This is a genomic window from Herbaspirillum aquaticum (assembly GCF_002213425.1).
Classification (GTDB): domain Bacteria; phylum Pseudomonadota; class Gammaproteobacteria; order Burkholderiales; family Burkholderiaceae_D; genus Herbaspirillum; species Herbaspirillum aquaticum.
Window position 1 is genome coordinate 1 of record NZ_NJGV01000021.1, and the last position, 114,555, is coordinate 114,555.

Annotated in this window: 103 protein-coding genes, 1 pseudogene and 2 riboswitches (1 of these 106 only partly in view); of the genes and pseudogenes, 42 read left to right on the forward strand and 62 right to left on the reverse strand. The window is 64.0% G+C overall.

The annotated features are described in order from the left end of the window. Positions 1-99 precede the first annotated feature (99 nt). Positions 100-429 (forward strand): annotated as a pseudogene (locus CEJ45_RS18590) (ATP-binding protein); the annotation flags it as partial. Here CEJ45_RS18590 and CEJ45_RS18595 read toward each other — a convergent pair. Both CEJ45_RS18595 and CEJ45_RS24885 read right to left on the reverse strand, forming a co-directional pair. After that, a complete protein-coding gene (locus CEJ45_RS18595) occupies positions 403-792 on the reverse strand; it encodes a hypothetical protein (protein WP_088756521.1) in 390 nt (129 codons plus the stop codon). The pseudogene CEJ45_RS18590 and the gene CEJ45_RS18595 overlap by 27 nt on opposite strands. A gap of 10 nt (positions 793-802) precedes the next feature. Continuing rightward, positions 803-1,072 (reverse strand): hypothetical protein, encoded by a 270-nt coding sequence (locus CEJ45_RS24885; RefSeq protein ID WP_162292103.1) that lies wholly within the window; start codon positions 1,070-1,072, stop codon positions 803-805. Between CEJ45_RS24885 and CEJ45_RS18605 the strand changes: the two genes are divergently transcribed. After that, positions 1,026-1,397, forward strand: coding sequence for a carbon-nitrogen hydrolase family protein (locus CEJ45_RS18605; RefSeq protein WP_241517378.1), 372 nt, complete (start codon positions 1,026-1,028; stop codon positions 1,395-1,397). The two genes, CEJ45_RS24885 and CEJ45_RS18605, sit on opposite strands and share 47 nt — an antisense overlap. Before the next feature lie 101 nt (positions 1,398-1,498). On the opposite strand, the gene CEJ45_RS18610 is transcribed toward CEJ45_RS18605, so the two are convergent. The 4 genes from CEJ45_RS18610 to mdlC form a co-directional block, all read right to left on the reverse strand. Then, positions 1,499-2,425, reverse strand: a complete 927-nt coding sequence (locus tag CEJ45_RS18610; protein WP_088756524.1) for a ketopantoate reductase family protein — start codon at positions 2,423-2,425, stop codon at positions 1,499-1,501. After that, positions 2,422-3,801, reverse strand: coding sequence for an MFS transporter (locus CEJ45_RS18615; protein WP_088756525.1), 1,380 nt, complete (start codon positions 3,799-3,801; stop codon positions 2,422-2,424). Before CEJ45_RS18615 ends, CEJ45_RS18610 begins: the two co-directional genes overlap by 4 nt. Before the next feature lie 212 nt (positions 3,802-4,013). Continuing rightward, positions 4,014-5,465 carry an aldehyde dehydrogenase gene (locus CEJ45_RS18620; protein WP_088756526.1) on the reverse strand — a complete coding sequence of 484 codons (1,452 nt, stop codon included), beginning with the start codon at positions 5,463-5,465 and terminating at the stop codon, positions 4,014-4,016. Between the two features lie 86 nt (positions 5,466-5,551). Then, positions 5,552-7,150, reverse strand: a complete 1,599-nt coding sequence (gene mdlC, locus CEJ45_RS18625; protein WP_088756527.1) for a benzoylformate decarboxylase — start codon at positions 7,148-7,150, stop codon at positions 5,552-5,554. A 178-nt stretch (positions 7,151-7,328) separates the two neighbouring features. On the opposite strand from mdlC, the gene CEJ45_RS18630 reads away from it, so the two are divergent. After that, positions 7,329-8,294 carry a LysR family transcriptional regulator gene (locus CEJ45_RS18630; protein ID WP_088756528.1) on the forward strand — a complete coding sequence of 322 codons (966 nt, stop codon included), beginning with the start codon at positions 7,329-7,331 and terminating at the stop codon, positions 8,292-8,294. Between the two features lie 146 nt (positions 8,295-8,440). Next, the gene (locus CEJ45_RS18635; protein ID WP_241517379.1) at positions 8,441-9,646 is read left to right on the forward strand and encodes an extracellular catalytic domain type 1 short-chain-length polyhydroxyalkanoate depolymerase; all 1,206 of its coding nucleotides are present in this window, start codon (positions 8,441-8,443) and stop codon (positions 9,644-9,646) included. An 86-nt stretch (positions 9,647-9,732) separates the two neighbouring features. Here CEJ45_RS18635 and CEJ45_RS18640 read toward each other — a convergent pair whose 3' ends face one another. The 7 genes from CEJ45_RS18640 to CEJ45_RS18670 form a co-directional block, all read right to left on the reverse strand. Continuing rightward, the gene (locus CEJ45_RS18640; protein ID WP_088756529.1) at positions 9,733-10,224 is read right to left on the reverse strand and encodes a DinB family protein; all 492 of its coding nucleotides are present in this window, start codon (positions 10,222-10,224) and stop codon (positions 9,733-9,735) included. Positions 10,225-10,544: 320 nt separating this feature from the next. After that, positions 10,545-11,132, reverse strand: a complete 588-nt coding sequence (locus CEJ45_RS18645) for a mechanosensitive ion channel family protein (RefSeq protein WP_187697710.1) — start codon at positions 11,130-11,132, stop codon at positions 10,545-10,547. After that, positions 11,133-11,324: a hypothetical protein gene (locus tag CEJ45_RS18650; RefSeq protein WP_088756531.1), complete on the reverse strand. Its 192-nt coding sequence runs from the start codon at positions 11,322-11,324 to the stop codon at positions 11,133-11,135. Between the two features lie 53 nt (positions 11,325-11,377). Further along, positions 11,378-14,557, reverse strand: coding sequence for a CusA/CzcA family heavy metal efflux RND transporter (locus CEJ45_RS18655; RefSeq protein ID WP_088756532.1), 3,180 nt, complete (start codon positions 14,555-14,557; stop codon positions 11,378-11,380). Positions 14,558-14,586: 29 nt separating this feature from the next. Then, positions 14,587-15,819, reverse strand: a complete 1,233-nt coding sequence (locus CEJ45_RS18660; protein WP_088756533.1) for an efflux RND transporter periplasmic adaptor subunit — start codon at positions 15,817-15,819, stop codon at positions 14,587-14,589. An 8-nt stretch (positions 15,820-15,827) separates the two neighbouring features. Next, the gene (locus CEJ45_RS18665) at positions 15,828-17,126 is read right to left on the reverse strand and encodes a TolC family protein (RefSeq protein WP_088756534.1); all 1,299 of its coding nucleotides are present in this window, start codon (positions 17,124-17,126) and stop codon (positions 15,828-15,830) included. A gap of 67 nt (positions 17,127-17,193) precedes the next feature. Then, positions 17,194-17,547, reverse strand: a complete 354-nt coding sequence (locus CEJ45_RS18670) for a cobalt transporter (protein ID WP_088756535.1) — start codon at positions 17,545-17,547, stop codon at positions 17,194-17,196. A gap of 488 nt (positions 17,548-18,035) precedes the next feature. On the opposite strand from CEJ45_RS18670, the gene CEJ45_RS18675 reads away from it, so the two are divergent. After that, a complete protein-coding gene (locus CEJ45_RS18675) occupies positions 18,036-18,965 on the forward strand; it encodes an NADP-dependent oxidoreductase (protein ID WP_088756536.1) in 930 nt (309 codons plus the stop codon). Positions 18,966-19,034: 69 nt separating this feature from the next. On the opposite strand, the gene CEJ45_RS18680 is transcribed toward CEJ45_RS18675, so the two are convergent. The 3 genes from CEJ45_RS18680 to CEJ45_RS18690 are packed head-to-tail and all read right to left on the reverse strand — an operon-like array spanning position 19,035 to position 22,060. Further along, on the reverse strand, positions 19,035-19,622 hold the full coding sequence (locus tag CEJ45_RS18680; RefSeq protein WP_088756537.1) for a carboxymuconolactone decarboxylase family protein: 588 nt from the start codon (positions 19,620-19,622) through the stop codon (positions 19,035-19,037). Next, positions 19,607-20,905 (reverse strand): MFS transporter, encoded by a 1,299-nt coding sequence (locus tag CEJ45_RS18685; protein WP_088756538.1) that lies wholly within the window; start codon positions 20,903-20,905, stop codon positions 19,607-19,609. Before CEJ45_RS18685 ends, CEJ45_RS18680 begins: the two co-directional genes overlap by 16 nt. A gap of 42 nt (positions 20,906-20,947) precedes the next feature. Next, positions 20,948-22,060 carry a porin gene (locus tag CEJ45_RS18690; protein WP_088756539.1) on the reverse strand — a complete coding sequence of 371 codons (1,113 nt, stop codon included), beginning with the start codon at positions 22,058-22,060 and terminating at the stop codon, positions 20,948-20,950. A gap of 436 nt (positions 22,061-22,496) precedes the next feature. On the opposite strand from CEJ45_RS18690, the gene CEJ45_RS18695 reads away from it, so the two are divergent. Continuing rightward, positions 22,497-23,372, forward strand: a complete 876-nt coding sequence (locus tag CEJ45_RS18695) for a helix-turn-helix domain-containing protein (protein WP_088756540.1) — start codon at positions 22,497-22,499, stop codon at positions 23,370-23,372. A gap of 59 nt (positions 23,373-23,431) precedes the next feature. Here the strand turns inward: CEJ45_RS18695 and CEJ45_RS18700 are convergent, their stop codons facing one another. The 4 genes from CEJ45_RS18700 to CEJ45_RS18715 are packed head-to-tail and all read right to left on the reverse strand — an operon-like array spanning position 23,432 to position 26,495. Continuing rightward, the gene (locus CEJ45_RS18700) at positions 23,432-24,208 is read right to left on the reverse strand and encodes an alpha/beta fold hydrolase (protein ID WP_088756541.1); all 777 of its coding nucleotides are present in this window, start codon (positions 24,206-24,208) and stop codon (positions 23,432-23,434) included. Between the two features lies 1 nt (position 24,209). Further along, positions 24,210-25,037 (reverse strand): DODA-type extradiol aromatic ring-opening family dioxygenase, encoded by an 828-nt coding sequence (locus CEJ45_RS18705; protein WP_088756542.1) that lies wholly within the window; start codon positions 25,035-25,037, stop codon positions 24,210-24,212. Continuing rightward, positions 25,030-25,335, reverse strand: a complete 306-nt coding sequence (locus tag CEJ45_RS18710) for a subunit of meta cleavage enzyme (RefSeq protein WP_088756543.1) — start codon at positions 25,333-25,335, stop codon at positions 25,030-25,032. Before CEJ45_RS18710 ends, CEJ45_RS18705 begins: the two co-directional genes overlap by 8 nt. Then, a complete protein-coding gene (locus CEJ45_RS18715; protein WP_088756544.1) occupies positions 25,332-26,495 on the reverse strand; it encodes an alpha/beta hydrolase family protein in 1,164 nt (387 codons plus the stop codon). The genes CEJ45_RS18710 and CEJ45_RS18715 overlap by 4 nt, the downstream gene beginning before the upstream one ends. Before the next feature lie 270 nt (positions 26,496-26,765). Between CEJ45_RS18715 and CEJ45_RS18720 the strand changes: the two genes are divergently transcribed. The 4 genes from CEJ45_RS18720 to CEJ45_RS18735 all read left to right on the forward strand — a co-directional run bounded on the left by CEJ45_RS18720 (position 26,766) and on the right by CEJ45_RS18735 (position 31,316). Then, positions 26,766-27,887 (forward strand): FAD-dependent oxidoreductase, encoded by a 1,122-nt coding sequence (locus tag CEJ45_RS18720; RefSeq protein WP_088756545.1) that lies wholly within the window; start codon positions 26,766-26,768, stop codon positions 27,885-27,887. Positions 27,888-27,951: 64 nt separating this feature from the next. After that, positions 27,952-29,028: an aromatic ring-hydroxylating oxygenase subunit alpha gene (locus CEJ45_RS18725; protein WP_088756626.1), complete on the forward strand. Its 1,077-nt coding sequence runs from the start codon at positions 27,952-27,954 to the stop codon at positions 29,026-29,028. 110 nt (positions 29,029-29,138) lie between these two features. Further along, a complete protein-coding gene (locus tag CEJ45_RS18730) occupies positions 29,139-30,113 on the forward strand; it encodes a PDR/VanB family oxidoreductase (protein WP_088756546.1) in 975 nt (324 codons plus the stop codon). Between the two features lie 273 nt (positions 30,114-30,386). After that, positions 30,387-31,316, forward strand: a complete 930-nt coding sequence (locus CEJ45_RS18735; protein ID WP_088756547.1) for an amidohydrolase family protein — start codon at positions 30,387-30,389, stop codon at positions 31,314-31,316. A 69-nt stretch (positions 31,317-31,385) separates the two neighbouring features. On the opposite strand, the gene CEJ45_RS18740 is transcribed toward CEJ45_RS18735, so the two are convergent. The 6 genes from CEJ45_RS18740 to CEJ45_RS18765 all read right to left on the reverse strand — a co-directional run bounded on the left by CEJ45_RS18740 (position 31,386) and on the right by CEJ45_RS18765 (position 37,662). Further along, a complete protein-coding gene (locus tag CEJ45_RS18740; RefSeq protein ID WP_088756548.1) occupies positions 31,386-32,708 on the reverse strand; it encodes an MFS transporter in 1,323 nt (440 codons plus the stop codon). A 61-nt stretch (positions 32,709-32,769) separates the two neighbouring features. Then, on the reverse strand, positions 32,770-33,711 hold the full coding sequence (locus CEJ45_RS18745) for a hydroxyacid dehydrogenase (protein WP_088756549.1): 942 nt from the start codon (positions 33,709-33,711) through the stop codon (positions 32,770-32,772). Then, positions 33,708-34,397 (reverse strand): RraA family protein, encoded by a 690-nt coding sequence (locus CEJ45_RS18750; RefSeq protein ID WP_088756550.1) that lies wholly within the window; start codon positions 34,395-34,397, stop codon positions 33,708-33,710. The genes CEJ45_RS18745 and CEJ45_RS18750 overlap by 4 nt, the downstream gene beginning before the upstream one ends. A gap of 39 nt (positions 34,398-34,436) precedes the next feature. After that, positions 34,437-35,357, reverse strand: a complete 921-nt coding sequence (locus tag CEJ45_RS18755) for an SMP-30/gluconolactonase/LRE family protein (RefSeq protein ID WP_088756551.1) — start codon at positions 35,355-35,357, stop codon at positions 34,437-34,439. Then, entirely contained in the window at positions 35,354-36,703 is a 1,350-nt protein-coding gene (locus tag CEJ45_RS18760) for an MFS transporter (RefSeq protein WP_088756552.1), read from the reverse strand. The genes CEJ45_RS18755 and CEJ45_RS18760 overlap by 4 nt, the downstream gene beginning before the upstream one ends. Before the next feature lie 11 nt (positions 36,704-36,714). Beyond that, the gene (locus CEJ45_RS18765; RefSeq protein WP_088756553.1) at positions 36,715-37,662 is read right to left on the reverse strand and encodes an amidohydrolase family protein; all 948 of its coding nucleotides are present in this window, start codon (positions 37,660-37,662) and stop codon (positions 36,715-36,717) included. A 127-nt stretch (positions 37,663-37,789) separates the two neighbouring features. Between CEJ45_RS18765 and CEJ45_RS18770 the strand changes: the two genes are divergently transcribed. Next, positions 37,790-38,671 (forward strand): LysR family transcriptional regulator, encoded by an 882-nt coding sequence (locus CEJ45_RS18770; protein ID WP_088756554.1) that lies wholly within the window; start codon positions 37,790-37,792, stop codon positions 38,669-38,671. 85 nt (positions 38,672-38,756) lie between these two features. On the opposite strand, the gene CEJ45_RS18775 is transcribed toward CEJ45_RS18770, so the two are convergent. The 5 genes from CEJ45_RS18775 to CEJ45_RS18795 all read right to left on the reverse strand — a co-directional run bounded on the left by CEJ45_RS18775 (position 38,757) and on the right by CEJ45_RS18795 (position 46,524). After that, the gene (locus tag CEJ45_RS18775) at positions 38,757-39,164 is read right to left on the reverse strand and encodes a DUF2000 family protein (protein WP_088756555.1); all 408 of its coding nucleotides are present in this window, start codon (positions 39,162-39,164) and stop codon (positions 38,757-38,759) included. Positions 39,165-39,212: 48 nt separating this feature from the next. Next, entirely contained in the window at positions 39,213-40,088 is an 876-nt protein-coding gene (locus CEJ45_RS18780) for an AraC family transcriptional regulator (RefSeq protein ID WP_088756556.1), read from the reverse strand. A 57-nt stretch (positions 40,089-40,145) separates the two neighbouring features. Continuing rightward, positions 40,146-40,568: a response regulator transcription factor gene (locus CEJ45_RS18785; RefSeq protein WP_088756557.1), complete on the reverse strand. Its 423-nt coding sequence runs from the start codon at positions 40,566-40,568 to the stop codon at positions 40,146-40,148. Positions 40,569-40,641: 73 nt separating this feature from the next. Next, positions 40,642-45,777, reverse strand: coding sequence for a trifunctional serine/threonine-protein kinase/ATP-binding protein/sensor histidine kinase (locus tag CEJ45_RS18790; protein ID WP_088756558.1), 5,136 nt, complete (start codon positions 45,775-45,777; stop codon positions 40,642-40,644). Between the two features lie 126 nt (positions 45,778-45,903). Continuing rightward, positions 45,904-46,524, reverse strand: coding sequence for a response regulator transcription factor (locus tag CEJ45_RS18795; protein WP_088756559.1), 621 nt, complete (start codon positions 46,522-46,524; stop codon positions 45,904-45,906). 365 nt (positions 46,525-46,889) lie between these two features. Between CEJ45_RS18795 and CEJ45_RS18800 the strand changes: the two genes are divergently transcribed. Together CEJ45_RS18800 and CEJ45_RS18805 are read left to right on the forward strand one after the other, a co-directional pair. Next, entirely contained in the window at positions 46,890-47,561 is a 672-nt protein-coding gene (locus tag CEJ45_RS18800; protein ID WP_241517380.1) for a YitT family protein, read from the forward strand. A gap of 109 nt (positions 47,562-47,670) precedes the next feature. Then, positions 47,671-48,918: a nitrate regulatory protein gene (locus CEJ45_RS18805; RefSeq protein WP_088756561.1), complete on the forward strand. Its 1,248-nt coding sequence runs from the start codon at positions 47,671-47,673 to the stop codon at positions 48,916-48,918. Between the two features lie 24 nt (positions 48,919-48,942). Here the strand turns inward: CEJ45_RS18805 and atzF are convergent, their stop codons facing one another. The 7 genes from atzF to CEJ45_RS24965 form a co-directional block, all read right to left on the reverse strand. After that, positions 48,943-50,358: an allophanate hydrolase gene (gene atzF, locus CEJ45_RS18810; RefSeq protein WP_088756562.1), complete on the reverse strand. Its 1,416-nt coding sequence runs from the start codon at positions 50,356-50,358 to the stop codon at positions 48,943-48,945. Then, positions 50,355-53,978 carry an urea carboxylase gene (gene uca / locus CEJ45_RS18815; protein WP_088756563.1) on the reverse strand — a complete coding sequence of 1,208 codons (3,624 nt, stop codon included), beginning with the start codon at positions 53,976-53,978 and terminating at the stop codon, positions 50,355-50,357. The genes atzF and uca overlap by 4 nt, the downstream gene beginning before the upstream one ends. Positions 53,979-54,076: 98 nt before the next feature. Continuing rightward, positions 54,077-54,712 (reverse strand): urea amidolyase associated protein UAAP2, encoded by a 636-nt coding sequence (locus tag CEJ45_RS18820; protein WP_039783239.1) that lies wholly within the window; start codon positions 54,710-54,712, stop codon positions 54,077-54,079. 15 nt (positions 54,713-54,727) lie between these two features. After that, positions 54,728-55,459 (reverse strand): urea amidolyase associated protein UAAP1, encoded by a 732-nt coding sequence (locus tag CEJ45_RS18825; protein ID WP_088756564.1) that lies wholly within the window; start codon positions 55,457-55,459, stop codon positions 54,728-54,730. Between the two features lies 1 nt (position 55,460). After that, on the reverse strand, positions 55,461-56,237 hold the full coding sequence (locus CEJ45_RS18830) for an ABC transporter ATP-binding protein (protein WP_088756565.1): 777 nt from the start codon (positions 56,235-56,237) through the stop codon (positions 55,461-55,463). After that, positions 56,234-57,049 carry an ABC transporter permease gene (locus CEJ45_RS18835; protein WP_088756566.1) on the reverse strand — a complete coding sequence of 272 codons (816 nt, stop codon included), beginning with the start codon at positions 57,047-57,049 and terminating at the stop codon, positions 56,234-56,236. The genes CEJ45_RS18830 and CEJ45_RS18835 overlap by 4 nt, the downstream gene beginning before the upstream one ends. Before the next feature lie 148 nt (positions 57,050-57,197). After that, a riboswitch (guanidine-I (ykkC/yxkD leader) is annotated at positions 57,198-57,298 on the reverse strand. Between the two features lie 93 nt (positions 57,299-57,391). Continuing rightward, complete coding sequence (locus CEJ45_RS24965; RefSeq protein WP_167386316.1) at positions 57,392-57,547, reverse strand: hypothetical protein; 156 nt, start codon at positions 57,545-57,547, stop codon at positions 57,392-57,394. A 441-nt stretch (positions 57,548-57,988) separates the two neighbouring features. Further along, positions 57,989-58,088, forward strand: a riboswitch (guanidine-I (ykkC/yxkD leader). A gap of 67 nt (positions 58,089-58,155) precedes the next feature. On the opposite strand from CEJ45_RS24965, the gene CEJ45_RS18840 reads away from it, so the two are divergent. The 5 genes from CEJ45_RS18840 (at position 58,156) to CEJ45_RS18860 (ending at position 64,504) form a co-directional block, all read left to right on the forward strand. Continuing rightward, a complete protein-coding gene (locus CEJ45_RS18840; RefSeq protein WP_088756567.1) occupies positions 58,156-59,232 on the forward strand; it encodes a putative urea ABC transporter substrate-binding protein in 1,077 nt (358 codons plus the stop codon). Between the two features lie 150 nt (positions 59,233-59,382). After that, positions 59,383-60,315, forward strand: a complete 933-nt coding sequence (locus CEJ45_RS18845; RefSeq protein ID WP_088756568.1) for a TorF family putative porin — start codon at positions 59,383-59,385, stop codon at positions 60,313-60,315. A 192-nt stretch (positions 60,316-60,507) separates the two neighbouring features. Then, a complete protein-coding gene (locus CEJ45_RS18850; RefSeq protein WP_088756569.1) occupies positions 60,508-61,215 on the forward strand; it encodes a gluconate 2-dehydrogenase subunit 3 family protein in 708 nt (235 codons plus the stop codon). A gap of 44 nt (positions 61,216-61,259) precedes the next feature. After that, positions 61,260-63,041, forward strand: a complete 1,782-nt coding sequence (locus CEJ45_RS18855) for a GMC family oxidoreductase (protein ID WP_039783206.1) — start codon at positions 61,260-61,262, stop codon at positions 63,039-63,041. A gap of 11 nt (positions 63,042-63,052) precedes the next feature. Continuing rightward, positions 63,053-64,504 carry a cytochrome c gene (locus CEJ45_RS18860; protein WP_088756570.1) on the forward strand — a complete coding sequence of 484 codons (1,452 nt, stop codon included), beginning with the start codon at positions 63,053-63,055 and terminating at the stop codon, positions 64,502-64,504. Between the two features lie 13 nt (positions 64,505-64,517). On the opposite strand, the gene CEJ45_RS18865 is transcribed toward CEJ45_RS18860, so the two are convergent. Next, positions 64,518-66,542 (reverse strand): TonB-dependent receptor, encoded by a 2,025-nt coding sequence (locus tag CEJ45_RS18865; protein WP_241517381.1) that lies wholly within the window; start codon positions 66,540-66,542, stop codon positions 64,518-64,520. Positions 66,543-66,781: 239 nt separating this feature from the next. Between CEJ45_RS18865 and CEJ45_RS18870 the strand changes: the two genes are divergently transcribed. Next, a complete protein-coding gene (locus CEJ45_RS18870; protein ID WP_088756571.1) occupies positions 66,782-67,699 on the forward strand; it encodes a LysR family transcriptional regulator in 918 nt (305 codons plus the stop codon). Between the two features lie 3 nt (positions 67,700-67,702). On the opposite strand, the gene CEJ45_RS18875 is transcribed toward CEJ45_RS18870, so the two are convergent. After that, entirely contained in the window at positions 67,703-68,239 is a 537-nt protein-coding gene (locus CEJ45_RS18875) for an SRPBCC domain-containing protein (RefSeq protein ID WP_088756572.1), read from the reverse strand. A gap of 126 nt (positions 68,240-68,365) precedes the next feature. Beyond that, positions 68,366-68,923 (reverse strand): flavodoxin family protein, encoded by a 558-nt coding sequence (locus CEJ45_RS18880; RefSeq protein WP_088756573.1) that lies wholly within the window; start codon positions 68,921-68,923, stop codon positions 68,366-68,368. Between the two features lie 151 nt (positions 68,924-69,074). Between CEJ45_RS18880 and CEJ45_RS18885 the strand changes: the two genes are divergently transcribed. Continuing rightward, positions 69,075-70,028 (forward strand): LysR family transcriptional regulator, encoded by a 954-nt coding sequence (locus CEJ45_RS18885; RefSeq protein WP_088756574.1) that lies wholly within the window; start codon positions 69,075-69,077, stop codon positions 70,026-70,028. Positions 70,029-70,041: 13 nt separating this feature from the next. On the opposite strand, the gene CEJ45_RS18890 is transcribed toward CEJ45_RS18885, so the two are convergent. After that, the gene (locus CEJ45_RS18890) at positions 70,042-70,506 is read right to left on the reverse strand and encodes a cyclophilin-like fold protein (RefSeq protein ID WP_088756628.1); all 465 of its coding nucleotides are present in this window, start codon (positions 70,504-70,506) and stop codon (positions 70,042-70,044) included. A gap of 115 nt (positions 70,507-70,621) precedes the next feature. Continuing rightward, positions 70,622-71,533, reverse strand: a complete 912-nt coding sequence (locus CEJ45_RS18895) for a LysR family transcriptional regulator (protein WP_088756575.1) — start codon at positions 71,531-71,533, stop codon at positions 70,622-70,624. A gap of 258 nt (positions 71,534-71,791) precedes the next feature. On the opposite strand from CEJ45_RS18895, the gene CEJ45_RS18900 reads away from it, so the two are divergent. Together CEJ45_RS18900 and CEJ45_RS18905 are read left to right on the forward strand one after the other, a co-directional pair. Then, positions 71,792-73,021: an MFS transporter gene (locus CEJ45_RS18900; protein WP_088756629.1), complete on the forward strand. Its 1,230-nt coding sequence runs from the start codon at positions 71,792-71,794 to the stop codon at positions 73,019-73,021. Next, the gene (locus CEJ45_RS18905; RefSeq protein ID WP_088756576.1) at positions 73,018-73,431 is read left to right on the forward strand and encodes a (R)-mandelonitrile lyase; all 414 of its coding nucleotides are present in this window, start codon (positions 73,018-73,020) and stop codon (positions 73,429-73,431) included. Before CEJ45_RS18900 ends, CEJ45_RS18905 begins: the two co-directional genes overlap by 4 nt. A gap of 100 nt (positions 73,432-73,531) precedes the next feature. On the opposite strand, the gene CEJ45_RS18910 is transcribed toward CEJ45_RS18905, so the two are convergent. After that, positions 73,532-74,581, reverse strand: coding sequence for an NAD(P)-dependent alcohol dehydrogenase (locus CEJ45_RS18910; RefSeq protein WP_088756577.1), 1,050 nt, complete (start codon positions 74,579-74,581; stop codon positions 73,532-73,534). 370 nt (positions 74,582-74,951) lie between these two features. Here CEJ45_RS18910 and CEJ45_RS18915 point away from each other — a divergent pair, with 370 nt between their 5' ends. After that, positions 74,952-75,965 (forward strand): XdhC family protein, encoded by a 1,014-nt coding sequence (locus CEJ45_RS18915; protein WP_088756578.1) that lies wholly within the window; start codon positions 74,952-74,954, stop codon positions 75,963-75,965. A 104-nt stretch (positions 75,966-76,069) separates the two neighbouring features. Here CEJ45_RS18915 and CEJ45_RS18920 read toward each other — a convergent pair whose 3' ends face one another. The 7 genes from CEJ45_RS18920 to CEJ45_RS18950 form a co-directional block, all read right to left on the reverse strand. Continuing rightward, the gene (locus CEJ45_RS18920; protein WP_088756579.1) at positions 76,070-77,428 is read right to left on the reverse strand and encodes a c-type cytochrome; all 1,359 of its coding nucleotides are present in this window, start codon (positions 77,426-77,428) and stop codon (positions 76,070-76,072) included. A gap of 18 nt (positions 77,429-77,446) precedes the next feature. Further along, entirely contained in the window at positions 77,447-79,699 is a 2,253-nt protein-coding gene (locus CEJ45_RS18925; RefSeq protein ID WP_088756580.1) for a xanthine dehydrogenase family protein molybdopterin-binding subunit, read from the reverse strand. Next, on the reverse strand, positions 79,696-80,310 hold the full coding sequence (locus CEJ45_RS18930) for a (2Fe-2S)-binding protein (protein ID WP_088756581.1): 615 nt from the start codon (positions 80,308-80,310) through the stop codon (positions 79,696-79,698). Before CEJ45_RS18930 ends, CEJ45_RS18925 begins: the two co-directional genes overlap by 4 nt. 242 nt (positions 80,311-80,552) lie before the next feature. Then, positions 80,553-81,002 (reverse strand): DUF2442 domain-containing protein, encoded by a 450-nt coding sequence (locus tag CEJ45_RS18935; protein ID WP_088756582.1) that lies wholly within the window; start codon positions 81,000-81,002, stop codon positions 80,553-80,555. Continuing rightward, positions 80,999-81,427, reverse strand: a complete 429-nt coding sequence (locus CEJ45_RS18940; RefSeq protein ID WP_088756583.1) for a DUF4160 domain-containing protein — start codon at positions 81,425-81,427, stop codon at positions 80,999-81,001. The genes CEJ45_RS18935 and CEJ45_RS18940 overlap by 4 nt, the downstream gene beginning before the upstream one ends. Positions 81,428-81,673: 246 nt before the next feature. Beyond that, a complete protein-coding gene (locus CEJ45_RS18945; protein WP_088756584.1) occupies positions 81,674-82,738 on the reverse strand; it encodes an aldose epimerase family protein in 1,065 nt (354 codons plus the stop codon). Then, on the reverse strand, positions 82,735-84,000 hold the full coding sequence (locus tag CEJ45_RS18950; protein WP_088756585.1) for a XylR family transcriptional regulator: 1,266 nt from the start codon (positions 83,998-84,000) through the stop codon (positions 82,735-82,737). Before CEJ45_RS18950 ends, CEJ45_RS18945 begins: the two co-directional genes overlap by 4 nt. A 324-nt stretch (positions 84,001-84,324) precedes the next feature. Here CEJ45_RS18950 and xylF point away from each other — a divergent pair, with 324 nt between their 5' ends. The 7 genes from xylF to CEJ45_RS18985 all read left to right on the forward strand — a co-directional run bounded on the left by xylF (position 84,325) and on the right by CEJ45_RS18985 (position 93,460). Further along, on the forward strand, positions 84,325-85,341 hold the full coding sequence (xylF, locus tag CEJ45_RS18955) for a D-xylose ABC transporter substrate-binding protein (RefSeq protein WP_006464779.1): 1,017 nt from the start codon (positions 84,325-84,327) through the stop codon (positions 85,339-85,341). 108 nt (positions 85,342-85,449) lie between these two features. After that, positions 85,450-87,006, forward strand: coding sequence for a D-xylose ABC transporter ATP-binding protein (xylG, locus tag CEJ45_RS18960; RefSeq protein WP_088756586.1), 1,557 nt, complete (start codon positions 85,450-85,452; stop codon positions 87,004-87,006). A gap of 82 nt (positions 87,007-87,088) precedes the next feature. Beyond that, positions 87,089-88,222: a sugar ABC transporter permease gene (locus CEJ45_RS18965; protein WP_088756630.1), complete on the forward strand. Its 1,134-nt coding sequence runs from the start codon at positions 87,089-87,091 to the stop codon at positions 88,220-88,222. A gap of 76 nt (positions 88,223-88,298) precedes the next feature. Further along, on the forward strand, positions 88,299-89,090 hold the full coding sequence (gene xylB, locus CEJ45_RS18970) for a D-xylose 1-dehydrogenase (RefSeq protein WP_088756587.1): 792 nt from the start codon (positions 88,299-88,301) through the stop codon (positions 89,088-89,090). A gap of 33 nt (positions 89,091-89,123) precedes the next feature. Continuing rightward, positions 89,124-90,908, forward strand: coding sequence for an IlvD/Edd family dehydratase (locus CEJ45_RS18975; protein WP_088756588.1), 1,785 nt, complete (start codon positions 89,124-89,126; stop codon positions 90,906-90,908). Between the two features lies 1 nt (position 90,909). Beyond that, positions 90,910-91,836, forward strand: coding sequence for an L-fucono-1,5-lactonase (locus tag CEJ45_RS18980; protein WP_088756589.1), 927 nt, complete (start codon positions 90,910-90,912; stop codon positions 91,834-91,836). Between the two features lie 118 nt (positions 91,837-91,954). Continuing rightward, complete coding sequence (locus CEJ45_RS18985; protein WP_088756590.1) at positions 91,955-93,460, forward strand: sensor domain-containing diguanylate cyclase; 1,506 nt, start codon at positions 91,955-91,957, stop codon at positions 93,458-93,460. Here CEJ45_RS18985 and CEJ45_RS18990 read toward each other — a convergent pair. Then, positions 93,441-94,607, reverse strand: coding sequence for a serine hydrolase (locus CEJ45_RS18990; protein WP_088756591.1), 1,167 nt, complete (start codon positions 94,605-94,607; stop codon positions 93,441-93,443). The two genes, CEJ45_RS18985 and CEJ45_RS18990, sit on opposite strands and share 20 nt — an antisense overlap. 252 nt (positions 94,608-94,859) lie before the next feature. Between CEJ45_RS18990 and CEJ45_RS18995 the strand changes: the two genes are divergently transcribed. The 3 genes from CEJ45_RS18995 to CEJ45_RS19005 all read left to right on the forward strand — a co-directional run bounded on the left by CEJ45_RS18995 (position 94,860) and on the right by CEJ45_RS19005 (position 99,167). After that, a complete protein-coding gene (locus tag CEJ45_RS18995; protein WP_088756592.1) occupies positions 94,860-96,161 on the forward strand; it encodes a UDP-N-acetylglucosamine 1-carboxyvinyltransferase in 1,302 nt (433 codons plus the stop codon). A 611-nt stretch (positions 96,162-96,772) separates the two neighbouring features. After that, complete coding sequence (locus CEJ45_RS19000; RefSeq protein ID WP_187697712.1) at positions 96,773-98,698, forward strand: hypothetical protein; 1,926 nt, start codon at positions 96,773-96,775, stop codon at positions 98,696-98,698. Next, positions 98,589-99,167, forward strand: a complete 579-nt coding sequence (locus CEJ45_RS19005) for a hypothetical protein (protein WP_141107026.1) — start codon at positions 98,589-98,591, stop codon at positions 99,165-99,167. The genes CEJ45_RS19000 and CEJ45_RS19005 overlap by 110 nt, the downstream gene beginning before the upstream one ends. Before the next feature lie 244 nt (positions 99,168-99,411). On the opposite strand, the gene CEJ45_RS19010 is transcribed toward CEJ45_RS19005, so the two are convergent. After that, a complete protein-coding gene (locus CEJ45_RS19010) occupies positions 99,412-100,500 on the reverse strand; it encodes a hypothetical protein (protein ID WP_088756594.1) in 1,089 nt (362 codons plus the stop codon). Between the two features lie 322 nt (positions 100,501-100,822). Here CEJ45_RS19010 and CEJ45_RS19015 point away from each other — a divergent pair, with 322 nt between their 5' ends. After that, on the forward strand, positions 100,823-101,485 hold the full coding sequence (locus CEJ45_RS19015; RefSeq protein WP_088756595.1) for an HAD family hydrolase: 663 nt from the start codon (positions 100,823-100,825) through the stop codon (positions 101,483-101,485). A gap of 10 nt (positions 101,486-101,495) precedes the next feature. Here CEJ45_RS19015 and CEJ45_RS19020 read toward each other — a convergent pair whose 3' ends face one another. Then, complete coding sequence (locus CEJ45_RS19020) at positions 101,496-102,071, reverse strand: TMEM175 family protein (RefSeq protein WP_187697713.1); 576 nt, start codon at positions 102,069-102,071, stop codon at positions 101,496-101,498. Beyond that, positions 102,068-102,766: a YoaK family protein gene (locus CEJ45_RS19025; protein WP_088756597.1), complete on the reverse strand. Its 699-nt coding sequence runs from the start codon at positions 102,764-102,766 to the stop codon at positions 102,068-102,070. Before CEJ45_RS19025 ends, CEJ45_RS19020 begins: the two co-directional genes overlap by 4 nt. 316 nt (positions 102,767-103,082) lie before the next feature. Here CEJ45_RS19025 and CEJ45_RS25305 point away from each other — a divergent pair, with 316 nt between their 5' ends. The 3 genes from CEJ45_RS25305 to CEJ45_RS19040 all read left to right on the forward strand — a co-directional run bounded on the left by CEJ45_RS25305 (position 103,083) and on the right by CEJ45_RS19040 (position 104,878). Further along, the gene (locus tag CEJ45_RS25305) at positions 103,083-103,703 is read left to right on the forward strand and encodes a response regulator transcription factor (protein WP_088756598.1); all 621 of its coding nucleotides are present in this window, start codon (positions 103,083-103,085) and stop codon (positions 103,701-103,703) included. A 209-nt stretch (positions 103,704-103,912) separates the two neighbouring features. Continuing rightward, positions 103,913-104,440 carry a hypothetical protein gene (locus tag CEJ45_RS19035; protein WP_088756599.1) on the forward strand — a complete coding sequence of 176 codons (528 nt, stop codon included), beginning with the start codon at positions 103,913-103,915 and terminating at the stop codon, positions 104,438-104,440. A gap of 9 nt (positions 104,441-104,449) precedes the next feature. Beyond that, positions 104,450-104,878: a hypothetical protein gene (locus CEJ45_RS19040; RefSeq protein WP_088756600.1), complete on the forward strand. Its 429-nt coding sequence runs from the start codon at positions 104,450-104,452 to the stop codon at positions 104,876-104,878. A 64-nt stretch (positions 104,879-104,942) separates the two neighbouring features. Here CEJ45_RS19040 and CEJ45_RS19045 read toward each other — a convergent pair whose 3' ends face one another. From CEJ45_RS19045 to CEJ45_RS19065, 5 genes are all read right to left on the reverse strand, one after another. Next, positions 104,943-105,773 carry an AraC family transcriptional regulator gene (locus CEJ45_RS19045; protein ID WP_088756601.1) on the reverse strand — a complete coding sequence of 277 codons (831 nt, stop codon included), beginning with the start codon at positions 105,771-105,773 and terminating at the stop codon, positions 104,943-104,945. A gap of 176 nt (positions 105,774-105,949) precedes the next feature. After that, positions 105,950-106,483 (reverse strand): Dps family protein, encoded by a 534-nt coding sequence (locus tag CEJ45_RS19050; RefSeq protein WP_088756631.1) that lies wholly within the window; start codon positions 106,481-106,483, stop codon positions 105,950-105,952. 5 nt (positions 106,484-106,488) lie between these two features. Beyond that, the gene (locus CEJ45_RS19055) at positions 106,489-107,316 is read right to left on the reverse strand and encodes an alpha/beta fold hydrolase (protein ID WP_088756602.1); all 828 of its coding nucleotides are present in this window, start codon (positions 107,314-107,316) and stop codon (positions 106,489-106,491) included. A gap of 123 nt (positions 107,317-107,439) precedes the next feature. Next, positions 107,440-107,862, reverse strand: coding sequence for a DoxX family protein (locus tag CEJ45_RS19060; protein ID WP_088756603.1), 423 nt, complete (start codon positions 107,860-107,862; stop codon positions 107,440-107,442). A 12-nt stretch (positions 107,863-107,874) separates the two neighbouring features. After that, complete coding sequence (locus CEJ45_RS19065; RefSeq protein ID WP_088756604.1) at positions 107,875-109,758, reverse strand: amidohydrolase; 1,884 nt, start codon at positions 109,756-109,758, stop codon at positions 107,875-107,877. Positions 109,759-110,066: 308 nt separating this feature from the next. Here CEJ45_RS19065 and CEJ45_RS19070 point away from each other — a divergent pair, with 308 nt between their 5' ends. The 5 genes from CEJ45_RS19070 (at position 110,067) to CEJ45_RS19090 (ending at position 113,305) form a co-directional block, all read left to right on the forward strand. Then, the gene (locus CEJ45_RS19070; RefSeq protein ID WP_088756605.1) at positions 110,067-110,756 is read left to right on the forward strand and encodes a hydrolase; all 690 of its coding nucleotides are present in this window, start codon (positions 110,067-110,069) and stop codon (positions 110,754-110,756) included. 84 nt (positions 110,757-110,840) lie between these two features. Continuing rightward, positions 110,841-111,008 (forward strand): DUF1427 family protein, encoded by a 168-nt coding sequence (locus tag CEJ45_RS19075; RefSeq protein ID WP_088756606.1) that lies wholly within the window; start codon positions 110,841-110,843, stop codon positions 111,006-111,008. A gap of 13 nt (positions 111,009-111,021) precedes the next feature. Continuing rightward, positions 111,022-111,264, forward strand: a complete 243-nt coding sequence (locus CEJ45_RS19080; protein WP_088756607.1) for a DUF1427 family protein — start codon at positions 111,022-111,024, stop codon at positions 111,262-111,264. A gap of 18 nt (positions 111,265-111,282) precedes the next feature. After that, positions 111,283-111,678 carry a response regulator transcription factor gene (locus CEJ45_RS19085; protein ID WP_241517382.1) on the forward strand — a complete coding sequence of 132 codons (396 nt, stop codon included), beginning with the start codon at positions 111,283-111,285 and terminating at the stop codon, positions 111,676-111,678. A 67-nt stretch (positions 111,679-111,745) separates the two neighbouring features. Beyond that, positions 111,746-113,305 carry a sensor histidine kinase gene (locus tag CEJ45_RS19090; protein WP_088756609.1) on the forward strand — a complete coding sequence of 520 codons (1,560 nt, stop codon included), beginning with the start codon at positions 111,746-111,748 and terminating at the stop codon, positions 113,303-113,305. Between the two features lie 9 nt (positions 113,306-113,314). On the opposite strand, the gene CEJ45_RS19095 is transcribed toward CEJ45_RS19090, so the two are convergent. After that, entirely contained in the window at positions 113,315-114,217 is a 903-nt protein-coding gene (locus tag CEJ45_RS19095; protein WP_088756610.1) for a helix-turn-helix domain-containing protein, read from the reverse strand. Positions 114,218-114,332: 115 nt separating this feature from the next. Next, on the reverse strand, positions 114,333-114,555 hold the final stretch of the coding sequence (locus tag CEJ45_RS19100) for an FMN-binding negative transcriptional regulator (RefSeq protein ID WP_088756611.1). It continues 416 nt past the right edge of the window; only the last 223 of its 639 coding nucleotides appear in the window; its start codon lies beyond the right edge, outside the window; it ends in the stop codon at positions 114,333-114,335.

Genomic DNA, 114,555 nt, shown 5'->3' on the forward strand with positions numbered 1-114,555 from the left:
AGGCTATAAGGGGTCGTACGACCGCGTCGCAGCCTTCGGAAGGCGGTGGAAGGTGGGTCAGATGGAGAGGGTCAATTCTGCGAGCAAATCAACAGACGGGCGGGACATCTCGCAAATCGGTTGCTATATACCGATCTCGTGATTTTGGACGAGCTTGGGTACCTGCCGTTTAGTCAAGTCGGTGGAGCCTTGCTGTTTCACCTCATTAGCAAACTTTACGAACGGACAAGTTTGGTCATAACAACGAATCTTGGCTTCGGAGAGTGGGGGGCGGTCTTCGGTGACCCGAAGATGACTACTGCGCTACTTGACCGGTTGACGCACCATTGTCATATCGTGGAAACCGGCAATGACAGTTATCGATTCAAAAATAGTTCGACTCGAGAGACTAAGCAAGCGAGATCAACACGCAAGGAGCCTTTGGCTTAGGCCAATATGAAGAGGGTCAAGGATTGATGCAAAAAGCGGATCAGGATTCAATGCAAAATCACACTCCATGATGGCCAATCTCGCTATGAGGACCTCGTCAACTTCCTCTCCGTTTTCCGTAACTTCCTTCGAATACAGCACCGCTGTCGGTATGGCGCTTTCCACGTCCGCTACAGCAATACGAATTGCCTGCTGTAGAGAAGTAGCACTGCGCGCGAAATCGAGAGTGATTTTCCCCGGCAAACCTATCCCAACGACAGCATCGGTGCAGCCGGCCTCGCCGAGGCGTTCGAGGACATCGTCCACATCACTGGCGGCATCGGCCGGGTCTAGCTGGTATCGGAGGATGAAGTTATGTTCCATGGGCTCAGTTCTACTTGGACGAAGTAGGCTGCTCGCGGATACGGTCAACAGCAATCTGCACCTTGGTCTTTATGGTGAGGTCTGGCGCGGGGCCAGCAGGTCCCTCTTTCATTTTCTTCAGCGCTATCTGCTCAAAGATGTCGAGCTCCAAGCCGAACCGGTCCAGGACGACCATCAGCTCCACGACCGAGTAGTCGCCGGCGGCATCCTGCTTCGTGCTGGCACCCAGTTGCGTGATTAGCCAGGAAGCGGTTGACGAACTCTGCGATACCGCCGACAAGAAAAACCTGATCCATGCAGGAGGCGGGCACTCCGTCATTTACGGACCTGACGGAAGCTCCTTGACCCCGAAAATTCCGGAGACGGAAGAGGGATTGCTCTTTGCCGAGCTTGATCTTGGCGTCATCAGCATCGCAAAGAGCGCAGCCGATCCGGCAGGTCACTATGCGCGTCCGGACGTGACCCGGCTATTGCTCAATCCCAAGCGCTACCGCCCTGTTGAATTTTTTTCTGCGACAGGCACGCCTGTGCAAGAGGCTATGGAAGCCCTGCCGTCCCTGAAGAGCACAGACGATGAGAGCACACCGAGAGAGCGCGAAGCTTGAAGTGATCATTGCCAGCAATCCCGCAATAGCTTCGCGCACATGATGAAAGGGGGGAAGATTGATCTTCCCCCCTTTCTCTTCCTGCTCCCCACCTGATGTGCTTACTTCCGATTGAGCACTGCGTCCTGCTTCATCTTGACCAGCTCGTAAAGCGCCGTGACGGTAGGAACGGAAACCCCACAGCCGCGCGCCTGTTCGGCGACGGCGCCATTGATGAAATCGATTTCCGTCTGTCTGCCGGCCTCGATATCCTGCAGCATCGATGGCTTGTGGTTGACGTGCATCCTGAAGGCATCCAGGAGGGCCTCCTCCACCTTCGCCATGCGGGCGGGAATCTGGAGCGCCTGAGCTACGGACACCGTTTCAGCGGCAATGCGCATCGCCAATGCTCGCCCTTGCTCGGTCGATCCAGCCGTACCGACCGTACAGCCGATGACCGCGCACACCGAGTTGAGTGCCGCATTGAAAGCGACCTTTTCCCAGATGGCAGCTCGTACCTGGGGATCAGCACTGCAATTGAGTCCGGCTGCACTGAAGATTTCCGCCACTCGGCTGACTTCCGGCCGCTCCTTGCCCGACATAGTCCAGATCCTGACATAACCCTCCCCATGACTATGCACCACCCCCGCAGACTTGAGATCCGCAGGGAGATTGGTCATCCCGACAATGATGCGCTCGCTCGGAATGACCTCGGAAATGATTTCCGCATTACCCAATCCATTCTGCACGGATAAGGCCCAGGTATTCTGGCCCACAAGATGGGAGATGCTACGTACTGCGCTTTGGGTATGCAGGCTCTTGGTAAAGAACACGATGAGGTCAAACGGCTCGGCAAAGGAGTCAGCCCTGCCTACCGGGACTCTTACCGTATGGGTGCCACTGTCATCGGAAAAGGCCAGGCCGTTATCGCTGATCGCCGCTATCGTAGCGGGCGCGACTTCGATGAAACTGACCTTCTGTCCGTTCAACGCAAGACGCGCACCAAATAGTCCGCCCATGGCGCCAGCGCCAACAATGGCAATGTTCATGCTTGCTGCTCCTTCTCTTGATGTTTGACGGTCGCCGCTGCGCGGGGAATATGCTTGCTCACCACCAGCAGGGTCACGAAGACGAACAGCATCGCCCCTCCCAGCATGGCGAGATAGCCGGAAGCGCCACCTTGGGTGATCACGATGGCACCCGCAAATGCACTGAGGATGGCCCCCAGGCGACCGAATGCCAGCGCGCCCGCCGTACCGGTCGCGCGTACCTGGGTCGGATAGATATAAGCGCAAAGCGCGTACATGGTGCATTGGACGGCGTTGACGAACAGTCCGTGCAAGCCGATCCCCGCAACCAACAGGGTCGTCTGGCTGCTCACGTCCAGGCTGCGCAACGCAAATGCAGTCCCTGCGGCGGCCAGGCAGCAGAGCAGCATGGGAACACGTGAGCCGAAGCGGCCGATCACTACCGCGCACAGCAGTGCGCCAAAGACGCCGCCGATGTTGTAGGCCGTGAGGCCGTTGGCGGCCACCGATGGGCTGAGGCCTTCGCCTGCCAGCATCGTCGGGAGCCAACTGAATGCGCTATAGACGGCCAGCAGGTTCATGAAGAAAGCGAGCCAGATGGCAATGGTGTCGCGCGCCCTTCCCTCAGCAAACAGCGCACCGAATCCTGCCTTGGGTTGGGAATCCTGTTCACGCGCATCGGTGAAGCGCATCCCCGCGGAGATCGTGCGGGACATGCGCGCAAGCAGGGACCGCAACTCATCCCAACGGTCGGGTTGGCGTGCCAGGTATCGTGGCGACTCCGGAATGCAGAACCATAACAGTACCGAAAATGCCACCGGCAGCATGCCGCCCAGCAAGAAGAGGCCACGCCAGCCATAGTGGGGCAGCACCAGGTTGGCGAAGAGACCGGCCAACATTCCTCCCAGGGGAACGCAGACGATGGTCGCGGTGACGGCAAAGGTACGTATCCGGGCCGGACTGAATTCTGCCGTAATCGTGGTGGAGACAGGCAGGGCACCGCCGATTCCGAGGCCGGCGAAAAAGCGCAGGATTGCAATCGTGGTGATATCCGGAGAAAGCGAGATCAGGCTGGTAGCGATCCCGAACACGAAGACACTGCCAATGATGGCCAGGCGGCGACCGAAGCGATCCGCGAACAAGCCGGCAAAGGCGCTGCCCAAGCCCATGCCGACCAGGCCCGCGGCCACAGCCGGAGCAAACGCATTGCGCGTGACGCCCCACTCCTTGATCAGGCTGGGAATGGCGAAGCCAATCAGCTGCCCGTCGAATCCGTCCATGACGATCGACAGCGCTGCCAGGATGACCACCATCTTCTGGAAGCCGGTAAACGTCCCTTCATCCAGCACGCGCCCGATGTCGACGACCTTTGCTTGATCGATCCCGTAGGTGCTCATGTGCGCTCCCGGATCGTGTCTTCGATGGTGGCCGCGGCGAATGCATTGATGCGGATTGGATCGTGCTTGTGACGCTGGTGCCAGGATGTCATTTTCATGGCTGTCTCCTCTGTTGTATCGCACGGGTCCGGTCATTGCCGGCCCGCATTGGCGATTTTTTATAGTGATTGGCAACGCGGGACGGCGTACCGCCCCGCGTGCAGCGAACTCTCTCAGAACGGGTACTGGCGCTGCGAGGTTTGAACCGTGATCCAACGCAGATCAGTGAATTCGGCCACCCCGGCGCTACCGCCAAAATGACCGAAGCCACTGGACTTCACGCCGCCGAAGGGCATATGCGCCTCGTCATGCACGGTCGCTCCGTTGATGTGGCAGATCCCGGACTCGATACGGCGTACCAGGTTCAATGCGCGGGCGATATCACGGCTGAACAGTGCGGCCGAGAGGCCATATTCATTGTCGTTGGCACATGCAATGGCGGCATCGTCATCCTTGACCCGCACGATGGGCTTGACCGGACCGAAGGACTCCTCGTGATAGATGTCCATCTGCGCTGTGACATGGTCCAGCAGCGTGGCCGGCATGAGCGTGCTCTCGGCCTTGCCGCCGCACACCAGGCGTGCCCCCTTGGCAAGGGCATCATCGATCAGCGCGTTGCAGCGCTGCACGGTTGCCAGGTCGACGACCGAACCCAGCACGACCGGCCCTTGGCGGGGATCACCCAGCGGAAGGCTGCGCGCCTTGGCTACCAGGCGGGCGACAAAGTCATCGGCCACACGTTCGTCGACGATGATGCGCTCGGTGGACATGCAGATCTGTCCGGAGTTGGCGAAGGCACCGAAGGCCGCTGCCTGCACCGCAGCCTCGATGTCCGCATCGTGCAGCACGATGAAAGGTGCCTTGCCCCCCAGCTCCAGCACGGCTGGCTTGAGGTACTTGGCGCATTGGCCGGCGATGATGCGGCCCACGCGCGTGGAGCCCGTAAAATTGACACGTCGCACTGCCGGATCGGCGATGATGGCTTCAACAATTTTGCCGGCATCTTCCGGCGCGTTGGTGATGAAGTTCACCACGCCAGGCGGCAATCCGGCATCCTGGAATGCGTCAATGATGAGGCCATGCGTGGCCGGGCAGATTTCAGAACCCTTGAAGATCACGGTATTGCCGCAGGCCAGCGGAAGTGCGACCGCACGCACGCCCAGGATGACGGGGGCATTCCAGGGGGCGATACCCAATACGACGCCGGCCGCCTGGCGCACCCCCATGGCGAGGTTGCCTGGGACATCGGAGGGAATGAGCTGCCCCGCGATCTGGGTAGTCATCGCTGCGGCTTCGCGCAGGCCGTCGGCGGCCAGATGCACGTTGAAAGCCGCCCAGTGATGAGACGCACCGGTCTCGGAGGCCATGGCCTCCGCAAACGCATCTGCGCGGGCTTGCAGCGCGTCAGCTGCACGGGCGAGCAGGCCGCGGCGTTCTCCGGGGCCCATCGCAGCCCAGGCAGGGAAAGCCTCAGCAGCAGCGCGAACGGCCGATTGTGCATCCGCGACGGTCGCCGCCGGTGCTCGCGAGGCAACGCTCTCATCGAGCGGGTTGCGACGCTCAAAGCAAGCACCGCCAGTGGCTGGACGGCGCTGGCCGTTGATCAGCATGTCAACTTCTTTCATAGTCTCCTCCTGTTGTTTCTAGCTTCTTTCTCGCTGCCAGGGTATTAGTATCGATTTGCAACCAAGCAGAATCCTAACGAAAACAATCAGCGCACCACGACTTCCACCAGACGGGGTTCATTCGACGATATCGCCGTCTGCAGTGCAGCGGCCAGCTCGCCGGGCTCACTCACACGCACCCCTTGGCATCCCATCGACTGCGCCAGTGCGACGAAGTCGAGGCCGGGAAGATCAGTCCCTTGGACCACGTCATCGGCACCGAAGCCGAAAACCGGCGCGAAGTCCTGCAGGGCGGCGTAGCGCCTGTTGTTGATGATCACGAAGGTGAGGGGAAGACGCAGCTGCACTGCGCTGTAGATGGCTTGCGGCGAGTACATGGCAGAACCATCCCCGATCAGCCCGATGACGCGTTGCTGCGGCCTGGCCAAGGCTACCCCCACCGCCGCCGGCATGCCATAGCCAAGACCGCCGCTGGCCATGGTGTAGAAGGTTCCCGGGCGTGTAAAGGGCAGATAGGCCTGCATGGTCGGACGAGATCCCGGCGCTTCCTCGACCACGATATCCTCTGCTGCACGCACCTCAGCGAGGGTCTGCATGGCAAAGGCCGCTGACATCGGTGTCTCCGGCTCGGCGCGGGGACGCGCAGCACGCGCAGGTGGCAGCGGACGAGCGGCGGGCGGATGCTTCAGCAGCTGCGCCAACAGGTCTTGCAATCCCAGCTGGATATTGCCGACGATGGCGGTCCCGGATGGCGTCCAGGAAGCCGTCACCGGATCATCAATCAATTGGTACAGCTGCGCACCGGGTGGCAGATGCGGCCCGCTGCCTTCGACGTGATAGGTAAAGGCGGGAGCGCCGGCTACGAAAATCAGGTCATGGCCATTGAGCAATTGCACGATCTTCTCGCGCATGGCCGGCAGGAATCCAGCGAACAGGTCGTGGTCTTCAGGGAAGCTGCAACGCGAGGACATGGGCGCAACAAACACGCGTGCGTTGGAGGTCTCGGCCAGACGAAGCACCTCGTCCCAAGCCCCGGCACGGTCCAGTTCCGAACCGACGACGATGGCCGGACGCTCACAGCGGTGCAGGGCGGTGGCAAGGGCAGCGATGGCCTCAGGCTCCGGGCGGCTGCGCGTAGTGACTTCGGTGGCCTCGAGCAACTCCCCAGGCTGATCCCAGTCATCCACGGGAATGGAAACGAACACCGGACCACGCGGTTCCTGCATGGCAATGTGGTAGGCCCGGGCAAGTGCGCGCGGAACGTCGGCGGCGCGCGCGGGCTCGATGCTCCACTTGACGTAGGGCTTGGGAAGTTCGGTGGCGTGCGAGGCGGCCAGGAACGGATCGAATGGCAGGATGGAGCGCGCCTGCTGGCCGGCGGTGATGATGAGCGGAGTGCGATTGCGGAAGGCGGTGAAGATGTTGCCCATGGCATTGCCGACGCCCGCCGCCGAATGCAAATTGACCAGGGCGGCCTTGCCGCTGGCTTGGGCATACCCGTCGGCCATGCCGACCACCACTGCTTCCTGCAAGCCCAGCACGTATCGGAAATCGGCCGGGAAGTCCCGGAACATGGGCAGTTCAGTTGAGCCCGGATTGGCAAAGACGGAGGTCATGTCCAGGCGACGCATCAGATCGAGGACGGCGTCGCGAACTGTGATTCCAGGTGATTGGGGCGCCTGCATGTGAAGTCCTATGGAAGATCTTGTGACTTGGGTGGAAAGTGATTCGGGAGGAGTATGTGACGCAATCATCTCTTTGAAAATTGCCAAATTGGATAAAAGTCATAACCTTTGGTAATGTGCCGACTCATGTCACGCAAGCGCCGAAATGCTCAGCCAGCACCATCATCGGGAGAAATCATTGAGCTTCAATCTGCAGCAACTGGAAATGTTCTGTGCCATCGTCGGTGCCGGTAGCCTGGGGCGAGCGGCGCACGTGCTCGGCCTGACCCAGCCGGCCTTGAGTCGGGCCATCAAGCGTCTCGAGGAATCCGTGGGCGGCATCCTGTTTGAACGTCACACCACCGGCATGCACCTGACACAGCTTGGACAGGCGCTGCTGCCGCACGCACTTTCCTTGCAACGGGAAGCCAAGCAGGCGCGCGACGAACTGGATGCCCTGCGTGGTTTGAGCAAGGGCGTCATCAAGGTCGGCGCGGTGGGGAGCATTGCCAGTCTGGTACTGCCACTGGCTGTGGCCGGTGTACTGGAAAAATGGCCCAACCTGCGCGTGGAAATCATCGAAGGCGTTTGGGATCGTCTGGCAGAGGGCTTGCTGACCCACGAGATCGACCTGGCACTAGGCACGTCGGGCATGGAAACCGATGGCGTGGCAGCGATCGCGGACTGCTGCTGGACAGACCTGAGCTACGTGGTGGCAGGAAACGATCATCCCTTGCGGGGCAAAGACAAGATCACCCTGGCCGAAACCCTTGAGCTGCGATGGGCATTGACTCCTGCTGGCACAGGACCTTATCTGCACCTGAAGGAAACGTTTGCGAAGGCTGGCTTGCCGATGCCTGAGATCGCAGTGGAATCACGTTCCGTCACGGTACTCAAGAGCCTGGTAGCACGCTGCGGATTCGTGGGCTGGATGTCCGGCCCCATGTTCGATACGGAACGCAAGGCCGGCCTGATCGATGCGCTGCCGGTGGAGGGACTGAAAGCCCCACGGACCTTGATGGCATTTCGACGCCGCCAAGGGATACTGCCCACACCAGCGACCCGATTGCTGGACGAATTGCGCAATCTCGCGGGTTCCTTGCAGTCTCTTGGTCCGGATACCGATACGGCAGAGAACAGTTCAGCTCACCATTCCTGGCGGTAATCCCGGGATGGCGCTCGCACCGGCCATCTCTGCTTGGATTTTGTCATGCCGATAGGCGGGATAGTTTGCGGGATCGGAACTGCATTCAATGCCGCAACCGCAGCTCCGGTGTAATACCCAGCCCCAAAAATTGGCAATAACATGACGTGTCCCTGAGCAACGGACGAATCAACCATTCCGCCCCCCCCCGGGGCGTGCAGCAACTGCTCTGGCACTCGCAAGAGAAACTGCTTGCAGACACCACGGTCAAACAATCCCATCGTCCACCCGGCGTCATCCTGATGAAAAAACTGAGCCGCCTGTGGCTATCGGCCATGAAGAAAGCCGGGAAAGTACAGCGCAAGCAATTTCTCGATTTTCTGTCGCCCGCCTCACCCCGCAGCAAAACCTCATCCGGACGCACGACCAAGACCGCTCCTCGTGCAGCCACCGCGCCCGCATCCGAAGTCACAGTTACGGCCGGAGTCCATCACGTCCCCGCCACCACTCCTTCGCTGCAGTATCGCCTTTGCCTGCCCAAGCCCACTCCCTCAGGGCTACCCTTGATCGTGATGCTCCACGGCTGCCAACAAAACGCTGCCGACTTTGCGCAAGGAACGAGGATGAATACGCACGCAGCAAAGCACGGCTTTGCCGTCCTGTATCCAGAGCAATCCCTGCGGGTCCATCCGCACCGATGCTGGCGATGGTATGCACAGGACGCCCAGAAGGGCGAAGGTGACGTCGCAGCGGTGGCCTCCTTGATCCAGGAGATCCTGGAAACGCATCCCATCGACCCGCAACGCGTCTACGTCTGCGGGATCTCGGCCGGGGCAGCGTTGGCCCATCTCCTGGCATTGACGCATCCCGAACTCATCGCTGCTGTCGCGCTGCATGCCGCGCCGGTTTCCGGTGTTTCCAGCAGCGCCGCCGGGGCGTATTCGGTGATGCAGCACGGATCGCTGCGCGCTTCAGCCGCCGCCAGGCGGGCGCTCACGCGCTTTCCGCGAACGGGCGCATTACCGGCGATCCTCATCGGCGGGACTGACGACAAGATCGTGCGGCCCGTCAACCAGCGCCAGCTGCTGGAACAGTTTCTTCTGCTCAATCAAACGCAGGGCCTGATCGCACAGCCTCCCCGGGAAACGCCCTACGGCCGCACCTCCAAAAAGCAGCCCCGGCACAGGATAGTTGCAACCCGTGACTATCTTCGTGGACGCAAGCTCATCCTCCGATCCGTGTTGATCGAGGGACTGGGGCACGCCTGGAGTGGAGGGGATACCACCTTGTCCTACAATGCCGCGGAGCCGGATGCCAGTCGGCTGGTTGTGGATTTTTTCTCGCGGCACCGCCTGGAACCGGCAGGGAAGTAATCATCCTCGTCGCCTGCACTACCGACAAGCGAGGATCGCAAAGCCAGGCACCTCTGACTCAAAAACCGGCTGCATGTTGATGAGGCCTAGCCGCGCCTCTCCGGTTCGGCAGCATGGATGAACACGTTGTAAGTATCAGCAGGACGCTGACCACCGGCCAGATCGAGTGCATGGCCAATCGCCCCGCGATGGTAGGTGCCATGGTTGATCAGGTGAAATAACGCTTCCTCGCGACTGAGCCTTCCCCGCTTCCCATCCACGAACGTGAAGGAAATATTTTCCTTCAGCTGACTGGCAGTGAGGCTTCCCGCATAGGCCTGCAACCACTTGTTCGCTGCCATCAGTCTGGCATCCAGCTCATCCAGTTCGGGCAGGTGCTCGGTATTGGTGGAGTCATGCGGATCGGCCACGCCACGCAACCGGGCCTGGAACAACTCCTCCACGCGCACCATGTGGTTCAACTGTTGCCGTGCGAAATCCAGCGCGCGGTTCTGCTCCTCCTGGTCAAGTTCAGCGACCGCGTCGAGAATGCGGCGGTCTGACCAGCGCTTGTATTCCAGGATTTTAATCAGGTCCATTTCCAGGTTCCTCCTTGGCCCTGAACGATACCTCAATGGTGCGCATTACGCCCTAGGGCCTGTTCACATTAAATCTGCGAGATGCGTTGCCCCCAGAAGGCGTGGTGGCAAGGCGCGCGTCGGGGCTGGTGGTGGTGCCACCAGCCCCGACGTGCACCGCGGCCAGCGCGCCTTCTGGGGGCAACCCTCCGGGAGAGGCCGCCAAGCGTCGCCTGCCGTTGTTGCAGCTCCTTGCCGTGGCACCACCACGGCGCGTCGCTGCGCCTAGGCAGTCAACGCTTGGCGACCTCTCGCACTCGCAGATTTAATGTGAACAGGCCCTAGAGTACAACGCCACCCTCATCACTCCACCTGCGCACAATCCGCTGGAAGAACATGCTGTTGGGCAGCTGCAAGATCGTCTTCGCTTCCTGCCCCTGCCCTTCCTCCAGCAAGGTGGTATAGACCAGATTGATATCCAGCACGCGCCCCTTCACGCCGGGCTTGTCGCCGCCCTCCAGCACTTCGATCAAATCCCCCACGCGGAACGGGCTGGTGGTAAAGATCAGGATCGCGCAAAACAGATTGGACAACACGCTCCACACGGCAAAGAATGCCACCGCGCCCACAGCGGCAAACCCGGTGAATGCAGACCTCAGCACCGCTCCGGACACCCCCATGCGCTCCAGCGCCCACAGCATGGCACCACCGTAGATGAAAAATCCCAATACCCGCTGCGTGAGCATGACGGCCGTGGCCGGCAGTCCGTAAGTCCGCGCGATCCTGGCCATCACGCCCCTGGCCACCCGCATGATGGCCAGCGCCAGCAGGAAGATCAGTACCACTTCCGTCGCCGGTACCAGTACGTCGAACCAGTCGGCCATCCATTGGGGCAGGTTATCGTGGATGGACTGCAAAACTCTGTTCATTCATTTCCTCTTGAAAATCACTTTGACGATGCGTTCCCGATCATGCAACGACACCGCCCATGCAGAAAAAGTGCCGTGAAAGCCATCGTGATCGAGCGCATCGAAACAGCGCACAGAGTAAACCAGATTCAACGGAAAATCTGACTTGGTTACATCAACGGACCAAGTCCCGGACACAAACAGGAGAGCCATGGCGGGCCCTCCTTCCCGTCAGTGCATCGCCTGCTGACGAAGAGTTGAGGCCCTCAGGCTACCCCCCTCCGCTTCCGCCAAAATCCAAACCGGCGCACAACGCCCTCTTCATCCCCTGCATGCGCCAGCCGGTACAGCAGCGGCAGCACCAGCAAGGTCAGCGCCGTCGAAGACAGGATGCCGCCGATGACCACCGTCGCCAGCGGACGCTGCACCTCGGCGCCGGTGCCGGTGGCCAGCGCCATGGGCACGAAGCCCAGCGAAGCCACCAGCGCGGTCATCAACACCGGACGCAGGCGCGTCATCGCTCCCTCGTGAATGGCCGCATCCAGCGAACGTCCTTCCTCGCGCAGGCTGCGGATGAACGAGATCATCACCAGCCCGTTGAGCACCGCCACCCCGGACAGCGCAATGAAGCCCACGGCCGCCGAGATCGACATCGGGATGTCACGCAAGGCCAGCGCGAGGATACCGCCGGTCAGCGCAAAGGGAATGCCGGTAAACACCAGCAGCCCATCCTTGACGTTGCCAAACATCGCAAACAACAACACGAACACCATCAGCAAAGCCACCGGGATGACGATCTGCAGACGCTGCGTAGCCGACTGCAGGTTCTCGAACTGGCCGCCCCAGCTGGTCCAGTAGCCGGCCGGAATCCTGACCTCGGCCTGCAACTGGCGCTCGGCATCGGCCACGAAGCCACCCAGGTCTCGCCCGCGCACGTTGGCGCTGACCACGATGCGGCGCTTGCCATCTTCGCGGCTGATCTGGTTGGGGCCTGGCGCAATGTTCAGCGTGGCAACCTCACCCAGCGGAACGTAACTGGTGCGCAGCGCCCCTTCCTGCAGCGGCAAGGCCACCGGCAGGCGGCGGATCGCCTCCAGGTCGGTGCGCGCCTGGTCGGGCAGGCGCACCACGATGCCGAAGCGGCGGTCGCCCTGGAACAGGGTCCCGGCTTCCTTGCCACCGATGGCGGTGGCGATGGTGTCCTGGATGTCCGAGACATTGAGCCCGTAGCGCGCCGTCTTCTGGCGATTGATGTCCACCGTCAGCATCGGCAGGCCGGTGGTCTGCTCGATCTTGACTTCGGTGGCACCGGGGATCTTCTGCAGCACGGCCGAGATCTTGCCGGCGGTCTCGTTGAGCACGTTCATGTCATCGCCAAAGACCTTCACCGCCACGTCACTGCGCACACCCGAGATCAGCTCGTTGAAACGCAGCTGGATGGGCTGGGAGAACTCGTAGCTGTTGCCGGGGATCTTTTCCACTTCGGCCTGGATCGCGGCCAGCAGCGCTTCGTGTGTCTTTCTCGGCTCGGGCCACTGGTCCTGCGGCTTGAGCATGATGTAGCCGTCGGAGATGTTCGGTGGCATCGGATCGGAGGCCACTTCGGCCGTGCCGGTGCGGGCGAAGACGCGTTCTATCTCGGGGAATCGCTGCTTCAGCGTGCGCTCGATCTGCTTTTGCATCTCCAGCGACTGGCTCAGGCTGGTACCGGGAATGCGCAGCGCCTGGAGCGCCATGTCACCTTCGTTCAAACTTGGTACAAACTCCGTCCCCAGGCGGGTGGCGACCGCACCGCACACCACGATCAGGGCTCCGGCAAAGGTCAGCACCACGGCCTTGTTGTCCATGATGCGCATGAGCATGGGCTCATACAGGCGCTTGGCCCAGGCCATCATGACATTTTCCTTTTCCGCGACGCGCTCGCCGATGAAGAGGGCGATGGCCGCCGGGATGAAGGTGACTGACAGGATCATCGCACCGATGAGCGCCGCCACGACGGTAAAGGCCATCGGCGTGAACATCTTGCCCTCCACGCCGGTGAGCGCAAACATCGGCAGGTACACGATCATGATGATCAGCTGGCCGAACAGCAGCGGCCACCGCGCCTCCCTGGCCGCCGCAAAGACTTCATGGAAGCGCTCGCTGCGGGTGAGCGTGCGGCCGTGATGCTGCTGTGCGTGGGCCAGCCTGCGCACGCAGTTTTCCACGATCACCACCGCGCCATCGATGATGATGCCGAAGTCCAGCGCACCCAGGCTGAGCAGGTTGGCACTCACCTTGTTGGAGACCATCCCGGTGAAGGTGAACAGCATTGCCAGCGGAATGACGGTGGCCGTGATGATGGCCGCGCGGATGTTGCCGAGGAAGACGAACAGCACCGCCACCACCAGCAAGGCGCCTTCGACCAGGTTCTTCTTGACGGTGGCGATGGCCTTGTCCACCAGCACGGTGCGGTCGTAGACGGTCACCGCCTCCACGCCTTGGGGCAAGGTGCGGTTGATCTCGCGCATCTTCTTGTCCACCGCCTGCGAGACCTTGCGGCTGTTCTCACCGATCAGCATGAAGACCGTGCCCAGCACGACTTCGCGGCCATTCTCGGTGGCCGCACCGGTGCGCAGTTCCTGGCCGATACCCACCTCGGCCACGTCACGCACGCGAACGGGCACGCCCTTCACGTTGGCCAGGACGACGTTGCCGATGTCTTCCGTGGAGCCGACCTGGCCCGGCGCGCGGATCAGGTATTGCTCGCCGCGCCGTTCGATGTAGCCGGCACCGACGTTGCCGTTGTTCTTCTCCAGCGCCTTGACGACGGTGTCCATGGTCATGCCATAGGAGGCCAGCTTCTCCGGCGAGGGCGCCACCAGGTACTCCCTGGCGAAGCCGCCGATGGTATTGATCTCGGTCACGCCAGGGACCAGGCGCAGTTGCGGCTTGATGACCCAGTCCTGGATCTCGCGCAGGTCGGTGGCGGTATAGGGCGTGCCATCGGCCTTGCGCGCATCCTCCCTGGCCTCTACCGTCCACAGGTAGATCTCGCCCAGGCCGGTGGAGATCGGCCCCATGCCGGGGTCGATGCCGGGCGGCAGCTGGCTCCTGGCCTGCTGGATGCGCTCATTGACCAGTTGCCGCGCAAAGTAGATGTCGGTGCCGTCCTTGAAGATCACCGTCACCTGCGACAGGCCGTAGCGCGAGAGCGAGCGCACCTGTTCCAGATGCGGCAGGCCGGACATGACGGTCTCGATCGGATAGCTGATGCGCTGTTCGGTCTCCAGCGGCGAATAGCCGGGCGCAGCGGTATTGATCTGCACCTGCACGTTGGTAATGTCGGGGACGGCGTCGATGGGCAGCTTCTGGTAGCTGTAAACCCCATAAGCCCCCATCCCGAGCACGGCCAGCAGGACCAGCCATCGATGCTCGATGGCAAAGCGAATGATGCGTTCAAACATGATTGTCGTCTTTCCTGAAGTCGCGCGGCTCAGTGGCTGTGCTCGGCAGAGCCCTTGCCCAGTTCGGCCTTGATGGCGAAGCTGCCGGTGGCGGCATAGTCGGTCCCGGCATCCAGGCCGGAGGTGATTTCAACGAGCTGTCCATCGGAGCGTCCGAGGCTGACTTCCCGCGCCGCGAAGCCGTCGGCCACACGCACGAACACCACGCTCTTGCCCTCGACCGTCTGGATGGCGTCTGCCAGGACCGCCACCGGTACCGCGGTCTCCCCGGCGACCACCTCGACATTGACGAACAGGCCCGGACGCCACAGGTCGGCCGCATTGGGCAACACCACATGCGCCTTGGCGGTACGGCTCTGTTCACCGATCAGGGCACCGACGTGGGAGATCGTGCCTTCGGCACTGGCGTCGAAAGCGGTGGCGCGCACCACGGCCTTCTTGCCCGCACGGACTACCTGCAGGTCCTTGGGCGAGACGATGATCTCGGCCCAGACACTGGACAGATCGGAGATCAGGAAGACGTTGGCATCCTCGCGCACGGCCTCGCCCAGGCCGAGATGTTTCTCGACCACGATGCCGTCGAAGGGCGCGCGGATTTCATAGCGGTTCAGGTTACCGGAGGATGTCCCGGCAGCACCGATGGCACGCAGCTTCTGCTGCGCATTGCGCACCGCCACCTCGGCCTCGCGCAGCGCGGCTTGCGCTTGCAGGTAATCCTGCTCGGCCGAAATCTTCTGTTCCCACAGGTGTTTCTCGCGCTGGTAGGTAGTGCGGGCCAGCGACAGGCGCTGTTCTGCGTTGAGCAGTTCGGAGCGCTGCTCGGAGACGGCGCTGCTGTTGATGACGGCCAGCACCTGCCCTTTCCTGACCTTCTCCCCGAGCTTGGCCGATACCGACTCCACCGTGCCGGCCACCTGTGGCACCACGTGGGCTGTGCGGTCTTCATTGAAGCGGATCTCGCCCGGCAACTGCAGGCCGGACCTGATCTGCTGGGGACCGGCGGTCTTGAGGACGATGCCGGCGGCGGCGATCTGCTCCTTGCTCAGGGCGATCTTGCCTTCTTCCTTGTGCTCACCGTCCTTGTGCTCGCCAACCTTCTCCTCATCATGATGGTCGTCTTCCTTGTGCCCTCCTTCTTCCTGGTGGGCGTCCGGCTTGGCACTGCTGCTTTGGGCAGGGTTGCCCTTCATCAGGAGGATCCCCGAGACGAGCGCTGCAATGGCGATGATCGCCGCGATGGTCAATGTCTGCTTCTTGGTCATGTGTGTTCTCACTCAGCTGGAGGGGTCTCGGTACCGGCCAGGCGATCGAGGTCGGCGGCGGCCTGGAAGGCGGCGGAAAGCGCTTTCCAGTACTGCGCCTTGGCCTGGAAATAGGTGCGTTGTGCATCGAGCACATCCAGGTAGCCGAACTTGCCGAGTTCGAATCCTGTGCGGGCAGCCTGGTAGGCCGATTGCGCGGCGGGGACGATGTCACTGCGCAAGGCAGTGGCTTCTTCCCTGGCATTGCGCAGGCGCTCGAAAGCCTGCGCGGCTTCGCCCTGCATCTGCAGCTCAGTGAGCGCCAGCGCATCGCGCGCGATATCGACGCGCTTGAGGGCTTCCAGCTCATTGCCCTGGTTGCTGTCGAAAACTGGAATGGGAACGGAAACGCCCACGACCCACATGTTCCTGGCGTTGGACTCATCGCGCTTGTTGCCCAGGGTCAGGCTCACATCGGGTGTGCGCTTGCTGGTCTCGATGCTGGCCAATGCGCGGCGGCGCTCCACTTCCAGCCGGGCCAGCCGCACGGCCGGACCATTGGCCACCTTCTCGGTCAGCTGTGCAATGGCCGGCAGGGGCGGCAGGGATTCCACGCCCTCATCGCTCAAGGGTTGGCGGCCGACCGTGGCACCCCAGGACATCGCCAGCTTTTGCCGGGCGAGGCTGAGCTCGCTGTTGGCCTGGTTGAATTCCAGCTGGGCAGCGGAGCGCGCCACCTGCGCCTTGGTCTGCTCGACGGGGGAAATCTTGCCGGCCATGACGCGGCGTTGCGTCATCGCGGCCGAGGTCCCGGCCAGTTCCAGCAGTTCCCGGGCCAGTCGTTGACGCTCCGTGGCCACCATCACCTCGTAATACGCGGCCACCACGGCGGCGCGCAGTTCGCTGCGCTTGGCGGCGTAGTCCAGCACGGCCATGTCGCGTGCGCGCTGCGCGGCCTCGATGCGGGCGCTGCGCTTGCCGCCCAGTTCGATGGGCTGGTTGATCTGGTAGGTGGTGGTACGGCTGGACTTGCGGGTGTCCTCGATCAGTGCCGAGAACTCCGGATTGGGCCGGGCACCGGCTTGCAGGAGCGTGGCGTCAGCGGCCTCGATCTCTTTCCTGGCGGCGGCCAGCGTCTTGTTCTGCTCAAGGGCCAGGCTGATGGCGGCTGGCAGCGAGAGCGGGCCTGTCTCCTTGTCCAGGGCGGATGCGGTGACGGGCGCAATGGATTGCGGGGTGAATTGCGCGGGTGATTGCGCGGGTGATTGCGCATGGCTGGCGCTGGCCGCAAGCAGCGCCAGCCCCAGCATGAAGCTGTGACGAAACATCGAATTCTCCGGTGATGAAAAGGGGAATTCGGCGAGAGCAGATGATGGGGGAATTGTCCTCGCCGACTCAGGCGGCGAGCAGCCAGTTGGGCTTGTCAGGGCCGTCGGCGATGTGCGAGGCGGGGTGGGAAACTTGCTTGATATGGGCTGGCAAACGAGTGGCCTGCGGTGCGTAGAGGAGCGTACCTGCGGCCTGTACCGACTTCATGGCGAAGAATTGGCACAGGGAACAATCCAGGTCGAGGTCCCCGGCTTTGGAATCCTTGGATTCGGCCTGCGCGTGCGTCTCGGCAGCGGGGTGGTCATGATGTCCGAGATGGGCGGGCGCAGTCTCCCTTTCCGCTTGGCAATACGATGCCACTGCCGCCCAGGAGAGCTGCATCGGCAACAGGAAAGCAAGCAGGAGAATCAGTGCACGCATAGCTGAAAAGGAGAATGACTACGGACCCATCCGGTCGGCATCCGGGGATGAACAAGCGGCGCCGGCAAGATGCGGCAGCGATTATGCCCCGGTGTTGAGCGCGGCGTCAAAGGCCTTGCCGAGCACCACGCCACACCGGCAGCACGCGGCTTGGCTGCGCGCAGGGTTGGAAAGGATTCTAGGAAGGAAGCCTCGACAGAAAGATGGCGCAATCATTACGGATTTGTAATGACTGCGCGCGAGACATCAGGTATGGGGAATTGGTGCTCTTCGATAGACGATGGCGATCCGCTTCGGTTGAAGCGCCACGGAGCGGCCGTATCGCACCGGCTTGCAGCGCAATCAGCCAGGCTTATCGCTGGCATCGAAGGGGTTGATTTGCACAGGCGTGATGCTTCTCTCTAGTATCCGGTGCTGAGGCAATCCAGGAAGCGCTGAAGGTGTGCTGCCTCACCGCTTCCACAACGAACAACATCGAAAGACGCACGATGAACGCAAAGGCAATCCGCTATCACCGCTATGGCCCCCCCGAGGTCATGGCATTGGAATCGATTGAAGAACCTGCCCTGGCGCCGGGCCAGGTTCGGGTCAGCCTGCGGGCTGCCGGCGTGGCTCCCGTGGATACCAAGCTGCGGGCAGGCCTGTTGCAGGGGCGCATGGAGCTGACGCTGCCGAAGGTCCCGGGCCGTGATGGCGCGGGCGTGATCGCCGAGTCGGCAGCGGAAGGATTTCATGTCGGCCAGGCCGTCTGCGTGATTGCCGACATGCTGGGCCAGGGCACCTATGCCGAGACCATCGTCCTCCCGGCCGAGCGCGTGGTTGCGCAGCCGGACACGCTCTCGGTCCGGCAGGCCGCCGCCCTGTTGCAGCCAGGTGCCAGCGCATGGATTCCCGTCGTCCGGACGGCGCAGGTGCAAAGCGGGATGAAGGTACTGGTACACGCTGGATCAGGTGCGGTGGGCAGCCTGATGGTCAGGTTGGCGGCGCACCTGGGTGCCGAAGTGTGGGCCACCTGCAGCAGCGCCAACAAGGATGATGTCCTGGCACTGGGCGCGGCCGGGGTGATCGCCTATGACAAGGAAGATTTCTCGGCCTTGCGGGGATTCGATGTCGTCTTCGACCTGGTGGGCGGCGACACCCACGACCGCTCCTATCCCGTCCTCAAGCCGGGCGGGCAACTGGTGTGGCTGGTCGCCGCTCCCATCAGGGAACGCGGGGAGGAATTCAAGGTGCGTGTAGTCCGCTCGATGATCGATGACGATCCGCAGTGTCTGCGCGAGGTCGCGATGCTCGCGCAGCAAGGCGTCATGGTGCCAACGGTCGGTCAATGCTTCCCGCTGGCCGAGGCAACGCGCGCGCATGCCCTGCTGGAGTCGGGCAAGACAGCGCGCGGGAGGATCGTGCTCGATATCGGGTGATTCACACTTTCAAACTGTGAGCCAAGATGTTTGAATTCCGGCCAAGCTGCCCTGGACTGGCCGGGTCCGTCAAGCCACCGTATCGCCAGGCGGTTCATCAAACGGCAGGGCGCCGTCGCCGTGTCGCACCTCGAAGACGTTCAGGGTCATCGCCACCAGGCTGTAGTAGCCCAGCAGGCCAACCAGATTGACCAGCACCTCGATACCGAAACGTTGTTCCGCTTCCCGATACAAGGGCTCACCGATGCGCCGGGTGTCGTAGAGTTGCTGCACCAGCTCCCAGACCATCTGTTGCTCGCGCTGCACGAAGGCCGGGCGCAGGCCGAGACGAATCCGTTCGATATTGTCCGCATCCAGTCCGGCTTCGATGCCGATGGGATAGTGAATCTGCCATTCCGCCTGGGCCTGCCACCTTGCAGCTGTACACAGAATGGCCAACTCCGACAGGGCCAGCGGGAGCCGGGTGTGATAGCGGCAGAATGCGCCCAGCTTCTGCGCAGGCTGTGCCAGCCCGGGACTGTGGATCCATGACAGGAAGGGGCCGGCCAGGTTGCCGCGCGGCCCCTTCAGGATATCGTCCAGGACCTCTTTTTGTGCCGGAGTGGCGGTAGCAATCTCCACCACCGGCAAACGCGGCACGTTCATGTCTTGCTGCATGGATTTCCTTGTGGAAGATGGGAATGGGGCGAGTGCCCCGGGACCTGCGCGGTGCGGCCTCCCCGGTACAACAGCACCAACAGCCAGGCGCACACCAGGGTAGCTGCGGAAAATGTCAGGAGACCGGAGCGATAGCTGCCGGAGGCCTGGCGCATGATCGGCAGCAGCGCCGCACCGGCACCGGCACCAAACTGGAAAACGGCGAAGATCACGCCGTAGAGCTTGCCGAAGGCACGCATGCCAAAGTAGCGCTTGAGCAGATAGCTCAAGACATCGAACTCGGCACCCAGCACCATCCCCAGCAGCGCTGCACACAGGAAGACCACGTTGCCGCTGACCCCGTAGGCATACAGTGCGCAGGCGACAGTGCCGCCGAGCACGAGTGCACACATGACCAATGCGGCAGAGAGGTAGTCGATCAGCAAGCCGGTGAGCAAGCGCCCGACGATGACGAAAATGCCGAAGGTCGCCTGTACCAGCGCGGCACGCTGCGCCGTCACGCCGGCATCGATGAGCATGGGAATCTGGTGCACCACCATTGCCGTGTTGATGACGCCCAGCAGGGCGAAGATGCCGATGAGCAGCTTGAAAGAGCGGCTGCGGACCGCCACGTGGAAATCCACGCCTGGCACGCTTTGCGTGCGCCCTTTCCGGGGTTCGGTGCCTGGCTTCTCGCGGATGAAGAAGAACGCCAGCGGCAGCGTCAATGCAACCAATGCCGCCAGCCCCAGGAAACCGGTGCGCCAGCCGTGCTGCGCGATGACCGTCCCGATGAGCAGCGCGATCACGGCTCCCCCAATGCCAATGCCGGCATTGGCAATACCGATGGCCAGTCCCAGGCGCCGGTCGAACCAGGAGCTGACCACGCGCAGGTACGACAAGGGGAAAATGCCGATACCGATGGCCGGCAAGGCTACCCACGCCGCGTAATACAGCCACGGTACCGGCGGCATGAAATACATCAGCCCCACGGCCGCGCAGAACAGCGGGATGCAGGGAAGGATGATGGCGCGCGCTCCAAACCGGTCGGCCAGGTAGCCCTGGATCGGCGAAATGAGCATCACGGTATAGGAGACGATGGAACTGGCCAAGGCGATCTCGGTACGGCTCCATCCGAAATCGACTTCGAGGGGCTTGATGAATAGCCCCAGGCTGAGCACGGCGACAGTGCTCGGTCCGAACATCAGCGCCACCATCGACGCGATCACGACCAGCCATCCGCGATATCGCCAGGACTCCTCCCCGACGGCCGGGACGGGTACTTCACTGGACAAGGGTTTCATGCTGTCTCCATTCTCTTCTTGTGGATGCGGGGCTGGTCCGGCTTAGAAACGCGTGGCCATGCCGATGCGAAAAATACCCTGGCTACCGGTACTGGAAGCTGATCCGGGGCCATACAGTCCGTTGATCCAGGCCTGCGTGGTGGCGTTGTCACCACCGGCTTTCTGGTACACGGCTTGCAGATAGAGGTCGGTACGCTTGGAGAGCCAGTACTGCAGGGTCGCATTTCCCTGGTGGGCGTAATTGTGGGCCAATTGCGCATTGCCCTTCATGTACTCATAGGAGACTCCCAGGTTCCAGGCCGCATTCATCTGCCAGTTCACGCCAGCCTGATAGACGTTGACTTCGCCCTTGGTCAGGGTGTTGCGCGTGTTGGTGTAGAGCAGATTGAGTTTGTAGTCGCCCAGCCGGTAGCGTGCGCCCAAGCCCCAGTTGCGAATGCCATCGTGGCCATTGCCCATGGAAGAATAGCGGGCGTCGGTGTAGGCAGCGCCCAGGCCGAAATCTCCCTGGACATAGTTGCTGCCCAGGCTGATGGTCCGCGAGGAAGCGGTATCACCAGCCACTTCGCCGAAGCCATACATGCCGCCGAATGTGACGCCTCCGATCGCCGGACTCAGGTACTTGACCGAATTGGCCACGCGCGCAAGACCGGCCAGTCGGTCGAAGTCGGATGCACCGGTCGGGTTGTTGGGCACTGCCAGCGCATTGAAGGGTCCTTGACGGAAAGTGTAGTAGCCGCCATACGTGAGCGCGGAGTCAAACCCGCCGAACATGAGCGCATCATGCATGAATTCATACTGGTTGCCAGCGCTCAGCGTGCCCCATCGCTGGTCCCGCAGGCCCACCAGTGCCTGGCGGCCGAAGATCAGGTTGTTGCCGGGCAAGGAGGCACCCGTGCTCAGGTTGAATTGGCTCTCCAGCTGGAAGATGGCGGCCATGCCGCCCCCCAGGTCTTCCTGGCCCTTGATGAACAGGATGTTGGGAACGCCGATGCCGTTGTCGGCCCGCAGGTTGCTCTTGCCGCCCTGGTTGCTGACATGGGACACACCGGCATCCATGACGCCGGAAATGGTCACGCTGCTTTGTGCAAAAACGGCCATGGGCAAGGCAGCAAGGAGGGCCAATGCCCCCAGCTTCGATAGCGAATGTTGCATGTCTCTCTTTCCTCTCTCGTTGTCTGGAAACGTGCGCGCCGAGCCAGCGGGCCGGCGCGCCATTCCCTGTCGTTGTGATGATGCTGGCTCACCGCTGGAGGCGGCGATGCCGGTGGCGCAGAGCGCCAGGCAATGAAACGGCTGAGTCTCCCGGGCATGGCGTTCGGGCGCTGCTTGTCCGATTGATGCGAGCCACTGAACCAGGTCTCCCGCTGCCCTTCGGGAGTAGCGATAATCTATTCCTCCACGATCCCCCGTCTTGCTCCAGTCCGCGCTAGAATTTGACTCACAAGGCGCCACCGGCGGCGAACGCATCTCGCGCAACCGCTGATCACGCACAGAGCGCCGCGATCATAAGGAGACAGCCATTTTTATCCGCACCTTCTCTACCGCTGAGAGTCCTTCCCGCGAGGGCGCCCGATTGTTTGAAAGGCAGATGGCCAGCCTGTTTTCCATCGGCCTGTCGCTGGACTCGGGAAAAGACCAGCCGCTCAGTACGCAGATGCAGGCCTATTGCAGCCGTAGCCTGCAATTTGCATCCATCCGCTTCTCTCCCCACGAAACGTCGGCACCTGCCAGCCGCAAGGAAACGCGCCGTTGGCTGGTGACGCTCCAGAAGGAGGGGGAAGCGCAGGTCTCCCAGGGAGGCAGACGCAGCCATGTCCGCCCCGGTGACATGGTGTTGATCGACCTGGCATCGCCGTTCCATATCGAAACCGGTCACATCGTGACGCACTCCACCTATGTGGATTCGGAACTGCTGAGGCGCGTGGTGCCCGATGCGCATCTGCGCACGGCCATCCGTATCGAGACCGCAAACGGACCCGGTGCCATTTTCCGTGCGATGAACGACGCCATGTTCGACATGGCCCCCGAGCTCGACGAAACGACCGCGGCACGCATCGCCCAGGCCCTGCCCTACACGCTGGCAGTGGCCCTTTCCGGCTGGGACCGCGACATCACCGCGTTGCCGTCCAAGCTGCACGTATTCCACCTCGAGCGCATCCGTACCTTTGTGCGCGACAACCTGCACGACTCCTCGCTGGATGCGGAAATGATTTCGCAGGCGGTCAATCTGTCGACCCGCCATATCTATCAGCTCTTCACGGCCGAACAGACATCGCTGATGAAGTGGGTCTGGTCGGAAAGGCTGGAGCGATGCCGGGAAGACCTGGTGTCACGGCAACTGTCGAACCGTCCGATCGGCGAAATCGCTTATGGCTGGGGATTCAGTGATGTGGCCCATTTCAGCCGGGCCTTCAAGGAGAAGTTCGGGCTGACGCCGCGTGAGTATCGCAAGCAGCAAGCCTGAGCGAGGGCCAGGACATGCGTCCCGCGTAGCAGCGGGACGCATGATGAAGCGGCGCGCGATCAGGTGGAGAGGAACTGTCCGACGGTTTCGGTAAATTCCGATGCGGCCTCGACGTTGCTGATATGGCCCGAGGGCAGCACGATGAAACGCGCACCGTGAATCGCCCCGGCCAGGCTGGCGCAGATTTCCGGTTTGACCGCAGCGTCTCTTTCGCCGGCGATCACCAGGGTGGGCGCCACGATCTCGTGCAGTCGGGCAAGGTGGTTCATTTCCTTGATGGCGTCCACTGCCTCGAAATAAGCTTCCCGCGTCGTGGCGCGCACCATGGATTCAATCCAGCGCACGGTCAGCGGCGCGCGCTGCCGGTAAGCCTCATCGAACCAGCGTTCGATGGTCGAGCTGACATGCTGCTCCGCGCCCAGCTCACGGTATGCCTGCTGCCGCTGGTTCCATAGCTGCACCACCGGGGCAGGCGTGGCCGCACCGGCATTGGCCAGCACCAGCTTGTGGATGCGCCCGGGAAAGGCCAGCGCGAACGCCTGCGCAACCATCGCTCCCAAGGACACGCCGACCAGCGAAACACGGTCGATGCCGGCCTGGTCCAGCGTCCTCCCGAGCTGCCGAGCGAAGTCTGCCAGGACAGGGCGGCCGCCCATGGGCTTGCTCGCACCGTGCCCCGGAAGGTCAACCAGCACAAGACGCAGGCTGCGCGACCAGACCGGTACCTGCAGTCGCCAGATATCGCTGTTGGCGCACACAGGATGCAGCAGCACGACGGCATGGCCGGTCTCCTGGCTTGGCGAGCCAGCTGCAGGAGCAATGATCTGTGCGTTCATCTCAGCCTTTCACGTTCCATTGGGCCAGTCCGATTCCCGTGTACCACTTGGAGACCGCCTTGTAGTACAAGGTCTCGAACGCAGCGCCCTCGGCCGCACCATGGGCGATGAGCCAGTTGCGGATTTCTTCGGCGCCGTTGCCGGCCTGTGCCACGTGGCCGGTCGCATGGTCCACGATCACCTGCGTATTGCCGCTGGACAGATTGGCAAGGAACTGGCGGTCGAATTCCTCATTGACCATTCCCATGCGGGGTGTGGCGATGTCGTGGCTGATGCCGCCGGTAGCAAGAATGGCGATGCGCTTGCCGGGCTCGAAGCTGGCAATTGCCTTGCGCAGGAACCGGCCCCAATCCACGCAGCGCCGCATGGTGGGCAGCGGCGGCTGTACGCAATTGACGAGCAGGGGAACGATGGGAACATGCGGCACCAGGCCGGCCAGCAGCAGCGGCGTAAGCGAGCCATGGTCCAGCACCAGTTCCATCGAGAATGACGGATCGAAGCCGCTTTCCAGCGCCTCGCCAAGGAGGTGTGCACCGAGTGCGGCATTGCCCGGCAGGACTTGCTTGTCAGCCTTCAACCAGTGTTCGACCGGGGTTTGATAGCTGTCTGCCGCGCCGATGCAGAAGGCCGGGAAATTATTGAAGAAGAAGTTGTGGACATGGTCATCCGAGATGACGATGACCGTATCTGGCTGCGACGCGGCGATGCGCCGCCCCATGTCCTTGAACGCAGCAAAAATGGCCTCCCGGTCTTCACCGGGAATGGCATCCGGAAAGTTCAGCATGACCGGCGTGTGGCTCGCCGCATAGATTCCGACCAGTTCAGCCATGATGGTCTCCTTGCGCGATGGCCTTGAGCGAAGTCACGAAATCCAGTTCCGAAATCCGCAAGCCCAGGCAATGGGCGCGCAGCAGATAGGGATTGGCCCCGGCCAGGTACATGGCGCCGATGTCATTGTCGCGCACCGCTGCCCGCAGGGTCTCGGGCATCGGCACTGCCGCCAGGTACTGCTCGGGCGAGGCCAGGTAGCGCTTCAGGTGTCCGTCGTTGTGGTGGACTTCGAAGAGCACCTTGTTCATCCAGTAGGCAGATTGCGAGGGGATCTGCTGCACCCAGTTTCCGCTCATGCTGCCCCCGCCCGGTTCTTGACGTGGGCCGACAGCCACTGGACGATGGTCGGCAATGTCTGCGGCGTATTGCCCATGTGGCCACCGGGGAACAGGCGCACCGCCTTGGGCGAGCCGTGCTCGGTCAGCAGATGCAGGTCGGCAATGGGACACTGCCTGTCCTCCTTGCCGTTGACCAGCAGCATCGGCGCGCTGGGACGGTCCAGCAGGCCCTGGTCCACCAGGGAAAGCCGCCTGAAACCTTCGATGTATTCACCATCGGTGCTCACCCCGAGCATGCGCTGGCGCGTTTCCACCAGTTCCATGAGGTAGCTGTCGGGATATCGCGAGGATTCGACCCACTCGGGTTGGAACATGTAGTGCGCGCCACCGCCCCAGTTGACGGCGGCAGCGATGTGCTCGGGATGCAGGTGGGCCAGCTTGGTGGCCCAATAGCCACCGAAAGAGCGTCCCAGGATGCCGACCTTGTCCGCGTCCAGGTCGGCCTGCCGGGCGGCCCATTCGAAGACGGGCAGGAACTGGCGCTCTGCATCCTGCACGCCCTTGACCGGCGACTCGCCGGTGCCGGCGTTGTCCATGGCGATGGTGGCCACGCCCGCAGCCAGGAAGGCATTGCAGGCTGCGGTCATCTGTTCCTTCCAGGCGTCGACCCCGCCCCACATCACCACGACCGGCGGGCGTGCAATGCCTTGCGGCCGACGCAGCAGGAAGACGATCTCGCTGCCTTCGCCGCTGCGGCCTGCAAAAGGAATGCAGATGCGCTGCACCGGGTTATCCCAGCAAGCGCCGGCCAGCACATAGGTCTCCCGTTCGGCACGGGCACAACGCTCCTTGTCCGGGTGATTCGGGCAAGGAAAACGACCCATGAAATAAAAGCCGCTGGCCTTCATGTAGAGGGTGGCGGCGGCGCCCTGGTCGCCATTTTCGCGGGCACGGTCGGCCAGGGTACGGGCCTGGTCGCCGGCCTTGCCCCAGACCGCTGCCCAGGATGCGCCATCCAGTCCCTGCAGCGCGTCGATGAGGCGCTCACCGTCTTCCTGCGATACCAGGTTCATGGGATGGACCTTGGCGGCCAGTTTGTCCTTCATCCATTGCTTGGCCTCGGCCAGTGTCTTGGGACGGCCCTGCACGTTGCCGGCCACGTCTGCGTTCTCGCTCAATTGGTCACCTCTGTCAGTTGCAAGCCCTCATCATGGCGGGCCCGGAGTTGACATCGTAGGTGCGCGCGCAACGGCCACTTTGCCTCCTGTGCTGTGGCTTTTGACTTTCAGCGCACCATCGTGCAAACGCAGCTTCGCTCCGAGACAAATCGCACGGCCAGTTCAGGCAAATTTCATTCATGCATGCCGCTACGCTGGCAGGGTCAACAACATTCGGGCTCACACGGCGATGCGTGCTGCGTGCCAGCCCATCCATGGAGGTTCGTGCAGATGCAACAGAAGAAGATTCTTGTCGTGGGCGGCGGTATCGGTGGCATGTCGGCCGCCATTTCGCTGGCCAGGTCGGGTCACGCGGTGGAACTCATCGATCTGGATCCGCAATGGCGCGTCTATGGCGCCGGCATCACCATCACCGGCCCGACGCTGCGCGCATTCAAGGCACTGGGGGTGCTGCCGGAGATCGAGGCCCAGGCCTATACCGGCCACGGTATCCAGGTCTGCTCTGCCGATGGCGCACGCCTGGCCGTGCTTCCCACGCCGGTACGTCCGGAGGACGGCATTCCGGGCTGCGGTGGCATCATGCGGCCGGTACTGCACAAGATCCTCTCGGCAAGGGTGGCAGGGGCCGGCGTGAAGGTAAGGCTGGGCCTGTCGGTTGAAAAAATCGAACAAGTGCATGGCCAGGTCGAGGCCGAGCTCACCGATGGATCGCGTGGCCGCTATGACCTGGTCATCGGCGCCGACGGACTGTTCTCGCGCATGCGAAGCCTGCTCTTCCCCCAGGCCCCGGCGCCGCAATACACGGGCCAGAGCGCCTGGCGTGCCCAGTTGCCACGGCCACCCGAGATCGACCGGCGCCATTTCTTCCTCGGTGGTCCCTACAAGGTCGGCCTGACTCCGGTATCGAAGGACCGGATGTACATGTTCCTGCTGGAAAATTCCCCCGAGAAACGCCGCCTTCCCGAGGCATCGCTCCCGCAGGAACTGGAGCGCCTGACCCGTTCGTATGGCGGCATCATCGGCGACATCGGCCGCTCGCTGACGGCTGAGAACACCATCGTGCAGCGTCCGCTGGAAGCCTTCCTGCTGCCGGGTCCATGGTTCAGGGGCCGCGTGCTGCTCATCGGGGATGCGGCCCATCCGACCACCCCCCAGCTGGCCTCCGGCGCTGGGCTGGCCGCCGAAGATGCGCTGGTCCTGGCTGAAGAACTGGGCGACGGCAGCGATATCGACGGCGCCTTGCAGCGCTACATGGCACGACGCTATGAACGCTGCCTGCTGGTGGTACAGAACTCGCTGGAGATCGGCCGACGCGAACAGGCAGGCCGTCCCATCGCCGAACAGACCGTCCTGGTTGAACAATCACTGAAGGTACTCGCAGAACCCATCTGAGCCGCCCTGACGCCGGCCGGCAGCAAGCGGTAGAAACCGCACCCACTACAACATGGAGACCAGCATGACACAGCCTTCCCAAGAGATCATCCGCGGTGCTCGCGCCGCCATGAGCCGTCTCGCCGACCGCAATACGCCCTTCATCTTCAACGAATGGTATGTCGCTGCCTTCAGCGATGAAGTGGGCCGTTCACTGCTCAAGCGCACGCTGCTGGGCAAGCGCCTGGTCCTGTTCCGCACTGGAGAGGGCAAGCCCGTCGCCATGGATGATCGCTGCGTACACCGCTCCTATCCCTTGTCAGCGGGACAGCTCGACGGCGATACCGTAGTCTGCGGCTACCATGGCCTGCGCTATGACCAGAACGGCGACTGCATCGAAGCACCGGCCGTGGCGAAGTGTCCCAAGAACATTGGTGTGCGAACCTACCCGCTGGCAGAACGCGGCCCGGTCCTCTGGATCTGGATGGGCGACCCGGCGCTGGCCGATGAATCCGCGATTGCGGCGCTGCCGTGGATGCAGGACAGCGCGTGGGCGGGTGCCAAGGGCTACTATGACCTGAAGTCCAGCTATGTCTACCTGCATGAGAATCTGCTCGACACCTCGCACCTGAGCTACATGCATGCCAATACCATCGGATCGCCGGACTATGTGAAAGCACCCACGACCTCTGAAATCGGCGAGGGCAGGTTCGCGCTGGTGCGCACCGTCTCGCCAACCAAACTTCCGCCGGTCTGGGCCAAGCCCACCGGCCTGGAAGGTGTACCGACCGCATCGCGCATCGTGCGCAATGAATTCCTCAGTCCCGCACTCTATGAAGTCACTACGCGCCTGTATGACTCGGCCCTGCCGGAAGGCGAACGGTCGGAGTTCCTCATCAAGGTCGCCCATATGGCCAGCCCGGCCACGCACAACACCACCCACTACTTCATCTATCTCGGCCGCGATTTTGCCCAGGACGATGCAGCAGCGACGCAATTCATGGCGACCAATTTCTTCAAGGCTTTCGATGAGGATGTGGCTGGACTGAGCCTGCTGGAAGAGGTCATTGCTGAGCAGGGTGAAGAACTGTACGAAATTTCCATCGCCAGCGATGCACTCGGAGTGGCCATGCGCCGCTACCTGAAGGGGCGTGCTGACTAGGAAGCCAGTGCCCAGGCAAGTGCCGCCCCGGCACCTGCTGCCACAGCCGGCCGCGCGCCGGTGGTCATGATGCAGCAGTCATGACGCCGGCAGCCAGCAGGAATGAAACCATGAACCCCGCTACAGGCAGTCACGGCTGGATGACCGTCACGGTGACGGCCAAGGTAATGGAAGCGGAGGGCATCTGCGCTTTCCGCCTCCAGGCGGCCTCCACAGAGATGCTGCCGCGCTTCACCGCGGGCGCGCATATCGATGTGGAAGTTGCACCCGGCCTGGTCCGCCAATACTCGCTGTGCAATCCGTCGAACCAGGAGCGCGGCTATGAAATCGCCGTGCTCCTGGCCGAGCCCTCCCGTGGCGGCTCGGCGGCGATGCATGCGGTCACGGTCGGCCAGCAGATCCGTATCAGTGCGCCCAGGAACAACTTCGGCCTCATCCCGGGCAGCGGCCGCGCCATCCTGGTGGCGGGTGGCGTGGGGATCACGCCTATCCTGGCCATGGCCGAAGAACTGCACGCGCAAGCGCGGCCATTCGAACTCCACTTCAGCACCCGCTCGCCCGCCCGCGCAGCGTTTCGACAGCGCCTGGCCCACGGGCCGTTTGCGGCGCATGTCCGCTTCTACTCAGATAGCGAAGACCAGAAGATCGACCTCGCCGACATCGCCCGCTCTCGCGGTCCCGATGACCATCTCTACGTCTGCGGTCCGACCGGCTTCATGGACTTCGTCCTGGGCGAATCGGAACGACTGGGATGGCACAAGGATCAGCTCCACAAGGAGTATTTCTCCGCCCCGGCAAGCGCTGGAGAACAGGACGGTGAGGCGTTCGAAGTCAGGATCGCCAGCACCGGCGAGGTGTTCCCCATCCCTGCAGACAAAAGTGTGGTCGAAGTACTGGCCCGGCATGGCATCGAGATCCCGACCTCATGCGAACAGGGCATCTGCGGGACCTGCATCACGGGCGTCCTCAGCGGTGTCATCGACCATCGGGATTTCGTGCTGAGCGATGCGGAGAAGGCACGCCATGACCAGTTCACGCCCTGTTGTTCGAGGGCGGCTTGCCGGATGATCGAACTGGACTTGTAGCGCATCGGTGTGCGGCGGGCCGTCCAAAAGACCAGCGCGCGAACGAGACGGCAATAGCCGTTCTTCGCTGCGCCGCCCCGGGCTCCCGCGTGGTGCAGGCATCGGCCGCCGACCTGCCCTGCCTGGCCCCCATTCATTCCTTGCAGTTATGAATGGCGAAAAAAAAGGAAATAGTCCCCGTCCCACCCCGTAGCTAGACTCCGCAAGCGGACGTTGACGGCACCACGCATCAGCTGCGTCAGGCGTCCCGACAACAACAACGCAAGGAGACCCATGGTCAACAGAAGACAATTCCTGGCCGGCAGCCTGCTCGCCTGTACCGCAGCGCGCTCGGCCATCGCCCAATCCATTCCCAACTCCGCCGGCGACCAGCCACCCCGGCTCAAGGCGCCAGCACTGGCCTGTGACAGCCATCACCATATCTATGACGCACGCTTCCCGGTCTCGCCGCATTGGCGCGGTGGCCGCCCGGACGGCGCCACGGTGGCCGATTACCGGCGCCTCATGGCCAAGCTCGGCATCGCCCGCAACGTGGTGGTCCAGCCCTCCACCTATGGCAGCGACAACCGCTGCCTGCTCGATGCACTCACCCAGTTCGGCGCACAGGCACGCGGTATCGTGGTCATCGACGATGACGTCGAACTGGCGCAATTGAAGGAAATGGATCAGTTGGGTGTGCGCGGCGTGCGGGTCAACTTCCTCTCGCCGCAAAGCTGGGGCATCACGACCGTGGACCGCTTGCTGCGCACGGCAAAGCGCATCGCGCCGCTGGGCTGGCATGTGCAGGTGCTGATGTCGGGCGCACAGATCGCCGAGCATGAAGCCGTGCTGGCCGGCCTGCCCACCCCGGTGGTGATCGACCACCTGGGCCGCATCCCCCAGCCACAAGGACTGGATCATCCGGGCGCCCAAGCCATCCTGCGCCTGCTGGCGCGGGGCAACACCTGGATCAAGCTCTCCGAGCCCTATGCCGATACCCTGCAGGGGCCGCCCGGTTATCCCGATACCAGCCTGCTGGCGCGCGCCTACCTGCAAGCCGCCCCGCAGCGCACGCTGTGGGGCAGCGACTGGCCGCATCCCACCGAAAAGATCAAGCCGGATGATGCCGTGCTGTTCGACCTGCTGGCCGCCTGGGCGCCCGATCCGGCGCTGCGCCACCAGGTCCTGGTGAGCAATCCGGCCAGCTTGTTCGGTTTCTCCTGAAACCGCGACTGGCCATGCAAAAGAGCCGCCTGCGCAAGCAAGGCGGCTCTTTCGTCATCACGCTTGTGCTCAGCGCACAGCTTCCTTCAGCGCGCCAGTAGCAGCCACGCGTGACTTGCGCGACAGCACCAGCAGGATGACCACGCTCACGACCGACAAACCCACCAGCGGCAACAAGGCCATGGCATAGCTGCCGGTGGCGTCCTTGATCCAGCCGTAGGCGTTGACCATCAGGCCACCGCCGATCAGGTTGGAGACGGCATTGATTCCCGCCAGGCCGGCAGCGGCCGAACCCGTGGCCAGCCAGGTCGAGGCCATGGCCCAGAACGGTCCCTTGAACGAATAGGCGCCAATCAATACCATCGTCAGCAGCAACACCACCGGGGCCAGCGTGTTGGCCAGCGACGCCAGCGCCAGGCCGCCACCGATGAGGATCAGCGGAATGGCGGTATGCCAGCGGCGCTCGCCGGTACGGTCGGAATGGCGACCCCACCACACCATCAGCACCGAGGCCACCAGGTAGGGAATCGAATTGACCAGGCCGGTCTGCATCACCGTCAGCCCGAAGGACTTGAGCAACTGCGGCTGCCACACGTTCAACACCGAACCGGCGGCCGACGCGCAGGCGCACACCAGGGCCATGCCCCACACATGCGGCTGGCTGAACAGCTTCCACAGGGGAATGTGCTGCTTGGCGGTGCGGCTGGCGGCTTCCTTGTCCATGGTGGTGACCAGCCACTGGCGCTGCGCATCATTGAGCCAGCGCGCCTGATCGGGGCGATCCGTCAGGAAGAACAGGCAGACCACGCCCAGCAACACGGTCGGCAACCCTTCCAGCAGGAACAGCCAGTGCCAGCCGCGCAGTCCACCGATGCCATCCATCTGCAGCAGCAGTGCCGACACCGGCGAAGCCACGAAGCTGGCCGCCGGGATCGCCACCATGAACAGCGCCACGATGCGGGCACGATAAGCCGATGGCACCCAATAGGTCAGGTACAGCACCACGCCGGGGAAGAATCCGGCCTCCGCTGCGCCCAGGATGAAGCGCACGAAATACAGCGAAGTCGGCCCCTGCACGAAGGCCGTACAGGCCGAGATCAGGCCCCAGGTGACCATGATGCGGGCCAGCCACTTGCGTGCGCCGAATTTCTGCAGTGCCAGGTTGCTGGGTACTTCAAAAATGAAATACGCGATGAAGAAAAGGCTGCTGGCAAAGCCGAACATCTTGGGCGAGAGCCCGATATCCTGGTTCATCTGCAAGGCCGCCATGCCGATGTTGCCGCGGTCGATGAAGGCAAACAGGTAGCACAGCATCAGGAAGGGCAGCAAGCGCCAGGTCACCTTGCGCACGGTCTCTTGTTCGAGCCGCTTGTCGTCTTGGATGGTCTCCATGTCTCTCTCTCGGAAGTCGGGTGCCGCCTGTGTCGGCGGCTGGCCCGTCAGTCATTATGAATTAGCCGGTGACGGTCTGTTCGTTCAATACCGCCAGGACATTGCTGGCCGCTCCGGTGCCCATGGCGACGTAGGCGTCGGCCGTCACGCCGCCGATATGCGGGCTCAGGATGGCGTTGCTGACGTCCTGCAGCGGATGCGGCGCGGTGAAGGGCTCCTTCTCGAAGCTGTCCAGGCCGGCCGCGCGCAGCTTGCCCGACGCCAGTGCCGCAATCAGCGCCGCTTCATCGACCAGCCCGCCACGCGCGGTGTTGACCAGGATGGCGCCATCCTTCATGCGGGCCAGCGATTGCGCGTTGATCATGTGCTTGTTGTCTGCCGTCAGCGGGCAATGCAGCGAGACCACGTCGGATTGCGCAAACAGCGTATCGAGATCGACCAGCCGCACGCCTTGCGGGGCTTCCTTTGCATACGGATCATAGGCCAGCACGGGCATCTCCAGGGCGGCCGCCACAGCGGCCACGCGACGCGCGATGGCGCCGATGCCCACCAGGCCCAGCGTGCGTCCGCGCAGCTCCAGGCTCTTGTGGGTGGACTTGTCCCAGTGGCCTTCACGCATGCGCTGGTCCAGTCCGACCACGCTCTTGGCGCAGGCCATGATGAGTGCCCAGGTATGCTCGGCCACCGCCGGCGCATTCGCACCGGCGGCAGCCTTGACGACAATGCCGCGCACCTTGGCGGCTTCGGTGTCGATGGAGTCGATGCCGGTGCCGTGCTTGGAAATCACCCGCAGGCCAGGGGCCGCATCCATCACGCGCGCGCTCACGCCGCCGTAGCGCACGATGATGGCCACCGGCTGATGTTGCTGCACCAGGCTGACCATGTCATCCTCGGTCGGCTTGGCGCCGGCATAGACCAGCTGAAAGTCACGCAGGATTTCAACCGCCTGCAGTGCCAGGTCGACACCGGTGACGATCACCACTTCCTTCTTGACGGCGCTCACAGCGATTCTCCTTCGGCCAGCACGCCACCCTTGCGCAGGGCGCCTTCCAGCCAGGTCGGACGCAGCGGGCCGCCACCACGGATTTCGGTCAGGCGCTTGGTTTCATCGGCGACCTTCTTGGCAGCCGCCGCCAGCAGCGAAGCGGCTTTCTCGCGCTCGACCACCACCACGCCATCGGCATCACCCACGATCAGGTCACCCGGCTGCACGGCAGTGCCGCCCACCGAGACCGGCCAGTTCACGCGGCCGGCGATGTTCTTGGTCGGGCCGTTCGGATTGGCGCCCACGGCATAGACCGGGAAACCGATGGCGCGGATGGCTTCGGTATCGCGCACCGAACCATAGATGATGATGCCGGCCAGGCCGCTGGCCTTGCATTGCGATACCATGATCTCGCCCATCAGCGCGCAGGTCTCATCACCCTTGCCATCGATGACCAGCACGTCACCCGGCTTGGCGATGGCCATGGCGGCATGGATCATCAGGTTGTCGCCGGGACGCACTTCGACCGTCACGGCCGGACCGGCCACGCGCATGGAGGGCGACAGCGGTGCCACGCGGCTGCACAGGGTACCGCGACGACCGGCCACGTCGGCCAGGATGGAGGCCGGGAACTCTGCGGCCTGGGCCACGATGGAAGCGTCGACGCGTTCGATGTCGCGGATGAAATCAGGTTGGGTGCTCATGGGGATCCTTTGATTGAAAATGAAGTCAGGGGACCACGCTCAAGCGTGGGAATACATGGGCAGGCCGGCCACCGGCACGTCGGCGCGCAGGATGGATCCGGTCTGGGATTCGGTGATGAAGAGGCTCTTGCCGTCGGCTCCGCCAAAGGCCAGGTTGGTGGTCGAGATGCCGGCCGTGGAGCGGATGCGCAGCAAGGGCTCGGCAAACTTCGACAGACGCCAGATGGAGCCGAAGCCGGTGTGGGCGATGTAGAGGCAGCTCTCGGCATCCAGCGCCAGGCCATCGGGACCGGCCATGCCGCCGTGCAGGTTGGCGAACACGCCGACTTTGCCGACCACGCCGTTGTGATGCAGCGGGATGCGCCAGATCTGCTGCGCCCGCGTGACCGCCACCAGCAGGTGGTTCAGGGCCGGGTCGTAGACGATGCCATTGGGACTGGGGATGGTGTTGATGAGGCAGGTCAGCTGGCCGTCGGGCGACAACCGATACACGCGCCCGGTGGCATCCTGCAGGCCGGTCTGGCCCTGGTCGGTGAAATAGATCTCGCCCTTGGGCCCGAACACCAGGTCATTGACGCCCTTGAAACCTTCCGAACCGACCGTCTCCAGCAGTGGCGTGACGGTCCCGGTATCGGGATCGAGCTGCACCAGGCCGCGCTTGTAGTCGGTGATGACGATGCGGCCGCTCTTGTCGATTTTCAGTCCGTTGGGCCAGCCGTCGTATTCGGTGACCAGTTCCCATTGGCCATCCATGGTGATGCGGAAGATGCGGCCATAGGGAATGTCGGTGACGTACAGGCGGCCCTGGCGGTCGAAGGACGGCCCTTCGAGGAAGGAATCGATGGGCAGGCCGCCCCGGTTGGCATCGCCCCAGGCGTTCTTGCGGGGGGACCGGAAATGATCGGGCAAGCGGGTGAAAACGCTGGCCTCGACCGTGGGAGGCGGGGCAAAGAAGCTCATGCTGTTTCCTTGGAGGTGGAAGGGGCACGGGACGGATCACCCAGTGCCAGCGTGATGACGGCACCCAGCAGCAAGGCACCGGCCACGAAGATCAACGGATAGGTAAAGCCCTGGGTGGTTTCGCGGATGAAGCCGATCACCGAAGGACCGACAAAGCCGCCCAGGTTGCCGATGGAGACGATCAGCGCCAGGCCGCCGGCGGCTGCGCGTCCCGTCAGGAAGCCCGACGGGAAGGCCCAGAAGGTCGCCTGGAACGACAGGATGGACGCCACCGCAATGGTGATGGCCAGCATCTTCAGCAGCGGCGTATGCAGGAAGGCCGAGATCGCCAGCGACAGCGCCGCCAGCACGATGGCCCCTGCCACGAAGAACAGGCGGCGCTCGCTGCGATTGGCCAGGCGCGCCCACAGCGTCATGGCCACCGCGCCAACCAGGTAGGGAATGGCCGCGACCAGGCCGACCTGGTGCGAGGGCAGGCCGAATTCACGGATGATCTGCGGCAGCCACAAGCCAATGCTGAGCGAACCGAGGATGCCGCAGAAGTTGGCACCGGCCAGCGCGAAGACGCGCCAGTTGGTGAAGGCATCCTTCAACTTGTTGCCATGGCGGGCGGCCAGCACGTTCTGCTCGGTGGACAACTCGTTTTCCAGCCACTGCTTTTCAGAAGGCGTGAGCCAGGCGGCCTTGGACGGACGATCCGGCAGCAGGAACAGGCACAGCACGCCCAGCAGCACGGCCGGCAATGCCTCCAGCAGCAGCAATACCTGCCAGCCCTTGAAGCCCCACATGCCGTGCAATTCCATGAGCGCGCCCGACAGCGGCGAACCGATGATGTTGGCCACCGGGATGCCAATCAGGAAGAAGGCCGTGGCCTTGCCGCGCCAGGCACCTGGGAACCACTGCGTGAAATACAGGTAGATGCCCGGCGTGAAACCGGCCTCGGCCATGCCCAGCAGGAAGCGCGCCAGTGCAAAGCTCTTGGGGCCGACCACGAAGGCGGTGGCCATCGAGATCACGCCCCAGGAAATCATGATGCGCGAAATCCACATGCGCGCGCCGAAGCGATGCAGCGCCAGGTTGCTGGGGATCTCGAAGAAGAAATAACCAATGAAGAACAAGCCCGCACCCAGCCCGAACTGCGAGGGTGTCAGGCCCAGGTCCTTGTTCATGGTCAGCGCGGCGAAGCCGACGTTGATGCGGTCCAGGTAGCTGACCACGTAACACAGCAGGATGAAGGGGATGAGGCGGCGCATCACCTTCTTCATCGTGGCTTCTTCGCTGACGGCGGCGGTCGCGCCCGCTGCGGCGGTGGCTTGCGCCATGGGTTGGGTGGAAACCTGCGACATGGTGCTCTCCGTCAGAATTGGTAAAGGCGGGCGGGGTTGTCGACCAGCACGGTGCGCAGCATCGCGTCGGACCCCAGCCACGTTGTCATGACATCGAGCAGGCGCGCATCATCGGGCTTGTGCTGCTCGGTCGGATGCGGCCAGTCGCTGCCCCACACGAGTTGCGACGGCGCTGTCTGCACCAGGGTGCGGGCCAGCGGCGCGACGTCCTCGTAGTCGGGCGCGCCGCGCTTGCTGTAAAGGTAGGCGCCGGAGAGCTTGACGCTGGCACGCTGCTGGCGCATCAGTGTGGTCACGAAATCGAAGACCGGATGTCCCGGACCAGCCTGCAGCGGGATGCGCGCAAAGTGATCGAAGACCAGCGGCACCGGCAATGCCGAGAGCAGCGTGCGATTGGCCAGCAGCACTTCATTGGGCATGTTGACCTGGAGATGCCAGCCCAGCGCTGCCACGCGGCGCGCCAGGGGCTCCATCATCTCCACGGTGGTGACCGACCCCAGCGCCAGGTTGAAGCGCAATCCGCGCACGCCGGCCTGGTGCAGGCGCTGCAGCTCGGAGTCGCTGACCTGGTCATTGACCACCGCCACGCCGCGGGCAGTCGCGCCCAGTTGCGCCAGCGCATCGAAGGTGCAGCTGTTGTCCACGCCGTAGGCCGAGGGTGTCACCACGACGTTGCGCGTCGTGCCCAGGCGCTGCTGCAGGCGGCGATACATGGGCACGGTAGCCGGTGCATGCAGCAGCTTGGCTCCCGGTGCCCACGCGAAACGCGGGTCATAGATGTGCATGTGGCAATCACAAGCGTCGGCAGGCAGGCGGCTGGCGGCGCGTTGCGTGCCGGCAGAATGGTCATAGGGCTCGGTTTGCGCCAGCACCAGCGGCAGCTGGGCGACGGCGCCGAGGCCGAGCGCGATCTGCGTACTACGCCGCAGGAAAGCGCGCCGGGAAGGCAGGTTTTGCATCGTGCTGGTCTCCATGTTGTCGTCGCCGCAAGGGGCGAGGGTTCTTGTTTGGAGGGCAGTCTACGTGCGGGGATATTTAATGTATATTTGCTTTTATTTTATTATCCATAACTTCCAGGAATGAATCATGGACTTCCGCGATCTCAAGTATTTCGCCGTCATTGCCGAGGAAGGGCACGTGGGGCGGGCGGCCGAGCGGCTCTTCAAGACGCAGCCGGCGCTGACCAAGTGCATTGATCGCCTGGAAGAACAACTGGGGGCACCGCTGTTCGAACGAGTGGGTCGCGGCATTCGCCTGACCCCGGTGGGCGAGGCCCTGCTGCACCGCGCACGGCGCATCAGCCTGATGATGGATGAGACCGCGCGCGAGATCGGCGACTATGCGCACGGGCGTGAAGGGAACATCCGCCTGGGCTGCATCCCGACCCTGGCCGAACACATCCTGCCGGGCATCTGCCAGCAGTTGCTGGCCGAGGCGGAGAAGGTCACGATCGATCTCAAGGTATCGATGAACGATGCCCTGCTGGAAGGCTTGAAGGCGGGGGAACTGGATGTGGTGCTGGGGCCGATGATCCAGGATGACGAGCTGTTCCATACCGAAGAGATCATGCGCGACGAGATGGTCGTCATGGCCAGCCCCAATCACCCCATCTTCGACCGCAAGATCCGGCTGCGGCATCTGCTGGAGTATCAATGGGTGCTGCCTGCGCAATCGGTATTGAGCCGGCAATGGCTGGACAACGTGTTCGACCGCCATCACCTGTCCCGGCCCACGGTGCAGATCACCCCGACCGTGCTGAACATGATCATGCCGCTCATCGAGCGCAGCAACCTGCTCGGCTTTGCCTCCAAGCTGAACCTGCTGGCCGGGCGTGGTCACCTGCGCGAAGTGGTCTTGAAGGAAACCACCATGCTGCGCCGGATGGGATTGAGCTACCGGCGCGATACCTATCTCTCGCCGGCGGCGCTGAGGCTGATCAAGATCATTCGCGGGACCTCGCTGGACTAGCGAAAGAGGTTCCAATGCAGCCTGGCGAGCCGGTTTGCGCTGACCAGGCAAACTATTTGCAGCGCAGATCCGACATGGCACTGCCTCAAGGATGCAGCGCCAAACCCTTGGTGGCCTTCTCTACCCCTTTCTTCGGGCCGCGCAAGGCGATGCCTACCAGGTCCATATTCTCCGCATCTTCTGCCAGGAAGACCTGGCGGTTGGCCTCGTCGTGCCCGGTGGCAAACATGGGAAACACATAGGCAGCCATCGTCAGCTCGCGCGCCAGCCCGGTGCGATGGGCTGCCTGCAGTCCGGCGAGGTCGGCCTCGAAGATCAGGATGGGCTGGCCGCACAGGCTGGCATAACGCTGGCCGCTGGCGTCCACGTAGGGCGCGCCCAGCGACTCCGGCGCAGCGGCGGCGATGCCGGTGGCGAGGAAGGCGGTGACGTTCAGGCGCTGCCACATGGGCAGGTCATTGCGCACCAGGATGGCAATTTTGGTATCGAACATGCGGATTTCCTTGAGGACTCTTGATCCGCCTCATCTTAGGAAACCGCCTCAGCTCCCGGCTAGAACGTTTGTGCAGGCACGGCGATAGGCCGCCGGCGTGATGCGGTAGGCGCGCCGGAACCAGCGCCCCAGGTGGCTCTGGTCGGCAAACCCGGTATCGGCCGCCACCTGCGCCGGATCCGCACCCCTGGCCAGCAGGCGGCGCGCGACGCGCAGGCGCAGTTGCACCAGGTAGGCATGGGGCGAACTGCCGAAGGCCGCACTGAACTGGCGCGTCAGGCGAAAACGATCCAGACCGGAACAAGCCACCAGGTCCTCCAGGCTGAGGTCCTCGGCCAGCTTCGCGTGCATCAGTTCGCGCGCCCGTTGGAGCGCGGGAGAAGCGGTGGCACTGCGCTGCCTGCCGGGTTCGCGGATCCTGCCCGCCAGCAAGACCAGCATGCGGTCCAGCGACTCGTCCCGCGCCAGCCGCCCTTCACGCTGGTGCAAGGCCAGGAAGGCGCGGTGGATGGCCTGGGCCAGGGGGGCGTCATCATGCAGGGTCTGGTCGAAGGCGGCAAAGCGCGACACGGCGGGCAACTGCAGATGCTCGGCCATGGCGGCCAGCCAGGGCTGCGGGAGGTAGAGCATGGCGTAAGTGAAACCGCTCTCGTGGGGCGCATGGCCGTCATGGATGGCGCCCGGTTCGATGAGGATGGACTTGCCAGGCGTGCTCACATGCAAGGCGCGTCCACAGCGAAAGCGCTGCACGCCCTGCAAGGTGACGCCGACCAGCATCTCGTCGTGCGCATGCGGATCGTAGGCGTGGCCGGAAAAGTGCGCGCTGATGCTCTCGATGCCACTCTCGTCATCACGACGCAGGTCGACCCATTCCCGCCGTGGGAGGGCAGACGAGCTGGCAGGGTCTGGGGACGGGTTCTCCATCCAGCGATTCTAGCCTCAGTACCCGCCTGTTGCTGGCTGGTACAGGAGTCGCCGACTTCAGCGCCCCCCCGCGCCGCGCGCTGCCAGTACCTTCTCCACCAGTTCGAGCAGGGCTTCGTCGCTGAAAGGCTTGTCCAGCAAGGCTTGCGCACCGAGGGCGATGGCACTGCTGCGCATGGCCTCGTCGGCATGCCCGGAAATGAAGATCACCGGGACACTCTTGCCGGACTCGGTCAGGGCTTCGTAGAGCTGGAAACCGGACATGCGTTTCATCTTGACATCACTGATGAGGCAGACGCAGGTGTCAACGAACTCCGACTCCAGGAATTCTTTCCCTCCGGAAAAACTGTGCGCGTCAAAGTCCATCGAATGCAGCAACGTGGTCACCGACCAGCGCACTGATTCATCATCATCGACGACACACAGCGGGCCGCGGCAATCGATGATCTTGACGTCGGCCCATTCAGATTTCACGTTCATGCCTCATGATAAAGCCCTCGCCCGCACTCGCCATTCACCTTAGGTATAACTTGCCGCACATGGCCCTGCTGGCCTATACCGGTGGGCGGGAACGCGCCAACGGCAGGGCCATCACGAACAACGCCCCGCCGCCAGGACGATTTCCCGCAGCAAGACTTCCGCCATGCGCCTCGCTGATGCTGCGGCAGATCGCCAGGCCCATGCCCAGTCCGCTCTCCTTGGTGGTGTAGAAAGGTTCGAAGATCCTTTCCGCCTGCTCGCCGCCGAGCCCTGGGCCACTGTCGGCAATCTGCAGTTGCACCTGCTGCCCGGTCCCATGGGTGCTGATCTCCAGCTTGCGCGGATGGCCGGGCGGCTGTTCGCTCATGGCTTCGCTGGCATTCTTGAGCAAATTCAGGATCACCTGCTGCAATTGCACCTTGTCTCCCTCGACCGCCAGGCGCGGCTCCAATGCCAGCGTGATATCGATCTCGCGGGCGCTGATGTCCTCCGCCAGCAAACCGGCCACTTCCGAGACCAGCTCGGTCATGTCGATGGTGTCCAGCTCTGCCGGCGCTTGCCGCGCCAGGCCACGCAAGGCGCGAATGATCCCGGCCGCGCGCAGCCCCTCCTTGCGCACCCGCTGCAAGCCATCCTGCGCGCGCTCGATATCGGGTGTGGCACGGTTGAGCCACCGCAGCGTGGCTTCGGCCGAGGTCACGATGGCACCCAATGGCTGGTTGATCTCATGGGCGATGGACGCCGCCAGGTTGGCCAGCACGGTCAGGTGCGCATTCTCGACCAGTTCGGTACGGGCCGCATGCAGGCTGCGTTCGGCTGCGCCACGGGCATCGCTCTCGGCAATGAGTTGCTCATAGAGCCGGGCCGATTCCAGGGCGACCGCCATCTGCGGTGCCATCAATTCCAGGCGCGTAAGGCGCGCGGCATGAAATACGCCGGGCGCCAGGTTGTTTTCGAGATAAAGCACCCCCAGCAGTTCGCCCCCGCGCAGCAGCGGCAGGCACAGCACCGAACGCAAGGCAGCCGCGTCCTCCCGCTGCAGGCGCATGGAAACCGCATCAGACTGGGCATCATGCAGGCTGACCGCCTGCCGGGTACGGATCACCCGGTTCAGCAAGGGCAAGGGAATCACGCCCTGGGTGGGCTCCACCAGGGCCACCGAAGTCTGGATGCGCTGCTCAACCAGTCGCGAGGAGGCCTCGATCATCGGCCCGGCCTGGGTCATGCGCACCAGCACGCCATATTGGGCAGCAGCATGTTGCAGGAACTCGCCCATCATGGTCTCCACCAGCTTTTCCCTGACGGATTCACGCGAGAGCGCCTGGGCCGCGCGCAACTCCAGCTGCCAGGCAGTGCCCGGCTGTGCTTGCGCCTGCGCGCCGGTATCGCCTTGCAGCCACGCCTCGTCGGCTACCACCTCCTGAGCACGGATGGCAGCGGCCTTGCTGGCGGCGCCCCAGCGCTGGTAGGCGGCACGGGCCAGGCGTTCGTGCTGGACCGCGGCGACGTCCAGCGACTGGCGGCGACACAGCTCGGCCGCCAGTTCGTGCGCCAGCGCCTGCTCGTGCGGGAAACCTGCCGCATGGGCGGTGCGCGCAGACTGCTCGAAATGCATCAGCGCCTGCAGGGGCTGTCCCTCCAGGCGCGCCAGCTCTCCCTGCAGCAACAGGAGCTTGTTGTGGAAGGTATGCCGATTGGTGCCGGCCCACACCGCGAAACGCTCGCATTGCGTGCGCAGCAGCGTCATGACCGCCTGTTGCGCCTGGGCACCGGATGCGTGACTGCGCGCCACTGCCAGGGCGTGGAAGAGATGACAGTCCGCAATATTGATGTGTGCAGGAATGGCCCGGATGAAGGTGAGCGAACGTTCCAGCAGCGTATGCGCCAGCGCCCATTGCTGCCGGTAACCGGCCAGCATGCCGGCATACAGCCAGATCCAGAAACGCGTGGCCAGTGAGCCGGCACGCGCGGCGCGATCTTCGCAGCGGGCCAGCCATGCCTGTGCATCTTGCGGCTCAGCCGGCGGCGGCCCCTTCATCAGTTGCACGGCAAATTCCTGCTGCGACAGGATCAGCAATTCGATATCGAGATAGCCGATGGAACGCGTCAGCGCCAGTCCCTGCTCGGCAGCTTCGTCCACCAGCGGCAAGGCTTCGCCCATGGCCAGCATGTCGGAAACGATGTGGTTGCAGGCATAGCAGGCCATGCCGATATCACCGCAGGAGATGCCGCGCTGCCGCGCCTGCTGGGCGTATTCCAGCGCCACTTCCAGCGGCTGGGTCCAGGCCGCGATCTGATCCAGAGCCACCAGGGTAGCGATGCGGCCGGATTCGTAACCATGCTGATCCACCAGGGCCAGGGCCGCCAGCCCGAAGGCATGACCGTCTTCGAACAGGCCGTAGTGGTGCGCGCTGAAGACGCCGAACCAGGCCAATCCATAGGGCGAATCGACGGTCACACCATGGCGCAAGCTCAGTTCCACCAGCTTGGCCAGGTGGGTGAAGCTGAGGTCATCGGCAAAGAACACCGAAGACATCAAGGTCGACAGCAAGGACATGGCTGCGCAGACCTCCTCATCCTGGCACAGCGGCAAGTCAGCCAGCGAGGCAATCGGACGACCTCCCAATGCCTGCATGGCATCCTCATAGGCCTGCCGGACCTGGTGACGGTCAGGATCGCGCTGGAGCACGATACCGAGGATGCGCAATCCGGTCAGCGAAGCCTCGATGGCCTGTCCATAATCGGAGCGCAGGGTGTGCAGCACCGCCTCAAGCCGATACGCCGACGCGCGCGCAATCGGGGACACGGCGCGCGGCAACATCGCCTGGATGCGCTCGGCAGCCTGTGCCAGGGATACCTTGGCCACCAGCAGCTCGCATTCGATGAGCGCGGCCTCGTAGGCCAGCGCATGGTGATCCTGCCACCAGGTCTGGTCCATCATTGCCTGTGCGGCGCGTACGTAGTCGGCCGCGCGCTCCACCGCTGAGGCCTGCTGGGCCAGGCGCGCCGCCAGCAACAGGATGCGGGCGAAGGCGGGCCTTTCGATGGCCAGCAGATCGTCCAAGGCGATCTTCTCGATCTGGTTGCCGATCTCGTAGGCATGTGCTTGCCCGTCATCATCCCAGCAAGCGAGCATGCTGCGCGCCACGCGCGCATGCGCTGCGGATTTTTCCTCGGGCGGGGTCAGCGCATAAGCTGCCTCCAGCACACGGTCATGCTGGAATACGCAGGCCGCACCGTGGCGTGCGATCATGCCGCTGCTGCAAAGCTGGTCGATGGCTGCCAGGAATACGGCAGCCTCCAGGCCGCAGGCGCGTTCCAGCAAGACCATCTCGCTGCGGATACCGATGCAGCCGAATTGCTGAAGTACCAGGCGCGCAGGACCGGGCAGGCGGCTGATGCGCTGGATCATCAGGTCCACCACATGCTCGGCATGGCCCGCCAGCAGGCCCTTCTCTTCCAACCATCGCCAGCCTTCGCCGCCACCGACCAGCTCCAGCGCGCCATCGTCGATCCAGCTTTGGAGCAACTGGCGGGCGAAATAAGGATTGCCGCCCGATTTTTCATGCAGCACCTGTACCAGGCTGCCCAGTTGCTCACCGGACTGCGTCAGGGCGTCGTTGACAATATCGCCGAAGGCGCTGGCCGACAACGGTTCCACCGTCAGTTCGAGCAGGCGCAAGCGGCTATGGCGCCGGGCATGCAGGGCCTGCTGGCAGCGCTGCGAGAAACTTCCTTCATGGTCGCGGTAGGCGCCGACCAGCAAGACGTTGGCAGGCGGATCGGCGAAGAACTCATCGAGGAAGGACAGCGTGGCCTCATCGGCCCAATGCAGATCATCCAGCAACACCACCACGGGCTGGCCGCTTCGGGCGAAGGCCTCGACGCTGCGCACCAGGGCGCGCTCGGTACGGATCCGGCCCTGTGGGGTGAGGATGCCCAAGGCCGGAGAAGACGAACCCAGCAGGTGGCGCGCCTGCGGCACCAGCCCGGTGACCAGGCCGGCATTGCCGCTGACCAGGCCCTGCCAGCGCGCCGCCAGGTCGTCCACTGCGGACTGCTGCTGGCCAAGTGCGTCGACCACCAGCATGTGCACGGCCTGCGCGATCACCGCATAGGGAATGGCGCTGCCGAGCTGATCGCATTTTCCGGCACCGACGGCGGCGCCGCACTCGTGCGCGCGCTTGAGCAGCCAGCGGGCCAGCGCCGATTTGCCGATGCCGCCGCGCCCGCCGATCATCACAACTTCCGTGCCCCCCGTCTCGCATACCCGGTCCAGTGCCTGCTGCAACTTGTCCAGCTCCGGTTCGCGGCCATGCAGGCGCTCTGACCGGAAGTGCGCGGCCAAGGTAGCGGCGGCGTCGAGCTCGAAGGGGCTGATGAAGCCGCTGTCCAGGTATTCGCGCTGGCAACGCAGCAAATCCGTCAGCAGGGCCGTCACGGAGGAATAGCAGGCAGCAGCCGTCTTGGCCAGCAAACGTGCGACCAGCTGCTCCAGCGGTGCCGGAACATCGCTGCGCAGCGATGACAGCGGGCGCGGCTCGATGGCGCTGTGAACGTACTGCCAGTCGCTGACCTGCTCCTCCGGCCACGGCGCGGCAGCGGCCAGCAGGCGGAAAAACACCTGACCCAAGGCGTACAGGTCGTGATAGACACCGGCCTGGCCCTGCTGTGCGGGCTGATAAGGCAGGGCACGGGAAGACGCGATGAGCGATCCGTCTTCACCGCCCGCGCTGGCGCCGACCAATAGCATCTCGCCTGTCGCCGCATGATAGATGTGTTCCGTGCGCAGGTCCCCATGGAGCAATCCGGCCGCATGCCATTGCCCCAGCTTGCGGGCACAGGCAATGGCAATGACCAGGAAGTCCGCCAGCGGCAGGGGGGCAAGTCCGGCTTGCAGACAGGGATTCGTCCCCGAGGCCGGAAACAGCAGAATCAGCGCATCGCTCTCCCACACCGCTCGCGGGGCCTGGTCCGGGCAGGCCGATGCGATCCTGCGTCCGAACCGCATCTCGCGTTGTAGCCGCGCGTGCGCCTGGACATGCGACAGCGCAGCGCGACGGGCGATCCAGGAATCACCCCCGACGGGGTCCTTCAGCCATAGTGTGTCGATGCCTTCATCGCTGTCCAGCAGTTGCGCTGCACAGGATGAGATCCGGCAGGTTTCCGGAGAGGTGACGAAAGGGGCGCTGCGGGCGGCATCGGGCATCGGCGTGATCGGGTCGGAAATCGGGTAGCGAAGCAGAGGTAACGGCGGCAATGACTTGCCCCGACATTCTAAGCAAGCCGCACCGGTTCCGGTACACGCGACCGATGTTTATCTCGCAGAAGGTCCCTAGCGCTGCGGCAACTCGATGCCCAGCTGGGAGGCAATGCGCACCAGGTCGGCCAGGGTGCGGATGCCGAATTTGTCCATCACGCGCCGGCGATGCACCTTGATGGTGACCTCGCTGACATTGAGCACACCCGCAATGACCTTGTTCATGCGACCGGTGGCGACATGGGCGAACACTTCCTTTTCGCGCGGGGTCAATTTGTCGTAGAGGGCCTGCAGCGCAGCGCTGTCCTGCAGCTCGCTCATGCGCGCCGTCTCGCGGTGCATGGCCATCTCGACGGCGCGCATGAGCTGTTCTTCGGTAAAGGGCTTGGTCAGGAATTCCACCGCCCCTTCGCGCATGGCCTTGACGGTCAGCGGGATGGTGCCGTGGCCGGTGAGGAAAATGATGGAGTGCTCCTGGCCCAGGCGTTTGAGCTCCGCCTGCAGATCCAGCCCGTCGGCACCGGGCATCTGGATGTCGAGGATCAGGCAGCAGGGGCCTTCGGGCCGCCGTGCGCGCAGGAACTCATCGGCGCTGGCGTAAGCCGCTACAGGCCAATCGTAGGATTCAAGCAGGGACACGAGGGACGCACGCAGACCTTCATCGTCGTCCACGACGTGGATCATGGGGGTGGGCATCTTTGTATTGTTTCTGGAATGAGCCGAATGATGGCACACAGTACCAACAAGCGTCTCGGGCGGCTGTTATCTCTAAGGATAATAGGCGGTCCGCAGGTCTCGCGCTGATCCCGCGCCACCTTGACGGCCCAACCCCCCTGTCGCCCAGGGTTCTGGCACATTTCCTGCTTGATGAGAAGTGTTGCAGCAACGCCGCGCCGCTTCATCCGGCTATCGCCGCACTGCAACAAATCCTTTACCATGCGCCCCTGCGGCGGCTGCCGACGACACAAGTCAGCCGCACACCGATGGCCGATCCGGCTTACCCGCCGGCCTGGCCATTGACGTGACGCGTTCGTTATCCACGATTGATGATTGGTATTGCCATGACGACTTCCACTGCGGATTCCTCGCCTTCCACCCCCATTGCGTCCACCCCGGCCGCGCGTGCCCCGGCCTTGCCAGCGGTGCGCCACAGCTGGATCGACAATCTCCAGGGCCAGCTCTTCGGGGTGGTGATGATCGCCTTCGGCATGTCCATGCTGCATAGCCTGGGCCTGATCATCGGCCAGATCGCCGGCGTGGCCTTCCTGGTGACCTATGCCACCGGGATCAGCTTCGGCATGGCCTTCACGATCATCAACCTGCCCTTCTACCTGCTGGCCGCCCTGCGCATGGGTGCCGCCTTCACCTGGCGCACGCTGGCGGCGGTCACGGCGGTGTCCGTCCTGACCAACGTGGCCGGCAACTACATCAGCTACAGCCACCTCGATCCCGCCGTCGGCGCCGTACTGGCCGGGCTGTGCGTGGGCATCGGCCTGATCGGCCTGTTCCGCCACCAGGCCAGCTGCGGCGGCATGAGCATCCTGGCCACCTACGTGCAGGAACGCACCGGCTTCAAGGCCGGCTGGCTGCTCATGGGTTTCGACCTGGCGCTGTTTGCCACGGCGGCGCTGTTCCTGCCGATGGATCGCGTGTTCTATTCGCTGGTCGGTGCCATCACGATGAACCTGTTCGTGGCGTGGAATCACCGCTATGAGTGGTATATCGCGCGCTAGGGAAAACGCGCCGGACAGGGCGATTCCATTACAATCCGGGGCGTCCATGCATCGCACGAATCTTGCTCGCGATGCGGCCAGTCCCCCGTGATTCTCTGCCCTGCCCGCCATGAGCCAAGTCCTGAACTACCTGATCACCGCCCGCCGCTGCGAAGTGGAGGAACTGCAACGCCTGGCGCGCACCTGCCAGCTGGTGCTGACCGTCGGCAAGCTGATCCATTGCCTGCAGCAGGAACGCGGCATCTCCAACATCTACCTCGGCTCGCACGGTGAGCGCGATGCCCAGGTGTGGCAGGAGCGCGTGGCGGCCAGCCAGGCCGCACAAGGCGAATGCGAGACCTGGCTGGAATCGGTCGAACACGACAACGCCCTCTCCAACGGCGCCCGTCTCTATACTCGCATCGCCTTCGCCCTGCACGCACTGGACGGACTGCCCAAGCTGCGTGCCGATGTAGCCGCACTGGCCTGCACGCCGGCGGCGAGCTACGAGCGTTTCAAGACGGTCGTGGGCGCCCTGCTGGCACTGGTGTTCGAAGCCGCCGACGTGGCGGTGGATCCGCAGATTTCACGGCTGCTGGTGGCGTTGTTCAACCTCATGCAAGGCAAGGAATTTGCCGGCCGCGAACGGGCCGCCGGCGCCGCCGCGTTTGTCACGGGCAAGATCACGCGCGAGCAGGAACAGACCATCGAAACCCAGATCGAGATGCAGGAACAGGCCCTGCGCCGCTTCGAGTCCTTTGCCGAAGGTTTCCGCAACGAATGGACGGCCATGCAGGCCACCCTGCCCCTGGCCGACCTGGAAAGGCTGCGCCGCAAGCTGCTGACCGCCCACGGGCGGCCGCTGGATCCCGAGCTGGCCGATATCTGGTACCAGTGCTGCTCGACCCGCATGGATGGCCTGCACCAGGTGGAGATCCACCTGGCGCAATACGTGCAGTCGCAGTGCCAGGACAAGATCGTCGAATTGCAGAAGGCCCTGGACGACCAGGCCCAGCTGTTCAGCCAGGAGGAGGCGCGCGACCCGCTGGCGGCCTTCTCCAGCCTGGATGGCGAGCCGCTGCCGGAGGACTCCTTGCGCGCGGGCGTCGGGCCGCACCTGACGCACTCCATCGTCGATATTTTGCGCAGCCAGTCCGAGCGCCTGCAGAACCTGACCCAGGAACTGGCCACCGTGCGCGAGAGCCTGGAAGAACGCAAGCTCATCGAACGCGCCAAGGGCGTGCTGATGATGAAGCAGGGCCTCAACGAAGAGGCCGCCTATCGCCTGCTGCGCAAGCATGCGATGAACCAGAACCGGCGCATCGCCGAAGTGGCGCAGGCGATCCTGTCGTTGACCGAAATCCTCCCGGACACCTGAGCCGGCGCCCCCTCCCCTGCTGGCTCAAGCAGCCAGCAGGCGGCTTTCGATGTGACGCTGCCCGGCCAGCGGCCGCCCGTGCGCGCGCTGCAAGGCGTCGGCTACGCCCAGCAGCATCTGGTCGCTGAAGGCCGGACCGAATACCGTGATGCCCCAGGGCAGGCCGTTCTTCATGAAATTCATGGGCGTGGCCACGGCGGCGTAATCCAGCATGTTCATGAAGTTGGTGTACCAGCCCAGGTCCGAATTGCGTTGCACCGGCTGCTCGCGCAGTTCCTCCAGCGTCACCGGACGCGGGAAGGCGGGCGTCACCACGCAATCGACCGTGGCCAGGATGCGGTCGCATTCGGCCTTCAACTGCTGCAGGCGATACTGCGCGCGGAAGGTGTCGACGGCGCTGAACTGGGGTGCCTTGCGCAATACGTCACGAATCACCGGCAGGACCTCCTCAGGCCGTTCCTGCAGCAGCGCCTCGATGGTGCTGTAGCGCTCGGCCACCCACGGACCTTCATACAGCAGGCGCGCTGCCTCGAGGAAGGGGCCGAAATCGATGGAGACCGGCACGCCGCCGATGGCTTCCACCTGTCCCAGCGCTTCCACGAACAAAGCCGGGCTCTCGCTGCAGCCGAGGAATTCCAGCTGGCGCGGTACCCCTACGCGCAAGCCTTTGCGCGGTGGCTGGAAGGCCGCTGCATCGTTGTGTGGCAGGTTGGCACGGCTGTATTCATCGCGTTCATCGGGCTGCATGGCCTGCGTGCACAGGGCCAGCAGGTGGCTGGCCTCGGCCGCCGTGGCAGTGAAGAAAGTCACGCAATCCAGCGTGCGGCAGGCCGGCACCACGCCAGCGGTGGAGAGCAATCCCTTGCTTGCCTTCAAGCCGACCAGGTTGTTCAGGGCGGCAGGAACACGGCCACTGCCGGCGGTATCGGTCCCCAGTGCGAAACTGCTCAAACCCAGTGCCACCGCCAGCGACGAGCCCGACGACGAACCGCCGGAAGGATAATCCAGATGCACGCTGTTGCGGCAAGCGCCATAGGGCGATCGCGTACCGTTGAGGCCGGTGGCGAACTGGTCCAGATTGCATTTGCCCATGGGGATCGCACCCAGTGCGATCAGCTGCGCCACCAGCGTGGCGCTCTCGCGCGGCACATAGCTGAAGGCCGGACAGGCGGCCGTGGTCGGGATGCCGGCCAGGTCGATGTTGTCCTTGATCGAGAACGGCACCCCGTACAACGGCAGGCTGTGCGGGGATTGCCCTTCCAATGCCTGCAGGTAGGGCTCGATCTCCTCCTCGCTCAAGAGGTGGATGTAGAGCCGGTATTGCGGATTGAGCGCCATGGCACTCTCACGCAGGCGGCCGATCACGGTACGCGGCGACAGGCGGCCATCGCGATAGGCCGTGGTGAGCGCATCGATGCGCAGGTCGAAGGAATGGATCATGCGGCCTCCTCTTCCGTGTTTTCCATGACCAGCACGCATTGCCCTGCGCGTACCGGACTGCCCGGCTGCACCCGCACTTCGGCGACGATGCCCGCCTCAGGCGCGGTAATGTTGATTTCCATCTTCATCGACTCCAGGATCATCAGCAGCTCTCCCTGCGCCACACGCTGGCCGGGGCTGACCTTGACCTGCCACAGGTTGCCGGCAATCGGTGCATCCACGGACAATTGGCCCGCCTGCAGCGGCTGGTGATCTTGCACGATGGCGCTGCTCTCCTCGCTCTCGTAGTTGGCCTGGCCGCTGGCAATCCAGCGCTGGCGTTCGGCATCGAAGGCGGCCTGCTGGTGCTGGCGGAAGGCGGCAATCCCCTCGGCTTCGCGCTGCAGGAAATCCTGGTAGTCCGCCAGGTTCAGCTGCGTCTCCTCGATGCCGACCTCGAAGCGCCCCAGCGGAAAGTCGCGGCGGATGGTCTGCAATTCCTCGGCCGTGACCGGATAGAAACGAATCTGGTCGAAGAAGCGCAGCAGCCACGGCTTGCCCCGGAAGGCTGCCACCTCGCGATAGCGGTTCCACATCTGCAGCGTACGGCCCACGAACTGGTAGCCACCCGGCCCTTCCATACCGTAGATGCACAGGTAGGCGCCGCCGATGCCCACCGAATTCTCTGCAGTCCAGGTACGTGCCGGGTTGTACTTGGTGGTAACGAGGCGGTGACGCGGATCCAGCGGTGTGGCCACCGGTGCGCCCAGATAGACGTCACCCAGTCCCATGACCAGGTAGCTGGCATCGAAGACCGTCTCGCGTACCGCGCCGATGTCCTTGAGGTCGTTGATGCGGCGGATGAATTCCAGATTGCTCGGGCACCAGGGTGCATCCTTGCGCACCGTGGTCATGTATTTCTCGATGGCGAGCTGGCAGGCCGGATCGTCCCAGGACAAGGGCAAATGCACGATACGCGACGAAACCGTCAGGTTTTGGCGGGCACAGACGGCGTCCCATAATCCGGCGATGGTCTCCAGCAGCCTGGGCAAGGGCAGCGCTTCCGGCTGGTAATGCACCTGCAGCGAACGGATGCCGGGGGTCAGGTCGATCACGCCGGGCAAGGCCTGTTCTTCCAGCGCCGCGATCAGGGCATGCACGCGGAAGCGCAGCACCAGGTCCAGTTGCGGGCTGCCCACTTCCAGCAGCAGGTTGGCATCGCCCGAGAGGCGCGCCACCAGGCGCTGTTCATCCTGGCCCAGGTCCAACACGATGGGCGAGGCCAGCGGTGCTGGCGACCAGTCCACCGGCTGCGGTTGCAGGCGGGCGATACCGGCGTGTGCGGCCAGGGCGATGCGGCGTGCCGTGCTCACCTCCACCGGAACGAAGCGGACCTTGTCGCCCGCCTTGAGCTGGCCGATCTGCCAGAGATCGGCCTCGATCACCGTGACCGGGCAGACGAAGCCGCCCAGGCTGGGGCCATCCGGCCCGAGGATCACCGGCATGTCGCCGGTGAAATCGACGGCCCCCACGGCGTAGGGATTGTCATGGATGTTGGAAGGATGCAGCCCGGCTTCACCACCGCTGTCGCGCACCCATTCCGGTTTGGGACCGATCAGGCGCACGCCGGTACGGCTGGAATTGAAATGGACTTCCCAATCGGTGGCGAAGAAGGTCTCCATGTAGGCCGATGTGAAATACTCCGGCGCACCATGCGGACCATAGATCACGCGGACCTGCCGCACCGTTTCCAGCGCAGGATACAGCTCAGCCGGCAAGACCTGGCCGGCCTCGGGCATCTCATCGCTGGCCAGCGGCAGCAGATGCAGGATGTCGCCGCTGGCCAGCGCGCGGCCCGCGTGGCCACCGAACTGGCCCAGCGTGAAGGTGCTGCGGCTACCGAGATAGGCCGGGACCTGCACGCCACCGCGCACGGCCAGGTAGCTGCGCGCACCGGCCCCGCTGATGGTGCCCAGCTTCAAGGTACTGCCCGCGGCAATGTGCAGTACGGTCGCCATGGGCTGGGCCACGCCATCGAGCAGCACCGGGATCACGGCACCGGTCACCACCACGCAGGCAGCGGTATTGAAGCGCAATACCGGACCCATCATCGTCACTTCCAGTCCGGCCGCATCCTCCGCATTGCCCAGCAGACGATTGCCCAATCGCAGGGCGCGCTCATCCATCGGGCCCGAGGGCGGCACACCGACCGCCCAGTAACCGATGCGGCCGGGATGGTCCTGCACCGTGGTCTGTGTGCCGGGCGACAGCACTTCCACGGTATCGGCGCGATAGACCAGCTGTTCCAGGCAGCGCGTCCATGGCTGCCCGCGGGCGAAGGGGACATCGTCCAGGATCTGGCGCAGGTAGTGCTGGTTGGTCTCCACGCCGTACAGCGCGGTCTCGCGCAGCGCGCTATTGAGCGCCACACGGGCTGCTTCGCGGGTGGGCTGCCAGCTGATGAGCTTGGCGATCATGGGATCGAAATACGGCGGGATCTCGCATCCGGCCTCGACCCAGGTATCGATGCGCAACGCCTGTCCATCGGCGGCCGGAAAATCGACGGCGGTCAGCAGGCCCGGGCAAGGCTGGAACTGGCGGCCCGGGTCTTCCGCATAGAGACGCGCCTGGATCGCATGGCCACGCGGCTGCAAACTGGCCGCCAGTTGCGCCAGCGGCGGCAGGTCGCCGGCAGCCAGCTCGATCATCCAGCGCACCAGGTCCACGCCCCAGACCTGTTCGGTCACGCCATGTTCCACCTGCAGGCGCGTATTGACTTCAAGGAAGTAGAACTGCCCGGCCAGGCTGTCATAGACGAACTCCACCGTACCGGCACTGCGGTAATTCACCGCCTTGGCCAGCTTGATGGCCGCCGCGCACAGGGCGTCGGCCATGCCCTCGGGCAGGTTGGGAGCCGGAGTTTCCTCCAGCACCTTCTGGTTGCGTCGTTGCACGGAGCAGTCACGTACACCCAATGCGATCACCTCGCCCCTGCCATCCCCGAATACCTGCACTTCCAGATGCCGGGCGCGTTCGATGTACTTTTCGATGAAGACGCCGGCATCACTGAAATTGTTCTGGCCCAGGCGCCGCACGGAATCGAAGGCATCGCCCAGCTCGGCATCGCTGCGGCAGACGCGCATGCCGATACCGCCGCCACCGGCCGTGCTCTTCAACATCACCGGATAGCCGACACGCGCCGCAGCAGCCAGTGCATCGCCGATGTTCTCCAGCAGGTCCGTACCTTCCAGCATCGGCACACCCTGTTCACGTGCCAGTGCACGCGCGGTGTGCTTGAGCCCGAAGATGCGCAACTGCGCGGGCGTCGGGCCGACGAAGGCGATGCCGGCCGCTTCGCAGGCTTCGGCGAAGGCCGCATTTTCCGACAGGAATCCATAACCTGGATGGATGGCCTGGGCCCCGCTGTCGCGGGCGGCGGCCAGGATCTTGTCGACGACCAAATAGGTCTGGGCGGCCGGCCCTTCTCCCAGCGAGATGGCGCGGTCGGCCTGCAAGACGTGCAGGCTGCCGAGGTCGGCTTCGGAATAGACGCACACGCCGGTCACGTCCAGCGTGCGCAAGGTGCGCAGGATGCGGCAGGCAATGACGCCGCGATTGGCAATGAGCAGATGGTCAAACATGGAATGGGCCTGGAAATCCGGGTCGTCCCGTGATTCGAAAAACCGGCTCGCGGTCGTCCGCGAGGGGTGCAGGGCTAAGAACGTTCACGTGCGGGGGATCAGTCCCACACCAGCACTTCGGCCGCCGTCGGGTTCCAGCCGTTGCAGGGATTGTTGAGCTGCGGGCAGTTGGAGATCAGCACGATGAGATCCTGCTCGGCACGCAGCTCCACGTACTTGCCGGCGGCCGAGATGCCATCCTCGAAAGTGAGACCGCCTTCCGGGGTGACCGGCACGTTCATGAAGAAGTTGATGTTGGCGCCGATGTCGCGCTTGTTGAGGCGGCCATCGTGAAGACAGGCACAGAGGAAGTTGTCGCGGCAGCTGTGCATGTAGCGTTTGTCCAGCGCATAGCGCACGGTATTGCTCTCCTGCGCGCAGGCCCCGCCAAGGGTGTCATGGCGGCCGCAGGTATCGGCCACGATGGTGGCCAGTGCCCGGCCCAGGTTGGAATACAGCACGCTGCCCGCGCCCAGGTAGGCGCGATTCTGGCGGCGCAGGGTGCGCTGGGGATCGTAGCGTTCACGCGGATTGGTGGCGCTGTAGAACAGCGTATCGATGGCCTGGTTGCCTTCCAGGTCCAGCAGGCGCACGGTCTGTCCGGCGCCGAGGTTGAAGAGATAGGGTTCGCCGGCCGGGATCACGTGACGGAACACGGCTTGTTCGGGGGCGCGCTGGCTTTCGATGATGTGCATGTGGGTCTCCCTGGCTCAGAGATGGAAGCGTTCAGTGTTGTGGAAGGCGCGCTCATTCTCGGGGCGAGAATGGCGGCAGGCATGGGTGCTGTCGTCGCTGTGCGTCTGCAGCCACTCCAGCCGGACCGGACGCGGCGCGTACTGCGGATGCGGGTCCATGGGATGCTGCAGGGCGGTCAGGATGATGAGCGTATCCATCGGTGCGGCCAGCTCGATGAAGTCGCCGGCCTTGGAATTGCCCGGCACGAAATGGAAAACGCCCTCGGCATCCACGTTCACGCGCGAGAACAGGTTCACCACCATCAACAGGTCCTGCAGGTCGAGGTTCCACTTGCCCATTTCCACCAGCAGGTTGTCAGCGCCGTTGCGATGGAATCCGTTGCGCAATTCCTGGTAGCGGCCCTGGCCATATTTCTCGCGCACTTCCTCGGCATTGAGCACGCCACCGAAGCTGTCATGCCAGCCGCAGGTGTCTTCGGTGATGGCCGCCAGCACCCGACCCATGTCGGAGTACAGGCAGTGGCCGGCCTGCAGGCGCGCGGTGTGCTGGCCCTTGAGGGTGTCGGGCAGGTTCAGGCGTTCGCTGGTCTGCTGGGCGTTCAACATCATCATGCTGACGTTGGCGCCGCCTTCGATGTCGGTGATGCGCAGCGATTGCCCGCGCTTGAGGATGAAGGAAGTATGGCCGCCGCCGGGCAGCAGTTCTTCATAGAGTCTGGCTTGCAGGGCCAGGGGATCCTTGCTCATGTCAGCTTTCCTTTGTAGTGATGAGGGAGGCCAGCTTGTCCGCCTGTTCGCGGGCACGGGCCTCGTTGAGGGCGATGTCGTAGGTGATGTGGGCGCCATAAGCCTGCGGGTATTGCGGATCGACGCGCACCTTGTCGAACACCAGCAGCCGTGTCCCCAGGGTGAAGCCTTCGGAGAGATCATGGGTGACCATGAAGACGGTCAGTCCGCTGTCCTTCCACAGGTCCAGCAGCAGCGCATGCATTTCCTTGCGGATGCCCGGATCGAGCGCACCGAAGGGTTCATCCAGCAGCAGCACGCGCGGGCGCACGATGAGCGCCTGGGCGATCGCCAGCCGCTGCTGCATGCCACCCGACAGGCTGCTGGGATACAGGTCCAATGCGTGACCCAGGCCCACGCGATGCAGCAGTTGTGCCGCCTCTTCGCGGGCGCGCCGCTTGGCACCGCCGAAGAGGCGACCCAGCAAGGGCGAGCGCGGCAGCTCCAGCCCGATGGCCACGTTGTCCAGCACGTTCAGGTGAGGGAACACGGAATAACGTTGGAACACCACGCCGCGCGTGGCATCGGGCTCGGCCGGGAAGGGCTGGCCCTGCAGCAGCAGCTGGCCCTTGCTGGGACGCTCCTGCCCGAGCAGCAAGCGCAGGAAAGTGGACTTGCCACAGCCGGAAGCACCGACCAGGGTGCAGAACTGGCCTTCTTCCACGCGCAGGTTGAGGCGCTCCAGGACCACGTTCTGGCCGTATTGCTGCCACACGTTGCGGATTTCGATGTAGCTCATGCGCGGCCTCCTTCAGCCCAGGGGAAGAAGCGGCGGTGCACGGCGCGCAGCAGCCAGTCCATCAGCCACGCCAGCAGCGTGATCCAGACCACGTAGGGCAGGATCACGTCCATGGCCAGGTAGCGGCGCACGAGGAAGATGCGATAGCCCAGGCCGGCGGTTGCCGAAATCGCTTCAGCAGAAATGAGGAACAGCCACGCAGCCCCCAGCGACAGGCGCAGCGAGACCAGCAGGCGCGCCAGCATCTGCGGCAGGGCCACGCGCAGCACCAGGGTCCAGCTGTTGGCCCCCAGCGTCTGCGCCTTGATCAGCAGTTCGGCGGGGATGGCACGGCCGGTGTGTTCGAGGTCGCGCGCCAGCAAGGGCGTGACACCAATGACGATCAACATCACCTTGGACAATTCATCCAGCCCCATGACGATGAAGAGGATAGGCAGGATCGCCAGTGGCGGCACCATCGAGATCACGGTCAGCAGCGGCGAGAACCCTGCGCGCAGCACCGGGAAGATGCCGTTGGCGATCCCCAGCACGAGACCGGCCACGGCCGCGATGCCCAGGCCCAGCAGCACGCGCTGCAGGCTGGCCAGGGTATCGCTCCAGAACAGGTAGTCGCCGGTGCGCGGATCTTCCATGAAGGCCATGTGACGGACCGCATCGACCATCTGCGCCAGGCTGGGCAAGAGCTTGTCATTGGGGTTGTCGGCCAGGCGCGTGGCCGAGCCGAAGGCGTACAGCAGCGCAAGGATGAGGAAGGGCAGGAGCGTCAGCAGCCACTGCCCGGAGCGGCCAGGGTGGCGGTTCAGGAAACGCATGGCGCGCCTCCCTGTGGCAAGGACCGAGGCAGGGACGGACGCAGTACAAGGGCGGCGGAAGGGAACCTGGGGTGGCGGACAGCGATCACGGGAAACTCCGGTCGGGGTTGAACAAAAGCAGGAGCAGCGCGGCACCTGTGGTGCAACTCTCTCCCGGGCTTTTGTCCCGCCGTGTAACCTCGACCGAGGTCGCCGGCTCTCGGACCAGTCATCTGCCTGCGGCAGACCGGAACCCTAGCCAGCTATTTGAACGTCTTGTGCAGCCGTCGGATGATCAATGCATCGTCAGATCATCGGTGCGGGCTGCTCTGCATGCAGGTGAATTCAGCAAATTCCATACCATCAGCGCGCGCGGCGCAGCCAGCGCAGCGCATGCGTGAGCATTTCGATGAGCAGCAATGAAGTGCGCATGCGGCCACACAGCGGCAGGGCCTGTGCGGCCTCTCTGGAAAAGGCGAAAGGGAAAACGGCAGTGTCGTGAGATCGGGTCATGGGCATGATGTGCTCCTGCAAACATGGCCTGGCCGTCCAGGGATGGTTGCCGATGCCGCGCTTGCTGCATGCGCTTCATTTGCTTCGGCCCAAGTCGTCTTGGCTCGCCTGCTGCGAGAACGACAATCTTGCATGCAAGATCCAGACCAGCCCTGCAGGTTTGCCTGCACCTGGCGCAAACCCGCTCCTGCACTGGCTCACAGCCCATCACGCCGGACATCGCGGTTCGCCCGAGCGCAAGCATGGTGCAAGCGGGCACCGATTTGGCGCGCGCACGATGCGCCAGCATCGCTCACGTGTGACGCAGCGAATGGAGCGTTGGAACCGTTCGCTATTAATAGCGAAAACCGGCATCACGCATCATCGATATCGCCTCACGGCATTGGCATGAACCTTGCTGAAAAGCGAGCGGGAGCCGGCGAGTCCGGTCTTGAGTAGGCACAATTTGCAATGGACAGCTAGGGTTCCGGTTCGCTGTTGCGGATGTCTGGTCCGAGAGCAGTCGACCTCGCAAGGGGTTACACGGCGGGAGAAAAGCCCGGGAGATGACGCGTTCGCAACGACCGCGCCGCTCCCGGGCTTTTTTCCAATAAACCCTTCGAGGACCCTACGCCGTGTACAACATTTCCCGAATCCTTGGTGGCGCTGCCATCGCCCTGGCCGCCTTCACAGGCGCGCTCTCGTCCGCCCACGCCGCCCCCCGCACCGACTTCAAGGTCTGTACTTCCATCTATGCCGGCTGGATGCCCTGGGGCGAAGCCCAGGCACAAGGCATCCTGGCCAAGTGGGGCAAGAAGTACGGCATCACCATCAGCGCCGTGCAGTTGAACGACTACGTGGAGTCGATCAACCAGTACACCGCCGGCAAGTTCGACGGCTGCACCATGACCAACATGGATGCGCTCACCATCCCCGCCGCCGGTGGCGTGGACTCCACCGCCCTGATCGTGGGCGACTATTCCAACGGCAACGATGGCATCGTGCTCAAGGGGAAGAACAAGAAGCTGGCCGACATCAAGGGCCAGTCGGTGCAGCTGGTGGAGTTCTCGGTCTCGCACTACCTGCTGGCGCGTGCGCTGGAGACGGCCGGCCTGCGCGAGCGTGACGTCAAGGTGGTCAACACCAGCGACGCCGACATCACCGCCGCCTTCGCGACGCCTGCCGTCACCAGCACGGTGACCTGGAACCCGATGCTGTCCTCGATTGCGGCCTCGCCCGACGTGTCGCTGGTCTATACCTCCAAGCAGCTGCCCGGCGAGATCATGGACCTGATGGTGGTCAACACCAAGACCCTGCAGGAGAACCCCGCCTTCGGCAAGGCACTCACCGGTGCCTGGTACGAAATGATGGCCATCATGACGGCCAAGGACGAGCGCGCCACCCGCGCGTTGACCGCCATGGGCAAGGCTTCCGGCACCGACCTGGCAGGCTTCCAGTCGCAGCTGGCGGCCACCGCCATGTTCTACCAGCCCAAGGCGGCGCTGGAATTCGCCACCAAGAAGGAGCTGCCGGCCATCATGGGCCGCATCGCCAAGTTCAGCTTTGACCACGGCATCCTCGGGCCCAACGTCAAGAGCGCCGATGGCATCGGCGTCGCCTTCGACGGCAACGTGGTGATCGGCGACAAGAAGAACGTCAAGCTGCGCTTCGACCCGACCTACATGAAGATGGCGGCCGACGGAAAACTTTAAGTTTTCCGCGCGCACAGGCGCGCAACGCCACCACAACAACAGCATCACCCACTGTCTTGCGCGGGTCCGGCAACGGACCCGCCGGGGCCTGCTCGTGCCTCGCTTTCACCTTGATCCACGCTGATTCCAGATCACCCAACGGAGAGAACCTTGACTACCTACGCCACTTCCCTGTCGCGCCTTTGCACCTTCGGCACCTGCGCTGCTGCCCTCACTACCCTGCTGGCCTGCGCCCCGGCGCTGGCCGATGATGCCGCGCCGGCGGCCGCCCCTGGCGGCCCGTGGACCATCACCAAACACATCGACCTGGCCTCGCGCTACGTGCTGCGCGGTGTCACCACCACCTACGGCAACGGCCAGCCGCTGGGCAATGCCGGTGCCGACGCGCCGGAATCGGACCAGGCTGCGCTGCAATGGGGCATCGATTTTGTCCACAGCAGCGGCTGGAGCTTTGGCTACTGGGCTTCGACCATCAATTATTCGTACAAGCAGCTGGGCAATTCCTACAGTGACCGCAGCATCACCGAATTCCAGAAGCCGCGCTCGGTAGAAAACGATCTCTACTTCGCCTACACCGGCAACATCAGCGGCGACCTCGGCTATACCCTGGGCATGACCGGCTACTACTACGCCAACGGCAGCCACGCCAACGCGCTGGAAACCAAGGCCGGGCTGACCTGGGGCGCACTGTCCTTCAATGCGCAGACCCTGCTCAACGATGTGGTCTGGGGCAACAAGGGCGACACCTACTGGACCCTGGTCTACACCAAGCCGCTGCCCTATGACATCACCTTCACCGGAACGCTGGGCGCTTACACCTACAGCCGCGAGGGCAAGTACCTCGGCACCCGCGACACCGCCACCGGTGCCGCCTGCGGCGCGGGCCAGGCTTTCGTGGTCAATGGCTGCTTCGCCGGCAACGGCCCCAGCAGCGGTGGCCTGCGCCACCTGACACTGGGCCTGTCTGCGCCCTTCCCCGACTCTTCCATCACCTGGTCGCTGCAGGCCATCCTCGGCGGCTACAACCGCTTTGATGTCAAGCAGGGCAACCAGCTGGTGGGCACGCTGAGCTGGGGCTTCTGAACCCGCACAGCCAGCAGTCAGGGCTTGATACCTTACGCGTATCAAGCCGCTGATGTGGGCGCGTCAGACATTTCCCACATCAAAAGCGCAGGATGACTGATCCCCGCGCGGCTTCATCCGGCGCATCATGGCTCAGCCGTGGGCAAGGCAAGACCTTGCTCACGCTCCGGATTTCCCTCAAGGAAACGCGCCATGAAAAAAATAAGCATCTCCGCCAATCGCCGCCGTTTCCTGCGCGGCGCCCTGACCGCCGCTCCCGCTGCCGCGCTGGTCGTGACCACTGGCAGCCTGTCGGCCAGTGCCCAGGAACAAGCCGGCAACGCCCCCTACAAACCCGTCTTCTTCAACCAGGATGAATTCGCGCTGTTGAGCGCACTGGCCGATACCCTCATCCCCGCCGATGAGACCGGCCCCGGTGCGCTGGAGGCGGGCGTGCCCGCCTTCATTGATGCACAGATGAACACCCCTTACGGACAGGGCCAGCTGTGGTACATGCAGGGGCCCTTCACCCCGGAGGCCCCACCCGAGTTCGGCTACCAGCTGCCCTATCCGCCGCGCGAACTGTACAAGAAAGGCCTGGCCGAATTCGATGCGGCCATCCGCCAGCAGTACGGCCATGGCTACGTGGAACTGAACACCCAGCAACGCGAAAAGATGATGGGCGAGTTCGAGAAGGGCGAGCAGGGCAGCATCAAGATGGCCACCATCCCGCCTGCGGCACTGTTCAACCTGTTGCTGCAGAACGTGCACGAAGGCTATTTCTGCGATCCCACCGATGGCGGCAACAAGGGTATGGGTTCGTGGAAGATGATCGGTTTCCCCGGTGCCCGCGCCGACTATTACGACTGGGTCGACCAGTACGGCCGCACCTATCCCCTGCCCCCGATCTCGCGCGGCTGATGGCCGCCCTCCTTCGCATCGTTTGATCCCGAAAGTCCAAGCATATGGCCAACAAGAACATGAAAGCTGTCGACGTCGTCATCGTCGGCTTCGGCTGGACCGGCGCCATCATGGCCAAGGAAATGACCGAGGCCGGACAAAGCGTGGTGGCGCTGGAACGCGGCGTCTATCGCGACACCTACCCGGACGGCGCCTATCCCAAGACCATCAATGAGCTGGAGTACCAGCAGCGCTTCAAGTTATTCCAGAATCTGAACAAATCCTCGTTCACCTTCCGCCGCAAGACTGGCGACAGCGCCATCCCCTATCGCCAGATCGCCATGTTCAAGCCGGGCGAAGGCGTGGGCGGTGCGGGCCTGCACTGGTCCGGCTGCCACTGGCGCATCCTGCCGGAAGAGTTGCGCATGCGCAGCCACTACGAGGAACGCTATGGCAAGGGTTTCATTCCCAAGGACATGACCCTGCAGGACTGGGGCGTGACCTACGAAGAACTGGAACCGTATTTCGATTTCGCCGAAAAGATGATGGGCACCTCCGGCACCGCCTATCGCGTCGGCGGCAAGGTGGTCGACGACAGCGGCAATCCCTTCGAGGCCAACCGCTCGGACAACTTCCCGCTGCCCGCACAGAAGGAGCAATACCAGGCCGCTCTGTTCCGCAAGGCCGCGCAGCAGGCCGGCTTTCACCCCTTCACCCTGCCCTCGGCCAATGCCTCGGCGCCCTATGTGAACCAGTACGGCTGCCAGATGGGCCCCTGCACCTTCTGCGGCTATTGCTCCGGCTATGCCTGCTACAACTATTCCAAGGCCTCGCCCAACGTCAACATCATGCCGGCCCTGCGCAAGAGTGCGCTGTTCGAATTGCGCAGCAGCTGCAATGTGCTGCGCATCGAACTCGACAGCACCCGCAAGAAAGCCACCGGCGTGACCTACGTGGATGCCAATGGCGATACCGTGTTCCAGCCGGCCAACATCGTCATCGCCAGTACCTTCGCGTACAACAATGCGCGACTGTTCCTGCTCTCGGGCATCGGCAAGCCCTATGACCCGGTGAGCAACACCGGCGCGGTCGGACGCAACATCGCCTTCCAGATGATGTCGACCATCAATGCCTTCTTCGATCCGGGCAAGAACATCAACGGCTTCATCGGGGCCGGTGGCAATGGTGTGGCGGTGGATGATTTCAATGGCGACCACATGGACCACGGCCCGCTGGGCTTCGTCGGTGGTTCGCCGATCTGGTGCAATCCGGCCGGGGCCAAGCCGATCTCGGGCATCGCCGTGCCCAGCGGCACACCCAAATGGGGCCGCGACTGGAAGCGTGCGGTCAAGGCCAGCTATCTCAACACCATGTCCTTCGACGTGCATGGTGCCAACATGGTCTATCGCGACGTGTACGTGGACCTCGATCCCAATTACAAGGATGCCTTCGGCCAGCCGCTGCTGCGCTTCACCTTCGACTGGAAGGACAACGACATCCGCATGAGCCGCTACGTCACCGACCAGGCGGTCAAGATCGCCCACGAACTGAAGGCGCGCGAGATCAAGGTCACCGTCAAGGACTTCGGGGCCGCGCCCGACCTGCGCAGCTACCAGACCACGCACTGGGCCGGTGGCGTGGCCATGGGCACGGATCCGTCCACCAGCGTGGTCAATCGCTACCTGCAGAGCTGGGATGTGCACAACGTCTTTGCGGTGGGCTCCGGCGTATTTGCCCAGGGCATCGGCTACAACCCGACCGGGGCGGCCGTGGCGCTGACCTACTGGTCGGCGCGCGCCATCCGTGAGCAATACCTGAAGGACCCGCGACCGCTGGTCAGCGCGTGAAGACGGGAGCGATGATGAAACGACTGATCCTGATCTCCGCCCTCGCCCTCGGTACCGCGGCACTGGCCGCCAGTGCCGCCTACAACCTGGCCCATGCCGATGAATCGCTGAGCGTTCCTGCGCCCCCCAAGCCGCCCGTGGGCGCGCGCCTGCTCAACCGCGAAACGGCCCCTTTGCGCCCGCTGGCCACACCGCCAGCCGATGCGGCACTGGCCGAGCGCGTCGCCAAAAAAGGCAGCCCGAGTGCCGATGACCAGCAATTGCTCAGGGGGGCTTACCTGGCCCGCGCCGGCGATTGCGTGGCCTGCCACACCAGCAAGGGTGGTGCGCCCTTCGCGGGCGGACTGGCGCTGGCCTCGCCGATCGGTGCGATCTACTCCACCAACATCACGCCGGACAAGGAACATGGCATCGGCGACTGGAGCTATGAAGACTTCGCGCGCCTCATGCGCACCGGCGTCACGAAGGCGGGTTATACGGTCTATCCGGCCATGCCCTATCCCTCGTATTCGCGCCTGACCGACGAGGACATGCAGGCGCTGTACGCATATTTCACCAAGGCCGTGCCGCCCTCGGCACAGGCCAATCGCGCCAATGACATCCCCTGGCCCTTGTCGATGCGCTGGCCGCTGGCGATCTGGCGCAAACTGTTCGCGCCAACGCCCGCGCCCTATGCGGCTCCGGCCGGAACGGATGCGCAACTGGCACGGGGCGCCTACCTGGTCGAAGGACTGGGGCATTGCGGCAGCTGCCACACGCCGCGCTCGACCACGATGCAGGAAAAATCGCTGCGCGAAGACAGCAGCCGCCTGTATCTCTCCGGTGGCCAGGTGGTCGATGGCTGGAGCGTGCCGTCGCTGCGCAATGAACATGGCGGTGGCATCGCGGGCTGGAGCCAGGCGGACCTGGTGGAATTCCTGCGTACCGGCCGCAACCAGTACACCGCTTCCTTCGGTGCCATGAATGACGTGATCGAGCATTCCATGCAATACATGACGGAGGCCGATCTCAATGCGATGTCGCGTTACCTGTTGAGCCTGGGGCCACGCAATGGCGCCGAACCCTATCGCTATGACGAAGTCGCGGCCACGGCGGCTTACGAAGGACGTCCGCAGACGCCGGGCGCAGCGCTCTATCTGGATCGCTGCGCGGCCTGCCATCGCAGCAACGGCACCGGCTATGGCAAGGCCTTCCCGGCGCTGGCCGGCAATCCGGTGCTGCAGACCCCGGATGCGACCTCGGCCATCCGCATCATCCTGCAAGGGGGACGCCAGCCCTCCACCGATTCGGCCACGGCGGGGCTGGTGATGGCACCGTATGCGCAGCTGCTCAACGACCAGCAGGTCGCTGAAGTGACCTCCTACATCCAGACCGCCTGGGGCAATCGCGGCGCGACCGTGAGCGCCGCCGATGTGGCCAAGATCCGCAAGACGGCCAAGCCTGTGGAGGAGCGGGCGCCCTGACGCGTCTTCCGGATCAATACTTCACATTGGCAGAGAGGTACACCGCCCGCCCATCCCCCGGCGCATGCCGGCTCTGGTCATTGATCCAGACATATTCATAGTAGCGATTGGCGAGATTCTTGAGCTGCAGTTCCAGGCTCAGCTTGTCGTTGACCTGATAGGTCGCGCTGGCATTGAAGAGCGTGTAGCCACCGTACTTGCCGCCGGTATTGGCCGTGGTCAGGTAATAGCTGCCCTGGCCATTGACCGAGGCCGACAACTTCAGCTCCGCCGTGGCCTGGTAGTCGATGCCACCGGAATACACCTGGCGCGGCACGTGGTCGATTTCCTTGCCGAGGGTGTTGGGTGCGGTCGGGTCCGGCGTGATGATCTCCGAACGCTGGCGCGAATACGCCAACCACAGCGTGGTGCGCTTGCTGGCACGCAGGTTGATCTGCAGGTCGACACCATTGCGCTTGGTCCGCCCCACGTTTTCCGAGTCGCCCGTGGGATCGTTCAGGCGCCGCTTGACCTCATCCGAGGCACGCTGCTCCCACACCGCCACGCGGCCATCGAGCCAGTCCACCGGGGTGAACTTGACGCCGCTTTCCCAGCCGTCATTGATGGAAGGACGCAAGTCGTTGCTGTTGGACTTGTAGGCCGCCGCCCCCGCGCCGACCTGGAAGGTACGGCCCCAGTTGGCGTACAGGCTGGCCTCGCGGATCGGGGCATAGACTACGCTGAGCTTGGGCTGGCGGATGTAGCCGTAATTCTGGATGCCATAACTCACCCCGCGCGAGGGGTCATTGAAACGCCCTCCCACATGGTCCACCCGGTAGCCGGGGATGATGCGCAGCGCATCCACCGGCTTGATCACGGCCTGCACGTAGGCCCCCACGGTATCGAAGACGAAATGATGGTCGCGCGTCTGCGATACGCGCACCTTGTTGACCGTGTTGTAGCGCGGGCTCTGGTCCTCCTGGCGCTCCATGCTGAAGCCGCCCTCCAGCGCCAGGTCACTCATGCCTTCGAATGCCTTCCAGCGCGGGCGATAGGTGGCATTGGTCAACAGCCCGTAGTGGGTCTCGTCGATGAGGCGCTCCTGCTGCGAGGTCGTGGATGAATAACGCAGCCAGCGCTGGTCACGCACGCGATTCAGATAGAGCTTGGCAGCCACCGAGAGCTGGTCATCGATGTCGCCGTCAAAGTGCAGGCTGACCTGGTCCATCTGGCGGTTGCCGCCATCGGACTGCGCATAGGCATAGGACGACGTCGGGTTGCTGCGCGCATCCTGGGCCGTCAGGTAGCCCGGCTCCTGGGCATAGGCGTTGGCATGGCGGATGCTCAGGCCCGTGCGATAGCGGCCATCGTCGCTGGTGTAGAACCACTTGCCGGAGAAGGCGATGTTCTCGGCCTGGGCATGGTCGCGATAGCCATCCGATTTTTCGTAGCCGATGAAATAGTTCTGCGACCAGTTGCCGTTCTCCACCCCCTTGACCACCTGCACCTGGCGCGTGTTGAAGCTGCCATAGGTCAGGCGCGCCTCGTCGTAGTTGCCGCCCTGGCGGGTGACGATGTTGACGTTGCCGGCGATGTTGTGCAGGCCGTAGCGCGCATCGTTGGTGCCGCGCACGACCTCGATGCGGGCGATATCGAGCGGGAACAGCGTGCCCAGGAAGGGCATGCCGCCGGCATTGTCATTGCTGGGGATGCCATCGATGAGCAGCTTGACGGCATTGACCTCGCCCTCGCCGTTGAAGCCGCGGAAGGACAGCTTGCCCGACTCGTTGCCCTGGCGGAACTGGGTCAGCATCACGCCCGGCGACTGCGCGAACAGCTCCCAGTTGTATTGCGCCTGCTGTTGCTGGATGCGGTCGGCCCCGATCACGTCCACCGAGGTCAGCACGTTGTTGAGCTGCAGCGGGCCGCTGCGGCGTGCGCTCACTTCCACGGTACCGAGCGTGAGCGAAGAATCTTCGGCGGCACTGGCCGATTGTGCCAGCGCCCAAGGCGCAGCGCCCAGGGCCAGCAGGCCGGACAGGGCGGTGAGTTTGAACACGGGTCGTGCGCGATGCAGCGGCCGGGGCCGGCGGGCAGGGTGAATCGTCATTGGTCTTGTATTGGTCTTGGTATAGGCAGTGCATGCGGCCTCCCCCGGCAGCTGCGCTGCCGTCCCCTGGATGTCGCATGGGAAATCAGGAGCGGCAAGGATAAGCTGGTATGACCACTTGTTGAATGTGGCAATTTGTCGCAGGGGCTTGCTACCATGCGATATCTCTTCCTGCTGATCCCGCGCGCATGAAAAAACCGGACCTCCGCACCCTCGACCTGAACCTGCTCAAGGCACTGGCCGCCCTGCTCGATGAACGCAACGTCACGCGTGCTGCGGCGCGGCTGGGGGTGAGCCAGCCGGCCATGAGCGGCATCCTCACGCGGCTGCGCGAGAGTTTCGATGATCCCCTGTTTGCCCGCAGCCAGCGTGGCATCGTGCCCACGCCCCGGGCGCTGGAACTGGCGCAACCGGTGCAGCGCGTGCTGCGCGACATCGACGGATTGCTGCATCCGCCGGTGTTCGATCCGGCCACGGCCCATCTGGATTTCACCATCGCCGCAACCGACTATGCGTTGCGCGCGGTCGCCCTGCCCTTCCTGACGGCGCTCAAGCAGCATGCCCCGTTCATCCGCGTGGCACTGGCGTCAATGGAAGATGCACCGCTGCAGGAGCGGCTGGAGCGCGGCGAGATCGACCTGGCGCTGACCACGCCCCAGGATACGCCGCCGGGCCTGCATGCGCGGCGGCTGTTCGACGAACACTACGTCTGCGCGATGCGTGAGGATCATCCGGTGGTGCGGGGACGGCGGCTCTCGCTCAAGCAGTTCTGCGCGCTGGATCATGCGCTGGTGTCGTATGCGGGCGATCCCTTCCACGGCGTCACCGATGAAGCGCTGGCGCAGCGTGGCCTGCAGCGGCGGGTGAGCCTGTCAGTGAAGCGCTTCCTGGTGTTGCCGGAGATCTTGCGCAGCACCGACCTGGTGGCCGTGGTGCCGTCCCGGCTGGTGGCCGGGGTGGAGGGCCTGAAGCTGTTGCCGCCGCCGCTGGAGATCACCGGCTTCACCAAGACGGCGGCATGGCACGAGCGCACGCACCGCGATCCGGCGCAGCGCTGGCTGCGGCAACTGCTGTTTGCCACCGCCGGGTTGGTGCCGCTGCGCTGATCCTCAACGCAGCGCGGTGGCCTCTGCGGCGGCGCGCGCCAGTCCGGTGATCCATTCCTGGTGGGCATTGAGCATGGGATTGGGCAGGGTGGCTGCCAGCTCGCGCGCGGGCTGGCCGTTCTGGGTCTCCTGCGTGAGGATGCGCACACGGCCGCCTTCCAGGTCTTCGAACAGCCAGGCATGATGCACATCCAGACGCTGCGCGGCATCGCCCTCGACCCAGCCGTGCCAGGCGATGCGCGCAGCCTGGCCGGGTTGGGGCGGCAGGTATTCGGTCACTTCCGCTTCGACCGCAAAACCGAAGGTCGTAAAGCGAAAGCGCGCGCCCGCCGACAGCAGCGGGCCGCTGCCATCGTGGAAGCGAATCTCGCTGGCATTGCCGTAATAGCCGGGCCAGGCGCGCGTGTCGTTGAGCAGCGGCCACACCTGGGCCGCCGACAGACCGGCGATGATCACTTCATTGGAGACGTAGTTGTCGGTGGTACCGGGCAGATAGCCGGCCGGCCAGATGATGGCGGCCTGGGTGGTGATGGCAGACATGATTTTCCTTGGCGGATGGTTGGACAGGTCTGCATGATGCGGACCGTCCAGTTATTACGCCAATCCTGAAAACCGATGATCGATATCGGGAAAACTGATATCTGGATCAGGGCACGGGCCCGCGGTTCAGGCGCGGCCGCGTGCGAATTGCGCAGCCACCTCGGCCACGCGCTTGCCCAGATAAGCGGCCGTGGCCAGGTCACTGGTACCGGGCGTGACCTCGGCGGGGGCGTCGTCCGATTGCGCCATGGCACCCAGCCAGCCACCGATGCGATTGAGTTCATCACCGCTCTTGCCGGGGAACAGATCGACCCCGGTCCAGAGCATGCCGTGCTGGGCCGCGAACAGCGCCAGGGTCACCAGGGAATTGAGCTTGTCGCCATGCAGCGCGCCGGAATTGGTGAAGCCGGCCGCGACCTTGTTGCGCCAGGCCTGCGGGATCCACGACTGGCGGGTGGAGTCTTCCATGAACTGCTTGAAGCGCGCCGAGATGGTGCCGTTATAGGTCGGCGAGCCGAAGATGATGGCGTCGCTGGCGGCGATGGCAGCCCAGTCCACGCTGCCGGCCGAAAGCGGCACGAGGGTGGCGTGCGCCCCCGCGACTTCCTCCACGCCGCGTGCCACGGATTGGGCGAGTTTTTCGGTATGGCCGTAGCCGCTGTCGAAGACGATGCTGATGTTCATGTTTTCTCCTGTGGATAAATCAACCTGTTCGGGACCGGGGAATGACGTAACAGGCTCATTCTGCGCAAATGGATTACATGACGGTAGCGGTGTAATCCTTTAGGATTCATCAAGATGAACTTATCAATCCATTTTTCGGAGAGCAACGGCCATGGATACGTCGCAACGGGTACGCGCCATCATTTCCTTCGTGCAGGCAGCCGATAGCGGCAGCTTCGCCGGTGCCGGGCGGACACTGGGCATCTCCTCAGCTGCGGTGAGCCAGAATGTGGCCGGACTGGAGACTGCGCTGGGCGTGCGTCTGATGAACCGCACCACGCGCAGCCTGAACCTGACCGAGGAAGGCAGTGCCTTCCTGCGCCAGGCGCGCATTGCGCTCGATGCGCTGGAACAGGCGACCGATGACGTGGTGGCGGCACGCGCGACACCGACCGGGCGCGTGCGCATCTCCACCAGTGCGGCCTTCGGTCGCGAACAATTGCTGCCGCTGCTGCCCGGCCTGAGCCAGCGCTATCCGGCCTTGTCGGTGGAGGTGGATTTCGATGACCGCATCAGCGAGCTGGTGCAGGACGGCTATGACCTGGCGATCCGGGGCGGACGCATCGCCGATTCGTCGCTGGTCTCGCGCAGCATCTGCAAACTGAACCTGGCGCTGGTCGCCAGTCCCGCCTATCTGGAGGCCCGCGGCACACCGCGCCGCCCGCAGGATCTGCACAAGCACAGCCTGATCACGCGCAAGTTCCTGGGCGGCAAGGTGTCACCGTGGAATTTTCAGGGCAGCGACGGCAGCATCATGACCTGGAATACCGAACACGCACTGCTGACCTTGTCCTCGCCCGAAGCGCTGGTCCAGGCGGCCCTGGCCGGCATGGGTATCGCCGAAGTCGGGGTGCATCACGCGTGGCGCTATCTGCAGCGCGGGCGATTGAAGGTGCTGCTCTTGCGCAGTCATCATCCGGGCAACTACGAGATGTGCCTGCAATATCCGCACCGGGCGCTGATCGCGCCGCGCGTGCGGGTGGCGGTGGATTACCTGCTGGAAGGCTTCGCCGCCAGCGAGGAACTGCACGTGCCGCTGGCCGCCTTGCGCAAGTACGCGGCCTGATTGCGGCAGCGATTCATTCCTGCTCGATCAGGGCCATATACGGTCCTGGCTGGCGCAGGACCGCGATGTCACCGGTGATGTGGCCCAGCTTGACCAAACCCTTCGAGTAAGCGAAGTCCTTGTAGAACAGGGCGATATTGCCCCAGGGCGCATAGAAGGCGATGTCGCCGCTGCGCGGGGTATAGCCCTCGGGCTCGCCGCGCGTGGCCAGCTTGCGCGGCAGCTGGGCGATCTTCTCGGTCTGGTTGTAGTCGGACAGCTCCAGCGTCAGCGGCAACAGGGCGGCAAAGTCGCGGGCGGCCGGGCCGGGTTCGAGACGCGCGGTCAGGACGGTATCGGCGATGGTGATGCGCAGGGTCATGGGCAGGCTCTTGGCAGGGGGTCGGGTCTGGGCCGCTGCCGTCATCGGGCAGAGGCTCATCGCGCCGGCCATCAGCACGGCAATCACGGTCAGGCGCGGCAGGAAAAAGGAAGACATGGGCAGTCCGGAGGCAATCAATCTGGCCTGATTGTCGCTGCATCATCGGTCCGTGATTAGTCCCGCCGGCCTGAATGCCATCATCAGTCCAGCTTATGAATCAGGCGTCCGGTCATCACCCCGGCTGACGTGGCCGACTCTCGTAGCGCAGGGCATTGACCACCAGCGAAAACGCCGGCGAAGGCTGGCGGCGGCTGGGATAGTAGAGGTGATAACCCTCGAAGACCGGACACCAGTCCTCCAGCACCCGCACCAGCTGGCCGCTCTCCAGATGCGATTGCAGCTCGTCTTCCGGCAGCAGCACCACGCCCAGCCCGGCCAGGGCCGCATCGATCTGCGGCGGCACGGTGTTGAAGATGAGCGAACCGTCGACACGCACGTTGATCTTTTCGCCGTCCTTTTCAAAATCCCATACGTAAAGCCCGCCCGAGGACGGCATGCGCTGGTTGATGCAATCCTGTGCCATCAGGTCATTCGGATGCAGCGGCACCGGATAGCGCGTGAAGTACTCGGGCGAGGCCGCCACCACCATGCGCAGCGGCGGGCCGATGGGCACGGCGATCATGTCGCGGTCGATGGTCTTGCCCCAGCGCACGCCGGCATCGAAGCGGTCGGCCACGATGTCGCGCAGGGCGTAGCTCATGTCGAATTCCAGCTTGATGTCGGGATATTGCTGCAACAGCGGGGCCAGCTTGGGCAGCAGCACGCGCTGGATCATGCCGTCGCCGCAGGTGATGCGCACGGTGCCACCGGGTTTTTCACGCAGCGCGGTGAGGGCATCGAGTTCGGCTTCGATCTCGTCGAAGCGGTTGCCGATGGACTGGATCAGGCGCTCGCCAGCGGGCGTGAGCGAGATGCTGCGGGTGGTACGGGTCAGCAGGCGGATCTGCAGGCGCTCTTCGAGGCCGCGGATGGCTTGCGAGAGTGCGGATTGCGTCACGCCAAGCGTGGCGGCGGCACGCGTGAAACTGCCCTCGCGCGCCACGGTCACGAAACCCAGCAAGTCATTGAGATTGCGTTTGATCATGCAGCCACCCTTCCTGTGGTGAGCAATAAAGCCGGATCAGCCGGAGGCAGCGCCTGTGAAACCAGGTGCCGGTGCCGAAGGGGGACGGGATTCATTGATTAGTTTTTCTAATAGGGTAATTAAGGATTGATTACCTAGTCAATACGGCGCACGCGCGCGACACTGACTGCCTTCACATTCTCCACGGCAAGCGCTGCCAGCCCCGTGCACGCTGATCTTCGGCCTGCTGCGGCGGGCAGCGTCTTGCCCGACATCATCATGAGCAGTTCCTCTTGCCCCCCCTCTTCACTGCAGGCCGCCGACACGCCGGTGCAGGCACGCTGGAGCGGCGTCTTCGCGATGACGCTCACGGCCTTTGCGCTGGTCGCTTCCGAATTCATGCCGGTGAGCCTGTTGACGCCCATTGCGCAGGATCTTGGCGTGAGCGAAGGCCTGGCCGGGCAAGCGATCTCGGTCTCGGGCGCGTTCGCCGTACTCACCAGCCTGGGCATTGCGCGGCTGGCGGGGCAGCTGCCACGCAAGACGCTGCTGCTGTGGCTGACGGCACTGATGCTGGTGTCCGGCCCGGTCATCGCGCTGGCCCCCAACTATCCGGTCTACATGGCCGGGCGCGTGCTGATCGGCATCGCCATCGGCGGCTTCTGGTCGATGTCGGCCGCCGCCGCCATCCGCCTGGTGCCGCCGCATGAGGTGGGGCGCGCGCTGGCCGTCTTCAATGGCGGCAATGCCTTGGCCACCGTCGTGGCCGCCCCGCTGGGCAGTTACCTCGGCGCACTCATCGGCTGGCGCGGCGCCTTCCTGTGCCTGGCGCCGGTGGCCTTGCTGGCGCTGCTGTGGCAGGCGGTGAGCCTGCCGGCCATGCGTCCGGCCGTGCGCCACACCGCGCCCACGCATCCGCTGGCCCTGCTGGCGACACCGCTGGTGGCACTGGGCATGGCGGGCGTGAGCCTGCTCTTCATGGGGCAGTTCACGCTGTTCACCTATCTGCGCCCCTTCCTCGAAAGCGAAACGCGGGTGCAGGTACAAACCCTGTCGCTGATCCTGCTGGCCATCGGCGTGGCCGGATTCATCGGCACCACGCTCATCGGGCGGCTGCTGCGCCGTTGGTTCTACGGCACGCTGGTCTTCATCCCGCTGCTGATGGCCGTCATCGCCCTGGTGCTGGTGGCCTGCGGCCATCACGTCCTGCCGGTCAGCCTGCTGCTGGCGCTGTGGGGCCTGGTCGCCACGGCCGCACCGGTGGGCTGGTGGTCATGGGTGGCGCGCACCCTGCCGCAGGACGCCGAAGCCGGCGGCGGGCTGATGGTGGCGCTGGTGCAACTGGCCATCGGCCTTGGCTCCACGCTGGGCGGGCTGCTGTTTGACCACGGCGGCCATCACCTCACTTTCTTTGCCAGCGCGGGCGTGCTGCTGGCCGCGGCCTTGCTGGCAGCGCTCACGGCACGCCAGGATCGCGGGCCATCTTCCAACGAAAGGACATCTCCATGAAGATCATTCGCAACGGCAGCACCCCATCGGCCAAGGGACCGGCCGCCTTCTTCACCGGCAACGTGCGCATCGACAGTTTCTTCCAGGGTGAAGAACCGGCGCGCGCGGGCGGTGCCATCGTCACCTTCGAACCCGGTGCGCGCACCGTGTGGCACACCCATCCGCTCGGCCAGACCCTGATCGTGACGCAAGGCGTCGGCTGGACCCAATGCGAAGGTGGTCCGCGCACCGAGATCCGCGCCGGCGACGTCGTCTGGTGTCCGTGCCAACGCCGCCACTGGCACGGTGCCACCGACACCACCGCCATGACGCACGTGGCCATCACCGAACTGCTCGATGGCAAGAACGTGGAGTGGATGGAGCCGGTGACCGATGCGCAGTATCTCGGTGGTGAAGTCGTCAGGGACTGAGTCGTCCCTGCCACTTCGCTCAGTCATCAAAAATCGGGCGGACACCTTGTGGGTGCCCGCCCGATTTCGTTCACGACGACATCAGGTCAACCATGGGCCATCAGGCCGCCATGCTGGCATTGTCGATCACGAAGCGATACTTGATGTCGCCCTTGAGCATGCGCTCATAGGCGGTGTTGATTTCCTCGGCGCGGATCAGCTCGATGTCGGCCACGATGTTGTGCTTGGCGCAGAAGTCCAGCATCTCCTGGGTTTCGGGGATGCCGCCGATCAACGAACCGGCCAGCGAACGGCGCTTCAGGATGAGGTTGAAAACATTCGGCGACGGGTGCGGCGTGGCCGGTGCGCCGACCAGGGTCATGGTGCCTTCACGCTTCAGCAGCGCGAGGAAGGCATCGAGGTCGTGCGGTGCCGCCACGGTGTTGAGGATGAAGTCGAAGCTCTTGGCATGCGCGGCCATCTCTTCGGCATTGCGCGAGACCACCACTTCATCGGCACCCAGGGCCTTGGCATCGGCGCGCTTGGAATCCGAGGTGGTGAAGGCCACCACGTGCGCGCCCATGGCGTGCGCGATCTTGATGCCCATGTGGCCGAGACCGCCGATGCCGACCACACCGACCTTCTTGCCGGGACCGGCTCCCCAGTGGCGCAGCGGCGAATAGGTCGTGATGCCGGCGCACAGCAGCGGGGCCACGGCAGCCAGGTCCGCTTCCGGATGGCGGATCGTCAGCACGTAGCGCTCATGCACCACGATCTGCTGCGAGTAGCCGCCCATGGTCCAGCCGGGCGCGTCATCGGTCTTGCCGTTGTAGGTACCGACCATGTTGTCGCAATAGTTTTCCAGGCCTTCTTCGCAATCCGGACAGGTCTGGCAGCTGTCGACGATACAGCCCACGCCGACCAGGTCACCGACCTTGAACTTGCTGACATGATTGCCGACGGCCGCGACACGGCCCACGATCTCGTGGCCGGGGACGCAAGGGTATTGGGTGCCGGCCCATTCGGAACGCACCTGGTGCAGGTCGGAGTGGCAGATGCCGCAATAGGCGATGTCGATCTGCACATCGTGCGGGCCGGTGGCGCGGCGGGTGATTTCCAGATGTTCGAGGGGCTTGTCGGCGGCATGTGCGCCATAAGCGTGGACTGGCATGGGGATCTCCTCAGTAACGGGCCAATAAGCTGGCGTTGAGAAAGAACAGGTCAGGGGTGGGCAACCTGTCTTGAAAATGGATAATTGTGGCGTCCGGCAAGCCGGGAAGACAGACCTATTTCGCGATGATTCTTGCCTGAAATTCCAGGACCATCGCGAAGACAAGCGAGTCATTCCCGCGACATCCGCCACCGCGCGCCCCGGCACAACGGCATGCGGACACACTGCGTGCGAGCTTGCAGATTCTGCCTCATCATTGGCTCCGGGATTAGGCGGACCGGGCTTAATTGGTCTATAGGCCCGGCTAATTAGTTCCGGCCCGGATGTCATGGCAGACTGGACCTCCGATTCAACGTAAACTGACGCCGCAATGAACGATACTTCCGACCTCAAGGTGTTGCGCGCCCTGCGCGACTGGCGGCGCGATGGCCGCAGCGCGCTGCTGGCCACCGTGGTCTCGACCTGGGGCTCGTCGCCGCGTCCGGTCGGCTCGCAACTGGCCATCCGGGATGATGGCCGCCTCATCGGCTCGGTCTCCGGCGGCTGCATCGAGGATGACCTGCTGTTCCAGTACCTGCGCCAGCGCCCCGCTGCATGGGGCCAAGCAGGATCACCGCAACAGGTGCGCTACGGCATCGATGCCGAGGAGGCGCATCGCTTCGGCCTGCCCTGCGGGGGCACGCTGGCGCTGCTGCTCGAATTCGATCCCGCACCGGGCATGCTGGAAGAACTGGTGAGTACACTGGAACGTGGCCAGCTGGTCTGTCGCCGCGTGGATTGCCACGATGGCAGCAGCCGCATCGAAGTCAGCGACTCGCCGGCCGAACTGGTGTTCGACGGCAACATCCTGCGCCATACCATGGGGCCGGATTACCGGATGCTGTTGATCGGCGCCGGCATGCTGGCCGAATACCTGGCGACGATGGCCCTCTTCAACGGCTTTGCAGTGACGATCTGCGATCCGCGTTCGGAATACCTGGGCAGCTGGTCGGTGGAGGGCGTGCGTATCGTCACCGAGATGCCCGATGATGCGGTGCTGGATTTTCATCCCGATCAGCGCAGCTGCGTCATCGCCCTCACCCACGATCCCAAGCTGGATGACCTGGCGCTGCTGGAAGCGGTGGCCAGCCCGGCCTTCTATGTCGGTGCCATCGGTTCGCGCCGCAACAGCGCCGCGCGCAAGGACCGCATGATCACCCACTTCGGCCAGACCGAAGAAAGCCTGGCGCGGCTGCGCGGACCCATCGGGCTCTACATCGGCAGCAAGACCCCTTCCGAAATCGCGGTGAGCGTGATGGCCGAAGTGCTGGCCGTCAAGAATGGCGTGGCCTTGTCGCCGGTGCATTCGGTGGCGGCCATGAAAGCGGCCGGCACTGCCGTTTGAGTTTCGCTCCTGCCCGCCTGCCTTCCCTCTTCCCTCCCGTCATGAAAAAAGGACCGCTGCCTGCAAAGGTCAGCGGTCCGAACGGGACTTCATGAAAAATCGAATCAGCGCATCTGCAGGATGATGGGATTGCTGCTGGCCGGATTGGTGCGCTCACGCAGGGTCTTGACGTCGTCGACCTTGACCGCGCCACCGTGATTGCCCCAGCTGCTGCGGATGAAGCTGAGTACGTCGGCAATCTCGGCATCGCTCAACTGGCTGCGGAAGGGCGGCATGCGATACGAATCCGGTACGCCATCGGCCACCACGCGCACCGAACCATTCAAGGTCACGTTGATGGCCGATGCATCCTCCTTGGCCAGCGAGGAGACGGCGCCGGCCAGCGGTGGAATCCACGGCGCACGCCCGCGTCCATCGACCGCATGGCAGGCCGCGCACTTGGCCATGTAGGTACGCGCAGCGGGGCTGTCCAGGCGTTGTGCGGCCAGGGCGGTAGTGGTGCCGGTATCGTATTTCCACGGATCACCATCGCGCTTGGGATCACCCGGCAGCGACTTCAGGTACCGGGCGATGGCCTGCAAGTCCTGGTCGCTCAGGAACTGCGTGGAGTTGTTGAAGGCATCGGCCATGGAACCGAACACCACCGCATGCTGGTTGCGGCCCGTCTTGAGGAATTGCACGACCTCGGCTTCACTCCAGCGGCCGATACCGGTATTGACGTCGCCGCGCAGGCTGGGGGCATACCAGCCATCCAGCAGCGCGCCGGACAGGTACAACGGATGGCCACCGTCGAGCCCCTTCTCGTTCATCGCCACGCCGCGCGGCGTGTGGCAGCTGCCGCAGTGGCCGGCCCCCTGCACCAGGTAGGCACCGCGATTCCAGAGGGCATCCTGTTGCGGATCGGGCTGGTAGGGATGCGGGCTGGTGAAGGCCAGGTTCCAGAACGCCAGCGGCCAGCGCACGTTGAGCGACCAGGGGATGTCGCTCTCCTGGTTGGCCTGCACCACCGGTTTCACGCCATGCATGAAGTAGGCATAGAGCGCGCTCACATCCTCATCCGACATCTTGGCGTAGGACGGATAGGGCATGACCGGATAGAGCCGGTGGCCATCGCGCGCCACGCCGTGGCGCAGCGCACGGTCGAATTCGGCCAGGCTGTAGTCACCGATGCCGCTGCCCCGGTCGGGCGTGATGTTGGTGGCGTAGATGGCACCCAGCGGGGTGGCCATTTCCAGGCCACCGGCGAAGGGCTTGCTCTTGGGGGTGCTGTGGCAGGCGACGCAATCGGCCTGGCGCGCCACATACTCGCCGCGCTGGATCAGCTCGGCGGAGGGGGGCGGCGGCGCAGCTGCGCTGTCGAAGGGCGAGGCCGGGGTACGCAGGGCGACCCAGGCTGCGGCGATCAGCAGCGCGGCGAGGATCAGCAGGAAGACACGCAGCTTGCCGTTTTTTTGATCAGTCATGGATACGTCAGTCTGCCATCAGGCCTTGAAGGTGTAATGCGACAGCGGCATGCTGCGAATGCGCTGGCCAGTCAGGTGCGAGACCGCATTGGCCACCGCCGGCGGCACGGCCGGCAGGGGCGGTTCGCCGATGCCGCCCATCTTGGCGCCGCTCTCGATGATCTTCACATGCACGCGCGCCATGCGCTGCGGCGGCAGGATGGGATAGAGATCGTAGTTGCGCGCCACGCGTGCGCCTTCCTTGTAGACCACCTCTTCCAGCAGGACTTGCGACAAGCCCAGCGTGATGGCCCCGTTGACCTGGGCCTCGACGATGGCCGGGTTGACGATGCGGCCCGGATCGATGGCTTCCCAGATGTCGTGCACGCGCACCTGGCCGTTCTCGATGGAGACTTCGGCAATGGCCGCGGTCTCGGTACCGAAGGCCTTGGCCATGGCCACACCGCGCGCGCGGCGGGTGCCGTCGGGGGCGGTGAAGGGGCCGCGCTTCCATCCGCCGGACAGCTCCACGGCCGCCTTGAGCAGCGTGGTCAGGCGCTCATTGCCCTGCAGCAGGCGCAGGCGCACATCGAGCGGATCCTGGCCGCCCTTGTCGGCGATCTCGTCGAGGAAGGCTTCGTAGAAAAAGTCATTCATCGAATTGCCGACCGAGCGCCAGTAGCCGACGATGGGCGGATTCTTCACAAAGCGCTGGCCGATGCGCTTGTGGGCGAACTGGTAGGACTTGCCGGCCAATCCTTCCAGCGCAGTGGGGTCGATCTTGTTGCGCTTGTTGGCAATCGATTCGGTCGGTCCTTCGGTGGCGCTGATGGCTTCGATGGCGATGGGGAAACCCTTGTCGTCGAGTCCGGCACGGAACTGCACCACGGCCATCGGGCGCATGGTGTCGCGGGCGAATTCTTCCTCGCGGCTCCAGATCACCTTGACCGGGCGGCCCACGGCCTTGGCCAGCTGGATCGCCTGCGGGAAGGGCATGGCCGTTTCGTACAGGAAGTGACGACCGAAGAAACCGCCCAGCAAGGGCGAATGGATGGTGATCTTCTCCGGCGCCAATCCGGTCTGCTTGGCGATGGCCGCCTGGAACATTTCCGGGGCCTGGTTGGGCAGCCACATCTCCAGCGTGCCATCGGCGTTGAAACGGGCCGTGGCCGAAGGCGGTTCCAGCTGGGCATGATTGAGGTACTGGCTGCGGTAGCTGGCCTGGACCACGGTCTTGGCACCGGCCAAAGCCTTGGCCACATCCCCTTCTGTCTCGGCTTCATCGACGGCAGCGGTGGACTTGGCCAGCTGCTCGGCAAACCCTTCGGTGGAAAAGTCGGCCGGCACATAGCGGCGATCCGGCGCCGGGCCGGGATCGCTCCAGTCCACCTGCAGCGCCTCCACCGCGCGCTTGGCATTCCACCAGCGCTCGGCCACCACGGCCACGGCACCCGGCAGGCGATGCACCGAATGCACCCCGGTCATCTTGCGTACCTCGGCTTCATTGCGGATGCTGCCGACCTCCAGCCCGAGGCGCGGGGCGTGTTGTACGGCGGCCTGCAGCATGTTCTCGACTTGCGTGTCGATGCCGTATTGGGCGCGGCCCGTGGATTTGTCCAGCACGTCCAGCCGGGCCAGCGGCTTGCCGATCCAGCGGAACTGCTTGTCGTCCTTGAGCTTGATGGTCTCCAGCGGCGGATTGGGCAGGTCCAGCGCCTTGGGCGCGAGTTCGCCATAGCTGATCGAGCGGCCGCTGGCCGCATGCACCACCCGGCCAGGCTCGGTGGTGAGGCTGTCCAGCGGCACCTGCCACTGGTTGGCGGCGGCCTGCAGCAGCAGGTGGCGCGCCAGTGCGCCCACCCGCCGCATGGTCGGATAGCTGGTGCGCACCGACATGCTGCCGCCGGTGATACGGATACCGATGTCCATCACCTTGTACTGGTCATTGGCGGGCGCGTTGTGGACCACGAAGCGCGCGGGGTCGGCATCGAGTTCCTCGCCGACGATCTGCGCCATGGCCGTGAAGATGCCCTGCCCGCCTTCGACGAAGGGGCTTTGCAGGTGGATGCTGTTGTCGGGACGGATTTCCAGGAAGGCCGGTACGCGCGTACCGGGCGCTGCCGGCGCGGCATTGGCCTGGGCCCGGGCATTGCCGGCCGGCAAGGTGAAGCCGACCACCAGCGCACCGGCGGCGGTGCCGGCCGAGGCCAGCAGGAAGCGGCGGCGCGAGACGTTGACTGGTGCACCGTCCGGCGGCAATTCGTGCAGGGGAAGATCGTGTGGCTGGTTCATGCTTGCTCCTTGCCGGCCCGGGCCTTCTGGGTCTTGCTCCACTGGATGGCGGCGACAGCCCCGACGCCGACCACGGCGGCAGCGGCCACGGCAGCCTTGTTGATGCCATCGGCAGCGGCCGGTGCGGCGGGCGTGGTGGCCGCAGCAGCGGCTGCCGGTGCGCCGGTACCGCCGGAAAGCTCATGCATGGCGGCCTTGATGGCGTTGTAGGTGCCGCAGCGGCAGAGGTTGACCATGGCGCCGACGATCTGTTCGTCGCTGGGCTGGGCCACCTGTTTGAGCAAGGCGGTGGCGGCCATCACCTGGCCGGACTGGCAATAGCCGCATTGCGGCACCTGGTGCCGGACCCAGGCGTCGACCACTTTCTGGCCGACCGGATCGGCGGTGACCGCCTCGATGGTGGTGACCTTGCGTCCGGCCATGGCGCCGACGGGCATGACGCAGGAGCGCAGCACCTCGCCATCGACCATCACGGAACAGGCCCCGCACTGGGCCAGGCCGCAGCCATATTTGGTGCCGGTCATGCCGAGTTCATCGCGGATCACCCACAGCAGGGGGGTCTCGGCATCGGAGGTGATCTGGTAAGTCTTGTCGTTGATCTGGAGTTCCATGGTTCCTGCCATCGGGGTTGAGAACGCAAGCCAGCGCGCACGGGCGCACTGGCAGGGAAGTGAAGGACGCAGCAAGGCGACACTAATCAGTCCCCGCATGATGGCGCATCACGCGGGGACTGATTAGCTGAGCCGGGCTTAATGGGGATATTAGACGAGCTAATGAATCTCGGCTGGAGATGAAGAAATTGCCGTAAACAGGGGAACGCAGCTTGAGCGCAACGACGTGCAGATCTTCCCGGCTAGGTGGCGTCGGTCAGCTTGCGTGGCCGTCCGCCTTTCCGGCCATTTTCGCGTACTGCCAGAATCTTGGCCTCGCTGCTGCGGCTGCCGTTACGGGCGGCGGCGACAGTGGTGGCCAACTTCATCAACGAAGGGCTGGCTGCGACCAGCCCCGCTATCGACACGTGCAGGTCCCGCTCTTCCAGGCAGAGGGCACTGCCGGCGTAACCGATTTCGATGCGCCCGAGCTCAGCGGTACTCAAGGTGCTGAACTCGGGATAGTGGTCAATCGGCAGCAAGATGCCAGTCTTGTCGGCGAAGCCGATAGCAATGGCTTCAAGACTGGGCAGATAGGTCACGCGGGTAGCCTGCAAGCCAGACCGGCTGCGCTGTCGGCCCAAGGCCATGGCCTGCTCCAGCACTTCGTCGGTGACAGGCGGGTTGTCTCTTTTCTTTGCTTTGATCGTCATAGCTCAATCTCCAAGGGCAACGCATGCCCCACAAGTTGCAACTCGGTCCGGTCGCGCCAGGGCACATAACGCGCCCAGACGATCTCGAAGGTATTTCTCCGGAACACACTGGGGCTGACCACCTGTTCCCTGTAGGGATCCCAATGCTGGTGCTCGACACAGACAGAATGCCGACTCAACCACCACCGCTGGCGTGCCATGCGCAGATTGGCTGGTTGCTCGATCACCTGCCTGAACTCCTCCAGCAAGGAGGCGCTTGGGCCCTGCCTGATCGGCTTCACATCCCACAGCGCCACGCCGTTATGCCAGAAGCTGAATTGGAAGCGGGCATCCCAGCGCTCGTTTCCCACATGCACATGCGGCGGGCAGTGTTCGTTGCGGGTGAAGATGGAAACAACGTAGCCTCGATGGGAGCAGATCTTCATAAACCTAACTGTTAGGTTATTGGATTGAGAGCCCCAATGCAAGCCCTGGACGCACGCCAGGCTGCGGCGAGCGCAACTTGCATGCAAATACAACGGATGAACTCAGACGGGGAAGTGGAACGGCGCCGCGTCAGCAGCGCCGTGTTCCGAGGAGGCTAAGGAGAGAAGGAAGAGATGTCAGCGGCAAGGGCGAAGGTAACGCCACTTTCTAAAAAATTTTCAATACGTTCTCAAGACTCAGTGCAATTAGTCCCTCACGCCCAGGCGATACACCGTGGTCTGCCGATACACCTGCCCCGGCCGCAGGATCACCGCTTCGCGCAGCGGCGTGTTGACCTGGTCCGGATAGGACTGCGCCTCCAGGCAGAAGCCATCATGGATCGCGTAAGGCTGCTCGCCCCGGCCCTGTACGCCGGAGAGGAAATTGCCGCTGTAGAACTGCAGCCCGGTCTCGGTGGTGGAAACGCGCAATTCGCGCCCCGACCCCGGCTCGTAGACGCTGGCCACTTCGCGCAAGGCCTGCGTCACGCGGCTCTCGCCCGGTGCCGGTTCGTGTTCGCTGCGCAGGCAATAGCAATGGTCGAACCCACCGGCCAGCTTCAGTTGCGGATCGGGCCAGTCCAGGCGCGGACCGATGGGGGCAGGCTGGCGGAAATCGAAGGCGCTGCCGGCCACATCGGCGCGGCCTTCCGGAATCAGTTTGGCATCGACCTGCAGGTAGCCATCGGCCTCGATGGCGATGATGTGGTCGCGGATGTCGCCGGTGCCGCCATTGAGGTTGAAATACGCATGCGAGGTCAGGTTGATGGGCGTGGCCGCATCGCTGGTGGCGGTGTAATCGATGCGCAACTGGCCCTCGTCATCCAGGCGATACAGCACCGACGCCATCACCGTGCCCGGAAACCCCGCCTGCCCTGCCGGCGAGACCAGCATCAGGCGCAAGCCTTCCGGATCGGGCTGCACCTGCCAGCGCTGGGCATGGAAACCCTCGCGGCCGCCATGCAGGTGGTTCTCGCCTTCATTGCAATCGACCTGGTGCGCCACGCCGTCGAGTTCGAAACGGCCACCGGCGATGCGGTTGCCCCAGCGCCCGACGATGGCGCCGAAATACGCCGGGTTGTGCGCGTATTGTTCGACCCGCTCGTAACCCAGCAGGACATCGGCCTCACGGCCATAGCGATCAGGTGCCCACCAGTTGACCATGGTGGCGCCGAGGTCGCTGATGGTCACGCGCATGCCGGTGTGGTTGCGCAAGGTGTAGAGACGGATGCCGTCAGCGGAGGTGGTGTGGGAGAGGGTGAAGTGCGTCATTTTGTGGTGGTAAGAAGGGAGGGCCCCGTGGTTTTCTTCTTGGATCGGACGGCGGAGGCCGACGGTGCCGCCGAGCGCTCCAGTCCGGCGGCGAATTGTTCCTGGTATTCCTTGGGCGTGCAGCCCAGTTCGCGCTTGAAGACCGCGTGCAGGTATTGCACCGTGGTGAAGCCGCAGCTGACCGCAATCTCGGCGGCGTGGCTGCCAGCCTGCTCCAGCATGCGCTTGGCGGCTTCCAGCTTGAAGCGCAGGATTTCGTCATGGACGCTGCGGCCGAGCTCGCGGCGGAAATACCATTCCAGCGACGAGCGTGAAATGCCCACGTAATCGGCCACCTGGTCGGTCTTGATGCCCTGGCAGGCGTATTGGCGGATGAAGTGCATCGCCTGCATCACATGCGGATGGTTGCGGACCTCATGGCGGCTGGAGGCCAGCACGTTGATGCCCACCGGCGGCACCATGATGCGCGTGTCCGGAAAGCGCGCCCCGTGCAGCATCTGGTGCAGCAGGTGGGCCGCAGTGCGGCCCATCTCCACGCTGCCCTGGATCACCGAACTCAAGGGGATGCGCGTCAACACGCGCGCCAGCGGATCATTGTCGATGCCGATCAAGGCCACCTGCTCGGGCACCGCGATACCGGCGAACAGGCAGGCCTGCAGCAACTGCCGCGCCCGCGCATCGGTGACGGCGATGATGCCCACCGGCTTGGGCAGGCTGCGCACCCAGGCGATCTGCTGTTCCACGGCGGCATCCCACGATTGCGCACTGGTCCCCACGCCGCGATAGATGTGGCCGGTGATGCCATCGGCGCCGGTGAGGTCGGTGAAGATGCGCTCGCGCTCCTGCGCCCAGCGGTTGCAGGGCGACTCGGGCAGGCTGTACAGGGCGAAATGCTGCAGGCCGGCTTCGATCAGGTGGTCATAGGCCAGCTTGACCATCTTGTAGTTGTCGGTGGCCACATAGGGCCGGTTGGCCGGGTATTGCGAAGGGTCGGCATAGGAACCGCCGATGGCCACCACCGGCAGCTGCACGCCTTCCAGCGCAGCGGTCGTCACGGGATCGTCGAAGTCGGCAATGATGCCGTGCCCGGCCCAGCGCTCGATGCCCTGCGGGCGGCAGCGGAAATCCTCCTCCAGGTACAAGTCCCAGGAGGCGCGGGTGCTGCTGATGTATTCGCCGATGCCGGAAATGATTTCCCGATCGAAGATCTTGTTGCCATTGAAGAGCAACGCAATCCGGTGCACCGTGGGGGTTTTAGCCACGCTGTGTCTCCTGTTTGCCGGCGTCGTCGGGCGCGCCGTTCTCGTGTTCGTCGAATTGTAGCGAGCCATCGTCGAAATGACGGATATGTGCTCCTGCAACAAAAAGAATCACTAAGCCGTTTGGTGAATTTCGTAATTGTAGAGGGGATTGGCCCGGGGCTAGTATCCCCCTCGCATCATCATGCGGCGTGGACCATTCCTGACAAGCTCGGCCCCACGCGCCATTGGAAGCGATTGCCCCAAAACGGGCCACCGGTTCCTCCCGGTCACGCCGCTTCAAAAATCATAATCAATTCAAATTCAATTCAAATCGGAGACTGGACTATGAAGGCAATGCTGAAGAAGACCGTATTGGCGCTGATGACCGTGACCACCCTGTCCATGGTGGCCGGCAGCGCCATGGCCGACGCCAAGAACCCCAAGATCGGTTTTTCCATCGATGACCTGCGCGTGGAGCGCTGGGCGCGCGACCGCGACTTCTTCACCGCCGCCGCCGAAAAGCTGGGCGCCAAGGTCTTTGTGCAATCGGCCGATGCCAGCGAGCAACGCCAGATCTCCCAGATCGAGAACCTGATCTCGCGCGGCGTGGACGTGATCGTGATCGTCCCCTTCAATGCCACGGTCCTGACCAACACCATCAAGGAAGCCAAGAAGGCCGGCATCAAGGTGCTGTCCTATGACCGCCTGATCTTGAACGCCGATGTCGACGCCTACATCTCCTTCGACAACGAGAAGGTCGGTGAAATGCAGGCCGAGGGCATCCTGAAGGTCAAGAACAAGGGCAACTTCTTCCTGCTGGGTGGCTCGCCCACCGACAACAACGCCAAGATGTTCCGCGAAGGCCAGATGAAGGCCCTGAAGCCCTACATCGACAAGGGCGACATCAAGATCGTCGGCCAGCAATGGGTCAAGGAATGGAACCCGACCGAAGCCCTGTCCATCGTCGAGAATGCGCTGACGGCCAACAACAACAAGATCGACGCCATCGTGGCCTCCAACGACGGTACTGCCGGTGGCGCGATCCAGGCCCTGGCCGCCCAGAAGCTGGCCGGCAAGGTGCCGGTCTCGGGCCAGGATGCCGACCTGGCTGCGGTCAAGCGTGTGGTGGCCGGTACCCAGACCATGACCGTCTACAAGCCCCTGAAGCAGATCGCCACCGAAGCGGCCAACCTGTCCGTGCAACTGGCCCGCAACGAGAAGCCGACCTACAACGCCCAGTACGACAACGGCTTCAAGAAGGTCGACAGCCTGCTGCTGAAGCCCATCCTGCTGACCAAGGAAAACGTCAAGGTGCTGGTCGATGACGGCTTCTACACCCAGGCCCAGATCGACGGCCGTTGATTCCTGAGTGACGAACGCCGGCTGCCGCAACGGTAGCCGGCGTCGCCCTCTGCGCCCCCGGCAAGTCCGCCGGGCGCAGGCTTCAGAGGCTTCTTGGAAAGAACAGGCATGTCCGAGTATCTGTTAGAAATGAAAGGCATCGTCAAGAGCTTTGGCGGTGTGCGTGCCCTGGACGGCATCAACATCAAGATCCGCCCCGGCGAATGCGTGGGCCTGTGCGGTGAAAACGGCGCGGGCAAATCGACGCTGATGAAGATTCTCTCCGGCGTTTATCCCCATGGCACCTGGGAGGGCGAGATCCTGTGGGACGGCAAGCCGCTGCAGGCCCATTCGGTGCGTGACACCGAAGCCGCCGGCATCGTCATCATCCACCAGGAACTGATGCTGGTGCCCGAGCTGTCAGTGGCCGAGAACATCTTCATGGGCCACGAGATCACCCTGCCGGGTGGCCGCATGAACTACCCCGCCATGTATCGCCGCGCCGAAGAACTGATGCGCGAGCTGAACATGCCCGACATCAACGTGTCCCTGCCGGTCTCGCAATATGGCGGTGGCCACCAGCAGCTGGTGGAAATCGCCAAGGCGCTCAACAAGGATGCGCGCCTCTTGATCCTGGACGAACCCTCGTCGTCGCTGACCGCCTCCGAAATCGCGGTGCTGCTCAAGATCATCAAGGACTTGAAGGCGCGCGGCGTGGCCTGCGTCTACATCTCCCACAAGCTCGACGAAGTGGCCGAGATCTGCGACACAATCTCGGTGATCCGCGATGGCAAGCACATCGCCACCACGCCCATGCAGGACATGGATGTGGACAAGATCATCACCCAGATGGTCGGCCGCGAAATCACCGCCATGTACCCGGAGCGCAACCACGCCATCGGCGAAGTGGTGCTCGAAGCCCGCCACATCACCTGCTACGACATCGACAATCCGCGCCGCAAGCGCGTCGATGACGTCTCCTTCTCGGTGCGCCGGGGCGAGATCCTGGGCATTGCCGGACTGGTAGGTGCAGGACGCACCGAACTGGTCTCGGCCATCTTCGGCGCCTATCGCGGACGGTACGAAGGGCAGGTGCTGCTCGAAGGCAAACCGGCCGATACCGGCTCGCCCTTGAAGTCCATCCGCCAGGGCCTGTGCATGGTGCCGGAAGACCGCAAGCACCATGGCATCGTGCCGGACCTGGATGTGGGCCAGAACATCACGCTGACCGTGCTGAACCGCTTCTCGCGCGGTACGCGCATCGACAGCAGCGCCGAACTGAAAACCATCCAGGGCGAGATCAGCCGCCTGCGCGTGAAGACTGCCACCCCCTTCCTGCCCATCACGGGGCTCTCGGGCGGCAACCAGCAGAAGGCGGTGCTCTCCAAGATGCTGCTGGCGCAGCCCAAAGTATTAATTTTGGACGAACCCACGCGCGGCGTGGACGTGGGCGCCAAGGCCGAGATCTACCGGCTCATTTCGGAGCTGGCCAAGCTGGGCCTGGCCATCATCATGGTCTCCTCGGAGCTGGCCGAAGTGCTGGGCGTGTCGGATCGCGTGCTGGTCATCGGCGAAGGCAAACTGCGCGGCGACTTCGTCAACGACAACCTGAGCCAGGAAACCGTGCTGGCCGCAGCCATCAACCAGCCCGTCCCGCAAGCGTCCCCACGCGCGGTGGCGGTCTGACAAAACATCACAAGGTGAATTCGGTATGACTACAAGCAATCTGGGCAGCGCCACCGGCGGTGCGGTCGGTGGAGCGGGCGGCATGGCCAACCTGAAGCTGGTGTTTCGCCGCTACAAGATCATTGCGCTCTTGATCGCCATCGCCATCATCTGGGGCTTCTTCAGCTTCATGACCGATGGCGGTTTCCTCACGCCGCGCAACCTGTCGAACCTGCTGCGGCAGATGTCGGTGACCGGCATCCTGGCCTGCGGCATGGTGCTGGTCATCATCGCCGGTGAAATCGACCTGTCGGTGGGTTCGCTGCTGGGCCTCTTGGGCGGCATCGCTGCGCTCCTGGACGTGAGCCATCACCTGCCGCTGGCACTGAACCTGGTGCTGGCACTGGGCTTCGGCCTGGGGCTTGGCCTCTTGAACGGCTACCTGACGGCTTACCTGGGCATTCCCTCCTTCATCGTCGGCCTGGGCGGCATGCTGGCCTTCCGCGGCATCCTGCTGGGCATTACCGGCGGCCTCACCATTGCGCCGGTGTCGGACAACATGGTCTATCTCGGCCAGGGCTACCTGCCGCCGCAGATCGGCGTGGCGCTGGGCATCGCCTTGTTCGTGCTGGCCTTGGCGCTGACCTGGATGAGCCGCGTCAACCGCAGCCGCCACGGCCTGCCGCTGGCGGCCCTCTGGCGCGATGGCTTGAAGGTGCTGGTGATCGGCGCGGTGCTGCTGGCCTTCGTGCGCACGCTCAACAGCTATGACGGCATTCCCGTGCCGGTGCTGCTGTTGCTGGCGCTGCTGGGCCTGTTCAGCTATGTGAGCACGCAGACCGTGTTCGGCCGCCGCATCTATTCGGTGGGCAGCAACATGGAAGCTACCCGCCTGTCGGGCGTGAACGTGCAGGCCGTCAAGCTGTGGGTGTTCGGCATCATGGGCCTCATGTGCGCACTGGCCGGCCTGGTCAACACCGCCCGCCTGGCTGCAGGTTCGCCGTCGGCAGGCAACATGGGCGAACTGGATGCGATCGCGGCCTGCTTCATCGGCGGCACGTCCATGCGCGGCGGCTCCGGCACCATCTATGGCGCACTGATCGGTGCACTGGTGATGGCCAGCCTCGACAACGGCATGTCCATGCTGGACGTGGGCACCTACTGGCAGATGATCGTCAAGGGCAGCATCCTGGTGCTGGCGGTGTGGGTCGACGTGAGTACCCGTTCGGGCCGCTGAGCGCAACACTGAAATAATTATTTATATCGTTTCCGGGCCGCACCTGCGGCCCATCCTTTACTCTGGAGTACCAAGCATGACCGCAGCCACCACCCCCGCCTTCGAACACGCCCTCTATCGCAGCCTCGCCGGCAAGCGGGTCGTCATCACCGGCGGCGGCAGCGGCATCGGTGCGGCGCTGGTGGAAGCCTTCGCCGGACAAGGCGCGCAGGTGTGCTTCCTCGATATCGCCACCGAACCCTCGGAGGCACTGGTGGCCTCGCTCAAGGATGCCGCCGTGGCACCGCGCTTCTTCCCCTGCAACCTGATGAACCTGGACGCCCTGCGCGCCACCTTCACCGAGATCGACACCCTCATGGGCGGCGTCGACATCCTCATCAACAACGCCGCCAATGATGACCGCCACAAGAGCGAAGACGTCACCCCCGCCTACTGGGATGAACGCCTGGCAGTCAACCTGCGCCACCAGTTCTTCTGCGCCCAGGCCGTACTGCCGGGCATGCGTGAACGCAAGGGCGGCGTGATCCTCAATTTCGGTTCCATCTCCTGGCACCTGGGCCTGCCCGACCTGACGCTGTACATGACCGCCAAGGCCGGCATCGAAGGCATGACCCACGGCATGGCGCGCGACTTCGGCCGCGATGGCGTGCGCGTCAATGCGATCATCCCGGGTGCCATCCGCACCCCGCGCCAGACATTGCTCTGGCACACCCCCGAAGAAGAGGCGAAAATCCTGGCTGCGCAATGCCTGCCGGTCCGTGTCGATCCGCATGATGTCGCGGCCCTGGCGCTGTTCCTGTCCTCCGACAGCGGCGCCAAATGCACCGGCCGCGAATACTACGTCGATGCCGGCTGGCTGGGCGCGTAACTTATCCACACGCCTTTCGGCCCAGAGGAATCCATGAACAAGCCACACGCCACACCCCGACGCTTCCGCTCCCAAGATTGGTTCCACAATCCCGATCACATCGACATGACGGCGCTCTACCTGGAGCGCTTCATGAACTACGGCATCACCGCCGAAGAGCTGCGCTCGGGCCGTCCCATCATCGGCATCGCCCAGAGCGGCAGCGACATCAGCCCCTGCAACCGCATCCACCTGGAGCTGGCCAAGCGGGTGCGCGATGGCATCCGCGATGCGGGCGGCATTCCCATGGAATTCCCGCTGCATCCGATCTTCGAGAACTGCCGCCGTCCCACCGCCGCCATCGACCGCAACCTGGCCTACCTGGGCCTGGTGGAAATCCTGCATGGCTACCCCATCGATGCCGTGGTGCTCACCACCGGCTGCGACAAGACCACGCCCTCGCAGATCATGGCAGCGGCCACCGTCGATATCCCGGCCATCGTGCTCTCCGGCGGCCCCATGCTGGACGGCTGGATGGATGGCGAACTGGTGGGTTCGGGCTCGGCCATCTGGAAGGGCCGCAAGCTGCTCTCGGCAGGCAGCATCGACAACGAGAAATTCCTGGAAATCGCCGCCGCATCGGCACCCTCCTCCGGTCATTGCAACACCATGGGCACCGCCTCCACCATGAACGCCATGGCCGAGGCGCTGGGCATGTCGCTGACCGGCTGCTCGGCCATTCCCGCCCCCTATCGCGAACGCGGCCAGATGGCCTACGAGACCGGCCGCCGCATCGTCGGCATGGCCTATGAAGACCTGCGTCCGTCGGCCATCCTCACGCGCGAGGCCTTCCTCGATGCCATCGTGGTCAATGCTGCCATCGGCGGCTCCACCAATGCCCAGCCGCACATCATGGCCATGGCGCGCCATGCGGGCGTGGAACTGCATTCGGAAGACTGGATGAAGTACGGTTATGACGTGCCGCTGCTGCTGAACATGCAGCCCGCCGGCAAGTACCTGGGTGAACGCTTCCACCGTGCGGGTGGCGTGCCGGCCATCATGTGGGAACTGCAGCAGGCCGGCAAGCTGCGCGCCGGGCGCATCACCGCCACCGGCAAGACCATGGCCGAGAACCTGGAAGGCCGTGCATCGAATGACCGGGAAATGATTTACCCATTTTCCGCCCCGCTGCGCGAACGCGCCGGTTTCCTGGTGTTGAAGGGCAACCTGTTCGACTTCGCCATCATGAAGACCAGCGTCATTTCGGAAACCTTCCGCGAACGTTACCTGAGCACGCCCGGCCAGGAAAACATCTTCGAATGCCGCGCCGTGGTCTTCGATGGTTCGGACGACTACCACGCCCGCATCAACGACCCGGCACTGCAGATCGACGAAAACACCCTGCTGGCCATTCGCGGTGCCGGTCCGGTAGGCTGGCCCGGTTCGGCCGAAGTGGTCAACATGCAACCGCCCGATGCGCTCATCAAGCGCGGCGTCTCGACCCTGCCCACGCTGGGCGATGGTCGCCAGTCCGGCACGTCTGACAGCCCCTCCATCCTCAACGCCTCGCCCGAGAGCGCAGTCGGTGGCGGTCTCGCGTACCTGCGCGATGGCGACCGCGTGCGCATCGACCTCAACACCGGCCAATGCAACATGCTCATCAGCGAGGAAGAGCTGGCGCGCCGCAAGGGTGAAGGCATCCCGCCGGTACCGCCCAGCCAGACGCCGTGGCAGGAAATCTATCGCAGCACGGTCGGCCAGCTGGAGACCGGTGCCTGCATGGAGCTGGCCCTGAAGTACCAGGGCGTGGCACAAACCCTGCCGCGACACAATCACTGACATGCTGACCCTGCATCGTGAATTGCGCATGCCACCGGCCCCGGTGAGAAGGATCAAGGGGCCGATGCGCATCGACGCGCACCAGCACTTCTGGCGCTATCGTTCCGACGACTATCCCTGGATCGGTACCGGCATGGACCTGCTGGCGCAAGACCGCCTGCCCTACCAGTTCCAGCCCCTGCTGGACGCCCAGGGCCTGCATGCGTCGATCACGGTGCAAGCCCGTCCGGGCCACGAGGAAACGGCTTTCCTGCTGGAGATGGCGCGGCGCGATGCGCGCATCGCCGGCGTGATCGCCTGGGATGACATCGCCTCGCCGCACCTGGCCGAACGCATGGAGCAATGGGGCCGCCCCAAGATGCTGGGGCTGCGTCATCCCATGCAGGACGACGATGCCGCCGCGCAAGCGCTGGCCCAACCGCAATTCAACCAGGGCGTGCGCTGGCTGCAGGAGCGCGACTACGTGCTGGAGGTGCTCACCCATGAGCGCCACCTGCCGCAGTTGCGCCAGCTCTGCGCCTTGCACGACCAGCACTGGGTGGTCCTGAATCACCTCGGCAAACCGGCCCTGAAGGAATTCCGCAAGGGCCGCGCCGCCTATGAACGCTGGCGCCAGCAGCTGCACGAGCTGGCCGCCATGCCTCACGTGGCCTGCAAGATCTCGGGCCTGCTGACCGAGGCCGACTGGCTGCGCGGACTGTGCACGCGCGACTTCGATCACATCGTGCAGTGCCTGGATACGGCGCTGGAACTGTTCGGTCCGCAGCGTCTCATGTTCGGCTCCGACTGGCCGGTCTGCCTGCTGGCCGCCTCCTATGCAAGGGTGGTGGCGGTGGTGCGGGAATGGGCCGCGCGCCGCCTTTCTCCGGCTGACCAGGACGCCCTGTGGGGTGAATCCTCGGCCCGGATTTATGGCCTGATGCCATAAGGTTTTTCCCGGCTGCCTTTTCATTGCCAAGCGGTTTTCACGGTGCGATATTGCGCCAGGGAACGCTTTGTCATGACAAGGTACGGGGAGACAAAAAATCAAACGCCTCAAACGCAACATGACCCTGCTGGTCGGCTCACTGACGCTGATGGCAGGGGTCATCACCAGTGTGGTGCTCTACCAGAGCTACAAGCAGGTAGAACACATTTCGATCAATCACACCCTCAACGTGGCGCGTATCGCGCAGCGCTCGATCTCGCGCAACATGGAGCTGCTCTCGCTGGCGCTGGACAGCCTGGCGTGGCGCTATCGCCATACGCAACTGCATCGCATGCCGCCCCAGCAGCAGCTGGATTTCCTGCTCGGCGAAAAGATCGAGGCCGGCTACATCGTCGCCCAAGGCATCATCGATGCCGATGGCCAGCGCGTGGTCGGCTCGCCCGTGCTGGAGGAGATCATGCCGGGCAATTTTTCCGGACGCGATTTCTTCGACGTGCCGCGACAGGACACGCGCGACGCGCTCTACATCTCGCCCCCGCAGGCGGTGCGGCTGGAACGGCGGGCCCAGGTGATCGTGCTCTCCAAGCGCCTGGTGCATGTCGATGGCAGTTTCGGCGGGGTGGTCTTCATGGTGCTCTACCTGGATTATTTCCGGCAGCTGTTCGAGGCCATGTCGCTGGAAAAGAATGCGGTCATGTCGCTCTACTCGGTGGACGGGGTAGCCTACATGCGCCTGCCTTATGACGAGGCTTTCATCGGCTCCCGGGTGGAAAACGCCCCCCAACTCCAACACCTGCTGGCGGCCAGCGCACCGGCCGAAGGCAGCTATTTCACGCGTTCCCGGCAGGATGGCGTGCAGCGTCTCTACACCTACGTGCGCGTACCGCAGACGCGCTGGGTGGTCTTCATCGGCCACACCAAGGAGGCGCTGTTCCGTGAATGGATGCGCATGTTCTATGCGGTGGTGTTCCTGATGGCGCTCTTCAGCACGGCGGCCGCCTACCTCATCAGCCGCCTGCGCGAAGAATTCTTCCGCCGCAGCAAACTGGACCAGCAGCTGGAAGAGCAGGCCCGCACCGACAAGCTGACCAGCCTGCTCAATCGCCGCGCACTGGACGACGCCTTGCAGGAGGCCTGGCATAAATGCCAGCGCAACGAATCGGCGCGCTTTGCAGTGCTGTTTGCGGATGTGGACTTCTTCAAGCTCTACAACGATACCTACGGTCACAAGGCGGGCGACTATGCGCTGGTGGCGGTGTCCCGCTGCATCAAGGCTGCGGTCTCGCGGCACTGCGACCGGGCCGGACGTTATGGCGGGGAAGAGTTCGTGGTGCTGCTCGATGAAGCCGATGCCGAGGGCGCCGTGCATGTGGCCAAACTGATCATCGCAGCGCTGCAGGCACAGAAGATCCCGCATGAACGCAGCCCCTTCGGCCGGCTCACCATCAGCATCGGCGTGGCATGCCTGGAACGTGGCATCCACCGCAGCATCGAGGAAGTGGTCAAGGCCGCCGACCAGGCGCTCTACCAGGCCAAGCGCGAAGGCCGCAACCGGGTGCGGCTGTCGCAAGCGCCGGCCGAGATGGCGCCGGCCGCGTGGCAGTTCAGTTCAGCGAGCAGTTGAGCCACTTGGCGATGCGCACGCCATCCAGGCGCGAGCCATCGGCCGTGCCGCTGCCCAGCATGGTGACGATCACCGGGCGGCGGTCATGCACCAGCAGGCGCAGCACCATGTTGTGGCCGGACTCGTTGATGAAGCCGGTCTTCTGCACCGTGGCATTGACCTGGCCGTAGCGGATGAGGCGATTGGAATTGATGTATTGCAACTGTCCGCGACCGATGTTGATGATCTTCTGCTTGTCCAGCGAATCATTGCGGATGAGCTGGTAGCGGTTGGCAGCCTTGACCAGTTCGGCCAGCTCGCGCGGGGTCGAGACATTCTCGGGCGAGAGTCCGGTGCCGTTCTCGAAATGGGTATGGGGCATGCCCAGCGCCTGGGCGCGTGCATTCATGGCGGCGATGAAGGCCGGACGGCCACCCGGATAGTCGCGGCTCATGGCGGCGGCAGCGCGGTTCTCGGAAGACATCAGGGCGATGTGCAGCATGTCGGCACGCGACAGGCTGGCCCCTACGCTCAAGCGCGAGTGGGTGAATTTGAGGTTGTCCAGGTCGTCCTCGGTCACTTCCAGTCGATTGGCCATGGGCAGCGACTTCTGGTCCAACCAGACGATGGCCGTCATCAGCTTGGTCACCGAGGCGATGGGCGCGACCGTATCGGCATTGCGCTCGAAGAGCGGCGTATTGGTTTCTTCATCGAGCACGTACACCCCGCGCGAGAAGATGTGGCGGCGCGAGGCCTCGGTGAAGCCGCAGCGCGGCAGCAGCTCGGGCTTGGTGTTGGTGGTGATGGCCGGGGCCGGGCTGGCCACGGCGGCGGTGGCAGCCGCAGCGCCTGTGGCCGCTACGGCAGCGGCCGCTGCGCGGCCACGCCGACGCCCGCGTGCAGGGGCGCGCGGCTTGGCCGGCGCGGCGGCCTTCTTGCGTACGCTGCGGTTGCGGCCCTTGGCGCCGCTGCTGGCGGCCCGGTGCTTGCCGGCCGTGGAGCCGGCGGCGTGGGCCTCGCTCACCTTGCCCGAGAGCGCCGTGAGCGCCAGCAGCAAGACGCTGCACATCAGGAGGCGGACCACCATGCCGGCGCGGCGCAGGCCAGGCAGGATCAGCAGGGAAAAGCGTAAATCATTACCGGAACGGAGCTGCTGCGTGCGAAACATCGTCGAAAACCTTGTCAGTGCGATCATCCAAGAGCGGCCATGATACGGAAACTTGGCTTTCAATGCAGCAAGCTTCACCTGTGCATGGCCACAAGAGAAGAAGATGACAAGACGACAAGTCCCGAAGAGGCCGCTGCAACGGGGCACAATTTGCTTCCCTGGCTGCAACCGGGCGGCGCATAATCTGTCCATTCCCGGCCGGGGCAGACTGTTTCCGGCGCACTCCGTCTGACTGAATCAACGATTTTCTTCATGTCCAATCTCATCGTACACGGTGGCCGCCCGCTGCGCGGCGACATCATCCCCTCCGCCAACAAGAATGCCGTCCTCCCCATCCTCTGTGCCACCCTGCTGACCGACCAGCCGTTGCGCTTGATCGGCATCCCCGAAATCACCGACGTCAAGAAGATCCTGGAGATCTTCCGCGTACTGGGCAGCGAGGTGAAGGTGGACTATGCCAGCGGCGTGCTGGAACTGCACCACCGCGACACCCATTTCGATCCCAAAGTGCACCACCTGCCGGAGGAGATGCGCTCCTCCATCATGCTGGTGCCGCCGCTGCTGGCCCGCTTCGGCGTGGCACGGCTGGAGAACGACGTCAAGGGCTGCACGCTGGGCGTGCGCGAGATCGATCCCCACGTCGAAGTCTTCCAGCGCTTCGGTGCCCGGGTCGAGAGCAGCCCCGATTCGCTCATCATCCGCACCGCAGGCCGCATGCAGGCCAATGATCACTGGCTGGACTATGCCTCGGTCACGACCACCGAAAACTTCGTGCTGTGCGCCGCTGCCGCCGAGGGCGAGTCGGTGCTCACCAATGCCGCCTCCGAACCGCACGTGCAGGAATTCTGCCGCTTCATGGTGATGATGGGCGTACAGATCGACGGCCTGGGTACCTCGCGCGTGACCGTGCGCGGCGGCCAGCAGCTGGGCGGCGGTGAATTCCGCTTCGACGAGGATTTCCACGAGATCGCCACCTTCCTCGCCATGGGCGCCATCACCGGCGGCCAGGTCCGCGTGCGCAACAGCGCGCCGCAGCAGTTCCCGCTGATCGACCGCACCTTCGCCAAGTTCGGCGTGGAAGTGGTGCATGAAAACGGCTGGTCGCACACGCGCCAGAACGGGCCGCTGAAGGTGGTCAAACCCTTCACCAGCAACATCCTCACCAAGGTCGAAGCCGCGCCCTGGCCCTATCTGCCGGTGGACCTGCTGCCCATCTTCATCGCCTTGGGCGTCAAGGCCGAGGGCAACACCATGTTCTGGAACAAGATCTACGACGGTGCCATGGGCTGGAGCAGCGAATTGTCCAAGTTCGGTGCCCACGTGTTCCTGGGCGATCCGCATCGCCTGATCACCTTCGGCGGCCTGCCGCTGTCGCCGGCCTCGGTGGAAAGCCCCTACATCATCCGCGTGGCCATTGCGCTGTTCATGGTCGCCGCCAGCATCGAAGGACGTTCGGAGATCCGCAATGCCCTGCCGATCCGCCGCGCCCATCCCAAGTTCGTGGAAAACCTGCGCTCGCTAGGGGCCGTGGTGGACTGGGTCGAGGAAGATTGATCCTGCCATGCAAGGGAAGGAGCCCGTCGGGCTCTTTCCGCTTTCTCACGATGCCGTTTCCATCCCGCGATTTCCAGTTCGCAGCGCCTGATTCCTCCCTCCCGCCCTCCGGTTTTCGCACCGCCCCCCGATGCGCCCCGCCCTGCCCCCAAGGCCAGTATTTCTGATCGCTCGTCATCTTGTTTTGACGGGTTGCAGGCATGGTTCGGCGCACTTTTGGAAGCGCCCAAAACATATGCTTCTAGGCCAAATAAATCGAATTTCTTCGAGAGTCCGGCGACGACTCGCCACGGATAATTTCCGCCGTTAATCTACGCCGTGGCGGAAGTACAGGTCATGCGCAGCGTTCGCGGTCAGCTCACAAGAACATGAGACAAGGCTGGCCGGCCGCTGCAAAAAACTACTTCAGCTCCCTCCACCGGGACAGGCTTCGCCCCACTGATCCGAGAGCAGACCCTTGGTCCGGACAGTCCTGTCCCGGCCGCAATGATCGTCATGCCTGCCCACCGGGCGGTAGCGTGGCCTCTGCCGTCCTGCGGCCGGCGTAGTCGTGATCAACATGCATGCCCGATGACGCGATCAGGCATGTCTTCAACGACAGAACAGCCAACATGAGCATTACCGTATTGAACCTGACCGAAGCCAGCACCCTGCTGCGCACCATCAACCGGCGCGACATCAAGGACGTGCGCGCCATCGACCTGGACCTGGCACTGGTCCTGGAGAACGGCCACAAGATCATCATCAGCCGGGGCGCCGTGGCGGCGGTTAACTCGCCGCAGCTGGTCCTGGAATTCGCCGATGGCGACGTGATCCTGGGCGAGGTCTTCGAGAAACTGAACCACATCGAAGTCCCGCCCGATGCCGCCGTTACCGTCACCTCCAAGGAGATCAAGCGCTATGGCATCAAGCGCGTGGTCAAGGCCAAGGACGCCAGCAAAGACAACAGCGAGGAGCAAGCCGACGCCAGGCCGGAGATCGAGGACGGCAAGCCGGCAGCCGCGCTGGCCGATGAGGGCGCCCTCAAGCAGCCGGCCGACATCGGCGGGATGATCCAGAAATCCGACCTCACATCGTCCTCGCTGAACGATTCGGGTAACGACAAGGCAGGCCAGGCCGGCAGCGGCGGGGTCTCCTGGCCGCTGGTGGCCGGCGGCCTGGGCCTGCTGGCCGCAGCTGCCGGTGGTGGAGGCGGTGGCGGTGGCGGCGGTGGCAGTGGCAGTGGCAGTGGCAGCACCGCCAACGCTGCCACACCCACCAAGCCGCCCGCCACGCTCTCCGGTGCGACGGCCCTGGGCCCGCTCAACAATGCCACCATCACCGCCTACGACAGCCAGGGCAACGTGATCGGCAAGCCGGTGCAGATCGTCAATGGCCGCTATTCGCTGGTGCTGGATCAGTCCGACTACAAGGGCCTGATCCTGCTGGCCGTGCGCGACAACACGCCCGGCGTGGCCGACAACTTCGCCGACGAAGCCACGCTGCGCGTGGCTGACCTCGGCAAAACCGTGCTGCGCTCGGTGGTGCTGGCCGATGGCAGCAACCAGACCATCAACGTCACGGCGCTGACCGAACTGGCGGTGCTCAAGGCCGGCCTGGCATCGGGCCAGACCAACCTGGCCGCCAGCCAGATCGGCGCGCCCATCGTGGCCGCCGCCAACGCGGCAGTGAGCGCCCTGTTCAAGGTCAATGTCACCTCCGGCGCGCTGATCACCACCAGCATCACCGATGCGCAGGGCGCGGCCGTGGTCAACCCGGACTTCGCCAGCAACGCCAGCGTGACCGCCCGCAACTACGGCGCCGCCTTGAAGGCCATCGCCAATCTCCAGCAAACCGACCAGACCCGCTATGCCGATCAGGGCGCGGCCATCCAGAAGCTGGCCGACAGCCTGCAGTTCACCGACGCCCTGGCGACCCGGCTGCGCTGGAGCGATCCGGTCACCCAGGCCGATCTCTTCAACGAACGGCTCAACGCACTCGCCAACGACGTCACCCGGAGCGCCGAGCAGCGCCAGCAGGCGCGCACCCTGCTGGATTCCTTGCAGAAGCTGCCCGACGGCAGCAACGTGACCGACTATCTGCTGCAGAACCACGTGGGCATCCTCGAACCGACCATCCTGATCCGCAACACCACGCCGGGCGCTGCGCCGTGGCAGGCCCCTGCGGCCGGTGGCACGCAGGTCCTGGACCAGGACGACCTCATCAACGGCAACCTGGCAGTAAAAGCGCCGCCCCAACCCGGTCACGCTCACCGAGCTGTCGGTACGCGGCAGCAAGCAGGCCCCGGCCGCAAGCCAGGCGCTCAATGGGTCGGACAACGGCTATGCGGTCGTCAACGATCTCGATACCACGCAAGCCTCCGGGCATGCAGCGAGCGGTCCGGTGATCTCCGGCAAGGTGGGTGGCGGAAGCGCCAGCGACCGCTACGTGGTGACCATCGAAATGGGCGGCAAGGTGCTGGCCTTCGGCGAGGCCGCTGCAGGCGACTTCTCCATCACCCTGCCGGCCGGGGCGCTGGCACCGGGCCTGTACCGTGACCTCACCGTCATGGCCTCACGCTCGGGCGGTGCAGCGCTCGGCCAGAGCGCCGTCGTGCAGGGACTCAAGCTGGGCTGGTACTGGGCCGCGCAATCGAGCGGGGATATCCTGGGGGGCAACGGCAACGATGAGATCGCACTCGGTTCGACCCGCTCCAGCACGGCTACCTTCGTGCAGACGGGCGCCGGTCAGGACAAGATCATCGTCGGTTCCTACGGCCGCACCGAGAACCTGGCGGCGACCGTGAGCGACTTCACGGTGGGGGTGGACAAGGTGGAGGTCTTCAACCAGACCCTCACCCAGGCCAACCTGTCCAGTTTCGTCAGGGCCTCGGCCGGTGCCAATCCGAACGACACGCGCCTGGTGATCGATCTGGATGGCGCCGGACCGGGTACGCTGACCTATACCCTGATGTTGCAGAACGTGGTGTACAACAACCTCAATACGGCCAGCATCTTCGGCCTGTAAGCGGACCCGTGGCGGGTGTCGCCATTTGACAGATGCTTCACCCGTCCTGAGCCTTCTCCTTCCAACCCATGACAAAGGGCGGCCCTCCGGCCGCCCTTTGTCATTTCCTTCACCGAAGCCCTCAGAACAGCAGGATCAGCAGCAGGATGATGGGGATGGGAATCCCCAAGAGCCAGAGCAGAATGGCGCCCATGTCAGTCTCCTATGAAAGTTGGGATGCGGATGTGTGGCCGGTTGCGCCGCTTCAGCGCAGTTCCGGTTCGGCGACACGGTGAGCGTGGAGCTCGTGATGCAGGACCGGTTCGCCGTAGAGTTCGTTGCGGTCACGCAGGCGGCCGCCGTAGGTAGCCAGCAGGCTGGCCACGAAGGCACCGCACAACAGCGCCAGGAACATCCACAGCGAGGCATAGGCTGCAGCCTTGCGGGCAGCATCAGCGGCTTCCTTGGCCTTGGTGGCGGCCTGCTCCAGATTGCGCTGGTAGGCGGCGAAGGTGTCGGCCACACGCTTCTCGGCATCGGCTTGCGACAGGCCCGTGTGGCGTGCTACCAGCTGGCCCAGGTAGCGCTTGTCGTTGTCGGCCAGCTGCTGGTTGGCCAGCGAATAACCGAAGACGCGGACCACTTCCATGCGCTGGGCCGAGGTCAGCTCACGGCCATCGGCGGGAGTCGGTGCTGCAAGCGGCGCCACGGGAGCGGCTGCATCGCTGCCAGCGGCCGGGGTCACCGGGGCGGCGGGTGCGGCGCTGCTGTTGCCGGTGGTGTTGGTGCCAGTGCGGAACATGGAATCGATGAAATAACCCGAAGCACGGTCAGCCAGGTTGCCGGCCTGTTGCGCACCCTCAGGGCCCATGGCCGCAGCCGTCGCTGCAGCGCCGGTACCCAGTACGCCACCGGCGGCACCCAGAGTCTTGGCCCCGCCCGAGATCACGCTGCCCACGGCCGAGCCCAGCAGGGCGGCGGTGGCCAGCGAGGCCACGGCCCAGGCCAGCAGACCATGTGCGGTATCGCGGAAATAGACTTCACGGGTATGCAGGCCAGCCCATTTCACGCGCAGGCGGCCGGCCAGGAAACCACCGATGGCCGAGGCTGCGATCTGGGTGAAGAGCAGCCAGCCGGCCGTGGAATAACCGATGGCCTTGGCCGAAATGCCTTCGCCGGACCACGGCGAGATCGACGAGAAGCCCAGGCCAAAGCCCAGCATCACCAGGATGAAGGACAAGGCCGCCGCCGCGAAGGCGCCGGCCAGGATGGCGCCCCACGAGACGCCGGAGCCGTTGTTGTTGACGGCCTCGATGCTGGCCGGTGGAAGGGGGTGGATGGTTGAGGTGGTCATGAGTCTCCTCGCGATTCTTGATGGATTGATCTCTGCGACGTGCGCAGGGCTGGGGGCATTGCCACGCACAGACTGTAGGCGCGCACCAGCGGCCGCGCCATCGGCGGAGTTCGGCAGGTGGCGTAGGAGAGCAGGAGCAGTGCGAGTCGGCGTGCAGGAAAGCAGTCAGAACCGCGGGCAGAAATCCGTGCAGAAACGCGTAACGAACAAGTTGCAGAAAGGCGGACCGGAAACTGCACAGCAGCGGCCCCCCGGGTCTTATAGAATGAGCGCCTCACTCAACCGCGCCAGTCGGCGCTATTCCACCCTGCTACGGAATCCCATGGTCAACACCCCGATCACCCATTTCCTGTTCGACCTCGACGGCACGCTCATGGACAGCGATGCCCTGCATCACGCGGCCTTCAACACCATCCTGTCGCGCTGGAACCGTTCGGTCGATGTGGAGTACTACAAGACCCACATCATGGGTGCCTCCAACGCCATGATCTTCAACCACCTGTTCCCCGGCATGCCGCCCTCGGAGTACCAGCCGCTGGCCGAAGAAAAGGAACAGCTGTTCCGCTCGCAACTGGACCAGCAGGTCGCGCCCACGCCCGGCATCGAACGCCTGCTTGACCATATCGCCCGCATCGGCGGCCGTTCGGCAGTCGTCACCAATGCCCCGCGCGCCAATGCCGAGCTGATGTTGAAGGCCACCGGCCTGGCCGGCCGCTTCGATACGCTGGTCATCGGCGATGAACTGGAACGCGCCAAACCCGATCCCCTGCCCTACCTGACCGCGCTGCAACTGCTGGGCGGTACACCTGGCCAGGCGGTGGCCTTCGAGGATTCGAGTTCAGGGGTGAAAGCCGCCAGCAGTGCGCAGGTCTGGACCTTCGGCATGCTGGGTGGACTGGATGAGGCGCGCTTGCGCGCCGCCGGTGCCCACGCGGTGATCCGCGACTTCAACGGCCAGGCGCTGTGGGACAAGATAGGCGGATAAGTCCGCGCCCTCAGCGCGGGCGGGCCGCCTCGAAGTGATGGTCCGGCAGGAACCACAGCAGGGCCAGCAACACGTAGATGGCGGTGGCCCCCAGCGGGGTGGCCAGTGACAGCGGAATGGCCACCGCATAGAGCAGGATGGAGAGCGCATTCTTGCGGCCATGACCCAGCAAAGCGGCCAGCGAAGGATGCGCCGCCTCGCTGTGGCGCAGCGCGCGTTTCAACAGCAGGAAAGCTATCGAACACATCAGCAGCACCACGCCGTAGCAGGCCACGGGTGCGCTCTGGCGATGATGGTTGGCCACCCACGAAGTCACGAAGGGCAGCAGCGACAGCCAGAACAGCAGGTGCAGGTTGGCCCACAGCACGCGCCGGTCGACCTGCGTGGCCAGCTGCAGCAGGTGATGGTGGTTGACCCAGTAGATGCCGATGTAGACGAAGCTCAATACATAGCTCAGCAGCGGCGGCATGAGCGGGGCCAGGTCGGCCAGGCTGGAGCCCTGCGGTGTCTGCAAGCCCAGCACCATGATGGTGATGGCAATGGCGATGACGCCATCGCTGAAGGCTTCCAGGCGCGACTTGTTCACGGGGCTGCCTTGGCCGGCAGGGGCTGGCGCCATTCCCACACCACCATCGCCACCAGGATCAGCACCGGCACGATCAGCCCGGCGAAGCCGACCAGGTGATAGGCGAACGCGGCGGCGATGGCACCGATGCCGAAGGAGAGTACCGGCCACACGAACTTGATGCAGCGCTCGGTGGTACCGGCATCGGCCGCGCCGCGCAGCATGTCCACCACGTCGATCACCACTTGCGTGACGTTGCCCGTCATCAGCGAGGTCGGTGCCAGGTGCGCCAGCAGCAGGCGGCTGATGGCGCTGTGTACGCCCATGGAGGCGGTACCCAGCAGGCCGGAAGCCATCACCCAGCCCGCCGTGGGCGACTGCACCGGGGTGGCGGCGATGCCGCAGAGCATGAATCCGATCAGCAAAACCAACTGCAGCAGCAGCGACCAGCCCAGTGCCCGGCCATTGCGGCGCTGGATGGAAGCGATGAAGACGCGCGCCACCGCCACACCGAGGATGAAGGCCGGGAAGGCCAGGAATTTCAGGAGGATGGACATCTGCCCGCTATCGGCCAGGGCCGCGCCGATGAGGATGAAGTTGCCCGTCACGTGTGCCGTGAACAGGCCAAACAGGGCGATGAAGCCCAGCGTATCGACATAGGCGGCGAGAAAAGCCAGTCCCGAGGACTGGAGGCGGTTGCGTTGTGCGGCATTCATGAGGTGTATCGCTTCAGAGGGGCGGGCCTGTGACCTTAGCACCGCAGCGGCCGTGCGCCCATTATCCCTGTGGATAAGACAGCGCTTGCGAAACGCGCCAAATCATTGCCGGATCAGCAACGAGAAGCCCTTGATGTATGCAACAAAGGCATTTTTTACAAAAAACAGCACATTTGTACAATCCAAAGCCGGGCTGAATGCAGATCATGGCAGCACTGCAAGGCCAAGGGTGCCCGCGCTTTCCGGAGCGTGCGGAGTTCGCCATGAACGGCCCTGCTGGTGCAAGCATTTTCTCAACTGGCAGACGGATTTCAATATGGAAAGCACCGTATACGTCGTCGACGACGACGGGATGGTCAGGACCGCCCTGTTGAGACTCTTGGCCTCGGCCGGCATGAAGGCGCGGGGCTTCGCCTCGGCCGAAGAATTCCTGCAGGAAGCCCTGCCCGGCGAGCCCTGCTGCCTGCTGCTGGACATGAAGATGCCGGGTTCGGACGGCTTCGAGGTTGTGCGGCGGCTGGAGCACCGTGGCGATGCGATTCCGATCATCTTCATTTCCGGCTACGGCACCATTCCCGCCACGGTACAGGCGATGAAAGCCGGCGCCCATGAATTCCTGACCAAGCCTGTCGAGGAGGAGCGTCTGCTGGGTGCGGTACGGGAGGCCCTGGCGCTGGCCAGCCGCCAGTTGCACCTGCGGGTGGAGCATGCGGCCAATGCCTCGCGCCTGGAAACGCTGACCCCACGTGAGCGCGAAGTCCTGGAACTGGCCATCGGCGGCCTGCTCAACAAGCAGATCGCCACCGAGCTGGGCATCAGCGAAATCACCGTCAAGGTCCACAAGCGCCGCGTGATGGACAAGATGCAGACCAAGACCCTGGCCGACCTGGTGCGGGCGGCCGAGCGCTTGCAGATTCATTCGGCGCGGCAGCGGTGAGCCGGCATTCTGAAGGGCTGGCCGGTAGCCGCCTGTACCAGACCCAGGCAGACCGTATGGGCACGCATGCCGGGAGGCGATTGCCTTCGAAGGCCTTCGAAACTGACCCGCTTTTGCCGCGCTCCTGAACACATCGCATCTTCCCATCAGTAACCTGTGCGGCTCTGATAGCAGCCCGGGCGGTCTCCAGCACCGCCCGCACAACCACGATGGGCAATCTCAAGAACATCATTGGCGCGAGCGGTGAATACCTGTGCGGCATTGAACTCATGCGTCCGGTCATTGCATCGGCTTGCCTTCCTCGCGGCTTCCTGCCCGGAGAAGGCGGCTGCCTGTTCGAGGCGCTTCATTTCGGCGGAAAGGAACCGACCTATGACTATGTCGTGTATCTGCTGGATGCGACTGCACGCCGTCTCGCGCCCTTCTTTTTCCTCCAGGTCAAAACTACGCTCAAGCCTCCCGACATCACCGGCGCCTATGCCATGCGTTTCAGTGCGGCAGCAGTAGCACGTGCGCACGCCATGAAGACACCTTTCTTCGTGGGCCTCGTTGATCGCAGTAGCGCACGGCGGGAAAAGATCTATGTAAAGGGGATAGCCGCGCGCCAATCAAAGGGGATCGCAAGTCTTGCTCCACTGCATGACCTGGCCGAAGATGCAGTCAAGATCGCCATCTACAACGAGGTCTGCCGCGTCTGGGCGCTTCGCAACAATCCGTCCCTGACACAGCTCATCTGAGGAGTCGCCATGCCACGTTCCCGTCGTCATCAAATCGCACACCAATTTGCCGAGGGGCTTGTTGCGCAAATGCTGCAGCGTTCCGGCAGTGAATTTTTCCACGTGACACCTTCCCGATCGGCAGGGCATGCAGACCTTCTGGTAAGCCACGGTGACGGACTATGCGGCATCGAGGTGAGGTATGAAGAGCACGCCGAAGGTATCGAGCGAATCTGGACCGAATGGAAAGACGTCGTCCGCACATCCGGCATCAAGCAGCGCTCTGCGCTAGCGCGAACGATGAAGGCGATACGAGGGGAGACCAAGACAAATCAGTCGCATCCCGATGTCCATCTGGTCATCGTGACCGGCACGGGAGACAGGATCTATGCGGAGCAGATCATCGCGCCATTGTTGACGCCGGATGATCGTAGCCATGTTTCCATCCTGGGTGAATGAGCCTGGCATGGCCCTAGGGCCTGTTCACATTCAATCTGCGAGTGCGATTGAATGTGAACAGGCCCTACCCTTGCGCCCTCACCCACCTCATCGGCCCCACCCCCATCACCTGCTTGAACACCCGGCTGAAATGACTCTGGTCCGAAAAGCCGCATTCCAGCGCGATGACTGACATGCCCTTGCCGCTCTCGCGCAGCAGGCGGCAGGCCAGGGCAATGCGCTGGCGCTGCAGCCAGGCGTGCGGCGGCAGGCCGAAGCTGAGCTTGAAGGCGCGCGAGAAATGCGCCCGCGACAAGCCGCATTGCGCCGCCAGCTCGGCCAGCGTCAGGCGCTGTCCCAGGTGCGCCAGCATGTAGTCGCGCACCCGCGCCTGCTGCCATCCGGCCAGGCGGCCGCTGCTGCGCGGCGCGGGCTGGCCGCCGTAGTGCTGCGCCAGGTGCGTGTCCAGGGCCAGCGTGACGGTGTCGACAAAGACCGTGTCGCCATCGTTGGCGGCCTGCCCCAGCATGGGCAACATCGCCTGCACCAGGTGCCAGACCACCGGATCACGTACCGCCTGCCGCGGCTGCAAGGCGCTGATGCGGCGCCCGCCCTCCTCACTCCACTGTTCGATGGTGGCGCGCGGCAACTGCAGGCGCACGTTGTCGTAGGACGAGAGATGCTGGCAGCGCCACTGCTCGCGCAGGTCGGTGATGGCCATGTCGCCCACGCGGTGGCCGCCCGCATGTACCAGCTGCTGGCCGCGCCAGAGCTTGTGGTGGCGAAAATCCTGCAACTGCACGATGACCGAAAAGGCCTCATCGCCCGGGATGTCGAGCACCGGCGGCTGCGCTGGCGCAACCGGCTGGGCTGCACGGGCCAGCATGATGTCGTCCTGCAGGCGGAGGCGCTTCATGAAAGGAGACGGCAAGGGGTGGATCCAGCAAAAAAAGGATGGAAATGAACGGAAATATGGCGACCCGCTTCGCTGGCCGGCAGCCGGCCGGCCCATCGGCAACGGGGTGAAGGAAAACGCAAAAAAGGCAGAGCCGTCAAGCTCTGCCTTCCGCCACCAGCTTCAACGCTGGCCACTTACATCGAGGTCCGCCCCGACTCGAACAGGAACCAGGCACGTTGCTCGGCCTCATCGATCCAGTTCTCCAGCAGGCTGGCGGTGGCCACGTCGCCGTGCTCATCGCACAGCGCATGGGTGGCCATCATGAAACCGACCAGGCGCAGGTTGTCCTCGCGCAGTTCGGCCAGCATGTCGGAGGGCGTGACGAAGTCGGCATCGTTGTCGGCCAGCCGCTGCAGTCGGCCGACATGACCGGTGGAACGCAAGGTGGTCGCGCCAATCTTGCGGACCCGCTCGGCCACAGCATCGGTGATGGCGATGATCTGCCCGGACTGGTCGTCCAGCAGCAGGTGGTAGTCACGGAAATGCGGTCCCGACATGTGCCAGTGGAAATTCTTCGTCTTCAGGTACAGCGCGAAGATGTCCGCCAGCAGCATGGTCAGGGCGCCACCGATTTCCTGCGTGGCCAGCTCCGAGAGCGCACCGGGCGTGGCCAGCGGCGCCAGCCGGCGCTTTTCCAGCTGCTGGCGTTGGGTTGCGTCCAGGCTCATGGTGTTCACCCCTTCAGGAAGGCCAGCAGGTCTTCATTGATCTGGTCCTTGTGGGTGGCGCACAGGGCGTGCGGAGCGCCGCCATAGATCTTCAGCTGCGCGCCCGGCACCATCTCGGCCACCAGCTTGCCGGTGGTCTGGAAGGGGACGATCTGGTCGTCGTCACCGTGGATCACCAGGGTCGGGAAGTTGAATTTCTTGATGTCTTCACGGAAGTCGGTGCCGGAGAAGGCGGTCACGCAATCCAGCGTGCCCTTGAGCGAAGCCAGCATGGCGATGTTGAAGGTCTGCGCGAGCACGCCGGCGCTGACCGCATTGGCCTTGCCCGGACGATTGGTGCCGAAGAAGACGGCGGCGAAATCGCTGATGAATTGCGCGCGGTCCTTGAGCAGGCCCTCATTGATGCCGGCAAAGACTTCGGCCGGCACGCCCTGCGGGAAGTCCGGCGCCTGGCCGAAGATCGGGGTCACCGCGCCCAGCAGCGCGGCCTTGGCCACGCGCTTGGTGCCATGGCGGCCGATGTAGCGGGCCACGTCGCCGCCGCCCATGGAGAAGCCGACCAGGGTCGCACCTTGCAGGTCCAGCTTGTCCATCAGCTCGGCCAGGTCATCGGCGAAGGTGTCGTAGTTGTAACCGCTCCAGGGCTGGCTGGAACGGCCGAAGCCACGGCGATCGTAGGCGATGACGCGATAGCCGCGCTCGGCCAGGAAGTTCATCTGGTATTCCCACATGTCACCGTCCAGCGGCCAGCCGTGGCCGAAGACGACCGGTTGGCCGCTGCCCCAGTCCTTGTAATAGATTTCGGTGCCGTCGCGGGTAGTGATGGTGCTCATGGTGTAACTCCTTGTGAGATGGTGTGGAGAGGCAGTACAGGGGACAGCCGCCGCCCCGCAGATGGCAGGGCGGCTTGATAAAGATGAGGCAGGGAAAGAGACCGCAGTAAAGCGCCCGAATTCCTACTGCTGAGCCGGGGCATTGCCCAGTCGCCACTGGCCGGGCCCGCACAGCGCGATGGCCGTGAAGATCACCAGCAGCAGCCAGCCGAACTGGCCCTCGGCGATGCTCCAGCCGGGATGCACCGCCAGCATGGCCACCAGCAGCACGCCGATGATGGGCAGGCAGGCCAGGCGGGTGAACAGGCCCAGGGCGATCAACACCGGGCACACCGCTTCGGCCAGGATGGCGGACCAGAGCGATACCGTCGGGCCGAGGCCAAAGGGATCCTCGATGACGGTCAGCTCATGCGCGTAATGCATGAGCTTGGGCAAGCCATGCACGTAGAACAGCATGAAGCTGCCCGCTACCCGCAGGAACAGCAAACCCAGGTCCAGGGGCGGGACCGGGAAACCGGTCCGGCGAGCGGGATGGTGCGCTTGCATGGTCGCCCCCGATCAGAACGCGAAGCAGCTGCAACCCAACGCGCCCCAGAAGCCGGCGAAGTTGGAGACCGGAACGCTGGACTTGCGCGCCACGTCATGGGAGTGACCATGCACGCCGCACGAACCCGCGCAGGCATGCGGCAGCGCGGTCTTCTTCTGGCGGGCGGCAGCAGTCTTGGCGACGGCGCGATAGTGTCCCGGCACCTTGGCCACCGGAGACCATTCGGGCAAGACCGGGATCTCACCCGGACCATGCGAGGAGAACGGTCCGGCACCATAGACCACCTTGCCATCGACCACGGTCATGACCGATTCGATGGCCTTGATGTCGTCTTCATGCACGCTGAAGAAGTCCGCCGACAGCACCGCCAGGTCGGCCAGCTGGCCTGCCTGGATGCGGCCCTTCTCGGCCTGTTCGCTGGAGAACCAGGCGCTGCCTGCGGTCCACAGTTCCAGCGCGGTCTCGCGCGGCAGCCGGCCGGCCGTGCCATACAGCTTGGTGCCGCCCACGGTGCGGCCCGAGACCAGCCAGTACAGTGCAGTCCAGGGGTTGTAGCTGGCCACGCGGGTGGCATCGGTGCCGGCACCGACCGGCACGCCCATCTCCAGCATCTTGGCCACCGGCGGGGTGTATTCGGCCGCCTCGGCACCGTAGCGGTCGATGAAGTATTCGCCCTGGAAGGCCATGCGATGCTGGATGGCAATGCCGCCGCCCAGCGCCTTGACGCGCTCGATGTTGCGCACCGTGATGGTCTCGGCGTGGTCGAACATCCAGTGCAGGCCATCGAAGGGGATGTCGCGGTTGACCTTCTCGAACACGTCCAGCATGCGCGAGATCGATTCGTCATAGGTGGCGTGCAGGCGGAACGGCCAGCGGTTCGAGACCAGGTGGCGCACCACGCGCTCCAGTTCGTCTTCCATGCCCTCGGCCAGGTCAGGGCGCGGCTCCAGGAAATCCTCGAAGTCGGCTGCCGAGAACACCAGCATTTCACCGGCGCCGTTATGGCGCAGGAAGTCGTCCCCGTCACCGGGCTTGACCATCCCGGTCCACTTCTGGAAGTCGGCCAGTTCGGCCCCCTTGCTCTGGGTGAACAGGTTGTAGGCGATGCGGATGGTCAGTTGTCCGTCGGCGGCGAGCTTGTTGATGATCTGGTAGTCGTCCGGGTAGTTCTGGAAACCGCCGCCGGCATCGATGGCGCTGGTCACGCCCAGGCGGTTCAACTCGCGCATGAACTGGCGGGTCGAGTTGACCTGGTATTCCTGCGGCAGGGTCGGGCCCTTGGCCAGGGTGGCATACAGGATCATGGCATTGGGGCGGGCGATCAGCATGCCGGTCGGATTGCCCGAGGCGTCGCGCACGATCTCGCCACCCGGCGGATTGGGCGTGTCCTTGGTATAGCCCACCGCCCGCAGCGCGGCGCGATTGAGCAGCGCACGGTCATACAGGTGCAGCACGAAGACCGGGGTATCGGGGGCGGCCGCGTTCAATTCTTCCAGGGTAGGCATGCGCTTTTCGGCGAACTGGAATTCGGTCCAGCCGCCCACCACGCGCACCCATTGCGGATGCGGGGTACGGGCCGCCTGGTCCTTCAACATGCGCAGTGCATCGGCCAGGGAAGGCACGCCTTCCCAGCGCAGCTCCAGGTTGTAGTTCAGGCCACCACGGATGAGGTGCAGGTGGGAGTCATTCAGGCCGGGGATAACGGTGCGTCCGCCCAGGTCGATGACCTGGGTGGTGGCTTGCTTCAAACGCATCACGTCGGCGGCGCTGCCGACTTCAATGAATTTGCCGCCGCCGATGGCGACGGCCTCGGCGATGGGGTTTTGCTTGTCGACGGTGTGGAACTTGCCGTTCAACAAAATCAGGTCAGGGGTCACGCTGGCTGCGGTGGTCATGGAGGCTCCGGGCATGGGCTAGAACGATGAAGAGGGCGGATTGCGCATGGTGTGGCGTCGCCAAGGCGAACCGGAACCCATCTCATGCGCTTTTGTTGGTGCTTTTGTTGGTGCTTTTGTTGGTGATGGCAGTGTGCAAAAACGCGCTGCCAGCGTCTAGCTATACGAACAGATAATGGCAACGCCCTGCCCGCTTGCCTATGATCGCTTCCGGCAGCCTCACTCCCCTGCCGTGCCGCTGCGCACCGTCTCTCCCCGGCCATCGCAGCGGCTGACACTCCCACATACACTCCACCTATGGAATCATCATGACCACCAATACCAAACTCGACGTGCTGACCCCGACCAACTCCCAGCTCATCATCATCGATCACCAGCCGCAAATGGCCTTTGGCGTGCAGTCGATCGACCGCCAGGTCCTCAAGAACAACGTCGTCGCCCTGGCCAAGTCGGCCAAGGTGTTCAACATCCCGACCATCATCACCACCGTGGAAACCCAGGGCTTCTCCGGCTACACCTATCCGGAACTGCTGTCGGTCTTCCCCGATCACGACATCCTGGAACGCACCTCGATGAACTCCTGGGATGACCAGAAGGTGCGCGACGCCCTCAAGGCCAACGGCAAGAAGAAGGTGGTCGTGGCTGGCCTGTGGACCGAAGTCTGCAACAACAGCTTCGCCCTGTGCGCCATGGCCGAAGGCGACTACGAGATCTACATGGTGGCCGACGCCTCCGGCGGCACCTCCAAGGAAGCCCACGACTACGCCATGCAGCGCATGATCCAGGCCGGCGTCATCCCCGTGACCTGGCAGCAGGTGATGCTGGAATGGCAGCGTGACTGGGCCCGCAAGGAAACCTACAACGCCGTCATGGACATCGTGCGCGAACACTCGGGTGCCTACGGCATGGGCGTGGACTACGCCTACACCATGGTGCACAAGGCCGAGCAGCGTCCGCACGGCAACCAGAAGACCCTGGCACCGGTGCCGGCCAAGTAAGCCATCCCGGTCTTTGACACCGCCGCGCTCCCGCCATGCATCGGCCGGGCGCGGCGTTGTCCCATCTTCACGAGGAGCCGGGCCATGTCCGCTTATCTGATTTCCCTGGGCGCCGGCATCCTGATCGGTGTCGTCTATGCGCTCTTCAAGGTGCGCTCCCCCGCGCCTCCGGGCATTGCCTTGATCGGCCTGTTGGGCATGGTGCTGGCCGAGCGCATGGTCAACGGCCTGGGCCCCCTCTTGGGCCACTGATGCTGGAGCACGCATGAAACCCTACCTGATTTCCCTCCTGATGGGCCTGCTGGCCGGCCTGATCTACGCTGCCCTGCACGTGCAATCACCGGCACCACCCATCATCGCCCTGTTGGGCCTGCTGGGCATGTTGATCGGCGAGCAACTGGTGCCCATCGTGCGCCGCAAGCTGGCCGGTGAACCGCTGAGCGCATCATGGTTCCACCGCGAGTGCATGCCCAAGATCACCGGCACGCCGCCGCCGGACGGCCAATAAACCACCTGGCAGACGATGATGAGCGAAGAGGAAAACACGCCACCATCCCAACGCACCATCGCAGTGATCGATGACGATCTCGGGGTCCGCGCTGCCTTGTGCAACCTGCTGGATTCGGCCGGGTACCGCCATTGCAGTTTCGACTGCGGCGAAGATTTCCTCACCAGCACCTGCCTGCCGGTGGCGGCTTGCGCCATCGTGGACCTGAACCTGCCAGGGATGAACGGCTTCGAACTGGCCGAGCAATTGCGTCTCCTGCGCCCCGACCTGCCGGTACTGTTCATCTCGGCGCAGGCCGCGGCGCTGCAGCGCCAGCGCGCCACCGACATGGGCCTGGCGCTGCTGGCCAAGCCGGTCGATGCCGATACCCTGCTGGTGCTGCTGACGGCCACCCTGCTCTACGGCCCACCGTAACGCACATCCGGCGCGCCAATGCGGCACAATGCGGCCTTGACCCCGCCATCCTTGCCTGGAGACCCGCTTGCCGTCCGATCCGCGTCCTTCCGATGACGACGACGCCCTGCTGCACACCTTGTGCGACTTGTCGGCGCTGCTTGACCCCATCCTGCTGCAACCCGCCATCACCCGCGCAATGTGCCGCCTCGGGGCTGCGCGGCGCTGCCTGCTGCTGCGCCATGAGGCGGGCCTGGCACTGATCCAGGCCGAAGCGCGCTACGATGGTTTGCACGTCTGCAACAGCCAGCGCTACTGCATCGCCCAGCCCGCCGACCTGCAGGGTGCCAAGCTGACCCTGGTGCTGAACCACCGCGGCCAGGCGCTGGGCGAGTTGCTGCTGTATTACGACGATGCGCCCGGCGCGGCCATGCTGCGGCGGGTGCAGCATCTGGCCGCCCACGCCGCAGTGGCCCTCTCCAATGCCACCGAGCACGCCCGGGCACTACTGGAAAAGGAACAATTGCTGGTGGCCGAACGCGAACTGCGCACCAGCCAGGAACTGCTCAAGCAAGGCGAGCGCTTCAACCATACCGGCAGCATGCGCTACCTGGTGCGCGAAGACCTGATGTTCTGCTCCGACGAGCTGTGCCGCATCTATGGCCTGCCGCCAGGACGCAAGTGCATCACCTATGACGAATTCGCGGCCATCATGCATCCTGATGACCGCCAGGAAGTCATCGAGACCGTCAATGCCGCCGTCGCCATGGGCGGCACCATTCGCGTGGAACACCGCATCTGCCGCCAGGATACGGGCGAGGTGCGTTACCTTTCCGGGATCGGCAAACCGGTATGGATGGATGGCACCTTCACCGAATACATGGGCACGGCCACCGACATCACCGTACGGCGCCAGGCCGAGTATGCGATCCGTGCGGCCCAGGTGGACATGGAGCGCGTGGCACGCGCCAATACGGTCGGCCAGCTGACGGCGTCGATCGCCCACGAGATCAACCAGCCGCTGATGTCCATCGTTTCCAATGCCGGGGCCAGCCTGCGCTGGCTGAACCGGCCCCAGCCCGATCTGGAGCATGCACGCGCCAGCCTGCGCGACATCATCAGCGAAGGCCAGCGCGCCGGCGGCATCATCAGCAGCTTGCAAAATCTCACCCGCAATCGCTCACCCCAGTTCGAGCGCCTGAACCTGCACGCGCTGATCCGCCATACCCTCATGCTCTCGCGCAGCGAGCTGGAGCAGCGCGAAGTGACCCTCGCGCTATCCCTTGGACCCGCCGACGTCCACGTGCTGGGCGATACGGTGCAATTGCAGCAGGTACTGCTGAACCTGGTGGTCAATGCCATCGATGCCATGGCGGCGGTCCCCGAAAATGCCCGCACGCTCGCCATCAGCGCCAGCTGCTGCAACGAGGAGCGGGTGGAAGTGCAGGTACGCGATAGCGGCGAGGGCATCTGTGCCGAGGCCATGCCGCGCATCTTCGACGCCTTCTACACCACCAAGGAAAACGGCATGGGCATGGGCCTGGCGATCTGCCGCTCCATCATCGAGACCCATCGTGGAAGATTGCGTGTGGCCGCCGCCGTGCCGCAGGGCAGCGTGTTCAGCTTCGACCTGCCGCGCGTGCCCTGAAGCCGCCGGTCAGCGCAGCCGGCGGCGCCAGGCACCCGGCGTACTGCCCACGATCTGGGAGAACACGCGGCTGAAGTGACTCTGGTCGTAGAAATTGCAGGCTACGGCAATCTCGGCCAGCGACAGCGTGGTATGGCGCAGGTATTCGCGTGCCATCTCCACGCGCTGGGTCATTAGCCACTGGTGGGGGGTGTGGCCGGTCGTGGCCTTGAATGCCCGCAGGAAATAACTGGCCGACATGTTGCATTCACGGGCGATTTCCGGGAGGGACAGCTGGTCCTGGCCCTTCAGCAACAGCATCTGCTTGGCGCGCTCCTCATGCACGCGCGACAGGCGCACATTGACCGGCGACGGCAGGCCGGCACCGCCATAGCGTTTGAGCAGGTGGGTGCCCATGGCCAGGCCGAGCTGGTCGACGAAGAGCTGGCTGTCGGTATCCGGCAGCGCCAGTGCCGGGGCCAGGGCGGCCGCCAGATGCGCCAGCACCGGATCATCCTGGCCGGTGACGGTGGCAAGGCCGCTGACCTTGCGGACGCGCAGGTCATCGTTGACCGTGGCAAACCACGACAGTGGCAGTTCCACCAGCAGGAAATCGAAGGGCCCTTGCAGGTCGGCCCGGTAGTCTTCGGAAAAATCGCGGGTATAGACGGCGCCGCGTCCGAAACCGAACTGCGCGCCCTGGCGCCCGCGGAAGATGCTGCGGCGATGATGCTGGGCCATCGAGATGCCCACCAGGAAGCCCCGGTCAGAGGCCGGTGTATAGACTTGCGAGACCTCGCGGCTCTCGACCCGCTTGCGATAGAAGCTGAACTGGCTGCCCTGCAGTTCCTGGCTCTGCTTGAGCGTGGTGGCCGAGCAGCCCAGCGAATCACTGCGCACGGCAAGCATGGCGGGAGCGGACACGGCATTCATGGGTGACCTCGATCAAATCGGCAAGTCCGGAAAGGGTGTGCGGCAGCCCTCTGGCCGGATTGTACACAGCCGCGCATCCTTGCGGGCAGGAACAGCGCACCCTCGTCGTCCGGGCTCATGATTGCTTGCGGGCAGCCTCGGCCAGCATGGCCTGGCCGATCTCTTCATGGCCGCGCTCGACCAGGGTCCGGCCGGCGCCTTCGATATCGCGCACGTCCTTGTTCTGGCTCAGCTTGCGCTTGCCCTCCAGGCGCGTGATCTCGATCTCGATGCCGACGATGGCCTTGAGCAGGGTGTCGGTGAAATCGGCCGGGGCGTCGGACATCTTCCATGGCTTG

Coding starts and splice junctions, on each gene's coding strand:
- CEJ45_RS19010 (WP_088756594.1), bottom strand. CDS start 100,500: ATGACCACCTCAACCATCCACCCCCTTCCACCGGCCAGCATCGAGGCC.
- CEJ45_RS18975 (WP_088756588.1), top strand. CDS start 89,124: ATGAACAAGCCACACGCCACACCCCGACGCTTCCGCTCCCAAGATTGG.
- CEJ45_RS18795 (WP_088756559.1), bottom strand. CDS start 46,524: ATGCCCACCCCCATGATCCACGTCGTGGACGACGATGAAGGTCTGCGT.
- CEJ45_RS18655 (WP_088756532.1), bottom strand. CDS start 14,557: ATGTTTGAACGCATCATTCGCTTTGCCATCGAGCATCGATGGCTGGTC.
- CEJ45_RS18830 (WP_088756565.1), bottom strand. CDS start 56,237: ATGAGCTACATCGAAATCCGCAACGTGTGGCAGCAATACGGCCAGAAC.
- CEJ45_RS18790 (WP_088756558.1), bottom strand. CDS start 45,777: ATGCCCGATGCCGCCCGCAGCGCCCCTTTCGTCACCTCTCCGGAAACC.
- CEJ45_RS18855 (WP_039783206.1), top strand. CDS start 61,260: ATGGCCAACAAGAACATGAAAGCTGTCGACGTCGTCATCGTCGGCTTC.
- CEJ45_RS18800 (WP_241517380.1), top strand. CDS start 46,890: ATGACGACTTCCACTGCGGATTCCTCGCCTTCCACCCCCATTGCGTCC.
- CEJ45_RS18775 (WP_088756555.1), bottom strand. CDS start 39,164: ATGTTCGATACCAAAATTGCCATCCTGGTGCGCAATGACCTGCCCATG.
- CEJ45_RS19080 (WP_088756607.1), top strand. CDS start 111,022: ATGAAACCCTACCTGATTTCCCTCCTGATGGGCCTGCTGGCCGGCCTG.
- CEJ45_RS18885 (WP_088756574.1), top strand. CDS start 69,075: ATGGATACGTCGCAACGGGTACGCGCCATCATTTCCTTCGTGCAGGCA.
- CEJ45_RS18980 (WP_088756589.1), top strand. CDS start 90,910: ATGCTGACCCTGCATCGTGAATTGCGCATGCCACCGGCCCCGGTGAGA.
- CEJ45_RS18780 (WP_088756556.1), bottom strand. CDS start 40,088: ATGGAGAACCCGTCCCCAGACCCTGCCAGCTCGTCTGCCCTCCCACGG.
- CEJ45_RS25305 (WP_088756598.1), top strand. CDS start 103,083: ATGGAAAGCACCGTATACGTCGTCGACGACGACGGGATGGTCAGGACC.
- CEJ45_RS19075 (WP_088756606.1), top strand. CDS start 110,841: ATGTCCGCTTATCTGATTTCCCTGGGCGCCGGCATCCTGATCGGTGTC.
- CEJ45_RS18825 (WP_088756564.1), bottom strand. CDS start 55,459: ATGAGCAAGGATCCCCTGGCCCTGCAAGCCAGACTCTATGAAGAACTG.
- CEJ45_RS19025 (WP_088756597.1), bottom strand. CDS start 102,766: ATGAATGCCGCACAACGCAACCGCCTCCAGTCCTCGGGACTGGCTTTT.
- CEJ45_RS18880 (WP_088756573.1), bottom strand. CDS start 68,923: ATGAACATCAGCATCGTCTTCGACAGCGGCTACGGCCATACCGAAAAA.
- CEJ45_RS18860 (WP_088756570.1), top strand. CDS start 63,053: ATGATGAAACGACTGATCCTGATCTCCGCCCTCGCCCTCGGTACCGCG.
- CEJ45_RS19040 (WP_088756600.1), top strand. CDS start 104,450: ATGCCACGTTCCCGTCGTCATCAAATCGCACACCAATTTGCCGAGGGG.
- xylG (WP_088756586.1), top strand. CDS start 85,450: ATGTCCGAGTATCTGTTAGAAATGAAAGGCATCGTCAAGAGCTTTGGC.
- CEJ45_RS18770 (WP_088756554.1), top strand. CDS start 37,790: ATGGACTTCCGCGATCTCAAGTATTTCGCCGTCATTGCCGAGGAAGGG.
- CEJ45_RS18910 (WP_088756577.1), bottom strand. CDS start 74,581: ATGCCAGTCCACGCTTATGGCGCACATGCCGCCGACAAGCCCCTCGAA.
- CEJ45_RS18915 (WP_088756578.1), top strand. CDS start 74,952: ATGAACGATACTTCCGACCTCAAGGTGTTGCGCGCCCTGCGCGACTGG.
- CEJ45_RS18900 (WP_088756629.1), top strand. CDS start 71,792: ATGAGCAGTTCCTCTTGCCCCCCCTCTTCACTGCAGGCCGCCGACACG.
- CEJ45_RS18835 (WP_088756566.1), bottom strand. CDS start 57,049: ATGCGTTTCCTGAACCGCCACCCTGGCCGCTCCGGGCAGTGGCTGCTG.
- CEJ45_RS19045 (WP_088756601.1), bottom strand. CDS start 105,773: ATGAAGCGCCTCCGCCTGCAGGACGACATCATGCTGGCCCGTGCAGCC.
- CEJ45_RS18875 (WP_088756572.1), bottom strand. CDS start 68,239: ATGTCTGCCATCACCACCCAGGCCGCCATCATCTGGCCGGCCGGCTAT.
- CEJ45_RS18640 (WP_088756529.1), bottom strand. CDS start 10,224: ATGGACCTGATTAAAATCCTGGAATACAAGCGCTGGTCAGACCGCCGC.
- CEJ45_RS18895 (WP_088756575.1), bottom strand. CDS start 71,533: ATGATCAAACGCAATCTCAATGACTTGCTGGGTTTCGTGACCGTGGCG.
- CEJ45_RS19060 (WP_088756603.1), bottom strand. CDS start 107,862: ATGCAAGCGCACCATCCCGCTCGCCGGACCGGTTTCCCGGTCCCGCCC.
- CEJ45_RS18665 (WP_088756534.1), bottom strand. CDS start 17,126: ATGTTTCGTCACAGCTTCATGCTGGGGCTGGCGCTGCTTGCGGCCAGC.
- CEJ45_RS18645 (WP_187697710.1), bottom strand. CDS start 11,132: ATGAACAGAGTTTTGCAGTCCATCCACGATAACCTGCCCCAATGGATG.
- CEJ45_RS18690 (WP_088756539.1), bottom strand. CDS start 22,060: ATGCAACATTCGCTATCGAAGCTGGGGGCATTGGCCCTCCTTGCTGCC.
- CEJ45_RS18620 (WP_088756526.1), bottom strand. CDS start 5,465: ATGAAAGAAGTTGACATGCTGATCAACGGCCAGCGCCGTCCAGCCACT.
- CEJ45_RS18685 (WP_088756538.1), bottom strand. CDS start 20,905: ATGAAACCCTTGTCCAGTGAAGTACCCGTCCCGGCCGTCGGGGAGGAG.
- CEJ45_RS18820 (WP_039783239.1), bottom strand. CDS start 54,712: ATGCACATCATCGAAAGCCAGCGCGCCCCCGAACAAGCCGTGTTCCGT.
- CEJ45_RS18730 (WP_088756546.1), top strand. CDS start 29,139: ATGAACCCCGCTACAGGCAGTCACGGCTGGATGACCGTCACGGTGACG.
- CEJ45_RS18940 (WP_088756583.1), bottom strand. CDS start 81,427: ATGAAGATCTGCTCCCATCGAGGCTACGTTGTTTCCATCTTCACCCGC.
- CEJ45_RS19095 (WP_088756610.1), bottom strand. CDS start 114,217: ATGAATGCCGTGTCCGCTCCCGCCATGCTTGCCGTGCGCAGTGATTCG.
- CEJ45_RS19085 (WP_241517382.1), top strand. CDS start 111,283: ATGAGCGAAGAGGAAAACACGCCACCATCCCAACGCACCATCGCAGTG.
- CEJ45_RS24965 (WP_167386316.1), bottom strand. CDS start 57,547: ATGCCCATGACCCGATCTCACGACACTGCCGTTTTCCCTTTCGCCTTT.
- CEJ45_RS18595 (WP_088756521.1), bottom strand. CDS start 792: ATGGAACATAACTTCATCCTCCGATACCAGCTAGACCCGGCCGATGCC.
- xylB (WP_088756587.1), top strand. CDS start 88,299: ATGACCGCAGCCACCACCCCCGCCTTCGAACACGCCCTCTATCGCAGC.
- CEJ45_RS18740 (WP_088756548.1), bottom strand. CDS start 32,708: ATGGAGACCATCCAAGACGACAAGCGGCTCGAACAAGAGACCGTGCGC.
- CEJ45_RS19035 (WP_088756599.1), top strand. CDS start 103,913: ATGGGCAATCTCAAGAACATCATTGGCGCGAGCGGTGAATACCTGTGC.
- CEJ45_RS18925 (WP_088756580.1), bottom strand. CDS start 79,699: ATGAACCAGCCACACGATCTTCCCCTGCACGAATTGCCGCCGGACGGT.
- CEJ45_RS18675 (WP_088756536.1), top strand. CDS start 18,036: ATGAACGCAAAGGCAATCCGCTATCACCGCTATGGCCCCCCCGAGGTC.
- CEJ45_RS18710 (WP_088756543.1), bottom strand. CDS start 25,335: ATGAGCGGAAACTGGGTGCAGCAGATCCCCTCGCAATCTGCCTACTGG.
- uca (WP_088756563.1), bottom strand. CDS start 53,978: ATGTTTGACCATCTGCTCATTGCCAATCGCGGCGTCATTGCCTGCCGC.
- CEJ45_RS19015 (WP_088756595.1), top strand. CDS start 100,823: ATGGTCAACACCCCGATCACCCATTTCCTGTTCGACCTCGACGGCACG.
- CEJ45_RS18930 (WP_088756581.1), bottom strand. CDS start 80,310: ATGGAACTCCAGATCAACGACAAGACTTACCAGATCACCTCCGATGCC.
- CEJ45_RS18735 (WP_088756547.1), top strand. CDS start 30,387: ATGGTCAACAGAAGACAATTCCTGGCCGGCAGCCTGCTCGCCTGTACC.
- CEJ45_RS18760 (WP_088756552.1), bottom strand. CDS start 36,703: ATGTCGCAGGTTTCCACCCAACCCATGGCGCAAGCCACCGCCGCAGCG.
- CEJ45_RS18870 (WP_088756571.1), top strand. CDS start 66,782: ATGAAAAAACCGGACCTCCGCACCCTCGACCTGAACCTGCTCAAGGCA.
- CEJ45_RS19070 (WP_088756605.1), top strand. CDS start 110,067: ATGACCACCAATACCAAACTCGACGTGCTGACCCCGACCAACTCCCAG.
- atzF (WP_088756562.1), bottom strand. CDS start 50,358: ATGATCCATTCCTTCGACCTGCGCATCGATGCGCTCACCACGGCCTAT.
- CEJ45_RS18755 (WP_088756551.1), bottom strand. CDS start 35,357: ATGAGCTTCTTTGCCCCGCCTCCCACGGTCGAGGCCAGCGTTTTCACC.
- CEJ45_RS19065 (WP_088756604.1), bottom strand. CDS start 109,758: ATGACCACCGCAGCCAGCGTGACCCCTGACCTGATTTTGTTGAACGGC.
- CEJ45_RS18785 (WP_088756557.1), bottom strand. CDS start 40,568: ATGAACGTGAAATCTGAATGGGCCGACGTCAAGATCATCGATTGCCGC.
- CEJ45_RS18700 (WP_088756541.1), bottom strand. CDS start 24,208: ATGAACGCACAGATCATTGCTCCTGCAGCTGGCTCGCCAAGCCAGGAG.
- CEJ45_RS18935 (WP_088756582.1), bottom strand. CDS start 81,002: ATGACGATCAAAGCAAAGAAAAGAGACAACCCGCCTGTCACCGACGAA.
- CEJ45_RS18660 (WP_088756533.1), bottom strand. CDS start 15,819: ATGACCAAGAAGCAGACATTGACCATCGCGGCGATCATCGCCATTGCA.
- CEJ45_RS18705 (WP_088756542.1), bottom strand. CDS start 25,037: ATGGCTGAACTGGTCGGAATCTATGCGGCGAGCCACACGCCGGTCATG.
- CEJ45_RS18995 (WP_088756592.1), top strand. CDS start 94,860: ATGTCCAATCTCATCGTACACGGTGGCCGCCCGCTGCGCGGCGACATC.
- CEJ45_RS18965 (WP_088756630.1), top strand. CDS start 87,089: ATGGCCAACCTGAAGCTGGTGTTTCGCCGCTACAAGATCATTGCGCTC.
- CEJ45_RS18945 (WP_088756584.1), bottom strand. CDS start 82,738: ATGACGCACTTCACCCTCTCCCACACCACCTCCGCTGACGGCATCCGT.
- CEJ45_RS18905 (WP_088756576.1), top strand. CDS start 73,018: ATGAAGATCATTCGCAACGGCAGCACCCCATCGGCCAAGGGACCGGCC.
- CEJ45_RS18670 (WP_088756535.1), bottom strand. CDS start 17,547: ATGCGTGCACTGATTCTCCTGCTTGCTTTCCTGTTGCCGATGCAGCTC.
- CEJ45_RS18695 (WP_088756540.1), top strand. CDS start 22,497: ATGGCCAGCCTGTTTTCCATCGGCCTGTCGCTGGACTCGGGAAAAGAC.
- CEJ45_RS18680 (WP_088756537.1), bottom strand. CDS start 19,622: ATGCAGCAAGACATGAACGTGCCGCGTTTGCCGGTGGTGGAGATTGCT.
- CEJ45_RS19055 (WP_088756602.1), bottom strand. CDS start 107,316: ATGAGCACCATCACTACCCGCGACGGCACCGAAATCTATTACAAGGAC.
- CEJ45_RS18805 (WP_088756561.1), top strand. CDS start 47,671: ATGAGCCAAGTCCTGAACTACCTGATCACCGCCCGCCGCTGCGAAGTG.
- mdlC (WP_088756527.1), bottom strand. CDS start 7,150: ATGCAGGCGCCCCAATCACCTGGAATCACAGTTCGCGACGCCGTCCTC.
- CEJ45_RS18650 (WP_088756531.1), bottom strand. CDS start 11,324: ATGGCTCTCCTGTTTGTGTCCGGGACTTGGTCCGTTGATGTAACCAAG.
- CEJ45_RS18985 (WP_088756590.1), top strand. CDS start 91,955: ATGACCCTGCTGGTCGGCTCACTGACGCTGATGGCAGGGGTCATCACC.
- CEJ45_RS19050 (WP_088756631.1), bottom strand. CDS start 106,483: ATGAGCCTGGACGCAACCCAACGCCAGCAGCTGGAAAAGCGCCGGCTG.
- CEJ45_RS18850 (WP_088756569.1), top strand. CDS start 60,508: ATGAAAAAAATAAGCATCTCCGCCAATCGCCGCCGTTTCCTGCGCGGC.
- CEJ45_RS18615 (WP_088756525.1), bottom strand. CDS start 3,801: ATGAGCACCTACGGGATCGATCAAGCAAAGGTCGTCGACATCGGGCGC.
- CEJ45_RS18765 (WP_088756553.1), bottom strand. CDS start 37,662: ATGCAAAACCTGCCTTCCCGGCGCGCTTTCCTGCGGCGTAGTACGCAG.
- CEJ45_RS18725 (WP_088756626.1), top strand. CDS start 27,952: ATGACACAGCCTTCCCAAGAGATCATCCGCGGTGCTCGCGCCGCCATG.
- xylF (WP_006464779.1), top strand. CDS start 84,325: ATGAAGGCAATGCTGAAGAAGACCGTATTGGCGCTGATGACCGTGACC.
- CEJ45_RS19000 (WP_187697712.1), top strand. CDS start 96,773: ATGAGCATTACCGTATTGAACCTGACCGAAGCCAGCACCCTGCTGCGC.
- CEJ45_RS18990 (WP_088756591.1), bottom strand. CDS start 94,607: ATGTTTCGCACGCAGCAGCTCCGTTCCGGTAATGATTTACGCTTTTCC.
- CEJ45_RS18610 (WP_088756524.1), bottom strand. CDS start 2,425: ATGAACATTGCCATTGTTGGCGCTGGCGCCATGGGCGGACTATTTGGT.
- CEJ45_RS18720 (WP_088756545.1), top strand. CDS start 26,766: ATGCAACAGAAGAAGATTCTTGTCGTGGGCGGCGGTATCGGTGGCATG.
- CEJ45_RS18890 (WP_088756628.1), bottom strand. CDS start 70,506: ATGTCTTCCTTTTTCCTGCCGCGCCTGACCGTGATTGCCGTGCTGATG.
- CEJ45_RS18920 (WP_088756579.1), bottom strand. CDS start 77,428: ATGACTGATCAAAAAAACGGCAAGCTGCGTGTCTTCCTGCTGATCCTC.
- CEJ45_RS18750 (WP_088756550.1), bottom strand. CDS start 34,397: ATGAGCACCCAACCTGATTTCATCCGCGACATCGAACGCGTCGACGCT.